Source organism: Aeromonas sp. MaB10011B (assembly GCF_017939325.1).
Taxonomy (GTDB): domain Bacteria; phylum Pseudomonadota; class Gammaproteobacteria; order Enterobacterales; family Aeromonadaceae; genus Aeromonas; species Aeromonas caviae.
Map to the genome: position 1 here is coordinate 57,069 of NZ_JAGKRK010000072.1, position 112,650 is coordinate 169,718.

The 112,650-nt window shown below is 62.6% G+C and carries 112 protein-coding genes and 1 riboswitch (2 of these 113 running past the window's edge); of the genes, 60 read left to right on the forward strand and 52 right to left on the reverse strand.

The features are described 5' to 3' along the window. Together menD and J9893_RS14600 are read right to left on the reverse strand one after the other, a co-directional pair. Positions 1-1,494, reverse strand: partial view of a 2-succinyl-5-enolpyruvyl-6-hydroxy-3-cyclohexene-1-carboxylic-acid synthase gene (gene menD, locus J9893_RS14595; protein WP_210599869.1) — the 5' portion only. 252 nt of this gene lie to the left of the window's left edge; 1,494 of the gene's 1,746 nt are visible here — the first part of the coding sequence; the start codon lies at positions 1,492-1,494; the stop codon falls past the left edge of the window. A gap of 33 nt (positions 1,495-1,527) precedes the next feature. Next, positions 1,528-2,859, reverse strand: coding sequence for an isochorismate synthase (locus tag J9893_RS14600; protein WP_043154006.1), 1,332 nt, complete (start codon positions 2,857-2,859; stop codon positions 1,528-1,530). 210 nt (positions 2,860-3,069) lie between these two features. Between J9893_RS14600 and J9893_RS14605 the strand changes: the two genes are divergently transcribed. After that, a complete protein-coding gene (locus J9893_RS14605) occupies positions 3,070-3,975 on the forward strand; it encodes a 1,4-dihydroxy-2-naphthoate polyprenyltransferase (RefSeq protein WP_048208975.1) in 906 nt (301 codons plus the stop codon). A 206-nt stretch (positions 3,976-4,181) separates the two neighbouring features. Here J9893_RS14605 and J9893_RS14610 read toward each other — a convergent pair whose 3' ends face one another. Next, complete coding sequence (locus tag J9893_RS14610; protein ID WP_210599870.1) at positions 4,182-5,576, reverse strand: PepSY domain-containing protein; 1,395 nt, start codon at positions 5,574-5,576, stop codon at positions 4,182-4,184. Positions 5,577-5,831: 255 nt separating this feature from the next. On the opposite strand from J9893_RS14610, the gene J9893_RS14615 reads away from it, so the two are divergent. After that, on the forward strand, positions 5,832-6,254 hold the full coding sequence (locus tag J9893_RS14615; protein ID WP_039039773.1) for a hypothetical protein: 423 nt from the start codon (positions 5,832-5,834) through the stop codon (positions 6,252-6,254). A 9-nt stretch (positions 6,255-6,263) separates the two neighbouring features. Here the strand turns inward: J9893_RS14615 and J9893_RS14620 are convergent, their stop codons facing one another. Next, positions 6,264-6,554, reverse strand: coding sequence for a YkgJ family cysteine cluster protein (locus tag J9893_RS14620; RefSeq protein WP_039039772.1), 291 nt, complete (start codon positions 6,552-6,554; stop codon positions 6,264-6,266). A gap of 86 nt (positions 6,555-6,640) precedes the next feature. Then, entirely contained in the window at positions 6,641-8,020 is a 1,380-nt protein-coding gene (dbpA, locus tag J9893_RS14625) for an ATP-dependent RNA helicase DbpA (protein WP_039039771.1), read from the reverse strand. A 529-nt stretch (positions 8,021-8,549) separates the two neighbouring features. Between dbpA and J9893_RS14630 the strand changes: the two genes are divergently transcribed. Then, positions 8,550-9,755, forward strand: a complete 1,206-nt coding sequence (locus J9893_RS14630; RefSeq protein WP_010672751.1) for a nucleoside transporter C-terminal domain-containing protein — start codon at positions 8,550-8,552, stop codon at positions 9,753-9,755. 106 nt (positions 9,756-9,861) lie between these two features. Here J9893_RS14630 and J9893_RS14635 read toward each other — a convergent pair whose 3' ends face one another. From J9893_RS14635 to J9893_RS14645, 3 genes are all read right to left on the reverse strand, one after another. After that, positions 9,862-10,419, reverse strand: coding sequence for a cytochrome b/b6 domain-containing protein (locus J9893_RS14635; RefSeq protein ID WP_103259422.1), 558 nt, complete (start codon positions 10,417-10,419; stop codon positions 9,862-9,864). Between the two features lie 48 nt (positions 10,420-10,467). Further along, entirely contained in the window at positions 10,468-10,737 is a 270-nt protein-coding gene (locus tag J9893_RS14640) for a PepSY domain-containing protein (RefSeq protein ID WP_010672753.1), read from the reverse strand. 121 nt (positions 10,738-10,858) lie between these two features. Further along, entirely contained in the window at positions 10,859-11,311 is a 453-nt protein-coding gene (locus J9893_RS14645) for a YaiI/YqxD family protein (RefSeq protein ID WP_210599871.1), read from the reverse strand. Between the two features lie 131 nt (positions 11,312-11,442). On the opposite strand from J9893_RS14645, the gene zntB reads away from it, so the two are divergent. Then, positions 11,443-12,408, forward strand: a complete 966-nt coding sequence (gene zntB, locus J9893_RS14650; RefSeq protein ID WP_210599907.1) for a zinc transporter ZntB — start codon at positions 11,443-11,445, stop codon at positions 12,406-12,408. A 9-nt stretch (positions 12,409-12,417) separates the two neighbouring features. Beyond that, a complete protein-coding gene (locus tag J9893_RS14655) occupies positions 12,418-12,936 on the forward strand; it encodes a mechanosensitive ion channel domain-containing protein (RefSeq protein ID WP_039039767.1) in 519 nt (172 codons plus the stop codon). Between the two features lie 36 nt (positions 12,937-12,972). Here the strand turns inward: J9893_RS14655 and J9893_RS14660 are convergent, their stop codons facing one another. From J9893_RS14660 to J9893_RS14695, 8 genes are all read right to left on the reverse strand, one after another. Continuing rightward, the gene (locus tag J9893_RS14660) at positions 12,973-13,221 is read right to left on the reverse strand and encodes a hypothetical protein (RefSeq protein ID WP_010672757.1); all 249 of its coding nucleotides are present in this window, start codon (positions 13,219-13,221) and stop codon (positions 12,973-12,975) included. A 69-nt stretch (positions 13,222-13,290) separates the two neighbouring features. Continuing rightward, positions 13,291-15,081 (reverse strand): sodium:proton antiporter, encoded by a 1,791-nt coding sequence (locus J9893_RS14665; RefSeq protein ID WP_210599872.1) that lies wholly within the window; start codon positions 15,079-15,081, stop codon positions 13,291-13,293. 94 nt (positions 15,082-15,175) lie between these two features. After that, entirely contained in the window at positions 15,176-15,697 is a 522-nt protein-coding gene (locus J9893_RS14670) for an MltR family transcriptional regulator (protein WP_010672759.1), read from the reverse strand. 97 nt (positions 15,698-15,794) lie between these two features. Beyond that, positions 15,795-16,940, reverse strand: coding sequence for a mannitol-1-phosphate 5-dehydrogenase (locus J9893_RS14675; RefSeq protein WP_210599873.1), 1,146 nt, complete (start codon positions 16,938-16,940; stop codon positions 15,795-15,797). A gap of 37 nt (positions 16,941-16,977) precedes the next feature. After that, entirely contained in the window at positions 16,978-18,906 is a 1,929-nt protein-coding gene (locus tag J9893_RS14680) for a PTS mannitol transporter subunit IICBA (RefSeq protein ID WP_210599874.1), read from the reverse strand. 645 nt (positions 18,907-19,551) lie between these two features. After that, positions 19,552-21,573 carry an exoribonuclease II gene (locus tag J9893_RS14685; protein ID WP_010672763.1) on the reverse strand — a complete coding sequence of 674 codons (2,022 nt, stop codon included), beginning with the start codon at positions 21,571-21,573 and terminating at the stop codon, positions 19,552-19,554. A gap of 86 nt (positions 21,574-21,659) precedes the next feature. Continuing rightward, a complete protein-coding gene (locus J9893_RS14690) occupies positions 21,660-22,559 on the reverse strand; it encodes a LysR family transcriptional regulator ArgP (RefSeq protein ID WP_010672764.1) in 900 nt (299 codons plus the stop codon). Positions 22,560-22,792: 233 nt separating this feature from the next. Beyond that, entirely contained in the window at positions 22,793-23,422 is a 630-nt protein-coding gene (locus J9893_RS14695) for an acyl-homoserine-lactone synthase (protein WP_029313613.1), read from the reverse strand. Positions 23,423-23,486: 64 nt separating this feature from the next. Here J9893_RS14695 and J9893_RS14700 point away from each other — a divergent pair, with 64 nt between their 5' ends. The 3 genes from J9893_RS14700 (at position 23,487) to J9893_RS14710 (ending at position 27,259) form a co-directional block, all read left to right on the forward strand. Further along, positions 23,487-24,269: a LuxR family transcriptional regulator gene (locus tag J9893_RS14700; RefSeq protein WP_010672766.1), complete on the forward strand. Its 783-nt coding sequence runs from the start codon at positions 23,487-23,489 to the stop codon at positions 24,267-24,269. Between the two features lie 262 nt (positions 24,270-24,531). Next, complete coding sequence (gene lysE, locus J9893_RS14705) at positions 24,532-25,152, forward strand: L-lysine exporter (RefSeq protein ID WP_210599875.1); 621 nt, start codon at positions 24,532-24,534, stop codon at positions 25,150-25,152. A gap of 127 nt (positions 25,153-25,279) precedes the next feature. Beyond that, on the forward strand, positions 25,280-27,259 hold the full coding sequence (locus J9893_RS14710; protein WP_049637232.1) for a bifunctional 2',3'-cyclic-nucleotide 2'-phosphodiesterase/3'-nucleotidase: 1,980 nt from the start codon (positions 25,280-25,282) through the stop codon (positions 27,257-27,259). Positions 27,260-27,373: 114 nt separating this feature from the next. Here the strand turns inward: J9893_RS14710 and lpxL are convergent, their stop codons facing one another. Then, on the reverse strand, positions 27,374-28,297 hold the full coding sequence (lpxL, locus tag J9893_RS14715) for an LpxL/LpxP family Kdo(2)-lipid IV(A) lauroyl/palmitoleoyl acyltransferase (protein ID WP_103243797.1): 924 nt from the start codon (positions 28,295-28,297) through the stop codon (positions 27,374-27,376). Positions 28,298-28,545: 248 nt separating this feature from the next. On the opposite strand from lpxL, the gene hldE reads away from it, so the two are divergent. Then, on the forward strand, positions 28,546-29,973 hold the full coding sequence (gene hldE / locus J9893_RS14720; protein WP_039039759.1) for a bifunctional D-glycero-beta-D-manno-heptose-7-phosphate kinase/D-glycero-beta-D-manno-heptose 1-phosphate adenylyltransferase HldE: 1,428 nt from the start codon (positions 28,546-28,548) through the stop codon (positions 29,971-29,973). 154 nt (positions 29,974-30,127) lie between these two features. Here the strand turns inward: hldE and tolC are convergent, their stop codons facing one another. Continuing rightward, positions 30,128-31,453 carry an outer membrane channel protein TolC gene (gene tolC, locus J9893_RS14725; RefSeq protein WP_029313618.1) on the reverse strand — a complete coding sequence of 442 codons (1,326 nt, stop codon included), beginning with the start codon at positions 31,451-31,453 and terminating at the stop codon, positions 30,128-30,130. Between the two features lie 306 nt (positions 31,454-31,759). Between tolC and nudF the strand changes: the two genes are divergently transcribed. From nudF to parC, 11 genes are all read left to right on the forward strand, one after another. Beyond that, positions 31,760-32,401 (forward strand): ADP-ribose diphosphatase, encoded by a 642-nt coding sequence (gene nudF / locus J9893_RS14730; RefSeq protein ID WP_210599876.1) that lies wholly within the window; start codon positions 31,760-31,762, stop codon positions 32,399-32,401. 99 nt (positions 32,402-32,500) lie between these two features. Beyond that, positions 32,501-32,947, forward strand: a complete 447-nt coding sequence (locus J9893_RS14735; protein WP_039039758.1) for a DUF1249 domain-containing protein — start codon at positions 32,501-32,503, stop codon at positions 32,945-32,947. Between the two features lie 27 nt (positions 32,948-32,974). Next, positions 32,975-33,793, forward strand: coding sequence for a 3',5'-cyclic-AMP phosphodiesterase (gene cpdA / locus J9893_RS14740; RefSeq protein ID WP_039039757.1), 819 nt, complete (start codon positions 32,975-32,977; stop codon positions 33,791-33,793). A gap of 9 nt (positions 33,794-33,802) precedes the next feature. After that, positions 33,803-34,390 carry a YqiA/YcfP family alpha/beta fold hydrolase gene (locus J9893_RS14745; RefSeq protein ID WP_210599877.1) on the forward strand — a complete coding sequence of 196 codons (588 nt, stop codon included), beginning with the start codon at positions 33,803-33,805 and terminating at the stop codon, positions 34,388-34,390. Between the two features lie 2 nt (positions 34,391-34,392). Then, positions 34,393-35,016: an NUDIX hydrolase gene (locus J9893_RS14750; protein WP_045523105.1), complete on the forward strand. Its 624-nt coding sequence runs from the start codon at positions 34,393-34,395 to the stop codon at positions 35,014-35,016. 36 nt (positions 35,017-35,052) lie between these two features. Further along, entirely contained in the window at positions 35,053-35,457 is a 405-nt protein-coding gene (locus J9893_RS14755) for a GFA family protein (protein WP_039039754.1), read from the forward strand. 171 nt (positions 35,458-35,628) lie between these two features. Continuing rightward, positions 35,629-35,871: a DUF1656 domain-containing protein gene (locus tag J9893_RS14760; RefSeq protein WP_042865381.1), complete on the forward strand. Its 243-nt coding sequence runs from the start codon at positions 35,629-35,631 to the stop codon at positions 35,869-35,871. Beyond that, positions 35,864-36,730 (forward strand): HlyD family secretion protein, encoded by an 867-nt coding sequence (locus J9893_RS14765; protein ID WP_039039753.1) that lies wholly within the window; start codon positions 35,864-35,866, stop codon positions 36,728-36,730. Before J9893_RS14760 ends, J9893_RS14765 begins: the two co-directional genes overlap by 8 nt. 1 nt (position 36,731) lies before the next feature. After that, positions 36,732-38,735: an FUSC family protein gene (locus J9893_RS14770; RefSeq protein ID WP_043153984.1), complete on the forward strand. Its 2,004-nt coding sequence runs from the start codon at positions 36,732-36,734 to the stop codon at positions 38,733-38,735. A gap of 113 nt (positions 38,736-38,848) precedes the next feature. After that, positions 38,849-40,759, forward strand: a complete 1,911-nt coding sequence (parE, locus tag J9893_RS14775; protein ID WP_010672780.1) for a DNA topoisomerase IV subunit B — start codon at positions 38,849-38,851, stop codon at positions 40,757-40,759. A gap of 83 nt (positions 40,760-40,842) precedes the next feature. Further along, a complete protein-coding gene (gene parC, locus J9893_RS14780) occupies positions 40,843-43,137 on the forward strand; it encodes a DNA topoisomerase IV subunit A (protein ID WP_101149788.1) in 2,295 nt (764 codons plus the stop codon). 102 nt (positions 43,138-43,239) lie between these two features. Here the strand turns inward: parC and J9893_RS14785 are convergent, their stop codons facing one another. The 7 genes from J9893_RS14785 to J9893_RS14815 form a co-directional block, all read right to left on the reverse strand. Continuing rightward, positions 43,240-44,229 carry a toll/interleukin-1 receptor domain-containing protein gene (locus tag J9893_RS14785; protein ID WP_080722524.1) on the reverse strand — a complete coding sequence of 330 codons (990 nt, stop codon included), beginning with the start codon at positions 44,227-44,229 and terminating at the stop codon, positions 43,240-43,242. 203 nt (positions 44,230-44,432) lie between these two features. Then, the gene (locus J9893_RS14790; protein ID WP_043127135.1) at positions 44,433-44,807 is read right to left on the reverse strand and encodes a hypothetical protein; all 375 of its coding nucleotides are present in this window, start codon (positions 44,805-44,807) and stop codon (positions 44,433-44,435) included. Positions 44,808-44,865: 58 nt separating this feature from the next. Further along, positions 44,866-45,117 carry a hypothetical protein gene (locus J9893_RS14795; protein ID WP_162517877.1) on the reverse strand — a complete coding sequence of 84 codons (252 nt, stop codon included), beginning with the start codon at positions 45,115-45,117 and terminating at the stop codon, positions 44,866-44,868. Positions 45,118-45,354: 237 nt separating this feature from the next. Next, on the reverse strand, positions 45,355-46,257 hold the full coding sequence (locus J9893_RS14800) for a hypothetical protein (RefSeq protein WP_101149786.1): 903 nt from the start codon (positions 46,255-46,257) through the stop codon (positions 45,355-45,357). An 11-nt stretch (positions 46,258-46,268) separates the two neighbouring features. Next, positions 46,269-47,036 (reverse strand): hypothetical protein, encoded by a 768-nt coding sequence (locus J9893_RS14805; protein ID WP_024943297.1) that lies wholly within the window; start codon positions 47,034-47,036, stop codon positions 46,269-46,271. A gap of 13 nt (positions 47,037-47,049) precedes the next feature. Next, positions 47,050-47,592, reverse strand: coding sequence for a hypothetical protein (locus J9893_RS14810; RefSeq protein WP_060390667.1), 543 nt, complete (start codon positions 47,590-47,592; stop codon positions 47,050-47,052). 23 nt (positions 47,593-47,615) lie between these two features. Next, positions 47,616-47,900 carry a DnaJ domain-containing protein gene (locus J9893_RS14815; protein ID WP_024943298.1) on the reverse strand — a complete coding sequence of 95 codons (285 nt, stop codon included), beginning with the start codon at positions 47,898-47,900 and terminating at the stop codon, positions 47,616-47,618. A 267-nt stretch (positions 47,901-48,167) separates the two neighbouring features. Between J9893_RS14815 and J9893_RS14820 the strand changes: the two genes are divergently transcribed. Continuing rightward, complete coding sequence (locus J9893_RS14820; protein WP_210599878.1) at positions 48,168-48,578, forward strand: EF-hand domain-containing protein; 411 nt, start codon at positions 48,168-48,170, stop codon at positions 48,576-48,578. A gap of 77 nt (positions 48,579-48,655) precedes the next feature. Here J9893_RS14820 and J9893_RS14825 read toward each other — a convergent pair whose 3' ends face one another. The 4 genes from J9893_RS14825 to J9893_RS14840 are packed head-to-tail and all read right to left on the reverse strand — an operon-like array spanning position 48,656 to position 52,408. Next, positions 48,656-49,180 (reverse strand): protein disulfide oxidoreductase, encoded by a 525-nt coding sequence (locus tag J9893_RS14825; protein WP_210599879.1) that lies wholly within the window; start codon positions 49,178-49,180, stop codon positions 48,656-48,658. A gap of 3 nt (positions 49,181-49,183) precedes the next feature. After that, complete coding sequence (locus J9893_RS14830) at positions 49,184-49,924, reverse strand: DsbA family protein (protein WP_210599880.1); 741 nt, start codon at positions 49,922-49,924, stop codon at positions 49,184-49,186. Between the two features lie 10 nt (positions 49,925-49,934). Further along, positions 49,935-51,974 carry a protein-disulfide reductase DsbD domain-containing protein gene (locus J9893_RS14835; protein ID WP_210599881.1) on the reverse strand — a complete coding sequence of 680 codons (2,040 nt, stop codon included), beginning with the start codon at positions 51,972-51,974 and terminating at the stop codon, positions 49,935-49,937. Between the two features lie 53 nt (positions 51,975-52,027). Continuing rightward, a complete protein-coding gene (locus tag J9893_RS14840) occupies positions 52,028-52,408 on the reverse strand; it encodes a hypothetical protein (protein ID WP_210599882.1) in 381 nt (126 codons plus the stop codon). Between the two features lie 164 nt (positions 52,409-52,572). Between J9893_RS14840 and J9893_RS14845 the strand changes: the two genes are divergently transcribed. The 4 genes from J9893_RS14845 (at position 52,573) to pspG (ending at position 54,645) form a co-directional block, all read left to right on the forward strand. Then, positions 52,573-53,301, forward strand: coding sequence for a 1-acylglycerol-3-phosphate O-acyltransferase (locus tag J9893_RS14845; protein ID WP_039039739.1), 729 nt, complete (start codon positions 52,573-52,575; stop codon positions 53,299-53,301). A gap of 206 nt (positions 53,302-53,507) precedes the next feature. Beyond that, a complete protein-coding gene (gene pspA, locus J9893_RS14850; protein WP_010672795.1) occupies positions 53,508-54,170 on the forward strand; it encodes a phage shock protein PspA in 663 nt (220 codons plus the stop codon). A 2-nt stretch (positions 54,171-54,172) separates the two neighbouring features. Next, positions 54,173-54,379, forward strand: coding sequence for a PspC domain-containing protein (locus J9893_RS14855; RefSeq protein WP_210599883.1), 207 nt, complete (start codon positions 54,173-54,175; stop codon positions 54,377-54,379). A 47-nt stretch (positions 54,380-54,426) separates the two neighbouring features. Beyond that, positions 54,427-54,645, forward strand: a complete 219-nt coding sequence (gene pspG, locus J9893_RS14860; protein WP_010672797.1) for an envelope stress response protein PspG — start codon at positions 54,427-54,429, stop codon at positions 54,643-54,645. A 50-nt stretch (positions 54,646-54,695) separates the two neighbouring features. Here the strand turns inward: pspG and J9893_RS14865 are convergent, their stop codons facing one another. Continuing rightward, entirely contained in the window at positions 54,696-55,031 is a 336-nt protein-coding gene (locus J9893_RS14865; RefSeq protein WP_048209007.1) for a GIY-YIG nuclease family protein, read from the reverse strand. Next, complete coding sequence (gene rarD / locus J9893_RS14870) at positions 55,028-55,921, reverse strand: EamA family transporter RarD (protein WP_045523128.1); 894 nt, start codon at positions 55,919-55,921, stop codon at positions 55,028-55,030. The genes J9893_RS14865 and rarD overlap by 4 nt, the downstream gene beginning before the upstream one ends. A 102-nt stretch (positions 55,922-56,023) precedes the next feature. Between rarD and J9893_RS14875 the strand changes: the two genes are divergently transcribed. Further along, positions 56,024-56,614, forward strand: coding sequence for a uracil-DNA glycosylase family protein (locus tag J9893_RS14875; RefSeq protein WP_010672800.1), 591 nt, complete (start codon positions 56,024-56,026; stop codon positions 56,612-56,614). On the opposite strand, the gene J9893_RS14880 is transcribed toward J9893_RS14875, so the two are convergent. Then, the gene (locus J9893_RS14880) at positions 56,611-57,468 is read right to left on the reverse strand and encodes a DMT family transporter (RefSeq protein ID WP_041214395.1); all 858 of its coding nucleotides are present in this window, start codon (positions 57,466-57,468) and stop codon (positions 56,611-56,613) included. The genes J9893_RS14875 and J9893_RS14880 overlap by 4 nt on opposite strands. A gap of 91 nt (positions 57,469-57,559) precedes the next feature. On the opposite strand from J9893_RS14880, the gene J9893_RS14885 reads away from it, so the two are divergent. After that, positions 57,560-58,477, forward strand: coding sequence for a LysR substrate-binding domain-containing protein (locus J9893_RS14885; protein WP_210599884.1), 918 nt, complete (start codon positions 57,560-57,562; stop codon positions 58,475-58,477). Positions 58,478-58,581: 104 nt separating this feature from the next. Here J9893_RS14885 and znuB read toward each other — a convergent pair whose 3' ends face one another. After that, positions 58,582-59,361 carry a zinc ABC transporter permease subunit ZnuB gene (gene znuB, locus J9893_RS14890; protein WP_010672803.1) on the reverse strand — a complete coding sequence of 260 codons (780 nt, stop codon included), beginning with the start codon at positions 59,359-59,361 and terminating at the stop codon, positions 58,582-58,584. 9 nt (positions 59,362-59,370) lie between these two features. Beyond that, a complete protein-coding gene (gene znuC / locus J9893_RS14895) occupies positions 59,371-60,135 on the reverse strand; it encodes a zinc ABC transporter ATP-binding protein ZnuC (protein ID WP_048209009.1) in 765 nt (254 codons plus the stop codon). 94 nt (positions 60,136-60,229) lie between these two features. Between znuC and znuA the strand changes: the two genes are divergently transcribed. Both znuA and J9893_RS14905 read left to right on the forward strand, forming a co-directional pair. Next, positions 60,230-61,168, forward strand: a complete 939-nt coding sequence (gene znuA / locus J9893_RS14900) for a zinc ABC transporter substrate-binding protein ZnuA (protein ID WP_210599885.1) — start codon at positions 60,230-60,232, stop codon at positions 61,166-61,168. A gap of 76 nt (positions 61,169-61,244) precedes the next feature. Beyond that, positions 61,245-61,919 carry a transglutaminase-like cysteine peptidase gene (locus tag J9893_RS14905; protein ID WP_041212317.1) on the forward strand — a complete coding sequence of 225 codons (675 nt, stop codon included), beginning with the start codon at positions 61,245-61,247 and terminating at the stop codon, positions 61,917-61,919. Here J9893_RS14905 and J9893_RS14910 read toward each other — a convergent pair. Next, complete coding sequence (locus tag J9893_RS14910; protein WP_210599886.1) at positions 61,914-62,855, reverse strand: TAXI family TRAP transporter solute-binding subunit; 942 nt, start codon at positions 62,853-62,855, stop codon at positions 61,914-61,916. The two genes, J9893_RS14905 and J9893_RS14910, sit on opposite strands and share 6 nt — an antisense overlap. Beyond that, positions 62,852-64,153 carry a LapD/MoxY N-terminal periplasmic domain-containing protein gene (locus tag J9893_RS14915; RefSeq protein ID WP_210599887.1) on the reverse strand — a complete coding sequence of 434 codons (1,302 nt, stop codon included), beginning with the start codon at positions 64,151-64,153 and terminating at the stop codon, positions 62,852-62,854. The genes J9893_RS14910 and J9893_RS14915 overlap by 4 nt, the downstream gene beginning before the upstream one ends. A 270-nt stretch (positions 64,154-64,423) precedes the next feature. Between J9893_RS14915 and mepM the strand changes: the two genes are divergently transcribed. Further along, positions 64,424-65,761, forward strand: coding sequence for a murein DD-endopeptidase MepM (gene mepM / locus J9893_RS14920; protein WP_210599888.1), 1,338 nt, complete (start codon positions 64,424-64,426; stop codon positions 65,759-65,761). A gap of 63 nt (positions 65,762-65,824) precedes the next feature. Here mepM and J9893_RS14925 read toward each other — a convergent pair whose 3' ends face one another. Further along, on the reverse strand, positions 65,825-66,769 hold the full coding sequence (locus tag J9893_RS14925) for a D-2-hydroxyacid dehydrogenase (protein ID WP_045523137.1): 945 nt from the start codon (positions 66,767-66,769) through the stop codon (positions 65,825-65,827). Positions 66,770-66,930: 161 nt separating this feature from the next. Between J9893_RS14925 and J9893_RS14930 the strand changes: the two genes are divergently transcribed. The 3 genes from J9893_RS14930 (at position 66,931) to J9893_RS14940 (ending at position 69,918) form a co-directional block, all read left to right on the forward strand. After that, positions 66,931-67,512, forward strand: a complete 582-nt coding sequence (locus tag J9893_RS14930; RefSeq protein ID WP_010672811.1) for a YjaG family protein — start codon at positions 66,931-66,933, stop codon at positions 67,510-67,512. Between the two features lie 225 nt (positions 67,513-67,737). Continuing rightward, positions 67,738-69,081, forward strand: a complete 1,344-nt coding sequence (locus J9893_RS14935; RefSeq protein WP_041211769.1) for a potassium channel family protein — start codon at positions 67,738-67,740, stop codon at positions 69,079-69,081. A gap of 237 nt (positions 69,082-69,318) precedes the next feature. Continuing rightward, on the forward strand, positions 69,319-69,918 hold the full coding sequence (locus J9893_RS14940; RefSeq protein WP_029314835.1) for a Yip1 family protein: 600 nt from the start codon (positions 69,319-69,321) through the stop codon (positions 69,916-69,918). A 114-nt stretch (positions 69,919-70,032) separates the two neighbouring features. Here J9893_RS14940 and J9893_RS14945 read toward each other — a convergent pair whose 3' ends face one another. Beyond that, entirely contained in the window at positions 70,033-70,365 is a 333-nt protein-coding gene (locus tag J9893_RS14945) for a hypothetical protein (RefSeq protein WP_041211768.1), read from the reverse strand. Between the two features lie 382 nt (positions 70,366-70,747). Between J9893_RS14945 and J9893_RS14950 the strand changes: the two genes are divergently transcribed. Continuing rightward, entirely contained in the window at positions 70,748-72,241 is a 1,494-nt protein-coding gene (locus tag J9893_RS14950) for a histidine-type phosphatase (protein ID WP_210599889.1), read from the forward strand. Between the two features lie 51 nt (positions 72,242-72,292). Here the strand turns inward: J9893_RS14950 and J9893_RS14955 are convergent, their stop codons facing one another. Next, the gene (locus J9893_RS14955; RefSeq protein ID WP_210599890.1) at positions 72,293-73,165 is read right to left on the reverse strand and encodes an EamA family transporter; all 873 of its coding nucleotides are present in this window, start codon (positions 73,163-73,165) and stop codon (positions 72,293-72,295) included. Between the two features lie 96 nt (positions 73,166-73,261). On the opposite strand from J9893_RS14955, the gene J9893_RS14960 reads away from it, so the two are divergent. Beyond that, on the forward strand, positions 73,262-73,720 hold the full coding sequence (locus tag J9893_RS14960) for an Lrp/AsnC family transcriptional regulator (protein WP_039039724.1): 459 nt from the start codon (positions 73,262-73,264) through the stop codon (positions 73,718-73,720). An 87-nt stretch (positions 73,721-73,807) separates the two neighbouring features. Here J9893_RS14960 and J9893_RS14965 read toward each other — a convergent pair whose 3' ends face one another. The 4 genes from J9893_RS14965 to treR all read right to left on the reverse strand — a co-directional run bounded on the left by J9893_RS14965 (position 73,808) and on the right by treR (position 78,745). Next, positions 73,808-74,428: a sugar O-acetyltransferase gene (locus tag J9893_RS14965; RefSeq protein ID WP_210599891.1), complete on the reverse strand. Its 621-nt coding sequence runs from the start codon at positions 74,426-74,428 to the stop codon at positions 73,808-73,810. Continuing rightward, positions 74,428-76,092, reverse strand: a complete 1,665-nt coding sequence (gene treC / locus J9893_RS14970; protein ID WP_210599892.1) for an alpha,alpha-phosphotrehalase — start codon at positions 76,090-76,092, stop codon at positions 74,428-74,430. Before treC ends, J9893_RS14965 begins: the two co-directional genes overlap by 1 nt. A gap of 88 nt (positions 76,093-76,180) precedes the next feature. Then, complete coding sequence (treB, locus tag J9893_RS14975) at positions 76,181-77,611, reverse strand: PTS trehalose transporter subunit IIBC (RefSeq protein ID WP_210599893.1); 1,431 nt, start codon at positions 77,609-77,611, stop codon at positions 76,181-76,183. Between the two features lie 186 nt (positions 77,612-77,797). Continuing rightward, positions 77,798-78,745, reverse strand: a complete 948-nt coding sequence (treR, locus tag J9893_RS14980) for a trehalose operon repressor TreR (RefSeq protein ID WP_041211765.1) — start codon at positions 78,743-78,745, stop codon at positions 77,798-77,800. A 134-nt stretch (positions 78,746-78,879) separates the two neighbouring features. On the opposite strand from treR, the gene J9893_RS14985 reads away from it, so the two are divergent. Continuing rightward, positions 78,880-79,830: an AEC family transporter gene (locus tag J9893_RS14985; protein ID WP_048208530.1), complete on the forward strand. Its 951-nt coding sequence runs from the start codon at positions 78,880-78,882 to the stop codon at positions 79,828-79,830. Positions 79,831-80,239: 409 nt separating this feature from the next. Beyond that, positions 80,240-81,439 (forward strand): mannose-6-phosphate isomerase, class I, encoded by a 1,200-nt coding sequence (gene manA, locus J9893_RS14990; RefSeq protein ID WP_210599894.1) that lies wholly within the window; start codon positions 80,240-80,242, stop codon positions 81,437-81,439. A 29-nt stretch (positions 81,440-81,468) separates the two neighbouring features. Here manA and J9893_RS14995 read toward each other — a convergent pair whose 3' ends face one another. Further along, positions 81,469-82,767, reverse strand: a complete 1,299-nt coding sequence (locus tag J9893_RS14995; protein WP_041211762.1) for a PTS transporter subunit EIIC — start codon at positions 82,765-82,767, stop codon at positions 81,469-81,471. A gap of 244 nt (positions 82,768-83,011) precedes the next feature. Between J9893_RS14995 and J9893_RS15000 the strand changes: the two genes are divergently transcribed. The 12 genes from J9893_RS15000 (at position 83,012) to ansB (ending at position 95,641) form a co-directional block, all read left to right on the forward strand. After that, on the forward strand, positions 83,012-83,317 hold the full coding sequence (locus J9893_RS15000) for a PTS sugar transporter subunit IIB (protein WP_041211761.1): 306 nt from the start codon (positions 83,012-83,014) through the stop codon (positions 83,315-83,317). 27 nt (positions 83,318-83,344) lie between these two features. Then, positions 83,345-84,691, forward strand: coding sequence for a PTS sugar transporter subunit IIC (locus J9893_RS15005; RefSeq protein ID WP_128312936.1), 1,347 nt, complete (start codon positions 83,345-83,347; stop codon positions 84,689-84,691). Between the two features lie 47 nt (positions 84,692-84,738). Beyond that, complete coding sequence (locus tag J9893_RS15010; protein ID WP_041211759.1) at positions 84,739-86,121, forward strand: glycoside hydrolase family 1 protein; 1,383 nt, start codon at positions 84,739-84,741, stop codon at positions 86,119-86,121. A gap of 32 nt (positions 86,122-86,153) precedes the next feature. Next, on the forward strand, positions 86,154-86,465 hold the full coding sequence (gene chbA / locus J9893_RS15015; RefSeq protein WP_041211758.1) for a PTS N,N'-diacetylchitobiose transporter subunit IIA: 312 nt from the start codon (positions 86,154-86,156) through the stop codon (positions 86,463-86,465). Positions 86,466-86,479: 14 nt separating this feature from the next. Further along, entirely contained in the window at positions 86,480-87,388 is a 909-nt protein-coding gene (locus J9893_RS15020) for an ROK family protein (protein WP_182976311.1), read from the forward strand. Positions 87,389-87,518: 130 nt separating this feature from the next. Continuing rightward, on the forward strand, positions 87,519-88,865 hold the full coding sequence (locus J9893_RS15025; protein WP_134996939.1) for a carbohydrate porin: 1,347 nt from the start codon (positions 87,519-87,521) through the stop codon (positions 88,863-88,865). 11 nt (positions 88,866-88,876) lie between these two features. After that, on the forward strand, positions 88,877-91,066 hold the full coding sequence (locus J9893_RS15030) for a CBM35 domain-containing protein (RefSeq protein ID WP_128341829.1): 2,190 nt from the start codon (positions 88,877-88,879) through the stop codon (positions 91,064-91,066). Between the two features lie 188 nt (positions 91,067-91,254). Then, positions 91,255-91,710 (forward strand): CBM35 domain-containing protein, encoded by a 456-nt coding sequence (locus tag J9893_RS15035; RefSeq protein WP_041211754.1) that lies wholly within the window; start codon positions 91,255-91,257, stop codon positions 91,708-91,710. Between the two features lie 220 nt (positions 91,711-91,930). Continuing rightward, positions 91,931-93,139 carry a carbohydrate-binding domain-containing protein gene (locus J9893_RS15040; protein ID WP_210599895.1) on the forward strand — a complete coding sequence of 403 codons (1,209 nt, stop codon included), beginning with the start codon at positions 91,931-91,933 and terminating at the stop codon, positions 93,137-93,139. Between the two features lie 95 nt (positions 93,140-93,234). Beyond that, positions 93,235-94,197, forward strand: coding sequence for a LacI family DNA-binding transcriptional regulator (locus J9893_RS15045; protein ID WP_041211752.1), 963 nt, complete (start codon positions 93,235-93,237; stop codon positions 94,195-94,197). Positions 94,198-94,259: 62 nt separating this feature from the next. After that, complete coding sequence (locus J9893_RS15050) at positions 94,260-94,454, forward strand: heavy metal-associated domain-containing protein (RefSeq protein ID WP_128312930.1); 195 nt, start codon at positions 94,260-94,262, stop codon at positions 94,452-94,454. A gap of 128 nt (positions 94,455-94,582) precedes the next feature. Next, positions 94,583-95,641, forward strand: coding sequence for an L-asparaginase 2 (gene ansB, locus J9893_RS15055; protein ID WP_210599896.1), 1,059 nt, complete (start codon positions 94,583-94,585; stop codon positions 95,639-95,641). Positions 95,642-95,735: 94 nt separating this feature from the next. Here the strand turns inward: ansB and J9893_RS15060 are convergent, their stop codons facing one another. Next, positions 95,736-96,722, reverse strand: a complete 987-nt coding sequence (locus tag J9893_RS15060; protein ID WP_237690372.1) for a sodium:calcium antiporter — start codon at positions 96,720-96,722, stop codon at positions 95,736-95,738. Positions 96,723-96,811: 89 nt separating this feature from the next. Then, a riboswitch (yybP-ykoY riboswitch) is annotated at positions 96,812-96,918 on the reverse strand. A 189-nt stretch (positions 96,919-97,107) separates the two neighbouring features. Between J9893_RS15060 and J9893_RS15065 the strand changes: the two genes are divergently transcribed. Beyond that, complete coding sequence (locus J9893_RS15065) at positions 97,108-97,695, forward strand: superinfection exclusion B family protein (RefSeq protein WP_041213974.1); 588 nt, start codon at positions 97,108-97,110, stop codon at positions 97,693-97,695. A 63-nt stretch (positions 97,696-97,758) separates the two neighbouring features. On the opposite strand, the gene J9893_RS15070 is transcribed toward J9893_RS15065, so the two are convergent. The 3 genes from J9893_RS15070 to J9893_RS15080 all read right to left on the reverse strand — a co-directional run bounded on the left by J9893_RS15070 (position 97,759) and on the right by J9893_RS15080 (position 99,286). Then, a complete protein-coding gene (locus J9893_RS15070; RefSeq protein ID WP_041211864.1) occupies positions 97,759-98,217 on the reverse strand; it encodes a methylglyoxal synthase in 459 nt (152 codons plus the stop codon). A 250-nt stretch (positions 98,218-98,467) separates the two neighbouring features. Continuing rightward, entirely contained in the window at positions 98,468-98,947 is a 480-nt protein-coding gene (gene bfr / locus J9893_RS15075; RefSeq protein ID WP_010675778.1) for a bacterioferritin, read from the reverse strand. A 132-nt stretch (positions 98,948-99,079) separates the two neighbouring features. After that, positions 99,080-99,286, reverse strand: a complete 207-nt coding sequence (locus J9893_RS15080) for a bacterioferritin-associated ferredoxin (RefSeq protein ID WP_039039715.1) — start codon at positions 99,284-99,286, stop codon at positions 99,080-99,082. A gap of 138 nt (positions 99,287-99,424) precedes the next feature. On the opposite strand from J9893_RS15080, the gene J9893_RS15085 reads away from it, so the two are divergent. The 6 genes from J9893_RS15085 to J9893_RS15110 all read left to right on the forward strand — a co-directional run bounded on the left by J9893_RS15085 (position 99,425) and on the right by J9893_RS15110 (position 106,361). Further along, on the forward strand, positions 99,425-99,739 hold the full coding sequence (locus J9893_RS15085; RefSeq protein ID WP_041211748.1) for an HlyU family transcriptional regulator: 315 nt from the start codon (positions 99,425-99,427) through the stop codon (positions 99,737-99,739). Continuing rightward, positions 99,736-101,808, forward strand: coding sequence for a GNAT family N-acetyltransferase (locus J9893_RS15090; protein ID WP_210599898.1), 2,073 nt, complete (start codon positions 99,736-99,738; stop codon positions 101,806-101,808). Before J9893_RS15085 ends, J9893_RS15090 begins: the two co-directional genes overlap by 4 nt. Before the next feature lie 366 nt (positions 101,809-102,174). Further along, positions 102,175-103,305 (forward strand): cytochrome c oxidase subunit II, encoded by a 1,131-nt coding sequence (gene coxB, locus J9893_RS15095; protein ID WP_246875605.1) that lies wholly within the window; start codon positions 102,175-102,177, stop codon positions 103,303-103,305. 9 nt (positions 103,306-103,314) lie between these two features. Beyond that, a complete protein-coding gene (gene ctaD, locus J9893_RS15100) occupies positions 103,315-104,913 on the forward strand; it encodes a cytochrome c oxidase subunit I (RefSeq protein ID WP_210599899.1) in 1,599 nt (532 codons plus the stop codon). A gap of 9 nt (positions 104,914-104,922) precedes the next feature. Then, positions 104,923-105,477 (forward strand): cytochrome c oxidase assembly protein, encoded by a 555-nt coding sequence (locus tag J9893_RS15105; protein WP_200164348.1) that lies wholly within the window; start codon positions 104,923-104,925, stop codon positions 105,475-105,477. 2 nt (positions 105,478-105,479) lie between these two features. Next, entirely contained in the window at positions 105,480-106,361 is an 882-nt protein-coding gene (locus J9893_RS15110) for a cytochrome c oxidase subunit 3 (RefSeq protein ID WP_128312924.1), read from the forward strand. A gap of 8 nt (positions 106,362-106,369) precedes the next feature. On the opposite strand, the gene J9893_RS15115 is transcribed toward J9893_RS15110, so the two are convergent. After that, positions 106,370-106,576: a DUF2909 family protein gene (locus tag J9893_RS15115; protein WP_201920918.1), complete on the reverse strand. Its 207-nt coding sequence runs from the start codon at positions 106,574-106,576 to the stop codon at positions 106,370-106,372. A gap of 81 nt (positions 106,577-106,657) precedes the next feature. Here J9893_RS15115 and J9893_RS15120 point away from each other — a divergent pair, with 81 nt between their 5' ends. From J9893_RS15120 to cyoE, 4 genes are read left to right on the forward strand one after another with little or no spacing between them, the layout of a single operon-like run. Further along, positions 106,658-107,320 carry an SURF1 family protein gene (locus tag J9893_RS15120; protein ID WP_128312946.1) on the forward strand — a complete coding sequence of 221 codons (663 nt, stop codon included), beginning with the start codon at positions 106,658-106,660 and terminating at the stop codon, positions 107,318-107,320. After that, entirely contained in the window at positions 107,317-107,799 is a 483-nt protein-coding gene (locus tag J9893_RS15125; protein WP_210599900.1) for a hypothetical protein, read from the forward strand. The genes J9893_RS15120 and J9893_RS15125 overlap by 4 nt, the downstream gene beginning before the upstream one ends. A gap of 59 nt (positions 107,800-107,858) precedes the next feature. Further along, entirely contained in the window at positions 107,859-108,869 is a 1,011-nt protein-coding gene (locus tag J9893_RS15130; RefSeq protein WP_210599901.1) for a COX15/CtaA family protein, read from the forward strand. Continuing rightward, on the forward strand, positions 108,866-109,771 hold the full coding sequence (gene cyoE, locus J9893_RS15135) for a heme o synthase (protein WP_210599902.1): 906 nt from the start codon (positions 108,866-108,868) through the stop codon (positions 109,769-109,771). The genes J9893_RS15130 and cyoE overlap by 4 nt, the downstream gene beginning before the upstream one ends. A 126-nt stretch (positions 109,772-109,897) precedes the next feature. On the opposite strand, the gene J9893_RS15140 is transcribed toward cyoE, so the two are convergent. The 3 genes in view from J9893_RS15140 to J9893_RS15150 are tightly spaced (at most 29 nt apart) and all read right to left on the reverse strand, a layout consistent with a single transcriptional unit that may run on beyond the window. Continuing rightward, positions 109,898-111,328 carry a gamma-aminobutyraldehyde dehydrogenase gene (locus tag J9893_RS15140; protein ID WP_113069019.1) on the reverse strand — a complete coding sequence of 477 codons (1,431 nt, stop codon included), beginning with the start codon at positions 111,326-111,328 and terminating at the stop codon, positions 109,898-109,900. A gap of 29 nt (positions 111,329-111,357) precedes the next feature. Further along, a complete protein-coding gene (locus tag J9893_RS15145; protein WP_210599909.1) occupies positions 111,358-112,173 on the reverse strand; it encodes an ABC transporter permease in 816 nt (271 codons plus the stop codon). Between the two features lie 7 nt (positions 112,174-112,180). After that, positions 112,181-112,650, reverse strand: partial view of an ABC transporter permease gene (locus J9893_RS15150; RefSeq protein ID WP_210599903.1) — the 3' portion only. The gene runs 499 nt beyond the window's last position; the window shows 470 of its 969 coding nt (coding positions 500-969); the start codon falls outside the window, past its right edge — the gene reads right to left on this strand; it ends in the stop codon at positions 112,181-112,183.

A 112,650-nucleotide genomic window follows, 5' to 3' on the forward strand; every position in this document is an offset into this window, starting at 1 on the left:
GATGCTGCCGCCGTCGTTGTTGAGCAGGATCACCACCAGGGGGCGGCTCCCCTTGCCGAGCAGCGCCAGGCTGTTGAGATCGTGCAGGGCGCTGAGATCCCCGAGCAGCAGGGTGGTGGGCTCGCGACTGTCAGGCGGGACCGACTGTGCGAAGCCGTATGCGGTGGCGATAAGGCCATCGATGCCGGAGGCGCCGCGGTTGGTCATCACCCGGCTGGGGCCCTTGCCCACCTCGCCCAGCATGTCCATCAGCCGGGCCGGCATGCTGTTGCCGACGAACAACTGACCCTGGATGAGCTGATTCAGGCGGTGGCACACCCCGAGCTCCGAGAAGCGATCACAGGCGGTGCGGATCTGCTGGCTGATGGCCTGCTGGCACGCGGCCAACTGGTGCCAGGGCTGCTGAGAATGGGGGATTGGATGGGCGGCCGCAAAGGCGGCGGGGTCGCACACCAGGCGACGGCGCAGCCGGTAGTCGGGGTCGAGGCGTGCCGGCTGCGGGTCCACCAGCCAGTAATCCTGCCAGGGGTGTTGTTTGATGAACTGGCCGAGGCGCTTGGAGATGAGGCGGGCGCCGAATTGCAGCAGTACCTCGGCGCGGGCCAGCTCGGCCACGAAGTCGCTGTGTTGCAGGGCGAGATCCGTGTGGACGAGGTTGCGATCATCGAAGCGGATCTGGCTTTGCAGATCCGCCAGCAGGGGCCAGCCGAGGCGGTCGGCCAGCTCGGCCACCGCCTTGCCTTGCACCGGATCCTGGATGCGCCCGGCGACGATGACACCGCGCTTGCCCTTCAGCTCCTCCCAGTCCGGCTGGGCGGGGCAGCCCGGCTCGCCCGCCAGCCAGGGGCTCCAGGGCTTGGCCGAGTGCAGCCAGTCGCCGAGGGGCGCCAGGTAGTCGGCAAAGTCCAGGTAGGCATCGCCGGGATAGAGGGGCTCGGGGTACATGCAGTTGAAGTGCACCGGCCCCGGGGTGTGCGCCTGTCGGGCCAGGGCCTGATCCACCGAGCTCAGCACGAAGGCCGCCGGAATGGTGGGTGTGGGGCTCGGCAGATTTTGCTGATAGACGGGGTAGCGACCGAAGATCCCCGGCTGATCGATGGCCTGGTTGGCCCCGTTGTCGATGAGCTCGGGTGGCCTGTCGGCAGAGAGAATGATGAGCGGTACCCCGGTGAGCTGGGCTTCCGCCACCGCGGGCCAGAGGTTGGCCACCGCAGTGCCCGAGGTCATGATGACCGCCACCGGGCGGCCGCTCCCCTTGGCCAGCCCCAGCGCCATGAAGCCCAGACCCCGCTCGTCGAAGTGCAGGTGGCGGCGAAAGCCCGGGTGGGCTGCGGCGGCCATGGTGAGCGGCGCCGAGCGGGATCCGGAGGCCAGGGCGATGTCGCGCACGCCGAGGCGAAAGAGCTCTTCCAGCAAGAGGGAGGACCAGACATGGTTGAAGGTGGCGTGATGGCTGGCAAAGGCGTGATGCGCGGACACGTGGCTGGCGGACATGAAGCTCTCGCAGTGAGGAGTCGGTGAGAAACGCTATCCCAGCAGGGAGAGCACGTTGGCGATCTTGTTGTCGAGTTCGGCCCACTCGGCGGCGGGCTCCGATCCCGCCACTATGCCGGCACCGGCGAACAGGCTGATGCGCGGGCCCCTGATCCGGGCGCTGCGAATGGCGACGGAGAACTCCGAGGTCTCCCGGCTCAGCATGCCACAGGCACCGGCATACCAGCCGCGATCATGGGGCTCGCATTCACGGATGAAGGCGAGCGCCGCCTCGCGGGGGGCGCCCCCCACGGCGGGGGTGGGGTGCAGGGCAGCCAGCAGTTGCCAGTCGCAGACGCCGGGTTTGAGCTCGGCCTCGATGTCGCACTTGAGGTGTTGCAGCAGCCGCAATTTCAGAATGCGCGGCTCGGTCAGGGTGGCATCGGTGGTGAGGGGGGCCAGGCGGCTGAGAATGTCGGCGTGAACCAGCCGGTTCTCCAGCCGGTTCTTGCTGTCGGCCAGCAGCTCGGCGGCCAGGGCTGCGTCGGTCGCCTCATCCCCGGAACGGCGAATGGTGCCTGCCAGCGCCTCGGTAAAGAGGTGGCCCTTCTCCCGGCGGTAGAGGCGCTCGGGGGAGCAGGAGATGAAGCTCTGCTCGGGGGAGAACTGGAAGCCGAAGTGGAAGCACTCCTGGGCGTGGCGGGCCCACTGTGTCAGCAGGGACCAGGGGCAGAGGGGCGCATCGTGCGCCTCGCTCTGGAGCAGACTCTCCCGGGACAGTACCACCTTGGGGGTGCGGGCCTGGAAGTCGGGGGCCGTGACCTGCTCCACCAGGGTCTGCCACTGGGCAGGGCCCGGCAGGTCCTGGCGCTGCCATGGCCGCTTTTGCAGGGCGGGCAGGGGGGCCTCGGGTTGCAGGGCATCGAGCGCCGCCTCGGCGGCGCAGAGTTCGGCTTCGAATGCGTGACCCTCTTCCCGGGCGGGCAGCCAGAGATTGAGGCAGAGGCTGGTGCACTCCCCCCGGCGTACCAGTTCGATGCGGGGCAGCACGAAGCGGCAGGGGCCAAAACCCTGCCAGCCGGGCAGATCCGGGTCGAACGCCAGGCCACCGTAGTAGCGAGGGCTGTCTTCACTGGCCGTGCCGGCAAGGTCGCAGACCCGCTGGATATCCTCCGGCCGCGTCAGCTCGTGGATGGCGCCAAGCGCCACGTACTCCGGGCTCTGTTGCCCTCTGGCGTGCCAATAGATGCGGGGGTAGAGCGTCTGGGCCGCCAACCAGCCGGGAAAGACGTCGACGTGAGCGGCCACGCGCAGTCGCACGAAACCGCTGACAGTGCTGTGACGCAGGGCGTCCAGTTGTTGCTTGAGGTGGGTCTGAGCCAACATGGATGTCTAGTCTGAGCCGGATAATCGCGATCGCTCCGGGGGAGGATGGCGCAGGTTGATGCCAAAGGGCGACGATTTCCTATATATTATCTGCCCATTCGTCCATGTAAATTGCCCGGGGGAGCCGACGCCCCCGCGCAGCCAAGTATACCTAAATCCGGTTCGATAACCCTTAACACGATCAATATCTGATTGTTTGGCCATCACAATATGACAAATACCTTCTCTGTTTGGTTGCTGGCGGCGCGTTTGCGAACACTGCCCCTGGCGTGCTCCTCCATCTTGCTGGGCTCGGGGCTGGCAGCCAGCCGGGGAGCGTTCGACGGCACCATCATGGGGCTCTCCCTGCTGACCGCCATCCTGCTGCAAATTCTCTCCAATCTTGCCAACGACTATGGGGATGCGGTCTCCGGAGCCGACAACGGGGAGCGGATCGGTCCCCAGCGCGCCGTGGTTTCCGGCCTCATCACCCGGCACCAGATGTGTGTGGCAATGGGGCTGACCGCCCTGGCGGCCGTGGTGAGCGGCCTCTCCCTGCTGGTCTGCGCCTTCGGGGAGGCGTGGCAGCAGATCCTGACGTTCATCCTGCTGGGGGGAGCGGCCATCGTCGCGGCCATCACCTACACGGTGGGCAAGAGCCCCTACGGCTATCGCGGCTTCGGGGACATCTCGGTATTCCTGTTCTTCGGCCTGCTGGGGGTGCTCGGCTCCTACTACCTCTTCACCCATAGCCTGGAGTGGGACCTGTTGCTGCCCGCCACCGCCTGCGGCCTGCTGGCGACTGCCGTGCTCAACATCAACAACGTGCGGGACATCGAGACCGATGCCGCCAGCGGCAAGATCACCCTGGCGGTGCGCCTTGGCCGCAACCGGGCCATCGCCTATCACTGGGTCTTGCTGGGGGCGGCGCTGCTGGCGACCATCGCCTTCCTGCTGACTCAGCCTGCGAGCCTCTGGCCCTGGATCTTCCTGCCCGCCATGAAGCCCCTCACCGATGCCGCCCGCACCCTGCGAGAGAGTTTCGATGGCGAGGTGCTGACCGGCGCCCTCAAGAAGACCGCCATCAGCGCATTTCTGTTCAGCCTGCTGCTCTCTACCGGGCTGGCGCTCACCTGAGGCCGACGTGTTTGGCAATGAAAAGGGCTCCCGAACGGGAGCCCTTTTTGCTGATGTGTCGATGCGTTGTTGTTTCATCAGACCGATGTGATGATCGCCAGGGGAGGAGCATGCCGCCAGGCGAAGGATGGTGCCAGGTGATGCAGACGACGAGGGCCCCCGACAGGGAGCCCTCGTGTGCATGAGGCGGGCTTGCCCCTGACGGGTCAGCTTGCCTGGGCCACGGCCGTGCGGCGAGAGAAGAAGAGACAGTCCAGCAGCCAGATGGCAACCATGGAGGCCCCCACCAGCGGGAAGCAGATCCCGAGCACGACCAGCACCGCGATGGCACTGCCCATGGGAGGCAGCTTGGCGGGCAGGGGCGGGGCGGCGAGGCGACCACTGGGACGGCGGCTCCACCAGATCCAGAGCCCGCTCACCGAGCTTGCCAGAATCATCAGGCAGATGAGCAGCATGACGAGCTGGTGCGGCCAGCCGTAGAGCTTGCCCATGTGCAGCATGACGCCGGTTTCCACCGTCTTGGCGACCGGGCCGTAATCCTGCCAGCGCACGTCGACCAGCACCTTGCCGCTGTATTGGTCGATGTGCAGGGTGGCGTCGTTGCGGGGATCATCGGCAAAGATGGCGATGGTATAGACGCCGGTTTCACCGACCGGGGGGGTGATGCTGTAACCCGGGCTGACCCCACGCTCGTTGGCGATGTCGACCACCTGTTGCAGCGGAATGCGATGGCTGGCCATGACCATGCCCTCGTGTCCGCCGCCATGGGTCATGGCGCTGTGATCATGGCTCTCTGCCGTGGGTTGGGAGCTCGGCATGGGCAGGGTCTCGGCCCCCCAGGAGACGGTCTGTTCGTGAGCCTGGTTGAGGCTGCGGGTGAGGGGGGCCGACTTGGGCACCTCGTTCCACATGGCCGCAGGGAAGCGGTTCCAGACGTCGGCGAACTGGCCGCCCCAGAAACCGGTCCAGGTCATGCCCGTCAGCAGCAGCAGCAGCAGGAAACCCGCGCCCCAGAAGCCGACCACGGCGTGCAGGTCACGCCACCAGAGACGGCCGCGCTGGTGCATTCTCGGCCAGAGGATGCCTCCCACACCCGGTCCCTTGCGGGGCCACCAGAGATAGAGTCCGCTGACGAGGAGCACGATTCCCCAGCCTGCGGCCAGCTCGATCAGGCGATCACCCGTGGTGCCAAGCATCAGCTCCGCATGGAGAGCGCGCGCCACCGCCTGCAGGTTCCACTTGTTGTCCATGGTACCGAGCAGGGCGCCGTTCGCGGGATCCATGAAGAGGGTCAGCTCCTGCCCTTCACGCATCACGACTATCTGGGCGCTCGCGTCCGCTGCCACCGGGGGCAGGTATTTGCGCAGGCTGGCGTCCGGCATGGCGATGGTTGCCTTGGCCAGCAGCTGGTCGGCACTCAGGGTCTGGGTGGCGGGCGTCACCTTCATCAGCTGGGGGTAGAGCAGGTTGTCCAGCTGCGGCTTGAACAGGTAGACGATGCCGGTGAGGGAGAGCAGGATCAGGAAGGGGGCGACGAAGAGACCGGCATAGAAATGCCAGCGCCAGATCCGTTGGTAATAACTTGCGTCTTGTTGCTTCATCGTTGTTCCCTGGGTGAACGCCAAAAGGTTTCAGTAGGTGGAATGTTTTGAGTGGCGCGGATAATAGCAGCAACGTTTTGTTAACTACAACAGAACATGTCGAAGAAATGTACATTCCGCCACCAGGGTAAAAACGGGGGGTGAATGGCGCTTTCCGTTCACAATGCGGGGAGCTTCATGGACTTTTCGGGGAGAAATTCTTACTTTGTGGCAACACAGGGCATATCAGCCGCAGCGAAGGACTCAAGGCAGGAGGTGAACGTGCAAGCACACGGCCATTTTGAGATGCAGCGACAAGGGCAACTGCTGATCTGTCGGCCGAGCGGCCCTTTCAACCTGGCAGGCGCCATGGCCTATGAGGGCAAGTTCAGCCAGCAGATAAGCCGTTTGCAGGGAGCCCCCTGGGGCATCGTCGAGGTCGCGACCGAGTTCGAGGCCGCCGGCCCCGAGGTGCTGGCCCGTTTTCGTCGCCAGTTCAACTGGTGCGCCACCCATGGCTGCGCCTTTCTGGCGGTGGTCATGATCGGGGATTTCAAACGTTATCTGGCGGATCACGTCTTCAGCGAGCTTCCCTTTCAGGAGGTGCGCTATTTCGAGGAGGAAGCGCAGGCCATCCACTGGCTGACACAGCGCCTCGAGGGGCTGCAAGGCAAGGAGATCCACGTCAGCACGGGTTGAACACCCCGGTTACTCCAGCCTGATGAACCACTTGTCCCGCTCGTCGAGGCAGTCGGGCTCCCCCATCTCGAATTCACGGCAGATAAGCGGCCGCACCTCGTAGATGCGACACATCATGGTGTTGCGGTCGAGGGCGGCGCACCAGCCATCTTCCAGTCTGTGCATCACGGGCACTTCTCCTTCTCGCTCCTCGATATAGCGGTCTGGCACGCCGGTGTCGGTGAAGAGCATCACCTCGAGGCGGCAGCAGCAGGCTTCGCAGTTCTGGCAGCTCACATCGCTCTGGATTGCTTGGGTCATGTCACCTGTCTTGCCGCATGGCGGCGAATGATATGAAACAGGCGCCTGTCAGGCGCCTGTGGTCTGGCTGGGGCGTGTGAAATACCTTAGCCCAGTTTGCGGGCACGGTAGCTGCGCCCCTTGATCTTGCCTTCCTGCAACCGCTTGAGGGCGGCGCTCGCCACCTGGCGCTTCACCGCCACGTAGGAGTACTGCTCGGAAATCTGGATCTTGCCCACATCGGCCCCGGCAATGCCGCCTTCGCCGGTCAGGGCGCCGAGGATGTCACCGGCACGCACCTTGCTCTTGCGGCCTGCATCGATGGAGAGGGTCACCATCTGCGGCGCGATCGGCTTGATGTCGCGGCCGATCCCGGCCAGGTCGCCCTGGGGAATGGGGGCCTGCTGGTACTCCTCAATGAAGTTGACGCGCTGGGCCTCGTTCGGCTGGTAGAGACTCAGGGCCAGGCCCTGCTGGCCGGCGCGGCCGGTACGGCCGATGCGGTGCACGTGCACCTCGGGGTCGTAGGTCAGCTCGTAGTTGATGACGGCGCCCAGCTCCTTGATGTCGAGGCCGCGGGCCGCCACGTCGGTGGCGACCAGTATGGTGGCGCTGCCGTTGGCGAAGCGCACCAGCACCTGATCCCGCTCACGCTGTTCCAGGTCACCGTTCAGCGCCAGCGCCGAGAAGCCCTTGGCGGCCAGGTGATCGGCCACGTCGTTGCAGGCGCGCTTGGTGTTGCAGAACACCACGCAGGAGCCCGGTTGGTAGTGGCTGAGCAGCCAGGTGAGGGCATCGAGGCGCTGGCCGGCCGGCACTTCATACAGCTTCTGTTCGATGGCGCTCTCTTCATGCAGGGACTCCACGCTCACCTCCACCGGATTGCGCTGCACGCCGCGGCTCATCTGGGCGATCCCTTCCGGATAGGTGGCGGAGAAGAGCAAGGTTTGCCGGTCCCGCGGGGCGTGGCTGATGACCCGGTTGATGTCTTCACCAAAGCCCATGTCCAGCATGCGATCCGCTTCGTCCAGCACCAGCGTCTTGAGGTCGTCGAGCTCAAGGGTGCCCTGCTCCAGGTGCTTGAGGATCCGGCCCGGGGTGCCGACGGCGATGTGGGCGCCAAAGCCCAGGGTGGCGGATTGCGGTGCGGTCGGGGTGCCGCCGCACAGGGTCACCAGCTTGACGTTGGGCAGGGTACGGGCAAGACGGCGGATCTCGGTGGCCACCTGATCCGCCAGCTCGCGGGTCGGACAGAGCACCAGCGCCTGCACGGCCAGCCGGTTGACGTCCAGCTTGGCCAGCAGACCCAGGCCGAAGGCCGCGGTCTTGCCGCTGCCGGTTTTCGCCTTGGCGATCAAATCTTTGCCGTCGAGCACCAGGGGCAGGCTCTGGGCCTGGATCGGGGTCATCTGCAGATAGCCCAGGCTGGCGAGGTTGTCCTGCAGGGCGGAGGAGAGGTTCAGGCTGCTAAATTCGCTGTTGTTCACAAAAGGACTCTATGTCGGAAAACCAGAAATGGGGGTGCGCGGTGCGCAAGGGGGCGCATCATACCAGAATGTGCCGCCGGATGCGGTGAATATTTGAACGGTTGGCGTCATAGGTTGCCGATGGAGGCTTCTGTCTGCGTTGGTGGGCTTGCGGTATGTAAAAAGAGCACAATGGAGCAGGGGGTGGTCATGGCCAGATCATGATGAATGGCGAGAAAACGTTTTTAATTAAACATGCCCTGGTGATGATGAGTCATCGGAGGATGCCATATGGGATATAGCCGTGATGAAATATATATACGAATGAGGAATAAAATTAATGAAAGAGTATAACTTATTGTTTTTGATTTATTTTTAAGCTTTTTCAATGACGATTAATAATCATATATCTTGGCAATTAATTTAAAAACGTTTGTATTATTCCGCATGCATATTTTTACCGCGGATTGTGATGATTCTCTGATTTTTAAATATGCAGTTCTTTATGATGGCGCCGGTCAAAAATAACAATTCAATGGGTGCTACTGGTATGGAATACGTTCATTTCGTGCTCGGACTCGTGATGGTCCTGGCATTGGCGTTGCTGGCAAACCGCCGCAACTGGAAACAGATCAAGCTGCGTTACATCGGCCAGCTGCTGGTGGTCGAGCTGGCGCTCGCCTGGTTCATGCTCAACTCCGAAGTGGGTCTGGCGGTGGTGGGTGGCTTTGCAGCCGGCTTCACCAAGCTGATGGAGTTTGCCAAGCAGGGGACCGACTTCGTGTTCGGCGGTCTGGTCAACGAAGGGGCTTTCTCCTTCTTCCTGATGGTGCTGATGCCCATCGTCTTCATCTCCGTGTTGATCGGCATTTTGCAGTACATCCGTCTGCTGCCCATCGTCATTCGTGGCATCGGCACCGTGCTGGCCAAGATCAACGGCATGGGCAAGCTGGAGTCCTTCAACGCCATCAGCTCCATGATCGTCGGTCAGTCCGAGAACTTCATCGCCCTCAAGAACATACTGCCGCACCTGAACGAGAAGCAGATGTACACCCTGGCGGCGACGGCCATGTCCACCGTCTCCATGTCCATCGTCGGTGCCTACATGCAGCTGATCGAGCCGCGCTACGTGGTGGCCGCGCTGGTGCTCAACATGTTCAGCACCTTCGTGGTGCTCTCCCTCATCAACCCCTACGAGCCCGACAATACCGTGACCGATGCCAAGGCGCTGGCCGAGGGTGACGAGCACCACACGCCGAAGAAGGAGAACTTCTTCGAGATGCTGGGGGAATACATCATGGCCGGTTTCACCGTGGCGGTGATCGTCGGTGCCATGCTGGTGGGCTTCATCGCCCTGATCGCCCTCATCAACTACCTGTTCGAGGCGGCGTTCGGCGTCAACTTCCAGCACGTCATGGGCTACATCTTCTATCCCGTTGCCTGGATCCTGGGCATCCCGGGCAGTGAAGCGCTGCAGGCCGGCTCCATCATGGCGACCAAGCTGGTGACCAACGAGTTCGTGGCCATGATGGATCTGGGCAAGATTGCCGCCGAGCTCTCCCCGCGCACCGTCGGCATCCTCTCCATCTTCATGGTGTCGTTCGCCAACTTCAGCTCCATCGGCATCATTGCCGGTGCGGTGAAGGCGCTCAACGAAGAGAAGGGCAACATGGTTTCCCGCTTCGGCCTGAAGCTGGTCTATGGCTCCACTCTGGTGAGCCTGCTCTCCGCCGTTATCGCCGGTGTGATGATCTAGGTCCTCCCCCCGCGCTGCTCATGACGACCCCCTGCCTTGGCAGGGGGTCTTTTTTTGGGCAGATGAGCGGGTGAACTGAGGAGGGGACTGGTCGGCAGCCCGGCCATCAAGCGCGGGGGTCTTCCACCTTGATGTTGGCGGGGACCCGCTTCTTGCCCAGCACCATGGCGCGGACCAAATCGCTGCGGGTGAGGCGATCGGTCAGGAGTACCACGGCCGCATGGACGCCAACGGCGGCCATCAGGGTGTTGGCGATGATGCCGTGCAGCTCCTCCAGCCACTCCTCGCCCCAGAAGGCATCCCAGGTGGTGAGCCAGCCGGTGACGACGGTCCCGACCAGGGACAGCAGCAGCAGCCAGATCATCAGGGAGCCGACCGGATTGTGGCCGAGGTAGTAGGGGTGGCGCCCCTGGGCGAGCTGGCGCAGGTAGTAGCGGACCCGGGCAGGGGTTGGCCACCACTGGCCGAAGCGGGCGTAATAGGGGCCGATCAGCCCCCACAGCAGGCGGATGATGAGCAGGATGCCCACCGCGTAGCCAGCATATCTGTGGGGTTTGCTGCCCTCTTCCAGCACGAAGAAGTTGAGCAGGCAGAGGGTGACGGTCGCCCAGTGAAACACCCGGATGAGGGGATCCCAGACTTTCACTTCAGAGGCAGGTGTCATGGCAAGGCTCCATGGTGGGGGCCGGGGGAAGACCGGCCCGGGGCGGCGTTACTCGTCGATCTCTTCTTTCACCTTTTTCAGGTCAGTCGGGTCGAAGTAGATCTCGACCTTGCGCTTCTCCTTGTCCCAGCCGTAGATCTCGTAGCAGCCGGTCTTGGTGGCCTTGAACTTCTTGATGTCGTAGCCCATCGCCTTGATCTGCTGCTGGGCGTCGGCTTCGCTCATCCACTTGCTCTTGTCGGCCTGTGTGCATTGTGGGTCGGCCAGGGCTGCGCCGCTCAACAGGGGGATCAGTAACAACAGGGGGGTCAGTTTCATTGCTTGCTCCTTGCGGGTGGTTGGGTCAACAGTCGCAAGGCTAATCAAGGCGCATTAAGGAAGAATTAAGGGAAAAGGGAAATGAATGGCTCTCCCCGGCGGTGGGCCGGGGAGAGGGTGATCAGCTCAGCTTGCCCCTGACCAGCCACTTGTCCAGCGCATTGGCGAAGCGCTGCTTGTCGGCGGCGTTGAAGGGTGCAGGGCCACCGGTCTGGACGCCGGCAGAGCGCAGCTCCTCCATGAAGTTGCGCATCCCGAGCCGTGCCTGGATGGTCTCCCGGGTGTAGATCTCGCCCCGGGGATTGAGCGCCTCGCCCCCGGCGTCGATGACCCAGGAGGCGAGGGGAATGTCGCCGGTGATCACCAGGTCGCCGGGCTTGACCTGCTGGGCGATGACATGATCTGCCACATCGAAGCCCTTCTCCACCTGCTGGGTCTTGATGAAGGGGGAAAGGGGGACTCTGAGCCCCTGGTTGGCCACTAGCGTGGTCACCACCTGGGCGCGGTGGGCGGCGCGGTAGAGGATCTCCTTGACCGGGATGGGGCAGGCATCGGCATCAACCCAGATGGGCATGGCATGGCTTCCTGTGTCTGGAACGGGTGGCGCATCTTAGCATGGCTGGTGCGGGGCGGCTGCCCCGGGGCTGAGTCGTCCCCGCCTTTGGTGTAAGCTGGGGCCTGCACATGAAACGAGAAGGAGACGAGATGGATCGGGTGCCCGGTGACGTGATTTATGGCCTGACCCTGGACGGCAAGGGGGGCATGACCCCGCTGGCCGAAGGTAGCGAGATCCCCGGTGCCCAGCCCGGCTGGCTGCATCTGGACTACGGCAACCCGGAGTCGGCGCGCTGGCTGCTGCAGACGCCGCTGCTGGGGGAGGCGGCCCGGGAGGCCCTGCTCGGCCAGAGCAATCGTCCCAAGCTGGTGCGGATGGGGGAGACGGTGCTGCTGATCCTGCGCGGCATCAACCACAACAAGGATCACAGGCCTGAAGAGATGGTGGCCCTGCGGATCTTCATCACGCCGGATCTCATCATCAGCAGCCGACGTCGTCCGCTGCTCTCCGAGAAAGATGTGTTCGAGCAGCTGTCGCTGGGGGGCGGTGCCGACACACCCGCCGACTGGCTGGTGGAGATATGCGACGCCCTGACCGACCGGGCCGGGGAGTTCGTCGAGGAGCTGCATGACCAGATCCTGGATCTGGAGGAGATGGTGCTGATGCGCGACCTGCCCGCCAACGGTCGGCTTGCGCGCATCCGCAAGCAGCTCATCATGATCCGTCGCTACCTCTCCCCCCAGCGGGATCTGGTGGCGCGCCTGGCCAACGAGAAGATCAGCTGGCTGGACGAAGATGACAGGCGACGCCTGCTCGACATCGCCGACCGCTTGCGGCGCTGGCTCGACGATCTGGATGCCGGGGTGGCGCGCACCGCCGTGCTGGCGGACGAGATCAACAACCTGATGGCGGAGGCGACCAACCGCCGCGCCTACCAGATGTCGGTGATGGCGCTGCTGTTCCTGCCCGCCAGCTTCCTGACCGGCCTGTTCGGCATCAACCTGGGGGGGATCCCTGGGGCCGAGAGTCCGACCGCCTTCTGGGTGTTCTGTGGCTTCCTGCTGGTGCTGGCGGCCGGACTGGCGGTCTGGCTCAAGCACAGGCGCTGGTGGTAAGGAGTGAACATGACGACATGGGAATCTTTTGGCGTGACCCTGCTGCTGTTGCTGGGGCACACCCTGGTGCGCGGCCTCATTCACAAGAGCCTGATGGCCCTTGGCCAGAGCCGGCAGGTGAGCGAGAACCGGGTACTCTACGTGGAGCACGTATTCCACTTCCTGCTGGGCTGCGCCACCCTGCTGATCCTGGCCGGGGTCTGGGGGCTCGACTTCTCCCGGCTGGTGGTGCTCGCCTCCTCCTTCTTCGCGGTACTGGGGGTCGCCATGGTGGCCCAGTGGTCGATCCTCTCCAACATCACCGCCAGTATCACCATCTTCTTCGCCTTCCCCTACAAGATTGGCGATCGCATCCGCATCCTCGACAAGGATGACTCCGTCACCGGCATCATCACCGAGATCGGCCTCTTCTACGTGCGGGTGCGGGATGACAACGGCGATCTGGTCACCTATCCGGCGAACCTTATTCTGCAAAAGCCGGTGAGGCGGCTGGAGGGAAAGGAGGCTGAGTCCACGCAGCCGGAATGAGAAAAGGCTCCCTCGGGAGCCTTTTTCGATGGCTGTTCAGCGTTCGAAGAAGCGGTAGAGGTGCTCGACCTGGACGGGGCAGTCGGCCACCAGGTGGATGTGGTCCCGTGCCTCCTCGGTGGACGAGAAGCTCATGGGGCACCCCAGGGTGTCCGTCATCACGTAGAGGTGGCCGTCCTGCCCCCTGAACTCCACGATCCAGCCGGGGGAGACGATGTCGTGCATGATCTCCGCCTCCTTGAACCTGTGCTGCTGGTGAAGCGCGCGCAATTCACTGACTGTCATGACACCCTCCTATGACTCATGGCGCCACCCTCAAGTCTAGTTCTCCTTCCCGGTGGCGCCGTCATTGGATCAGGGCGCCGTCGCCCCCTCCCGGGGTGGTTGCAGGGCGATCAGCAGCTCCCCGGACAGCGGCGTGACAGGGCCGGTGACCACCCTGGGTCTGGCCTTGGCATCCAGCACGAACAGAGGAATGGCGCCGGGATTGGCCTCCTGATACTGGTCCCAGTCGAAGGTGTCGCTCAGGCGGGTCGCCTTGATCTGCCCGCCCCGGCTCAGCAGGCCACTCAGCCTGGCGAAGTTGATGTCGGCACCGAACAGGTTCTGGCGGGCACGGAAGGTGGCGCTCTCCCGGTTGGCCTTGCCGTGATGTTCGCTGGAACGCAGGGAGTGGACCTTCTCCTCTCCGTAGAGGTGGGCGAAGTGCAGCACCCCGAGGGCGTTGTTGTGGCGGCTGGGAGAGAGCGCCAGCACGGTGCTGATGCTGGTGAGGGGCAGGTGCCGCTCGGCGTGCTCCGACTGGGGGTTGCCGAAGTAGCAGGGCAGGCCGCTCATGCGGGCCAGCTTGCAGTGCTCCCAGGCAGGATCGGAGAGCTGCACCGGGATCCCCTGATCCGCCAGCGCCTTGCCGATGGCCCGGGCCACCGAGTTGGCGCCGATGAGCAGCCAGACATTGGGGGCGCTCTGACGCATGTCGAGCAATCTGGCCAATGGCGTGGCCGTCAGGCTCTGCAGCACCACGGTGAAGATGATGACCGCAAACACCAGGGGCACCAGCTTGTCGGCATCCTGGATGCCGGCCTCGTGCATGCTGATGGCGAAGGAGGCGCTGACCGCCGCCGCCACTATGCCCCGGGGGGCTATCCAGGCGAGCAGGGCGCGGGCGCGCCAGGGCAGTTCCGACCCCCGGGTCGAGACCAGGATGCAGAGCGGGCGGGCCACGAACTGCACCACGCACAGCAGGGCCAGCACCATGGGGCCGAGCTGCCAGAGTTGGACCAGATCGAGGCGGGCCGCCAGCAGGATGAAGAGGGAGGAGATGAGAATGACGGCGAGATCCTCCTTGAAGGCCAGCACCTCCTCCAGATCCAGCCCCTCCTGGTTGGCGAGCCAGATGCCGAACACGGTCACCGCCAGCAGGCCGGATTCGTGACTGAGCCAGTCAGACAGGGTGAAGGTCACCAGCACCAGCGCCAGTACCCCGAACTTGTGCAGGCTGACCGGCAGCCAGTCCTTGCGGATGAGCAGGGTGGTGAGCCAGCCGGCACCGACCCCGATGAGCGACCCCACTCCCACCGTCTTGGCCAGGGCCAGCAGGGTATGACCGACCAGATCCCCCTGGCTGCCGAGGCGCACCGCCTCGAACACCAGTACCGCGAACAGGGCGCCGATGGGGTCGATGACGATCCCCTCCCAACGCAGGATCTTGTCCACCTCCCGGACCGGGCGGATCACGTTGAGCATGGGGGCGATCACCGTGGGGCCGGTCACCACCAGCACGGCGCCGAGCACCATGGCGACCCGCCAGTCCAGCCCAAGCAGGAAGTAGCTGGCGGCGCCGATGACGGCAAAGCTGGTCACCATGCCGGTGGAGCAGAGGTTGCGTACCACCTTGCCGATCCCCTTGAGTTCGGTCAGGTGCAGGGTCAGCGCCCCTTCAAACAGAATGATGGCGACCGAGAGGGAGACCAGGGGAAACAGCAGATCCCCCAGCAACTGATCGGGATCGAGCAGACCGGTCACCGGGCCGAGCAAGAGGCCGCTCAGCAGCAGGAACAAAATGGCGGGAACGCGCACGGACCAGGCAAGCCATTGGGCGAGCAGGGAGATGAGGGCTATTCCGGCGAGGGAGAGAGCAATCATGCCAACCTCGTACAGGTGATGGGGTTGGACCTAGTGTAGCGGGGAAGGGGGGCAAGATGACACCCGCCAGGCGTGCAGGGGAGAGCCGCTCAGATCAGATGGGGCTCTCTTTGTGGAGTTCGGTGACGCAATCGGTCACCGCCAGCACCAGGGCGGAGCGTACCATCTGATCGAGCCGGTTGAGCTGCATCTGGTAGAGGGGCCAGTCCTCCTCGTTGGCCGGGGGATCCTGCGGCATCATGCTGCCCTGCTGGATGGCATTCAGGCGCTCGAGCAGATCGCGGACCGGCTTGTCGCTGAAGCGGTAATCCTTGGGGTCGCGTACCAGAAAGTCGCGGATCTTCAGGTATGCCTCGAGATCCTGATAGCGCTCGAGGGAGATGAGGCCGAGGGCGAAGATGAGCTTGAGGCGCACCTCCAGCTGGCCGAGGGGTCCGCTCTGGTTGAGCAGGGGTTCGATGGCGTATTTGACGGCATACTCCTCCTGACGAAAGGCTCGCCGCATCAGGGAGTCGACCGCCTCTTCCAGGATGGTCACGACCTCGAGAAAGAAGCCGCGGGGGCCATCCTGCTCGTTCAGTCGCTCCAGTACTTCATCTTCCTGGTGTGTGGTCATAAGTGCTTCGGGTCCGGCTGACAGGGGGAGAGCAGGCCCTCCCCCGGTTTGTATCGTATGGGGTCCGTCACGGGCGGTGTGACGCCACCCCATCAGGTCACTTCAAGTTGTTGTAACGGGCGACGATGGTGCGTACCACATCGCTGTGCTCATCCAGGCCGGTGACGCGGGCCAGGGTCCGTGCCGGACCAAGTTCCGCCAGCATGGCCTGCAGCTCCACCGCCTGGGGATCGTCCTCATTGCGGTAATGCAGTGCGGCGGCGATGCCCTCCTGCAGGTGATCGCTCGGCAGGCCGTACTCCAGGGTGCCGAGCAGCGGCTTCACCAGCCTGTCCCCCGCCGCCAGCTTGCGCAGCGGCTGGCGACCGACCCGGTCAATCTCGTCCACCAGATAGAGGTTGGCGAAGCGGGAGAGGATCTTCTCGATGTAGGCGGCGTGCAGGCGCGGGTCGAAGCCGTAGCGTTTCACCAGCACGGCCCCGCTCTCCTCCATGGCGCGGCGCACCTTGCTGCGGATCAGCGGATCCTCGATCGCCTCGCGCACGGTGCGATAGCCCCTGAGCTTGCCGAGGTAGGCGGTGACGATGTGGCCGGTGTTGAGGGTGAACAGCTTGCGCTCGACGAAGGCCATCAGGTTGTCGGTGGGCTCCATGCCCGCCACCTGGGGCATCTCCCCCTTGAACTGGGTCCGATCGACGATCCACTCGCTGAAGCTCTCCACCGTCACCTCCAGGGGATCGTCGTTCGCCGCGGCGGGCGGAACGATGCGATCCACCGCCGAGTCGACGAAGCCGACGCACTGCTCGAGGGTGGCATGATACGCGACCGGCAGGTACTTGAGTACCTCCTCCTTGAGGTGGCTGGTGCCGCGCACCATGTTCTCGCAGGCGATGACGTTGAGGGGAGTCAGGTTGCCGGCATCGAAGCGGGCCTGCAGCCCCTTGGCCAGGGTGCTGGCAATCTTGTCCAGGATGTTGGGGCCGACCGCCGTGGTGACCAGATCGGCGGTGATGATACGGGCGATCACCTCGTGTCCGGCCGAGCTGACGGCGGCAACGTTGCGCACCACATCCAGCTTCTGATCCGTGCCCACCACGTGCACCTTGTACTCCTGGCGGTGGTTGAGCTGGTCGATCAGGGTCTCGTTGATGTCGGCGAAGGTGACCTGATGGCTGGCGTCAGCCAGCAGTTTGCCGATGAAGCCCCGACCGATGTTACCGGCACCAAAATGCAATGTTTTCATGATATTAACCTCTACAACCAAAGACGATGACGGATGATTACGCGGCCTGCTCGGCCCCCAGCAGATCCAGGAACTCCTGGGGATCCTGGGTGGTGGCCAGACGGTCGACGAGACCGGGCTCATCCAGTGCATTGGTCAGGCGGGTTATGACCTGTATGTGTTCATCGTTGCGGGCGGCAATGCCGATGACCAGGCGCGCCACTTCATCGGCGCCCTCGCCGAAGGCGACTCCGGCCGGGTATTGGCAGATGACGATGCCGGTACGCTTCACGTGCTCCTTGGCGGCGATGGTGCCGTGGGGCACGGCGATGGATTCGCCGAGGTAGGTGGAGACCAGCTGTTCGCGCTCCAGCATGGCGTCGACGTAGTCCGGTGCCACATAGCCTCGCTGGGCCAGCAGCTTGCCGGCGGTCACGATGGCCGCTTCCTTGCTCTCGGCCTTGAGGCCCAGGTGCACGTCCTGCAGGCTCAGGGTGAAGACTTCCGGCTCCTGCGGCTCGTAGCTGTCGTCGTTGGCCGCCACCAGCAGTTGCGGGTTGGCGATGTCATCGTTGGCCGCGTTGGCCAGGCTGAGGTTCTGCACCAGCTCCTGATAGAGGGCGTTGTCGAGGAAGTTGGTCAGCGAAATGTGCTGTGCATGCGGCGCATGGCGACGGGCACGGTCGGTGAGATCCTTGTGGGTGATGACCAGATCCACCTGATCGTCCAGGTTGTTGATGGCACTGTTGGTCACGCTGATGTCGAGACCGGCGGCCTGCACCCGCTTGCGCAGCATGCCGGCGCCCATGGCGCTGGAGCCCATGCCCGCATCGCAGGCGACGACGATGTTGCGCACTGCGGTCAGCTCGGTTTCCGGCTTCTTGGCGGCGGTGGTCTCGGGCTTGGCACCCTTCATGGCTTTCATCTTGCGGGTGGCTTCACCCAGGGCATCGGCCTCGTCGGCTTCCGGCTGCTGGGCACGGACGAACACGGCGGCGACCAGGAAGGAGACGGTGGCGGAGGCGACGATGGAGAGCAGCACCCCGATGAGGGAGGCTTTCGGCGTCATCAGCAGCACGGCGAAGATGGAGCCCGGGGAGGCGGGGGAGACCAGACCGGCGTTGAACAGGGTCAGGGTGAAGACCCCGGTCATGCCGCCTGCGATCACCGCCAGGATGAGGCGCGGGTTCATCAGCACGTACGGGAAGTAGATTTCGTGGATGCCGCCGAAGAAGTGGATGATGGACGCACCGGCTGCGGACTGCTTGGCGGCGCCACGGCCGAACACCATGTAGGCCAGCAACACGCCCATGCCCGGACCCGGGTTCGCTTCGATCAGGAAGAAGATGGAGCGGCCCTGTTCGGTGGCTTGCTGGATCCCGAGCGGCGAGAAGATGCCGTGGTTGATGGCGTTGTTCAGGAACAGGATCTTGGCCGGCTCGACGAAGATGGAGGTCAGCGGCAGCAGGCTGTGGGCGACCAGGAAGTCGACACCACCGGCCAGGGCGCCGGAGAGCACCTTGACGAAGGGACCGATGACGAAGAAGGCGAGAATGGCGAGCAACATGCCGATGATGCCGGCGGAGAAGTTGTTCACCAGCATCTCGAAGCCGCTCTTGACGCGACCTTCCATCGCCTTGTCGAAGCGCTTGATGGCCCAGCCACCCAGCGGGCCGACCATCATGGCGCCCATGAACATGGGGATGTCGGTCCCCACGATGACGCCCATGGTGGTGATGGCACCGACCACGGCCCCCCGGTCACCCCCGATCAGCTTGCCGCCGGTATAGCCGATGAGCAGCGGCAGCAGGTAGGTGATCATGGGACCGACCAGCTTTGCCAAGGTTTCATTGGGCAGCCAGCCAGTGGGGATGAAGAGGGCGGTGATGAAGCCCCAGGCGATGAAGGCGCCTATGTTGGGCATGACCATATTGGACAGGAAGCGTCCAAAATTCTGTATCTTGACTTTGGTATCCGGTGATAACATGTCGGGACCCCGTTTTAAGCCTGTGTGATTAAAAGTGGTAGTCGGGATGACGAGTTTTGCCGAACTCCCATCCCAGTCGTCTAAGCAACTTCAATCTACCAGCTTGTGATCAAATTAGGCTGAAAACGGGGTGTCTTGTGACCTGGATCTCAAATACCCCGACCTCCCCCCTCCCGGCATAGTGATGACGATCACAGTCATTCGCTGTATTTCGGCTACATTTCGATCTTCTCGCCTCTGGGTGTCAGTTTTTTGTGATTGATGTCTCGTTTTGCTGTTTGCGCAAATACGGTGTCAACGTGACTGTCGTCACAAAATCAAATTTTGCACTCAAATGAGTCATGGTTTTTCGCCTCGTATTCGCAAGTAATGACGATGGATATGCCGTAGTTCATCGTTAATCACCAATGAATCATTTATTTTGTAACCCACTTTCAGTTTTTCCCCCGAGAGGATCGGTTCCGACAAGGCCTCTTGTGACGCCCGGGTGGCGGATCCTGATCCGATCCCGTCTCGATCCTCCCTGCCGGTAGCGACGCAGGCTGGGGCCTGCGAGCGGGTCTCCCATCCCGTCTGCTTGCGGAGCGCAGCGATAAAAAAAAGCCCGCAGGATGCGGGCTTTTGCAGAGCAGACAAGCAGGGGGATCACTGCGCCTTGGGGGCTTCGTCGGCAGGCGCTGCATCGGCCTCGCTGGCAGGAGCGACCGGCGCCGGACCCGGCACCAGATCCACCGCCGGCTTGGCGATGAGGGATCGGGTCTCTTCCACCGCCTCGGTCAGCTTCACCTCGATGATCTGGCCGAGCTCGTAGACCACCTCGGTCTTGTCCAGATAGACGCGGCCGTTGTCCCAGTTGCACTCCAGCCGATCCTTGTTGTCCAGGATATGGCGGGCGGGCATGAAGACCACGGCGCCGTTCTCCTGCAGGCGCAGCTTGAGGCCGGCGCGCATCACGTCGATGATCTCGGCGTTGAACACCTTGTCGGTGCCCGCATCGGCCTTGAGGTAGCGCACATAGAGCCAGTCGCCGATGTCGCGCTCCACCATGCGGTGCAGGCGGCGGCAGGCGGTCAGGTGCTCGGTCAGCTCCAGGCTGGGGCGCTCACCCGGGGTCTTGCCGGCGATGACCGCCTTGAGCAGGCGATGGTTGACCATGTCGCCGTATTTGCGGATGGGGGAGGTCCAGGTGGCGTAGGCATCCAGACCCAGGCCGTAGTGGGCACCCGGTTCGGCGGACATCAGGGCATAGCTCTGGAAGCGGCGGATCTTGCCGTCCAGCCAGCGGGTGTCCAGGTTGTCTATCCAGCGGCGCAGGGCGCAGAAGCCGGAGAGGCTGGCGATCTCTTCCTTCTCGAACGGGGCCTCGGCGGTCTTGAGCAGCTCGATGGCGCCGTCCAGGGACTCCTCGTCAAAGCCGGTGTGGACGTTGAAGATACCGTAGCCGACCTCTTTGCCCAGCACGCGGCCGGCGCAGATGTTGGCGGCGATCATCGACTCTTCCACCATGCGGTTGGCGATGCGGCGCGGCTCCACGTGGATAGCCAGCACTTCGCCGTCTTCACCCAGCTCGAAGTCGTAGTCGGGTCTGTCCGGGAACACCAGGGCGTGCTCGGTGCGCCACTTGATGCGAGCCTCCGTCATCGCCTTCATCAGGGGCAGCTGGGCCAGGACGCCGGCGTCGATATCCAGCGCTTTGCCGTGCTCGGCCCAGTCGGAGACGTCGTCATAGCTGAGACGGGCATGGGAATTGATGCGGGCGGCGAAGAACTCGGTCTCCTCCAGCAGCAGGCCGTCCTCGGCGATGAGCAGACGGGCGCACAGGGTGTTGCGCTCCTCGCCCTCTTTCAGGGAGCAGAGCTCGTCGGAGAGGGTGCGCGGGATCATGGGTACGTTGCGCCCCGGCATGTAGACGGTGAAGGCGCGCTGGGCGGCCTCCTTGTCCAGCTCGCTCCCCTCGGCCACATAGGCGGTCGGGTCGGCGATGGCTACCAGCAGCTCCCAGCCGTTCTCCAGCTTGGTGATGGCCAGGGCATCGTCCATGTCCTTGGTCTTGGCACCGTCGATGGTGAAGAAGGGAACCTGGGTCAGATCCCGGCGGGGCAGCTCTTCCTCTTCGATCACCTTCCACTCCGGCAGGTCCGCCGGTTCAATCTGGGCCAGGTTGTGGCGCGCCAGCACCACCCACCAGGGCACGTTGTGATCTTCCTGGGTGGCGATGAGCTGGGTGATCTCGGCGGAGAAGTTGCCGTCCACCAGGGCATGGCGCTTGAGGGTGGCGACCACCCAGTCCCCTTCCTTGAAGGATTTCTCGTCCAGACCCTTCTTGGCGCGGGCCTTGATGGCGTCCTTGATGAGGGGGTGGTCGGGCACCACGTTGAGGCGGTCGCGGAACATCTTGACGCGGCCGACGAAGCGGGTGACGGCCTGCTCCAGCAGGGCATCCGGCTCGGCCACCTCTTTCTCTTTTTCAGTGCGGATCAGGGCGCTCACCCGGTCACCGTGCATCACCTTCTTCATGTAGGGAGGCGGCACGAAATAGCTGGTCTTCTCATCGACCTCCAGGAAGCCGAAGCCCCGATCGGAGGCGCGGATCACACCCTCTTTCTTGGGGATGTTTTCGCGGATTTGTTGCTTGAGCTGGGCCAGCAGCGGATTGTCTTGGAACATAAATGGGGAACCTGAGTGGAGACCTGATGGTTAATCGCCCAGCACTATACGTTTTTACCCCCCCAAAGCCAAGGTGAATGGCCCCCTCAACGGGGTTGCAGTGCCCGTCGCCCCTGCTGGATCAGGCGCTGGGATATCTGCTTGTGCAGCCCCCGCTCCAGCACCCAGCGGTGCCAGTAGAGCTGCTCGACCAGGTGGTGATCCGGGTTGAGATCGAGCAGGCGCCCTTCTTCCAGTTGCTGGCGGATCTGCAATTCCGGGATGAGGCAGCAGGCCAGCCCCTGCTCCGCCATGGCGACGAAGGCCTCGGAGGATCGCACCGTGTGGCAGGGGTAGCCACCGGGGGGGAGGGCGAAATGACGGGCCATGTAGCTGATGTGCATGTCGTCGCGCTGATCGAAGGCCACCGCCGGCGCCTTGGCCAGGGCTGCCGCCGTGAGGCCGTTCGGGAAGTGGCGGGCGACGAAGGCGGGGCTGGCGGTGAGCAGATAGCGCATCTCGCCGAGTTCGTCGACGCAGCAGCCCGCCAGCGGCTGGGGTTGCAGGCTGACGGCGCCGAACGCCTGCCCCTCGCGCACCCGGTCCAGGGTGCGGCTCTCGTCATCCACCAGCAGGTTCAGCTCGATGGGGTATTGCTCCAGCAGCGGCGCCAGGGCGGGCAGGAACCAGGTAGCCAGGCTGTCGGCATTGACGGCGATGCTGACCCGGATGGGGGCCCTGGGCTCGTCGGGGGAGAGCTCACCGGCCAGCTCCAGCTCCAGCTGGCGCACCTGGCGATAGTGGGCCAGCAGCTTCTGGCCGAGCCCCGTGGCCTGCAGCGGCTGGCTGCGGATGATGAGCGGCTCCGCAAACTGCTGCTCCAGCTGCTTGATGCGCTGGGAGATGGCGGACTGGGTGATGTGCAGGCGCTGGGCGGCACGCTCGAAGTTTTGCTCCCGGATCACCGCGTCCAGGGCCAGCAGCAGCTTGTAGTCCAGCGTCTTCATCAGCATTCCTTATGAAAAAAGGGAGTTCAGCAAGAATGCTACTCAAGGGAGCGCCAGAGGACAACCCGACCGCTCCCATGGAGGGGACCCGTCTCCGGGGCCGCCCCTGTGAGATGTGACAGTAGTCCTGACATGAGATTCATAAGATACTCACTCGGTCCGTTTTTGCATGGGGTGGAAACGGACCATAGCGAGCGTCTTGAATCCCGGGCCGGTCCCGGGACTTTTTTTGCTCAGATGACGGCGAGCAGAGCATCCCCCGCCGGCCGGTAATGGCCCTGCAGGGGGCGATGGACGGCGCGGTCGAAACGCTCGTCCAGGTGGAAGCGGATACCGACCCCGCGCACGGCCCCCAGATCCACCGCCTGGCGATGGCCGAGGCGCTCGATGGGCAGGCCGAGGCGACGGAAGATGCGCTCCACCGGCAGGCTGACCACGGCCACCAGCTCGCGGATCCCCTGCTCCCTGGCGAAGGCCAGCACCTCGCGGAAGATGACGCAGGTGAGTTCGCTGATGCCGTTCTCCAGGCGAGGGGCCCGGTCGGCGTCGATGGCGAGGCGGGTCAGCTCCCACACGTCGTTGCCGCGCGGCGGGGCTTCGCCAGCGAGGGCGGTGGGGAAGATGCTGGGCAGCATGTAATCCTGGGCGCAACTGAGCAGGCGGATGCAGCCGCACAGCCCCTGCTTGTCTTCAATCAGCACCCAGTGGGTGTCGGGCTTGTCGAAGTTGTCCCGCTCCAGGCCACGGCGGGATTCCACGTCCCAACCGAGTCGATCGGAGAAGACGCGGTTGCGAAATCGGTAGAGCTCGTTTTCGACCTCCCATCTGGGGTGTTCTTTCAATTTTCCTTTGAAAACAAGCATTCATGTCTCTCCATTTCATGGTTAGGCGCTATAATCCAAGGCCTTGGCCAGGGGAGGCTTGCCTATGACACGCGACCAACTGCTTGAGTACCTGGAACATTTCACGCTGGTGACCGATGGCAACCGGCTGTCCGAGCTCATCGGCCGCTTCACCCTGGGAATGGGCTACGACTACTACCGCTTCGCCCTCATCCTGCCCATGTCGATGCAAAGGCCCAAGGTGGTGCTGTTCAACCAGTGCCCCGACTCCTGGGTACAGGCCTACACCCTGAACAACATGCTGGCCTGCGATCCCATCATCCAGCTCGCCCGCAGGCAGACCCTGCCCATCTACTGGAACCGGCTGGACGAGAAGGCGCGCTTCCTGCAAGAGGGGAGCATGGATGTGATGGGGCTGGCGGCGGAATTCGGGTTGCGCAACGGCATCTCGTTCCCGCTGCACGGGGCGGCGGGGGAGAACGGCATACTCTCTTTCATCACCCGGGAGCGGGCATCGAGCGATCTGATGCTGGAGTCCTCGCCCATCCTCTCCTGGATGTCCAACTACATCTTCGAGGCGGCGATCCGGATCGTGCGTCAGAGCATGAGGGAGGACGATCCCCAGGAGCCCCTGACGGAGCGGGAGACCGAGTGCCTGTTCTGGGCCAGCGAAGGGAAGACATCGGGGGAGATCGCCTGCATCCTCGGCATCACGGAGCGCACCGTGAACTACCACCTCAATCAGGTCACCCGCAAGACGGGGTCGATGAACCGCTACCAGGCCATTGCCAAGGGGGTGAGCAGCGGCATCCTACTGCCGAACCTGGAGCAGGTGGTGGTCACCAACTTCCCCTCCCTTCTGCAGTGAATACAGGCCCGGCGGCACCGGCTCGTCGCCTGGCATCCCCTCTGTCGCCATCACCGCTGTCCTGCGCCGTCCCATCCTGCCGCCGATTCTCGGGGCGGGGCTGTGACCCCACAATTGTCAGATCCTGCAATTGACAACCTTCTTTGTGTGGTTTCGGCCCGGTTTTCATCAGTTTTATGAATGCATCAGAAAATGAATGAATTTCTCTGATTACCCGCGCCCCCTTATAGTGCGTTTCTCTCTTTCACAGGAACGCATCTCCATGTTCGCTACCACCCTGCAAGGCTTTACCCTCGGCCTTGCCATGATCATCCCCATCGGGGCCCAGAATGCCTTCGTGCTGAGCCGGGGCATTCACCGCAATCACCACCTGCTGACGGCGACCCTCTGCTGCCTGTGCGACCTCGTGCTGATCGGCATCGGGGTATTCGGCGGGGCCAACCTGCTGGCGGCCAGCCCGATCGGACTGGCCCTGCTGACCTGGGGCGGCGTGCTCTTCCTCGGTTGGTTCGGTATCCGTTCCCTGCGCAGTGCCTGGCGCGGCCAGGAGGCGGCCCTGGCGGACTCGCCCCGGTTGATGGGGGTGAAGAGCGTGCTGGCCATGACCCTCGGAGTGACTCTGCTCAATCCCCACGTCTACCTGGATACCCTGATGCTGCTTGGCTCGTTCGGCAGCCAGTTTGCCGAGGATCTGAGGCCAGCCTTCGCGGCGGGGGCCATGCTGGCTTCTCTGGTCTGGTTCTACGGACTGGCGTTCGGGGCGGCGGCACTCTCTCCCTGGCTTGCCCGGGGCCGGGTGCAGCAAGCCATTGATCTTGTTGTAGGTCTCATCATGCTGGTGCTGGCGGCCAAGCTGGCATTGGGTGCCATACCGGCCTCATGAGGCTATTTTTGTGCCGGGCTTCATAAAAATGAGTCCCGGTGCCATCTGCTGACATATTCGTCTGTTAAATTCCCGGCGCTGGTAAAGCGTTACTCATAATAAAAGGGAAAAAACAGTGAATAACACCATGAAGCTGGGGGCTATTGCCGCCATCGTGCTGCTGTCTGCCTGCAGCAACGAGAATGACAGCAAGGCGCAGCCGGGGACCGTCTCCCTGCGCCTGATCCAGACCTCCGACATCCACTCCAACGTGCTGGGGTACGACTACTACCAGAACAAGGAGGATCGCAAGTTCGGCCTCTCCCGCACCGCCCTGCTGATCCGCGCCGCCCGCGCCGAGAACCCCAACAACCTGCTGCTCGACAATGGCGACCTCATTCAGGGCACGCCGCTGGCGGACTACATCTTCGAGCAGTCCGGTGCCGGCTACCTCGAGAAGCAGGCGCACCCGGTGTTCAAGGCGATGAACGAGCTGGGCTACGACGCGGGCAACCTGGGCAACCACGAGTTCAACTACGGCCTGGACTACCTTGGCAAGGTACTGGCGGGAGCCGACTTCCCCTATGTGAACGCCAACGTGTTCGAGGCGGGGGCCTTCAAGCGCGATGCCAAGGGACAGATTGACTGGAGCGGCAACAAGTTCACCCCCTATCTGCTGCTGGAGCGCGAGGTGACCGATGACAAGGGCCAGCGCCAGCGCGTCAAGGTGGGCATCCTGGGTCTGACCCCGCCCCAGGTGCTGCAGTGGGACAAGCGTCATCTGGAGGGCAAGGTGGTGGTGGCCGACATGGTCGAGACCGCCAATCACTATGTGCCCGAGCTGCGCGCCAAGGGCGCCGACATCGTGGTGGTGGTGGCCCACACCGGCATCAATGCCAGCAGCTACGAGGCCATGATGGAGAACTCCGCCTGGCATCTGGCCAAGGTGAAGGGGGTGGACGCCCTGATGCTGGGCCACGCCCACAAGAACTTCCCCGGGGACTTCCCGGATCTGCCGGAGGTGGACAACCAGGCCGGTACCCTGAGCGGCATCCCCACCGTGATGCCCGGCTACTGGGGCAACCACCTCGGCATCATCGACCTCAAGCTGGAGCAGGTGGACGGCAAGTGGCAGGTGAAGCAGAGCCAGGCCAGCCTGCGCAAGATAGACGCCAGCGAGGGCAGTGCGGTGGATCAGCGGGTGGTGGACCTGGTGCAGGCGGATCACGACGCCACCAACCAGTGGCTGGACGAGCCGCTCGGCAAGATCACCTCCCCCATCCACAGCTTCTTCGCCCTGGTACAGGACGACCCCTCGGTGCAGCTGGTGAGCGATGCCCAGCGCCGCCACGCGGAGCAATTGCAACAAGACGGCCTGCTCAAGGAGTCCTACCCGATCCTTTCGGTGGCGGCCCCCTTCCGTGGCGGTCGCAACGGCATCAACGACTTCACCTACGTGGCCCAGGGTGACATCTCCCTGCGCAACGTCTCCGACCTTTATATCTATCCGAACACCCTGCAGGTGGTCGAGGTGAACGGGGCCACCGTCAAGGAGTGGCTGGAGATGAGCGCCGGCCAGTTCAACCAGATCGACACCGGCAAGACCGGGGTGCAGTGGCTGGTGAACGAGAGCTTCCCCACCTACAACTTCGATGTGATTGACGGGGTCAACTACGAGGTGGACATCACCCAGCCGGCCCGCTATAGCAAGGACGGGGTCAAGGTGAGCGACGGCCAGCGCATCAGCGGCCTCACCTTCAACGGCCAGCCCGTGGACCCGGCCCAGAAGTTCTACGTGGTGACCAACAACTACCGTGCCAGCGGCGGCGGCCACTTCCCGGGCATCGACGGCAGCAACATCGTCCATGAAGATCCCTTCGAGACGCGGGAGATCATCGCCCAGTACCTGAAGGCCCAGTCTGCGGACAACCCGGCTGGCTTCAGCCCGGCGGCCAACAACAACTGGCACATGAAGGCCCTGCCCGCCAACGTGGACGTGCGCCTCTACTCCTCGCCGACCGACGAGGCCAAGGCCCTGGCGGGGGTGGATCTGTCGTACCAGTCCACCCTGCCGATGGATGACGCCAAGCACCCCGGCTACGCCATCTACCGCCTGATCCGCCAGTAAGGCAGACGCTGGCAGCCAACAAAAAAGCCCTCGCAGTGCGAGGGCTTTTTCATGGGGCGCGGTGCCATCCTGTCCTGTCGTCTGGACTTGCCCGGTCGACGGGGCGGGAGGGCATCAGTAGTAGCCGGGATCGTCCGGATTGGGGCGGGTCTTGAAGCGGCGGTGCAGCCACATGTACTGCTCCGGCGCCTTGCGCACGGCGGCTTCAATTTCGCGGTTGGCGCGGCTGGCATCCGCCAGGTCGTCACCGCTCGGGTAGTCCGCGAGCGGGGCCCCGATATGCAGGGTGTAGCCCTCCCGGGTGCGGATGTTGTAGCAGGGCAGGGTGACGGTGTTCTTCACCCGGGCCAGGGTGGCGGTCCCCGTGATGGTGGCGGCCTGCTCCACCGCGAAGTAGGGCACGAAGACGCTGGCATGGCTGCCGTAGTCGTGATCCGGTGCATACCAGAGGGCGTCGCCGTTGCGCAGCGCCTTGATCATCCCCTTCACGTCCATCCGGTCCACCAGGTATTTGTTGGAGGCGCAGCGACCGTGGTACTGGGCGTACTCCAGCACCGGATTGGTGTTGGGGCGATAGACGCCGACCCCGGGGCGCACCAGGCCGAAGCAGCGGGCATTGAGCTCAAGGGTGAGGAAGTGGCAGGAGAGCAGCAGCATCCCCTGGCCCTTCTCCATGGCGTTGATGACGTGCTCTTCCCCTTCCACCTTCATCAGGCGGCGCATCCGCCAGTCTGGCCAGAACCAGGCCATGCCCACCTCGAAAATGGCGCAACCCACGCTCTCGAAGTTCTGCACCAGGAGGGCTTCGCGCTCATCCCGGCTGAGCTCGGGCATCGCCAGCTCCAGGTTGCGGCGGGCAATCTTGACGCGGGATTTCAGCAGCTTGCGGGCCAGGGTGCCGAGCTGGCGGCCCAGCCACATCTGGCTGCGCCAGGGCAGCAACACCAGCAGCCAGAGCAGGGAGAGGCCCAGCCAGCTCCCCCAGTAACGGGGATGGAACAGACGGGGTTCGAGGCGGGGAGCGTGTTCTTGGGCCATGAAGAGTCTCTTGTTCGCAAAGGCAAAGGGGGGAGTCCGACCGAACCGGGGGGCCTGTGTGGGGTGGCCCGGCGCGGATGCGGTCACTCGCATGTCGAGGATTCTATCCGAAAAGCGGGGGCGGGCGCGAATCGCCGTCATCTGGTCAGAGGGGGCGTCAGGGGGCAGGGCCGTGCTTTTTTCACGCCCCGGAAAAGAGTGTGATAAAATCGGCCGCTGAATTTTTCAGGTTTTGAGAGCCGATACAGATGAAAATCACCCTGCCCGAGTTTGAAAAAGCCCGCATCCTGGTCGTTGGCGATGTCATGTTGGATCGCTACTGGCATGGCCCTACCGGCCGGATCTCCCCCGAGGCACCGGTCCCCGTGGTCAAGGTCGAGCACATCGAGGAGCGCCCGGGTGGCGCCGCCAACGTGGCGCTCAACTCCGCCGCCCTCGGCGCCCAGGCCGTGCTGCTGGGCCTGACCGGTCAGGATGAAGCCGCCGATGCCCTCGCCAGCCAGATGGCCGGGGTCAAGGTGGCCTGTGATTTCGTGCGCCTGACCGACTATCCGACCATCACCAAGCTGCGGGTGCTGTCCCGCAACCAGCAACTGCTGCGTCTCGACTTCGAAGAGGCCTTCCACGACGTGGATGCCAGCCTGCTGATGGGCAAGGTGGAGCAGGCGCTGCCCCAGGCGGACGTGATGATCCTCTCCGACTACGGCAAGGGCGCCCTCAACGATGTGCCCGGCATGATCCGGCGTGCCCGCGCCGCCGGTATCCCCGTGCTGGTCGACCCCAAGGGGACCGATTTCGAGAAGTACCGCGGTGCCACCCTGCTGACCCCCAACATGTCCGAGTTCGAGGCCGTGGTGGGCAAGGTGAAGGGGGAAGAAGACCTGGTCGCCAGGGGGCTGGAGCTGGTCAAGCGCTTCGAGCTGGACGCCCTGCTGGTCACCCGTTCCGAGAACGGCATGACCCTGATCCGCGAAGGGCAGCCCGAGCTGCACCTGCCGGCCCAGGCCCACGAGGTCTATGACGTCACCGGTGCCGGTGACACCGTCATCTCCACCCTGGCGACTTCCCTTGCCGCGGGCAAGAGTCTGGATGAGGCCTGCGCCCTGGCCAACACTGCCGCCGGCATCGTGGTCGGCAAGCTGGGGACCTCCACCGTGAGCCCGGTGGAGCTGGCCAACGCCCTCTATACCGAGCAGGAGACCGGCTTTGGCGTCATGTCCGAGGCCCAGCTCAAGGTGGCCGTCCAGGCCGCCCGTCTGCGCGGCGAGAAGGTGGTGATGACCAACGGCTGCTTCGACATTCTGCACGCGGGTCATGTCTCCTATCTGGCCAATGCGGGCAAGCTGGGGGACCGCCTGATCGTGGCGGTGAACACCGACGAGTCCGTGCGTCGCCTCAAGGGGCCGGGTCGCCCGGTCAACCCGACCGAGCGCCGTATGACTGTGCTGGCGGCCCTGGGTGCCGTGGACTGGGTGGTCCCCTTCAGCGAAGACACTCCCCAGCGTCTGATCGCCGAGATCCTGCCAGACCTCCTGGTCAAGGGGGGCGACTACAAGCCCGAAGAGATCGCCGGTTACGCCGAGGTGACCGCCAATGGCGGCGAGGTGCGGGTGCTGAACTTCGAGGACGGCTGCTCCACCACCGACATCATCAAGACCATCCGCGAGCGCGGATAAGCGTAAAACCCGGCCAAGGCCGGGTTTTTTGATGGGGCTGCCGGGTCGGTGACATGGACGCTGCCTGGCAGGCCCCGACCAACGCACTTCCAGCGGCGAACAGAGATGAAAAAGGCGACCCCGGGGTCGCCTTTTCTCATGGTGTGCGCCTGGCTCAGGACTTCTTGGTGACCTGGGCGGCGGGCATCAGACCCTGGTTCACCTCTTCCAGATCCTTCTGCTCCAGGATGCCGGCGGCCTGCTTGAGGGAGAGGATGCTGAGGATGTAGTTGTAGCGGGCCTCGGAGAGCTTCTGCTTGGCCTGATACAGCTTGCGGGTGGAGTCCAGCACGTCGACGATTGTGCGGGTGCCCACCTCGTAACCGGCCTCGGTCGCCTTCAGGGCGCTGTCGGCGGAGATGACGGACTGGCTGTAGGCGCGGACCGAGCCGATGCTGGCGTTCACGTTGTTGTAGGAGGAGCGGACCGTGCTCTGCACCGAGCGGAAGCTGCGCTCGAGCTGTTCGCTGGCGGCCACGTAGTTGAACTGTGCCTGCTTGACCTGGGAGGTGGTGGCCCCGCCGGTGTAGATGGGCAGCTTGAAGTTCAGGCCGATGTTGCCCTGATTGCTGTTGCTCTCGGGGTTGCGGATCTCGTCCTTGTAATCGTTGTAACCGGCGTTCAGGCCGGCGCCCAGATCCAGGGTCGGTTCATGACCGGTCTTGGCCAGATCGATCTGCTCCTTGGCGATGTCCTTGCCGATGCGGGCGCTGTGCAGCTCAAGGTTCTTGTCCAGGGCCAGTTCCAGCCACTTGTCGGAGTTGAACGCGGTCTTCTGCGGGCTGAAGCGATCGGTGTTGAGCACGTCCAGTTGACGGTGGTCGATACCGGTCAGCTCGCGCAGGCTCTCGTAGCTGTTGTCCAGGGTGTTCTCGGCGTTGATCTCGTCCGCCAGCGCCTGATCGCGCTCGGCCTCGGCTTCGTGCACGTCGGTGATGGCGGTCAGGCCCACTTCGAAGCGCTGCTGGGTCTGTTCAAGCTGACGCTCGACCGCGGTCTTGTTGGCACGCACGAATTCCAGGGTATCCATGGCCTTGAGCACGTCGAAGTAGGCCTGGGCGGTACGCAGCATCAGGTTCTGGTACTCGAGGTTGTAGGCCACGTCGGACTGGGTGGCGCTCTTCTCGGTCAGATCCAGGTTGACCCAGTTGCTGCGACGGTAGATGGATTGATCCAGGGTCACGGAGCCGGTAGCGCCCGTGTTGGTCATGGTGTCGTTCTTGTTTTGCAGGTAGTTCAGGCCGGCGCCCAGGTTGATCTGGGGCAGCAGGGCTGCACGGGATTCGTTGATCTTCTCGAAGGCCTGGTCCCGCTTGGCCTTGGATTCCAGCAGCTGGGTATCCTTGATCTGGGCCTGTTGGTAAATATCGAGCAGGTTTTCGGCATGAGCGGCGCCGCTCACACCCAGCATCACCATGACTGACAAGAGTGTTCTTTTCATATGATAGTTTTAACCTTTTGTATCAACCCAAAGCTGTCCGCTGGATGAAGGGGGGATTGTCACCGACCAAGCTTGATTTCAGCTTAACCACTCTACTATAAGCAGATTTCATTGCGAACTGTCTCTTTTCCAGCTGCGGAAACGTCAAGGTCCGGGGCGAGTTTTCTCGGCAACGCGCCTAGCCAAATGCCCTGTGGCTGCTAAAATCCTTCCCTCATCGTCGGCGAGAGCGAGTGAATGAATGTTCATTCATGCCCCCGAATATTATGGTCAAACCAAGCCAAGTCAAGCTGGCAGGAGTCTCGAATGTCACAGCAAGCCTTGCCTCAAACCTGCCACTACTCCAGCGATGATGTGAAAATCATTGAAAAATCAGCTGGATATAATGGCTTCTTCAAGGTGAATGTCTACCGCCTGCAACACAGGCTGTTTGCCGGTGGCTGGAACGCCCCCATCGTCCGGGAACTGTTCGAACGTGGCCATGCCGCCGCCCTGCTGCCTTATGATCCGGTGCGGGACGAGATCGTGCTGGTGGAGCAGTTTCGCATCGGCGCCATGGAGACCTGCGCCACCCCCTGGCTGCTGGAGCTGGTGGCCGGCATCATCGATGAAGGGGAGACCGCCGAGGCAGTGGTGCGGCGCGAAGCGGTGGAAGAGGCAGGGATCGAGGTGGGACGCTGCGAACACGCCATCAGCTATCTGGTGAGCCCGGGTGGCAGCACCGAGCGCATCGAGGTGTTCGTGGGCGAGGTGGATGCCAGTCAGGCCAAGGGGATCCACGGTCTGGCGGAAGAGGGGGAAGACATCCGGGTCCACGTGGTGAGCCGCGAGCAGGCCTATGCCTGGCTCAAAGAGGGGCGCATCGACAATGCCGCCTCCGTCATCGCCCTGCAGTGGCTGGCCCTGAATCACGGCGAGCTGCGGGCACGCTGGCTGGCGGGGCGCTGAGGTGACGCTCGTTCAGACCCGGGTCAGGTGCCCTGTGTCCGACTGGAACACGGTGCAGTGGGTCCACCCTTCATGGACCCTGATTGAGGGAGCCGCGACATGTCATTAGTCCAGAGCCCGATGAAGCGCTATGTGCCTGATTTGATGTCCTTGCAGCGTACCTGCGAGGTCAATTACATGGCGCTGATGAAACTGTTGCCGCCCGGTGGCAGCGTGGGTGCCGAGCGCCGCTATCAGGTCGGCAACGGCCTGCAGTTCCAGCTCACGGTGACCGAGGAGAGCCGCTTCACCAGCCAGGTGATCCTGGCCCAGCACAACCCCGAATTGCCGAGCTACTTGCAAGCCCGGATAGAGATTCGTTTGTATCATGATGTGCGAATGGCGGAAGTGTGTGCGGCGCAACAGATTTCAATGTTGCAACCACGTTATGATTATCCCAATCAAAAAATGCATCACAGGGATGAAAAGGAGCAGGTAAATCTATTCTTGGCCGATTGGTTGAGATTTTGTCTCAAACACGGCACCAGCCTGATTAACATCCTCTAGTCGAACCCATAAAAAAGAAGCGTGATTTTGGAAACAGAGCTACCTCAGGCGCCGGACGGCAGTGTGCGCCTGTTACAGATTACCGATACCCATCTCTTCGCCAGTGCCGAGGGGCGGCTGCTGGCCGTGCCCACGGCGCAGAGTCTGGCCGCCGTGTTGGAGCGGGTGCAGGCCAACGAGCACCCGTTCGATCTCATCCTCGCCACCGGGGATCTTTCCCAGGATCACAGCCCGGAGTCCTACCAGCGCTTCGCCTCCATGATGGCGCCCCTGGCTCGCCCCATCTACTGGTTGCCCGGCAACCACGACGACGGCCCCCTGATGACCGAATACCTCCATGCGGCCGGCATCAGCGAGGCCAAGCAACTGGTGGGGGATCACTGGCAGGTGATCCTGCTGGATACCCAGGTGCGCGGCAAACCCCACGGGGTGCTGGGGGATCACCAGCTGGCGGCCCTGGATCAGGCCCTGCGCCAGCATCCCGAGCGCCATGCCCTCATCGCCCTGCACCATCAGGCGGTGCCGGTGGGCTGCGCCTGGCTGGATCAGCACAACCTCAAGAATGCCGACGACCTGTTCGCCGTGCTGGCCCGCCACCCGCAGCAAAAGACCATCCTGTTCGGCCACGTCCATCAGGAGTTTGACGAGGTGCACCACGGAGTGCGGCTCATCGCCAGCCCTTCTACCTGCATCCAGTTCAAGCCGCTCTCCGACGGTTTCGCACTGGACGAATCCGGCCCGGGTTGGCGCTATCTCACCTTGCACCCGGATGGCCGGGTGGCGAGCCAGGTGTGGCGCCTGCCGCTGGGGCAGTTCGTACCCGACCCCAATGCCACCGGTTACTGAGGCGTTGCCATGAAGTCCGTACTCCTCTACCTGCACGGTTTCAACTCCTCTCCCGGCTCGGCCAAGGCGCAGCAGATGGCGGCCTGGGTGGCCGAGAACAGGCCCGATATCGAGGTGGTGATCCCGGCCCAGCCCAACACCCCGGCGGCCGCCTGGGCTGCCATCGAGCAGGCCATCGCCGACCTGAAGGCCCGCCACGGCAGCGCCCTGCGACTGGGCGCCGTGGGCAGCTCCCTCGGTGGCTTCATGGCCACGAGAGTGAGCGAGATGTACGGTTGCCGCGCTGCCCTCATCAACCCGGCGGTGCGCCCCCACGAGCTGCTCTGCGACTACCTCGGCCCCCAGACCAACCCCTACAGCGGCGAACGCTATGAACTGCTGCCTGTGCACATGGACGAGCTGAGAGCGCTGGCGGTGCCGGTGACGGCTCCCGAGCGGCTCTGGGTGCTGCAACAGCAGGAGGACGAGGTGCTCGACTATCGCAAGGCGCTGGACGAATACCGCTTTGCCCGTCTCTCCCTGGAGTGCGGCGGCGATCACGCCTTCACAGGCTTCGAGCGCTACCCCGCCCAGATCGTCCGTTTCCTCGGGCTCTAGCCGTGCAGCCGCCGTTGGCCGCCTTCCTCGAACAGGTGCTGGCCACGGCCCAGGCGGGGCTCACCTACTCCCGCGATCCCTTCGACATCGCCCGCTTCGAGGCGCTGCGAGCGGCCACGGTGACGCTCATCGCCAGCCAGAGCGAGCTGGCCCCCGACGCCATCGACGACTGGATTGCCCTCGACAGCGGCTATCCCACCCCCAAGCTCGATGTGCGGGCCTTCATTCAGAACGATGCGGGCCATGTCCTGCTGGTGCAGGAGCGCAGTGACGGTTGCTGGACTCTGCCGGGGGGCTGGTGCGACATCGGCGATTCGCCTGCGGACGCCGTGGTGCGGGAAGTGAGCGAGGAGACCGGCCTCGCCTGTCGGGCGGTGCAACTGCTGGCCCTGTTCGACAAGCTCAAGCATCCCCATCCCCCGCAGTTGCCCCACGCCCACAAGGCGTTCTTCCTGTGCGAGGTGACGGGGGGCGCTCTGCTTACCGACACCGATGAAACCAAAGGGGCGGGGTACTTCCCCATCGACGCCTTGCCCGAACTCTCCCGCCACCGGGTGGTGGCGTCCCAGCTACGCACCCTGCATGACCATCTTTTACAAGGGCGGCGGGATACCCTGTTCGATTAACCGGTTCGCAGCCTGACACTGCGGCAAGGAGGCAGCATGATCACACGCATCGGCAATACCCCCATCCAGAAGAAACACAAGGCGAGCTGCCACTGCGGCGCCGTGGTGCTGGAGCTGACCCTGCCGGATGGCGTGGTGGATCCGCGCCGCTGCGACTGCTCCTTCTGTCGGCGGCGAGGGGCCATCGTCGCCTCGGTGCCGCTCTCCGGCATCCGCATCCTGCAAGGGGAGGCGGCGCTTCGCTGCTACCAGTTCAACACCCGCACCGCGAAACACTACTTCTGCAGCGTCTGCGGCATCTACACCCATCACCAGCGCCGATCCAATCCGGCGGAATATGGCTACAACCTCGCCTGTCTGGAGGGGGTCAACCCGTTCGATCTGGGAGAGGTGCCGACCCGCGACGGGGTGCATCACCCGGCAGATACCGTGGCCGATTGAACGCGAGGTGACTGCCCCGACGGGTGGCGGGGAGGACGGGCGAGGTGTTGCCGTGCCACTCCCGTGACGACACCTCAGGGGGTCATCTGCTTGTGTAGCCCCCGCCATGGCTGTGTTAACCTTGCCCTGTCCGTCTCCCGGCGGACCCCGGCCTCTCTCTTCATTCCATCTCTGCCAACAGGGGGCACACCCGTGACGACTGCTTCAGCGCTGCCGGATCTGATCCTCGGGGCCTCGCTCTACTTTCCGCCCCTGTTCAAGGCCGTGCTGCTCGGCCTACTGGGCTGGCTGCCGCTGCACCATCTGCTGCGGGACTGGCTCTACGGTGGGGATGTCTGGCATCCCCTGCTGATGGATCTCTCCCTCTTCATCCTCGCCGTCAGCGGCGCCCTATGGATATTGCTACATGGCTAAATCACCCCTTGCGACCCTCAAATACTTCTCCACCCTGCTGGTCTTTGCCCTGGCGCTGGTGTCGCTCTGGTGGCTGTGGAACGACTACATGCAGGGCCCCTGGACCCGGGATGGCAAGGTGAGGGCCGAGCTGGTCAGCATCACGCCCCAGGTGTCGGGCAAGATCGTCAGGATAGGGGTCAAGGACAACCAGCTGGTGAAGGCGGGGGACCTGCTCTTTACTCTGGATCCCGAGCCCTATCGCATCGCGCTGGACAACGCCAGCGCGGCCCTGGCCAAGGCCAGGTCGGATCTCGACAAGGCGGAGCACGAGGCGAATCGTCGCCAGAGCCTCTCCCGCACCGTTATCTCCGCCGAGGCGGTGGATGAATCCAGGCTCAATGCCCAGGCGATGAAGGCGGCCTATGAGGTGGCCCAAGCCAATCTGGAGCAGGCCAGATGGTCCCTTGCCCGGACCGAGGTCCATGCTGCGAGCGACGGCTACATCACCAACCTGCAGGCCAGGGTCGGCAACTACGCCACCGCCGGGGTGCCCCTGGTGGCCCTGATAGACACCCACTCCTTCTATGTGCAGGGCTATTTCGAAGAGACCAAGCTCAGGCACATCGCCCCCGGCAAACCGGCCGAGGTGGTGCTCTACAGCGGGGATCGGGTACTCAGGGGGGAGGTGGAAAGCATAGGGCGCGCCATTCACGATCAGAGCCTGGAAGGCAGCGAGGGGCTGCTGCTCGACGTCAAGCCGAACGTGCCCTGGGTGCGCCTGGCCCAGCGGGTGCCGGTGCGGATCAGGCTGCTGGCGATTCCCCCGGATCTGGTCTTGATCGCGGGCACGACCTGTACCATCACCATAGGGGACTAGGGTGATCCCCTCGCTCTGGCGCCAGACCCCCTGGGGCAAGGCCAACGGCGGACAGTGGCGCTACGCCCTGCGCAATGCCCTGGCCATGTGCCTGTCGCTCTGGCTGGCGTTCGTGCTGCAACTCGACTCTCCCTACTGGGCCATGACCTCCGCCGCCGTGGTGAGCTTTCCCACCGTGGGGGGCGTCATCAGCAAGAGCCTGGGGCGGGTGGTGGGCAGCCTCATCGGCGCCATGGCGGCGGTGATGATCACCGGCCTTGGCATCGGTGATCCCTGGCTCTTCAGCCTGCTTATCGCCCTCTGGCTGGGGGGTTGCACCTACATCTCCAACCACCATCAGAACAACGTCTCCTACGGTTTCGCCCTGGCGGGCTATACCGCCGCCATCATCGCCTTCTCCTGCGTCAACCTGACCGACCCGCAACATATCTTCGACATCGCCCAGGCCCGGGTGAGCGAGGTGATCGTCGGCATCCTCTGCGGCGGCCTGATGATGATGATCCTGCCGAGCTTCTCCGATGGCGAGACTCTGCTGGACTCCCTTGGCAAGAGCCAGACCCGGCTGCTGGAACATGCCCAGCTGCTCTGGCTCGGGGAGACGGGCGCCGATGTGCGCACCGCCCACGAGGGGGTGATCGGTCAGATCCTCACCCTGAACGTGCTGCGCATCCAGGCAGTCTGGAGCCACCACCGCCTGCGCCGCCACAACCAGTTGCTGAACTATCTGCTCCATCGCCAGCTGAGGATGGTCAGCCTCATCTCGGGGCTGCGCCGCATGCTGCAACACTGGCCAGAGGACGCCGTCGACCCGGCCCCCATGCTGGCCGCCGTGCTGCGGGAGCTGGGACAGGGGGGCTGCGACAAGCTGCGCATTGCCCGCCTGATGGCGCCCTTCGTGGCCCGTTCGGGGGATGATTATCGCTGTCAGGCCTTCTGGCTGCGGCTGCGCCACTTCTGCTGGAGCTACCTGGAGTGTCAGCGCTGGCTGGAAAGGCTGGCCCGCCACGATGGCCAGGAGTGGCCGGCGCCGCCGCGCCACAGCTCTCTGACCAGCCACACCGACGGCCTGGAGGCGGCCTACAACGGGGGGCGTACCTTCCTCTGCGTGATGCTGGGCTGCACCTTCTGGATCCACAGCCAGTGGGATGCGGGCGCCGCGGCCCTGACCCTGCTCGCCATCTGCTGCGTGCTCTATTCCGCCACCCCGGCCCCGGCCAAGGGGGCCCAGACCATGCTCAAGGCCATCGTGCTGCTCAGCTTTATCTGCTTCGGGGTCAAGTTCGGGCTGATGATCCGCATCGACGACTTCTGGATCTTCTGTGCCCTGCTGTTCCCCGCCCTCATCACCCTGCAACTGCTGAAATTGCAGCGCCCCCAGGGGGCGGCGCTCTGGGGCCAGCTCATCGTGCTGCTCGGCTCCTTCCTCGCCATCACCAATCCGCCGAGCTACGACTACCTCGCCTTCGTCAACAGCAGCCTCGCGCAGGCACTGGGGGTGATGAGCGCCGGACTGGCGTTCCAGCTGCTGCGACCTAGCTCGGATCGGCGCAAGAGCCGCCGCCTGATGCATCGTCTGCGGCGGGATTTCGTGGACCAGCTGGCCCCGGCCCCGCATCAGAGCGAGGGGGAGTTTGAATCCCGGGTCTATCACGCGGTGAGCCAGCTCAGCCAGAGTCAGGATCAGGGGGCCCGGCTCTGGGTGCTGCGCTGGGGCGTGGTGCTGCTCAATTGCAGCCATATCGTCTGGCAGCTCAGGCTCTGGCGCAGCCGGGATCCGGCCCTCTATCTGGTGCGGGACGGCTGTCTGCGCTGCCTGAAAGGCATTCTGACCGAAGGGGGCGTGCAGCACGAGACCCTGGGGCGCACCCTGGCGGAGCTGGACCGCATCAGCCAGGGGCTGGGGGAACATGCAGACCCGGCGGCCCGGGCTCTGGCGGGGCTGGTGTGGCGACTCCACTGCTCCCTCTCCCAGCTTGTGCAGGCCCTGCCCGGGGAACCCGCCTGATCCCGGGCGGGGAGGCCGGAGCCCCTCTGGATCACCCTTTGCGAGCGCCCCATTTGTCCCGGGCCCTCCCAGCGAGTAAGATTCCCCCCAAACGTCAATTCGCAAGGCCCTCCATGTCCACTCAATACAATGCGGATGCCATTGAGGTCCTCAATGGCCTTGAACCGGTGCGTCGCCGCCCCGGCATGTACACCGACACCACCCGGCCCAATCACCTCGGCCAGGAGGTCATCGACAACAGCGTCGACGAGGCGCTGGCGGGTCACGCCCGCAATCTGGAGGTGATCCTGCACGAGGATCAGTCCCTCGAGGTGATCGACGACGGTCGCGGCATGCCGGTGGACATCCACCCGGAGGAAGGGGTCTCCGGCGTGGAGCTGATCCTCTGCAAGCTGCACGCGGGGGGCAAGTTCTCCAACAAGAACTATCAGTTCTCCGGCGGCTTGCACGGGGTAGGGATCTCCGTGGTGAACGCCCTCTCCGATCGGGTCGAGGTGACGGTGCGCCGGGACGGCCAGGTCTATGACATCGCCTTCGAGCGGGGCGAGAAAGTGTCTGATCTGACCATCACCGGCACCTGCGGCCGTCGCAACACCGGCACCCGGGTGCGCTTCTGGCCAGAGGCGCGCTACTTCGATTCGCCGCGCTTCTCGGTCTCCAAGCTCGAGCACCTGCTCAAAGCCAAGGCCGTGCTCTGCCCGGGCCTCACCATCAAGTTCCTCGACAAGAACACCGGCATCAAGCTTGAGTGGTGCTACGAAGACGGCCTCAAGGATTACCTCATCGATGCGGTCAAGCAGTTCACCTGCCTGCCGGAGCAGCCCTTCGTCGGCTCTTTCAGCTCCGAGCAGTCGGCGGTGGACTGGGCCCTGTGCTGGTTGCCGGAAGGGGGCGAATGCCTCGCCGAATCCTATGTGAACCTCATTCCCACGGCGCTCGGTGGCACCCATGTCAACGGCCTGCGCCAGGGGCTGCTCGACGCCATGCGCGAGTTCTGCGAGTTCCGCAACCTCTTGCCCCGCGGGGTCAAGCTGACCCCGGAAGACATCTGGGATCGCTGCGCCTACATCCTCTCCATCAAGATGCAGGACCCGCAGTTTGCAGGGCAGACCAAGGAGCGACTTTCATCCCGCCAGAGCTCGGCCTTCGTGTCGGGCGTGGTGAAGGATGCCTTCAGCCTCTATCTGAATAGCAACACCGAGCTGGCCGAACAGCTGGCGGAGCTCTGCATCTCCAGCGCCCAGCGCCGGATGCGCGCCGCCAAGACGGTGGTGCGCAAGAAGATAACCCAGGGCCCGGCCCTGCCCGGCAAGCTCACCGACTGCGGCTGCGCGGATCCCATGCAGGGGGAGCTCTTCCTGGTGGAGGGTGACTCCGCGGGCGGCAGTGCCAAGCAGGCGCGCGACCGCGAATTCCAGGCCATCATGCCCCTGCGCGGCAAGATCCTGAACACCTGGGAGGTGGAGGCCGGTCAGGTGCTCGCCTCCCAAGAAGTACACGACATCTCGGTGGCGATCGGGCTTGACCCCGACTCCGACGATCTCAGTGGCCTGCGCTACGGCAAGGTGTGCATCCTCGCGGATGCGGACTCGGACGGTCTGCACATCGCCACCCTGCTCTGCGCCCTCTTTGTGAAGCACTTCCGCACGCTGGTGGAAAAGGGCCATGTCTATGTGGCCATGCCGCCCCTCTATCGTATCGACATCGGCAAGGAGGTCTTCTACGCCCTCGACGAGGACGAGAAGAACGGCGTGCTGCAACGGGTCGAAGCCGAGAAGAAGAAGGGCAAGGTGATGGTGACCCGATTCAAGGGGCTGGGTGAGATGAACCCCAAGCAGTTGCGGGAAACCACCATGGATCCCAACACCCGCCGCCTGGTGCAGCTCACCATGGGCGCGGAAGGGGGGGCAGAAGGGGAAGATGGGGACGAGACCCTGCAACTGATGGACATGCTGCTGGCCAAGAAGCGCGCCGGTGATCGCCGCGAATGGCTGGAAGAGAAGGGCAACCTCGCCATCATCTAAGCCGTCGGCTGGCCCGGACAGGGCCAGCAAGCATTTAGCCGGAGTCGCCCTGTGGCGGCTCCCGAACCGAAAGAGATAATCACATGAGTGATGCTATCGAGCTCAGTCTGGACGGGGTAGAGCGCCAGCCAATGCGCACCTTTACCGAACAGGCTTACTTGAACTACTCCATGTACGTCATCATGGATCGGGCCTTGCCGCATATCGGCGATGGCCTCAAACCGGTGCAGCGGCGCATCATCTACGCCATGAGCGAGTTGGGGCTGTCGGCGCTCTCCAAGCACAAGAAGTCAGCCCGTACCGTGGGTGACGTGCTGGGTAAGTACCACCCCCACGGCGACATCGCCTGTTATGAAGCCATGGTGCTGATGGCCCAGCCCTTCTCCTACCGCTACCCGCTGGTGGATGGTCAGGGCAACTGGGGTGCGCCGGACGATCCCAAATCCTTCGCCGCCATGCGTTATACCGAGGCGCGGCTGTCGCGCTTCTCCGAGCTGCTGCTCTCCGAGCTCGGCCAGGGCACGGTGGAGTGGACGCCGAACTTCGACGGCACCATGAAAGAGCCGGTGGTGCTGCCTGCCCGCCTGCCGCACATCCTGCTCAACGGGGTGACCGGCATCGCGGTGGGGATGGCGACCGATATCCCACCCCACAACGCCCGGGAAGTGGCCCACGCCTGCGTGGAACTGCTGGATAATCCCAATGCTGGCCTGGATGCCCTGATGGCCCATGTGCAGGGGCCGGACTACCCGACCAATGCCGAGATCATCACGCCGCGCGACGATATCCGCAAAATCTACGAGACCGGCAAGGGTTCTATCAAGCAACGGGCGGTGTGGAGCGAGGAGGATGGCGACATCGTCATCACGGCGCTGCCCCATCAGGCCTCAGGCGCCAAGATCATGGAGCAGATTGCCGCCCAGATGGTGGCCAAAAAGCTGCCCATGGTCACCGATCTGCGCGATGAGTCGGACCACGAGAACCCGACCCGTCTGGTGATTGTGCCGCGCTCCAACCGGGTGGACGTGGAGGGGCTGATGGCCCACCTGTTCGCCACCACGGATCTGGAGAAGAACTACCGGGTCAACCTCAACATCCTGGGTCTGGACAACCGGCCCCAGGTGAAAGACCTCAAGACCATCCTCACCGAGTGGTTGAGCTTCCGCCGTGAAACGGTGCGTCGCCGCCTGCAGTATCGCCTCGACAAGGTGCTGGCCCGCCTGCACATCCTCGAAGGCTTGCTCATTGCCTACCTCAACATCGACGAGGTGATCGAGATCATCCGTACCGAGGAGGAGCCGGGCCGGGTGATGATGGAGCGCTTCAACATCAGCGAGACCCAGGCCGAGGCGATCCTCGAGCTGAAACTGCGTCACCTGGCCAAGCTCGAAGAGTTCAAGCTGCGCGCCGAACAGAACGAACTGGCGGAAGAGCGCGACAAGCTGGAACTGATCCTGGGTTCCGAGCGCCGTCTCAGCACATTGCTGAAGAAAGAGATCCTGGCGGACGCCGAGAAGTACGGTGACGATCGCCGCACCCCGCTGGTGGAGCGCGCCACCGCCGTGGCGCTGACCGAGAAGGAGCTCACCCCGAGCGAGCCGGTCACCGTGATCCTGTCCGACAAGGGCTGGGTGCGCGCCGCCAAGGGCCACGACGTCGATGTGGAGGGCCTCTCCTACAAGGCGGGGGACAACTACCTCGCCCACGCCCATGGCCGCAGCAACCAGCAGGCGGTGTTCCTCTCCACCCTGGGGAGAACCTACTCGCTGGAGGCCCACACACTGCCCTCCGCCCGCAGTCAGGGCGAGCCGCTCACCGGTCGCTTCGCGCTGGGTGCTGGCGAAGAAGTACGCCATCTGGTGATGGGTAACGAGGGCGAGCCGTATCTGATCTGTTCCGACGCCGGTTACGGCTTCGTCTGCAAGTACGATGACCTCATTGGCAAGAACAAGAACGGCAAGGCGCTGCTCACCGTGCCGGAAGGGGGCCTGGTGATGGCGCCCCAGAAGATAGGCGCGCCGGACACCGATCTCTGCATGGCCATCTCCAACGAGGGGCGCATGCTGCTGTTCCCGCTCAATACCCTGCCGGTGCTCGGCAAGGGCAAGGGCAACAAGCTCATCAGCATCCCGTCCGCGCGGGTGAAGGCGCGGGAGGAGTTTGTGGTGATGGCCGCCGTCATCCCGCAGGGCCAGTCGGTCACCCTGTTTGCCGGCAAGCGCAAGCTCACTCTTAAGCCATCTGACCTTGACTACTACCGCGGCGAGCGCGGCCGCCGTGGCGCCAAGCTGCCCCGCGGTCTGCAGCGGGTCGATCGTATCGAGATTGAATCCGCCGCCGGCGCCGAGCCGGTAGCCGGGGAAAATCAGGAAGGGTAATAAAATAATAGGGAGCGAATAGTCGCTCCCTATTATTTTGAGGTGATAAATGAAAGCTTAATTTATTACCATCGCTGGGATTAAATGTTAGTTTTCGTAAACTCAGCCTAACCTACGACTTTGCTTAATTTGGTTGAAAAACATATCCCAGAGGTGTTCCGCCATTCCTTCGTTCGTGAGCAATGTTTCTCTTGAAGAACTCATATTGTAACCCCCCATCAATGGACGAAAACCAAGAACTTGACCATTTTCGGTAATGGTCAAACATTCATTGTAACTATTTCTGGCCATGCCATCCTGGCCATAACATATATCACCCACCCCATGACTACGGCCATTGTTACGCCAAATAGCACACTGACCAACCCGGCTGCCGCTGATGTAAATCGCGCAACTGAATGCATTGGCATCCAGCTGATGGAACTCAGAGTCTACTCCTGAATTACGCTTTTTAAGCTCAGACAAGGAGTTTTCAAAATATCGGGTAACGTACTCGAACCCTTCACGGCAGGCACGATCTTTATCGAGATCGGTGAAGCTCTTTGGCAAGGAAAGGTTGCTGGATCTTGGTGTGAAAATTGATCCAGTTTCTTGAGTCGAAGAAAATGTATTAATCTGTGAACGAAGGCCCACATCCTGCTGCGTATTTTTCGCCTCCATATTGTCAATGGCGCGTACTACGGCATCGACCACTTGCACATAACCTTCATCGTGACTAGCGAATTTCGTAATTGGTTTACCATCCACTGTGGCAGCAAGTATTTTGCCAAACGGTAATTGATGCCAGGCACATTCCCTTAAAATTACCGGAATAACTATTGCCTCGCCCCTTCTATGGCGCTCCATAGCATTTGCCATTTCAACCTGATAACAATAATCAGAAGCGATAAAGTCACTACTGATCAGCAAAAGCACAATATCTGCTTCAGAAAAATATTGATCAATCTTATGCTCGAATACTTCCCCTGGAATAATGCACCGGTCGTGCCATGTGGATATTCTCCCCATGCGTTTCAAGGGTGATAGATGTTTTTCAAGTTCATTACGTAATGCTTCATCAGCATGAGAATAGGAAAAAACGAGGCTAGCCATAATTCTAAGATGCTCCTGAACCATTACTGTTAGATACAACTATTCTGACGATTAAGCACGGAAGGTGCAATGAGCAATATGGCTTGTTCTGTGCTTATTACACCTGATGAGAATTGCATACCCCCCTCTCCCATTGGGAGAGGATCGGTGTGAGGGAAAGTAACCGCTGGGTGCCATCAACAGGGGAATGGCACCGCCGCAAATCAGTTGTCGAAATTCCACTGTATGGGCAGCTCAAGATCGAATATCAGCTGATCTCCGTCGAGGCGAAAGGCCACGCTGGTCTGGTGCTGGTCATATTCATCGATAAGTCGGCAGCTCTCGGCAAAGTTGGATTCGTAGCTGAGGCGCGCACTGCCGCCGGTGTGAGCCTCGTCGAGTTCCACCCCCTGTACCCGCAGTGGCTCTTTCTGACTGAGCTTGACCCGACTGTCACCCACATCCACCAGCCGCTCCAGCAGGGGGAAGAAATCCTGCTTGTGTGCCTCTATCGCCCGGGCGATGGCCTGTTCCAGCTCGGCGTGGCTGGCAAGGGGGCCATTCAGGGTGTAGCGGGTCTGTATCCTTTCCTGGGCCATAAACTGTTCCTCTTTGGGGTTGCCGGCGGGAGCTTCTCCCTTGGCTGTGACGCTGCGCTCAGGCGGGGATGCGGCCATTGCGCACCAGGGCCCGGCGGATGTTCATGCACATCTTGCCGAAGCGCTGGATCTCGTCGAAGGAGGGCGGAATGCCGCGATCGATCTGATATTGCCAGTAGCAGAGATCCGTATCCACCAGCTCCATCAGCTTTTTGGGGCAGCCGATGCAGGTGTTGTCCGGCCCGCATTTGAAGGTATCCGGTTGATAGAGCGGAAATTCCGCCTTCACGGCGTCGATGATCTGCTGCATCGCGGTAATGCGGTCCGGCTTTCTGTTCACGGCTCGTTTCCCGGCTCTGGTATGGGGAGTCATTATATCCCTGCCAAAAATGGGGCCAATGACGCTTACGGGGTAGTTTTCTGCCAAGGGCGGCGGCGATGACAAGGGTTTCTGCTGCCAGCGGGATGGCGGATAGCACAACGCCCGGCAAGCCGGGCGTTGTGGGGAGGAGCGGCGGGGGCCGTCCTGCAAGGGGGCATGGCTCCCTTAGAAGTCGTGATAGAGCGGCCAGCCGAGCAGCGGGTGCTTGAGCCCGGCGCGCATCTCGATGTTGTCGAGCTTCTCCGGCGAGGCGTTCTCTTTTTGCAGCAGCTGGTACTGGCGCACAAAGCCGAGGGTGTGCAGCAGGTTCGGCACAAAGCCCGGGCTCAGCTCCTGGCGCAGGGCGGCGGCCATGTCGGCGGGTAGCGCGCTCAGCATCAGAGCGAGCTGGGCGGCGAGGTAGTCGGTGTCATACCAGCCCTCGTCGAGCTCAACCTCTCGCGCAAGTCGGCGCTTGAGATCCTGCTTCACCTTGAGCGGGGCGGCGCCACTGCCCTTGCCGCAGAGGATGCGGTAGAGCAGGGCCTCGGCCAGCTTGTCCTCCATGGTGGGGTGGTCGCTCTCGCAGGCGAAGAAGTGCTGGTCGATGAGTTCCATCAGGCGGCTCTTGTTGTGCTCGGTCAGCGCCTTCTCGTACTCCTGCCACCCTTGCCACTCCTCCACATCGGGCGGGCTCGAGATCTTGTCCAAGAGCCGGGCATCCACGTCACCGTAGAGGCTGTTGCCAGCCTGCTTGGGGCTGACGGTGATGAGCATCGACCAGCCCTTCTGGAACGGCTTGATGGGGCCTTCCGGCGCCTGCAGCAGCGCCAGCGCCTTGGCCGGATCCCGCGCCGAGAGCTCCTGCAGGCCGAGGCTCACCACGCCGATGACGTCGTGGGCGGCTTGCTCCAGCAGGTGCATCTTGTACTTGTTGTAGTACTTGTCGGCGAATTTGAGGCTCATCAGCACCGCCTTACCCTTGATGGCGGCCAGCTGTTGTTCGCTCAAACGTTCATTGTCGCGGCCAAAGCGCAGCACCTGGGTCAGAAAGGGGCCCTGGTTGGCATCGCGAATGACTAACTGCATGAATGGGCTCCTTAATCCAGAAAGCTGAACATGTCGTCGACGTCGCCGTACTCGTCTTCCTCGACCTTGTTCTTCTCTTTGGCCTGCATCACCAGCTCGGCGGCAAACTTGTTGATGATGCCGTCCCAAGTGGAGTGTTCGCTCCGCAGCAGCGCCTTGATGGCTTTCTCCACCTCGGGGGCCAGCTCGCGAATGAGCATCAAGAGGCTGCGCGGGTCATCCAGCGCATAGTCGTGGACATCCTCGCTCTGCTGGCGCTCGCTGTAGCGCAGGGACTCTTCGAGATCTTCCTCTTCGGCGTGCAGCACGTCGCGATAGCCTTCGTCCTCTTCATAACGATCGCCACGATAGAACTCGATAAAGGGGATGGCGAGGTAGAAGAGACCGGCCGGATCTTCGGCCACGCACTCGAGGATCTCCCGCTGCTTGGCCTCGCTATCCTGGGTGCGGATCAGGTAGTTGAGGAAGTCGAAGGTGTGCTGTTGCAGCTCGTCGGCGTTGTTCTTGATCGCCTCTTCCCAATAGAGAGGCTGCTGGCAGACGATGTCACGGATCCGCTCCGGGGTCATCAGCTCGGAGATGATGGAGGGGAAGGAGATGTCGTGCTGGCCGTTGATCTGGGTCAGGGTAACGATATCAATGTTTTCAATCACTTCTGCCAGCTGGTCGTCAGACATGGTCTTGGCGATCAGCTCGAACTTCTCGCTGGCCTGCTTCGGCTCGATAACGGCCAGTTCTTTGATCTCGATGGCGGTAATTTCTATCAGACTGTTGCTCATGCCTTGCCCCAATTTAGAAACGGACTTCGTCGTACATATCCTGATCGCGGTCGTCATCACCATAGCGGTCACTGCCGCCATGGTAGTCGGCGTCGGCATCTTCCCCGTCTTCCTCTTCTTCGTCGCGCAGCTCATAGTCGTCATCGCCGCGGTGGCTGCCGCGCGGCAGCGGGTTGTCGAGCAGGAACAGCACGGCGCAGGCTTCCATCAGCTGATCTTCGCTCTGGGCCCGCACCGCCTTGACCAGCGGCAGGACGGCGTTGTTGAAGCCGATGCTCACCTTGAACTCGTCCCAGCTCGGCTGCTCGCCGCTGGCGAGCCACTTGTTCCACTGCCCCTTGGCCTTGGCCGGGAACTGCACCCGGCCATAGAGGGCGAGCGGCAGGTATTCAGGCATGAACTCCAGCATGCTCATGTCGGCCAGCAGCAGGGCCTTCATCTGGTCGGTGAACTGCTCAAGCCCCTTGGGGTCGTCCTGATCCCGGTAGGATTCGATGTTTTCACTGGCATCGCTTTGCAGGGCCTTGAGCCGTGCCTGGTCCCATTTATTTTGCATAGTCGCTCTTCTTGCCTGGTGGCTCAGGGGTAGAACTGGTCCCACATCTCCTGCATGGCAGCAGCGGGATCGGTCACGATGACGTTGTTGAAATCCTTGATAAAGGCGGCCCGCTGTTTCGGATCGGACAGCACTTCATAAGCCTGCTTTACCTGGTGCAGCCGGGCGGCTGCCTGCTCTTTCTCTTCTTCGCTCGCCCCGTGCAGCTTGTCGGGGTGGTACTGGTTCGACAGCCGTCGATAGGCTTTCTTGATGTCGTTTTCACTGGCATTGGACTTGACGCCCAACACCCGGAAGTAGTTGTTCATGACGGATCCTGCCTCACTGGCATGGTGGAATTCATCCTGTGTCGACCTGGTGGCGCAACGTCGGCAAACCAGGCTCGGCAAAAACCGGAGATTTTAACGGAAAGCCGGCGCCTCTGCCATGAAAGTGCGGTCTTTCTGTACGAAAAGAGCGGGCGGTGCGAGATGGCGGCGGGGCTACACTGGCAGAGGGGGGCGGCAGGCCCCGGCGTTGCCCGGCCCCCTCTTGTCCGAACCATCCGGATTCTGCCGTCACAAGGAGTCATCGCCATGGTCAAGTCCGCGTTTTTCGTGCTCGCGCTGGCAGGCAGTGCCGCCTCTGCCAGCGACAAATTGCCCGCCTCGCCGCTGATGGGGGATGTCACCAGGGCCCAGTTCATGGAGCGCGCCGCCCAGCGCTTCGCCTTGCAGGACAAGAACGGTGACGGCGTGCTGTCGGTTGCCGAGAAAGAGGCCAACCTGGCAAAGCTGGCTGGCGTGATGCAACAGGCTGGCAAGCCGGTCCCGGAGCGGATGAGCCAGCTCAAGCCGTCGCGGGAGACCACCAGGGCCCAGTTCATGGCGCGGCAGGAGGCGCTCTTCTCTCGCCTGGACAAGAACGGTGACGGGGTGATCGGGGAGTCTGAGCGTCTCGACATCAAGGCCAATCTGGAGAAGCGGGCGATGGAGGCCGCCCAATAGGGCGGGTTGTCAGCCCTCTGATGAAAAAGAGCCCGGTAGCGATACCGGGCTCTTTGCATCTCTGGCATGAAGGGGGGCTACCAGCTTGCCCAGAGCAGCCGCAACCTGAGCCCCCAGGCGCTGCTCCAGCCGGTGGTGCTGCTCACCAGAGCCCCATCCTTGATGACGAGGAAGGTCGGCGTCACCCCCACCTGCCAGCGGGCGGCCAGATCTCCGGACTCGTCGTTGTGGGTGGGGAAGGTCAGCCCCTTCTTCGCCATCCCGGCGCGCAACGGTTCATCGCTGCCGGAGCGCAGGGCCACCGTCAGCACATTTTCGCCCTCCTGCCAGAGCTGTTCCACCGTGGGAGTGGTGAAGCGGCACACCCCGCACCAGCTGGCCCAGTAGTAGACCAGCAGGGGCTTGCCGCGGCTCTGCTCGGCCAGAGTGGTGGTGGTGCCGTCCTGCAGGGTGAAGGGGGCCTCCATGGCCCCCGCCGGCAGCGTGGGGCTGCGCCACAGATCCACCAGGGTGGTGATGACAAGCGCCATCAGCAGCAGCCAGAGCGCCTCCTTGCCCCAGCGGCGCCAGCGCGGTGCCTTTACAGCGACATCCTCAACCATGGTTTAGTTCCGCCTGGCCAGCTCGGCTTTGACCAGCTGCTCCAGCTCGTCATAGGGGAGGGCGCCAGGCACCAGCTGGTTGCCGATAAGCGTCGCCGGGGTGCCCTGTACGCCCAGCAGGGGGCCGATGCGAAGGCTGTTGCGCAGCTCCTCGGTGGCCTTGCCTTCCGGCTTGAGGGTCAGGTTGTCGGTGGCCGCCAGCGCCTTGTTGATGTCCGCCTCGGTCAGCAGCCCCTGCTTGCTCATCAGCTTGTCGTGCAGGGGGAGGAAGCGGGCCGGATCCTGCTTCCACAGGGTGAGGCTGTACTGGGCCGCCTTGGCGGAGGTCTGCCCCTTGAACGGCAGCAGCTTGATCACCAGCCCCAGATCGTCGGGATAGGCCTCGAGCAGCCGGGTCAGCTGGGGATCGAACTGCTTGCAGTAGGGGCAGTTGTAATCGGTGAACAGCACCAGGGTCAGCTTGGGGTGCTTGGCCCCGAGGCGCGGGCTGGTGGCGCTGTTGAACAGCACCTCCTGGTTGCCCTTGATGAAGTCGCCGAGCTGGGCCTGCTGGGTCGCGGCGTTCTGCTTCTCCCAGGACTCAGCGGCCTCGTCCAGGATCTTCGGGTTCTGCACCAGAGTCTCACGAATGAGCTCCTTGATGCGGGCCTCCTGCTCCGGGGTGAAGGGGGCGGCGTGCAGCGTGGGGGTGCCTAGGGTGGCGGCGACCAGGGCGGTGCAGAGGGTCAGGGTACGCAGGTTCATGGCATTCTCCTTAGAAATGGGGGCCGGGCTGGACGAGGCCGGCCTTGTTCAAGACGTCGAGCAGCGCTGCCTTGTCCAGCAGGGGGGAGAGGGTCTCCCCCCCGGGCAGGCCGGGCCCGTAGATCTGGTTGAAGGGGACGGCGGCGGCGCCGCGCTGGCGCAGGAAGGCGGCGATGGCATCACTCGGCCTGCTCCAGTCGCCGCGCAGGGCCACCACGTCCGGGGCGGACAGGGCCTCCTGCACCTCGCCCTGCAGCAGCACGTTGTATTTATTGGCCTTGCAGGTGACGCACCAGTCGGCGGTGACATCCACGAAGACCCGCTGGTGCCGAGCCAGGGCGTCGGCGATGGCCTGTTCGGAGAGGGGCTGCCAGGCGACTCTGTCTATGCTGCCCGACCCCTGCGCCGTGAGGGCGCCCCCCAGCAGCAGGGCGCCGCCGATGAGTGCCGAGAGGGAGAGGGCCAGCGTGAAACCACACAGACCATAACGCCAGAGGATGCCCATCAGCAGCACCAGCACCATGGCGGCCATCAGCCAGCCGGTGGCCGTGCTGCCCAGATGGTTGCCAAGCAGGCTCGCCAGCCAGAGGCTGGAGCCCAGCATCATCAGGCCGAGCAGGATGCGCAGTCGCCCCATCCAGCGCCCCGGTTTGGGCAGCCAGAGGGCAAGGCGCGGCAGGGCCGCCACCAGCAGCCAGGGCAGGCTCATGCCAAGGCCGAGGGCCGTGAAGATGAGCCAGAGCTGGCCGAGGGGCGCCGCCAGTGCAAAGGCCACCGCGGTGCCGAGGAAGGGGGCCGAGCAGGGGGTCGCGAGCAGGGTGGCGAAGCTCCCCTGCAGGAAGTGACCGCCGAGCCCCTTGCCGCCGCGGGTGGCGAGGCGAGTGTTGAGATTGCTGGGCAACCTTATCTCGAACAAGCCCAGCAGGTTGGCGCAAAACAGCAGGGTCACCGCCACCATGAAGCCGATGAAACCGGCGCTCTGGAACTGGATCCCCCAGCCGACGGCTCCCTGAGTCGCGCGCAGCAGGCTGCTCATGGCTGCCAGCACCCAGAAGGAGGTGATTATCCCGGCGCTGGCGGCGAGGAACTGCTTGCGCACGCCTCCTTGTTCGCGCTCCTGCTGCTGCAGCACGGTGCCGAGTTTCAGGGCCAGCACCGGCAGCACGCAGGGCATCAGGTTGAGGATGAGACCGCCGAGCAGTGCCGCCCCCAGCAGCCAGAGGAGGGGCTGCCCCGGGGCCGGCAGGGCGAGGGGATCGGCGATGGTGGCGCGGGTCTGCCAGGCCTGCTCGCCGCTGGTGAGCAGCAGACCGAGGGATTGACCACGCAAGTCAGGGGCATCCCCCTGCCAGCCATCGCTGACCGGCACCCGGGCAATCAGGGTGGTGCCGCTTACCTCGAGCGCGGGCTTGCCGAACTCGGCCCCCTCCAGCGCATCGATGAAGAGCGCAGGCGCCTGCCACCCCTCTGCCCGCTCGGCCCGCAGCTGCAGCTGGTTGTGCTGGTAGCCGAGCTCGACCCGGGTGTCGGCGGGCAGCGTCTGCGGCAGCGTGCTCATGGCCTGGGCCCAGCCGAAGTCAAAACCGGCCGGCGCCTGCCCATCCGCCGCCAGGGTGAAGGGGTAGTCGGTCAGGATGCAGACATTGCTGCAGGTGGAGAGGCGCAAGGTGCCCTTGAGCGGCTGCCCGGCCGGGTAGTCGAGGCTCAGGGGGAAGCGCACCTGCTCCTGATAGCCCTGGGTGCTGAGTCCGGCCACTTCGAAGGGGCGCGGCGTGGGCCAGTGCCACTGGACGTTGCCGACCGGCTGATCCCACAGGATCTGGGGCGCTATGCCCCCTTCACCCGGGCTGCGCCAGTAGGTTTTCCAGCCGGATTCGAGGGCCACCTCGAGCAGGATGCGGGTGTGGTCAGGGGCGCTGCGGTCGGCTTGCAGCCGGACCCTGGCGTGATCGTTCCGGGGGCTGGTGAGCCAGCCCGTATCGCTGGCCAATCCGCTGGATTGCCACAGCAGGCAGCCCAGTAGCAGGACCGCCTTGAAGAGATTTGACATGTTTTTGGTCTCGCAAAAAATGAGTGACAGCTAACGAAACAACGCGGCTGAACTCATTCCCGCCAGACACAGAGGGTGAGGTGGAGTCGTCGTTCCGGGGGCGAGACGGCCCGTGGCGGCGGCAGTGGCGGCGTGTAGCGCCAGAGCGGCGCCAGCAGGGCGATGAGCAGCGCCACCGCGAAGAACAGCTGCTCGACGCAGAGCAGGCTGGCGGCGCTCAGCCACTTGCCGTTGAGCTGGCAACCGTTGGGCTGGGGGCTGGAGGTGCTGGCCTTGTCGGCCTGGTCGTCGGGAGTCACGGAGGAGGGCAGGGCCTGGCAGCTGATGGCGTGATCGAGCAGGGCGAGTCGGGCCAGCGGCTGGGCCGCGCAATTGAGCACCAGCAGGCAGACCAGCAGCAGGAGTCGTGTCGCCCAGCGTTGTTGGTGAATCATGCTCGCCCCGTTCATCAAGATGGGCACATCCTAACGACCAACGGCGGGTGGGGCAAGCCGGAAGGCGAGGGGGACGTGCGAGGCTGGTCGGTTCTGTCTGGCGAACGCTTGTTCGCTAAAAGGGGGACCAGTATACTGCGCCGAGTCAAATTCCGAGGTGTTCGATGCTCAAACTTGCCCGTGTGCTGCTGCTGGCCCTGCTGCTCGTCTTCTGGTTCCTGTTCGGCCTGTTGCTTTGTCTGGTGCGCCCGCGCCACCCGAACAACGTCTATGTCTTCGCCCGCATGTATCATGCGGTCTGCCCGCTGATCGGCCTCAAGGTCCGGGTGACGGTGGCCGACGAGGTCAAATCGGTGGGGCCGGCGGTCTATGTCTGCAATCACCAGAGCAACTACGACATCTTCACCGTGACCGGCGCCGTGCAGCCCGGCGTGGTGGCGGTGGGCAAGAAGAGCCTGCTGTGGCTCCCCTTCTTCGGCCTCATCTTCTGGCTCTCCGGCAACGTGCTGATCGACCGCTCCAACCGCTCCCGCGCCATCGGCACCATCGGCCAGGTGGTGGATCGCATCAAGCATCGTGGCACCTCCATCTGGATGTTCCCGGAGGGGACCCGCTCCCAGGGGCGTGGTCTGCTGCCGTTCAAAGCGGGGGCCTTCCACACTGCCGTCCAGGCCGAGGTGCCCGTGGTGCCCATCGTCTGCTCCAGCTACTTCGGTCAGGTCGATCTCAACCGCTGGGACAACGGCGAGGTGCTGCTGGAAGTGATGGCCCCGGTGTGCAGCAAGGAGCACGGCGCCGCCGGCATTCGCGAGCTCTCCGACACCTGCCGGGAGAAGATGGAAGCCAAGCTGGCGGAGCTGGATGGCAAGCTTGGCCATCGGCCGGCGGCCTGAGCCCGGTTGCAGAGAAGAGAGGGAGCCGCTGGCTCCCTTTTTTATTGGTGAAAATCACCATCTTGTTGGTTTTTTTCACCACACCGTATCCAATAAACATCCATCGTTAACTTTCATCTAATTGTAAATAAAGGAAAAAACATTCTGGCACGGCTCTTGTAATGTCATGGGAAGAGAGTGACACCCTATCAACAAGGAGCCAGACCATGAGCGTATTCAGCCGCCTGACCGACGTGATCAATGCCAACCTGCACAGCCTGCTCGACAAGAGCGAAGAGCCGGAGAAGATGCTGCGGCTGATGATCGAGGAGATGGAGCAGGTCCAGGTCGAGATGAGAACCCAGGCCGCCCGCGTCATCGCCGAACAGAAACAGCTGGAGCGCCATCAGCAGGCGCTGCGCAACCAGATCCAGGAGTGGGCAGCCAAGGCCGAACTCGCCATCCAGAAGGGCCGCGAAGATCTGGCCCGTGCCGCCCTCACCGAGAAGCTGGCGGAGATGAAGCAGTGCGAGCGGCTGGAAGAGGACAAGGCGCGGGTGGCCGAAGTGCTGGCCCAGCTCACCGCCGACAGCGAGCGACTGGCGGCCAAGCTGACCGAGGCGCGAGAGAAGCAGAAGATGCTGACCCTGCGCGAGCAGACCGCCCACAGCCGCATCCGCGCCCGTGCCCAGGTGGACAACCAGCGCATGCACGAGCTGGTGGCCCGCTTCGACGGCTTCCAGAACCGGGTCGATCAGCTGGAGGCCCAGCTGGAGGCGGCGACCCTGGGGCAGAACCCGTCCCTCGAGGCCCAGTTCCGCGAGCTGGAGCTGAACGACGAGATTGAGCGGGAGCTGGCCCGGCTCAAGGGTCAGAAGGTGGAGGCATAACCATGACACCCTGGCCCAAGGATCTCGCCCATCGCAAGCTGACCGGGGTCTGCGCCGGTCTTGCCAGAGGGCTGGGGGTGTCCAGAGTGACGGTGCGAGTGGTGGCCCTGCTCGCCCTGATCCTGATGCCGCCGCTGGCCCTGGCGCTCTATCTGGTGGGGGTGCTCGTCATGCCTCCCCGCCGTGAACTTCAACGCTGGCTGGAGTGATCTCCGGATCGTCCCGTCGGCAAGTGCAAGCCCGTGAGGAGCACAACATGCTGGAATTTATCGTCTTGATCCTGGTGCTGATCGGCATGGCGCTGACCGGATTCACCGTGCTGGCCATGCTGCTGGTGAGCGGGGTCTTTGTGCTGTTTGGCGCCCTGGCCGGCATGTTTGCCCTCATCATCAAGCTGGCGCCCTGGTTGCTGGTGGTGCTGGTGGTGTGCTGGCTCCTCAGCAACAGGCGCAAGCAGTCGAACACCTACCGTTAAGCCTCCCTGATTTCGTATCCTTCCTTGGCCACTGCTTGCAGTGGCCCTTTTTATGGGGGCGACACAGGGTCGGTGTGCGGGGTGGCAAGCCAGGAAAGGCTCCAGCCGTGCCACAACGCCGGCTCGTGCACCAGGCGCTCCTTGAACGCCTTGCTCTGCTGCTTGAGGCGGTACTCGAGGCGCAGCGCCTCGCGTTTGCCGGGGACCTCCTGCTGCCATACCAGGGAGAGGGGCCCCTTGCCGCGCAGGGCTCTGGCCCCCTTGCCGCTCTGGTGCTGACGCAGTCGCCGCTCGGGATCCGTGCTGATCCCCGCATAGAGTGCTCCGGTGCCGGTGCGCACCAGATAGACAAACCAGCGGGAGGGAGTGGGGGTGGCGAGGGTCACGAGGTACGCCACCTGGCCCGCTGGCGCCCAAGCCGGTGCAGGGGCAGCAGGCTCACCAGCAGGCCGGCCCAGACGAAGGCAAAGCCCACGGATTTCACCGGATCCGGGATCTCGCCAAACCAGAAGAGGGCGAGCAGGAAGGCGAGGCTCGGCTCTATGTATTGCAGCAGCCCCACCGTGCTCATGGGCGTGCGCGCCACTGCATAGCAGAACAGCCCCACCGGCAGCAGGGTGGCGGGGGCGCTGCCCATCAGCAGCAGTCGCTCGGTCCAGTCACCGGCCATAAACTGGCTGGTGCCCTGCAAGGTCAGCCAGCCGATGATGAGAAGGGCGATGGGCAACTGCACCAGAGACTCCAGATAGAGGCTGGTTCCGGCGTCCAGTCTCACCTTCTTCTTGATGAGGCCGTAGAGGGCGAAGTTGGCCCCCATCACGAGGGAGAACCAGGGCAGCTCGCCGTAGGAGAAGAGCATGTAGGCGAGCCCCGCCAGGGCGAGCGCCACCGCCAGGTGTTTTTGCGGGGTGAGCTTCTCTTTGAGGAAGAGCACCGCAAAGGCGATGTTGAACAGCGGGGTCATGAAGAAGGCGAGGCTGGTGGCCAGCACCTGGCCCGTGGTCAGGCACCAGGTGAACATGCACCAGCTGATGGACATCACGGGGCCTGCCAGCAGCACGAGGCCGAGCTGCCGGGGATCGCCGCGCAGGGCCCCCCAGGGTACCCGCTGGCCGAGGAGCAGAAGCAGGCCTCCCAGCAGCACCACGGACCAGAGCACCCGGTGGGAGAGCAGTTCCCACATGTTGATCTCGGGCATGAACTGGTAATAGAGGGGCAGCATGCCCCACAGCACGAATGAGAGGGCCGCGCTGCCGGTGCCCATCCAGTTCTTCATCTCTCTCCGTTTATTAAACTAAACAATGGCGGCTGCATGATAAGTATCCGCCGCCCCTTTCACAAGCGGGAGCGGGGAGAAAACTCTGGTACTATCGGGCCCATGAACCGACTCGATCCCCTGTTTGAACAGATCCGGGCCTGCCGCCTGTGCGAGGCCCACCTGCCGCTCGGCCCAAGGCCGGTGATCCGCGGCAACGAGCGCGCCCGTCTGCTCATCATCGGCCAGGCCCCCGGCACCCGGGTACACGCCAGCGGCATCCCCTGGGACGATCCCTCCGGCGATCGGCTGCGCTTGTGGCTCGGGGTGGACAAGGCCACCTTTTACGATGAATCCCGCATCGCCATCATGCCCATGGGGCTCTGTTACCCCGGCAGGGGCAAGTCGGGGGATCTGCCGCCGCGCCCGGAATGTGCCCCCACCTGGCACGACAAGGTACTGATGCTGCTGCCCAACATCGAGCTGACCCTGCTCATCGGCCAGTATGCGCAGGCTTACTACCTGAGGGCGGCGGCGAAAGGATCGCTCACCGAGACGGTGCGACACTGGGCGGACTATGGCCCGGCCTGGTTGCCGCTGCCGCACCCGTCCCCGCGCAACACCCTCTGGCTCAGGAAGAACCCCTGGTTCGAGCAGGCAGTGATCCCCCATCTGCAGCAGCGGGTCGCCCCCCTGCTTGACCCGGCAGGCTAGAGCGCCGGCTCGGCCTGGGGCTTGGGCTTGCTGCGGGCCATGGCGACCAGCGGCAGTATGATGCACAGGCACCCCAACAGCAGCGGCAGCCCCGGCTGTTCGTCAAACAGCCAGACCCCGATGGCGACCGCCATCAGCAGCCCGGTGTACTCCGCTGAGGCGATCTTGCTCGCCTCCGCCTTGCGATAGGCCATCACGCACAGCCCCGCGTAGACCATGATGAGCGCCGAGGAGCCGAAGGCGGGCCACCACATCTGCCATTGCCACTCGCCCCCTTCCCACCAGGCCAGCGCCAGGATGAAGGGCATGCTCAGCACATTGGTGAAAAACAGGGTCTGGGCGATGGGCTGCTGGAGCGGGATGCGCTTGATCAGCAGGTTGTTGACCGCCAGAGAGAGCGCCACCCCGAGCGCCGCCAGGGCGGCCCAGTTTACCTCGGTCGGGCGCAGCACGATGAGCACCCCGACGAAGCCGAGCAGCGCCGTCAGCACCTTCTGGCGCGAGAGTGCCTCCCCCGCCAGCCAGACCGCGAGCGGCACCATCAGCAGCGGGGCGGCATAGAAGAGGGCGTTGGCGGTGGCGAGCGGCAGTCGGGTGAGGGCGACCACCATCAGGCAGACGCCGACGGCCCAGATGTGGGCCCGCAGCAGGTGCCACTTGAGGGCTACCGGCGGGTTGCGCCGCCAGGACCAGAGCAGCCAGGGGGTGAGCAACAGGGCCGCGGAGAGCTGGCGGAAAAAGACAAACTGGAAGATGGGCTGGTCCGGCTCCAGCACCTTGACCAGGGCATCGGAGAAGACCGCCACCATGTTGCCGAGCACCAGATAGAGGATGCCTATCCCGACTGCATTCATACCACCTCCAGATTCAGATGAGGGGAGGGTAGCCCGCGGCCTGTTATCCAGTAAAATGATAAAAAATCATCACGCATGAGAAATTTGGATAATGAAGCTGCCCCCCCTGCGCGCCGTTCAATATTTCGAGGTGGTTGCCCGCCTGCTGAGTTTTTCCCGCGCCGCCCTGGAGCTCAATGTCAGCCAGAGTGCGGTCAGTCACCAGATCCGTCTGCTGGAGGATTTTCTGGGGGAGCGGCTGCTGCTGCGCCAGGGGCGGCTGCTCTCCCTGACGCCCCAGGGGGAGATCTATTTCGAGGGGATCGCCGCCGGGCTGGTCCAGATTGCCCAGAGCAGCGAGCAGTTGCGCGGCGGCGGCGAGATGCGGGTGCGGCTCGCGGTCTACAGCTCCTTTGCTGTGAAGTGGCTGATACCGCGCCTGGCCGGGCTGCGCCAGCTCTATCCCGAGCTGGATCTCAGCCTGGAGATGGTGGCGGAAGATCCCGAGCTCTCCGACAGGGTGGCGGACGGTTTCATCACCGTCTCCCCCGAAGGGCCGGGTTACATGCACGATCTGCTCTATCGGGAGCGGCTGATGCCGGTGTGCAGTCGCCGGATGTGGCAGCAGGTGGAAGGGGAGTGGCCCGCCACCCTGTGGCAGTTGCCGCTGCTCTCCATCCAGGCTATCTACCGCGAGAAGGGGGAAGATTGGCGGCGCTGGGCCGAAATGGGGGGACTGACCATTCCCCCCGAGGCGAGGGTGCACCATTTCAGCCATATTCTGCTCGCGCTGGAGGCGGCGAACTGGGACCAGGGAATGGCGCTCATCAACGACTACATGTTGCAGCCGGAGGATCCGCGTCTGGTGCGGCTGCCCCTGCACGCCCTCGAGACCTGCGACAACTTCTATTTCGTCTTCAAGCGCTCGCGCGCCCATGAACCCGCCATCAGCCGGTTGCGTCAGTGGCTGTGGCAGGAGTCGCAGGCGAGCCTGAGACCCGGGGAAAACGAGCCTCTCAGGCGTGTCTGAACGGGCTGGGTGCCCTATGCAGAATGGACGGCACAGCCCACGACGAAGGTGTCTGATTCGGGAGGCCTGATGGCACTGGCGAGACCAGGGCCATCAGGAGCGGGTCAGGTGCGCTTGAACTGGCTCAGTACAAAGAGGGTGGTGGCGCAGACTACGACCGAGGGACCGGCCGGGGTGTCCTGATACCAGGAGAGGGCAAGGCCCCCCAGCACGGCGAGACAGCCTGTCAGGGCGGCAAAGCCGGCCATCTGCTCCGGGGTCTGGCTGAAGCGGCGGGCGGTGGCGGCGGGAATGATCAGCAAGGAGGTGATGATGAGCGCCCCGACGAACTTCATGGCCACGGCGATGACCAGGCCTATCAGCAACATCAGCACGCAGCGCAGTACATCCACCCGCACCCCTTCCACCCGGGCCAGCTCTTCCGAGATGGTCATGGAGAGCAGGGGATCCCAGAGCCGCCACAGGGTGAGCAGCACCAGGGCGCCGCCGCCGTAGATCCAGAGCAGGTCCATGGGCTGCACCGAGAGCAGGTCGCCAAACAGGTAGGCCATCAGGTCCACCCGCACGTTGTCCATGAAGCTCAGGGTGACCAGACCCAGCGACAGGGCGCTGTGGGCCAGAATGCCGAGCAGGGTGTCGGTGGCCACCTGCTGGTTGCGGCTCATGATGACCAGCAGCATCGCCATGGCGAGGCAGCAGACCACGACCGCCAGGGTGAGGTCCACCTGCAGCAGGATGCCGAGGGCGATGCCGAAGAGGCAGGCATGGGAGAGGGTGTCGCCAAAATAGGCCATCTTGCGCCACACCACGAAGCTGCCCAGCGGCCCGGCCAGCAGGGCGATGCCGAGTCCGGCCGCGAGGGCGTATAACAGAAAGCTGTCCACGTGAAGATCCTAGTTGTTGCGAGAGGGCAGGCGGATGACGGGAGCCTGCGGTTCATGATGATGGTGTTCGCCATCGCAGTGGTGATGGTGGGTATAGACCGCCAGCACCTCCCGCTCCGGTCGCCCGAACAGGCGGGCAAATTCCGGGTGACGGGCCACGCTCTCCGGCTCGCCGTGGCAGCAGACGTGGCGATTGAGGCAGATCACCTCGTGAGTGCTGGCCATCACCAGGTGCAGATCGTGGGAGACCATCAGCACGGCGCAGTGGAACTCGGCGGCCAGCTGGCTGATGAGGGCATAGAGCTCGATCTGGCCCGTGATATCTACCCCTTGCACCGGTTCGTCCAGCACCAGTAGCTCGGGCTTGACCAGCAGGGCGCGGGCCAGCAGTACCCGCTGCATCTCGCCACCGGAGAGCTTCTGCATCCGGTTGTCCAGCAGATCCTGGGCGCCGACCCGATTGAGCGCCTCCTCGATGGAGAGGCGGCTGTTCTTGCCAAGCTGCAGGAAGCGGCGCACCGTCAGGGGGAGGGTGGGGTCCAGATAGAGGCGCTGGGGTACATAGCCGACCCGCAGATCGCGGCGGCGGACGATGTCCCCCGAATCTGGGCGGAGCAAGCCCAGCACCAGCTTGCTCAGGGTGCTCTTGCCCGCCCCGTTGGGGCCGACGAGGGTGGTGATTTTGCCTTTGTTCAGGGTAAAGGAGACCTTGTCGAGCACGAGTCGTCCGTCAAATGAGAGACAGACCTCTTTCAGCTCCACCAGTTGGGTCATGACAGCTCCGGGGTTTACAGCCTGTGAGAGTTATAATATAACAGCGATGTTGGTTTGTTATATTATCACACACATGCTCCCTGACGAGACCTCTATGCGAATTCTTGCTCTGATCACTGCCCTGATGGCGGTGAGTCTGCCTGTCCGTGCCCTTGAGGTGCTGACCACCATCAAACCCCTGGGCTTCATCGCGGCGGCGATCACCGATGGCGTGAGCGAGCCCGGGGTGCTGCTGCCCACCGGCGCGTCGCCCCACGATTTTTCCCTGCGCCCTTCCGATATTCGCAGCATCAACGAGGCCGATCTGGTGGTGTGGGTCGGTCCGGAGCTGGAAGGCTTCATGGCCAAACCCCTTGCCCGGCATCCTCATGTATTGACCCTGACCCAGGTTCCCGGCATGTCGCTGTACAACTATGCGACCCAGGGGGAGCATGACGATCATCACCATGATGACAAGGATCATGACCATGCCGCCCATGACCACGGCTCGCACGACGAGGGCCATGAAGGGCACCACCACGAAGGGGTGGATCCCCACATCTGGCTGGGTCCAACCCAGGCCAAGGTGATTGCCAAGGCGATTGCAACCGAACTGGGCAAGCTGGACCCTGCCAACCAGGCACGCTATGCCGCCAATCTCGCGGCCTTCGAGGGCAAGGTGAACGCCCTGGACAAGGTGATCGCCGTGCAGATGGAGGCGGTGGATCAGAAGGGCTACTTCGTGTTCCACGAAGCCTATGGATACTGGGAGCGTCACTACGGCATGAGCTCCAAGGGACACTTCACCGTGAGCCCGGAGCGTCGCCCGGGAGCCAAGACGCTGATTGATATCCGCAAGGCGCTGGAAGAGAAAAAGGCGAGCTGCATCTACGCCGAGCCGCAGTTCTCCCCGGCGGTGATCGAGTCGGTTGCCCGCAATACCGGGGCCAAGGTGCTGCTGCTGGACGAAGTCGGCGAGCAGGTGCCGCTCGGTCCGGACGGTTATCCGCAATTCATGCAGCAGTTGGCGGACGCCTTCGCCCTGTGCCGCTAGGCCTTGCCCGACATTGACGATAGAGGCGGCGCGGCCAACTATACTGACCTCCAGCATCTGATATGGAGTGTCAGTCATGAAATGGTTGCTCGTCTCTGCCTGCACGCTGACCCTGCTGGGATCCGGCATACAGGCATCCGGTCTTTCCGAACACATCGCCAGCCCGGAACTCAGGGCAAAAATGCAGGCGGTCTATGGCGCCAGAGCGATCCAGCGGTCCGAGGCCTTCTCTCGTCTGCTGACGCCAAGGGCCGGAACGACGGACCAGCAGAAGCTGGAGCTGGTGAACAACTACTTCAACAACCTGACCTACAGCGAGGATCCCAGACTGTGGGGGGATGATGATTATTGGGCCAATCCGCTGGAGTTCATCGGGGCGAGAGGAGGGGATTGCGAGGACTACAGCATCGCCAAGTACTACACCCTGATGGAGCTGGGGGTCGACGAGAAGAAGCTGCGGCTGGCCTATGTGAAGGCAATCCGTTACAACCAGTTCCACATGGTGACGTTGTACTTCCCGACCATCAAGTCAGATCCCCTGGTACTGGACAACATCAATGGCCGCATCCTGCCGGGGAGCAAGCGCAATGATCTGCAGCCGGTTTACAGTTTCGATGCCAAAAGCATCTGGATCATGAAATCCCGCCGCGAAGGAACCCTGGCGGGGAGCGCCGATCGCCTGGCCCAGTGGACCTCGATGCAGAGCCGCTTCTCCAGCGAGCATCTGCGCTCCCCCCGTCGCCAGCTATAACTTGCCCGCCGCCTTCAACTCCTCGAAATATTTTGCCGCGCCCGGATGCTGTTCGACACTCAGCACCGGGCCTATCTTGTTGCGCGCCTTGTGAAACAGGTTCGCATAGCCATAGGTCTGTTCGTTGAAACTGGTTTGCTGGCTCAGCATGGCCCGGGTAAGCCGATAGACCTCGTCATCCGGAGTGGCGGCATTGGTCACCAGGGTGGCGGCGATGGCGAAGGTCGGGGTTGCCTTGAGGTTGCCCGGGTAGATGCGTGCCGGCACCTGGCTGCGCTGATAATACCTGACCCCCTTGAGCAGCTGGTCCCTGACGGGCCCCTCGATCGCCAGGAAGCGCACGTCGCAGCGCTTGGCGGTGTCGAGCACGATACGGTTGGGATGACCCATGACGAGGCCATAGGCATCGATCTGTTTACTGCACAGTGCTTCGGAGAGATTGGCGACGCTCTTCAAATCGAGATCCTGCTCCTTTGCACCCAAGACATTGAACAGGGCCAATGCCGTTTGACGAGTCCCTAAACTCTTCAGGCCCATGTCGATGGGGGCCAGCTTGAGCTGCTCCAGGGTGGTGATATCCCCATCGGCTCGCACCACTATGGTGAAGGGCTCTGCGTGGGTGGCAAAGAGAGCCCTCAGCTCGGGTTGTGGTTGGGCAACGAAAGGCCCCGTGCCCTGGCTGGCCTGATAGAGCCAGTCTGACTGGACGAGGGCATAGGGGACCTCTCCCGCTTTCAGCTGGCGGAGATTTTCGATGGACCCGGAGCTGGCCTGCAGTTTGCAGGGCATCGTGGGGTCACTTTTTTTGGCCAGTCTGCAGAACTCCTTGATGACCTGGTAATAGATGCCTTGCTCCCCCCCTGTGCCTATGGTCATGGTGGTCGCGTGCAGGGTCGGTTGCCACAGCAGGGCGAGCAGCAGCAGCGGGATCCTCATGATGCATTCTCCTGAGTGGCATAACCATCGATGCCCCAACTGCGCAGCATGTCTACATCGCTCACGTCGCCGGCTTCCGCCAGCAAGGTGTAGCCGGAAGCATGGAGGCATTGGGAGAGCAGGTTCCAATAAAGGGGGGATTGGGTGAGCTGGCAACTGATGAAGACGGGTCTGATGGGGTCGAGCCTGGCCAGATTGTCATTGTTCATCGGGATATTGCTGAACGCCAGCTCAATCCCCTGGGACTGGAGTGCAGTCAGTCGCTCCTCGGCCAGGGGAGGGAAGATAGCCAGATCCCAGCGCCAGTCCAGTGTCTTGCCACGAGCGCTGGCCAGCACGGGGGCAAACTGCGCCCAGTCTGGATGGCCGAGCAGGCTGAGAGGCAGCTGGAGCCCTTCCGCCTTCTGGGTCAGCCAGTCGTTGAGCAGCGCCCGAATTTCATCCGGCGAGCTGTCCGTGGTGGGGGGGTGCTTGGGTAACAGGCGGCTGTAGAGCCTGATACTCCCCTGAGTGGAGAAGAAATGCTGCTGATAGGTGTTGCCATCGGTGTCGACCAGACCAACGAGCTTCTGGTGGGTCGGGAGGGCGTCGTGCTTGCCAAGCTGGGTGATCTTGAGCCGCTGTTGCAGCAGGTCCCGCTTGCGTTCGGAGACCAACTGGTTGATGGAGACGACGACTTCCTGCAATTCGCGAAGCCACGGGGTTGGCAGGTTGCCGCTGAACTGGCGTTTGCGGATCCGGGTTAGCTGCAGACTGACTTGTTCGAGGGGGAGCATCAGGCGGCGGCACACCCAGGTGATCACCAGGCTGAACACCAGCAGGCCGACGAGCAACGCGAGCCCGGTACGACTGATGGCGTTCCACAGATGCTGGTAGGCGTAACCCTTGTGTCCCTCGAGCGTGAGGGTACCGAGAATGCGCCAGCCGTCAGTCAACTCCTGCTCAATCTTGACCGGCGGCATGTCGATAACAGAGGGGAGCCAGCCTGGAATATTTTGCTGTGCGGTGTGGAACACCTTCTGGAACAGCACCTGGCCATCCGGATCCAGCAGGACGACGGAGTTGACGAAACCTCCGTCGAACATGGCGTTCACTATGGTCTCGGCAAGGACCTTGTCATCGTTGAGCAAGGTACCCTGCAGCACCAGCCCCAGCGCGGTGATGGCGGTTTCAAGGTTGGCCGACATCTGGTCGAGAATAGACTGTCGTACCGTGGTGATCTCCAGCACGAGCAGCAGCGCGGCGCCGATGGTGAAGAGGATCAGAATGATTACATTTAACAATTTTGCCAATGACATACCCACTCCATGGAGATGTTTTTGCAACATTTTCTGGGCCGGAGAGCGCCACAACCGGACTTGGTTCTTAAAAATAGAAAAAAATGGCTGAAAATGACGATCATTTCTGCCCATGCTGGAAGGTTATGCATAAAATGTGAGTTTCGTGCATGGAGCTATGAACTTTTTGTAAGTATTTAGGTCTAAAAGCCAGATATTCGGTTTTCATAATAAAAACTCATAAAAACAGACCCACAACCACCACCCTTAGATCTAATAACAGGATAGCGGATGAAACGTCTCCGTCCCTTGGTAGCCCAGGCTGCCAATTGGGAACCCCCGGTTCCCCGCAAGCATTTCTATGCCATGCTATTGCTCACGGCCATGACGCTGTCAGCGGTAGCCGTATTGCCAGCTCCCGGTGACATCCTGGAGCGGCCACTGCGTCTGGAGTTGCCGATCGCCACCACGGGCACCGCAACCAACGAAGACAACACCGACTTCAACGACATTCCGGATCACGAGCTGGTCGAGTCAGCTGCTCCCGAAGACGACATCCCGGCGGAAGCCACGCCTCAATGGCAGGATTACCGGGTGCGCAACGGCGAGAACCTGACCACCATCTTCAACAACCTGGGGCTGTCCACCACCACCCTCTACAAGGTGCTGGATGCGGATGCCAAGAACAACCTGGCGCGTCTCAAACCCGGTCAGACCATCGAGTTGCTGATCGATCAGGACAACATTCTGCAGCAGCTGAAGATCCGCCTGAACATCAAGCAGACCCTGGTGCTGGAGCGTACCGACGACACCTATAGCGCCAACATGCTCAATGAAGAGGTGGAGTGGCAACAGAAGAGCTATGACGGTGTCATCAACGGCAGCTTCTACGTCAGCGCCCGCAATGCCGGGATCCCGGCCAACCACATCCAGAAGATTGCCAACCTGTTCCAGTGGCGCCTCAACTTCGCCAAGGATTTGAAAAAAGGTGACAAGTTCAAGGTGCTGGTCCGTCAGGAGACGGTCGAGGGCAAGAGTACGGGCAATACCCAGTTGCTGGGGGTCGAGGTGTTCAGCCAGGGCAAGGCCGTGTCAGCCTGGTTGTCGGAAGATGGCAACTATTATGACGGTCAGGCAAACAGCCTGGAGCGCGGCTTCCGCCGTTATCCGACTCACAGCCGTTACCGGGTCAGCTCCAGTTTCAACCCGAATCGCCGTCATCCCATTACCGGGCAGGTCCGGCCCCATGAGGGGACCGACTTTGCCCTGCCAGTAGGCACGCCCATCATGGCGACCGGTGACGGTGTGGTCCTCAAGGCAACCAGCCACCCGCTGGCAGGCACCTATGTCGTGATCAAGCACGGCCGTACCCTGATGACCCGTTATCTGCACCTGAGCAAGCTGCTGGTCAAGCCGGGCCAGAAGGTGAAGATGGGTGACAAGATTGCCCTCTCCGGCAACACGGGCCGCTCCACCGGTGCTCACCTGCACTACGAGGTGCGCATCAACAACCGCCCGGTGGATCCCATGAAGATCAAGCTGCCGATGGCGGAGCCGCTCTCCGGCAAGGACAAGCGTCAGTTCCTCGCCAAGGTGAAGAGCTACCGCAAAGAGATGGAGGCGGGCTGAACGGCTCCCTCCTGACGAAAAAGGCCCCGCCAACTGGCGGGGCCTTTTCATTGCAGAACGGCTTCAATAACCCTTGTCAAAGTCGATCCGGCCGTCCAGCTGCTGACCATCGATGAAGCGGATGTAGTTGCGGATGAAGATCTGGGCCACATCTTCCGGGAAGCTGTAGGCGCTGTTGTGGGGCGTCACGATGAGATTGGGCTGGTGCCAGAGCGGGCTGTCAGCGGGCAGGGGTTCCTGCTCGAACACATCGAGCACCGCCATGGCGGGCTTGCCGGCTTGCAGTGCCGCCAGCAGCTCCCCCTCATGGACGGCATTGCCCCTGCCGACGTTGAAGAAGATGGCGCCCGGTTTGCAGTGGCCGAAGCGTTCGGCGGTGAAGAGATGGCGTGTCTCGCGGGTGGCGGGCAGCACGCTGACGATGACATCGGCCTGGGCCAGCATTTTGTTGAGTGCCGGCAACTGGTACACCTGATCGAACCCGGCACGTTCACGGCCACTGTGGCTGATGCCGAGCACCCTCATGCCAAAATGTTTGCCGGTGTGGGCTATATGCTGCCCTATGCTGCCGGTGCCGAGCAGCAGCAGCGTCTTTCCCTTCAAGCCCTGATAGGGATGGCTCTGCCAGACGCCCTGTTGCTGCTGCTCGCGATAGAGTGGCAACTGGCGGGTCAGGCTGAGCAGATGGCCGAACACATACTCGCTCATCAAGGGGCCGAAGATGCCGCGGACATTGGTGAGCAGGTAGTCGCGGCGGCAACTGGCGTCCAGCAGCACATCGACCCCGGCATAAGTCGACTGGAGCCAGCTGAGCTTGCCGGCCTTGGCCAGCAGCGGCTTGGCCCGGGCAGGCTCGGCCATCAGGATATGAGCGTCACCGATAAGCTGTTCGGCCTCGGCCTGATTGTCGGCCCGAAGAATGTGCAGATGGGGAAGATGGGCCGCCTTGAGCAGGCGTTCATAGTGGCTGTTGTCCTGACTCAACAGCAGCAGGGTACGTTGGCTCATACTCTTGTTCCTTATCGTGTTTATGGCAAGGCGAGAGGGATGCTGTCTCCATCTTACCCCAGTTGATCGGGCAAGATAGTCGAGCAGGGCGCTTTTTCATTTTTAGACGGGGCCCTCGTGGGCTACAATCTGCCCCACATTTTGCAAAGGATCCGACTCCAGTGTTTGGTGACAAGTTTTATAAGCGACTGGCCGAGCTGCAGCCCTGGCAGCAAACCGTCTATACCCTGGCGCTGGCAGAGCGCATGTACCCCAACTATGTGCTCTTTACCCAGGCCTCCGGTTTCGGGGATGCGAGGGCATTCCGTCACGCGCTGGATCAGATGTGGAACTACCTGACGGTCAAGGGATCCCGCGTCAATCTTGGTGCCATTCTGGAAGCGTTTGAAGTCTACATTCCCGATCCCCGCAAGTTTGAATCCTACGGCGCCTATCCGGCACTGGACGCCTGCGTGGCGCTGGGTTGTGCCTACAACTCGGTGATCTGCCGGGTGGGGGAAGAGGCCAACGACGCCAGCCATGCGTCTGTCGGCACGGTCGCCGGCTTCATCGAGATGCTGGAAGAGCGGGACCTCAGCGATGATGAGCTCTATGAGCACGAGTACATGGAGGCGGAGCTGGAGTTCCAGGTCGAACTGCTCAAACGGGTGGCCCATGAACGGGACAGCGACCGCATCCTTGCCATCCGCGCCTTCGCGGCCCAAGACGGCGTCTCCAACATCGGCATCAGCCTGGAGGCGTAACGCCATCGCGTACTGCCCATAAAAAAAGCTCCCGGTCGGGAGTTTTTTTTATCTCTGAGCGTTCATTTTTTGGTGTGTGAGAAAGCATTTATGCATTTTTTTCAAATGGTTAACTTTTTTTCTCCTGATTCTTAGGGGCCATTCGTTGCTGTTGTAAGCTCGCTTCTATTGGTTGCACTTGACAGAGAATCACCGACGAGAACATCTCCATTACTGAGGTCATCTATGAATGCAACAGAGCTTTGGCAGCTTTCCCCCGAGCAATTCAACGAGTGGCGGCGTGAGAACGATTATCCCCGTATCTGGGCGCTGCTGGTGGCGTCGCTGCCCGATTTCGACGACTGGATGGCGGAGCAGAAGATAGAAAAAAGCGTGATCTTCCAGATCGGCATCGCCCGCTTCATCAGCTCCCGCTGCGTGCTGAGCCTTTGTGTCTACATGAGCGACGACAAGGTCCGCCTGTATGAGAGCGCCTCGAGTGCACTGGAATCCCTGCGCAAGAGCGGCCTCATCCGCTCGGAGACCCGTTTCGAGCCTTACAGCATGTGGCTGGCGGGAAAACATGGCAATGACGAGGTGAAACGGGTGCAAAGCCTGCTCTCGGTCTCGGAGAACAACAAGGGGGAGGCCCAGGTGCTGGGCAAGCATCGTCTGCTCAACATCGGCGGTGTTGCCCTCAAAAGCCCCATCATCTCCGGCCGGTTGCTCGATTTTACCTGTCTCGACGAGCTCTCTCTCGATGGGGCCGTCAACAACTCCAAGGTTTATCTGTGGCACTGCTCGGCCAAGGGGGTCAGGGTCAATGGCGGGGTGATCGGGCTCGATCTGTTCGACTCCCTGCTGTGGGACCACAGGGCCTGGGCCAAGAAGCGGGAGCTGGCGCTGGAGGACGGGGTCTTTCAGGACTTCACCATAGAGTGCGAGGAGATCCGCTTCCACTCCTCCCGGGCGGTGCTGAAAAACTTCAGCGTCAGCGCCAAGAACTTCGATGCCACCATGGAGCACACCAACCTGGACAAGGTGGAGGTGGTCTACAACGACAATGGGCGGATCGACCACAACGAGGCGAGCAAACTCTATCGCAATGCCAAGCGTCTCTTCTCCAGCGTGGGTGACACAGTCGATGCCGGCGAGTGTTACTACAAGGAGAAGCTGCACGAGATGAAGTCCCTGGCGAGCCCGCGGGAGCTGTTCCGGGAGCGCTGGTTGCGCAGCGGTCCGATGACGAAGTGCTGGCTCTCCCTGCTGTGCTATCTCAAGTGCGCTGGCAAGTTCATCAGCTTCATCACCTGGGGGTTTGGGGAGCGTCCCATCAGAAGCCTGCTGATGTCGATGGGGGTGATCCTGCTGGCGACCCTGACCTATTTCCTGGCGCCGGAGTCTGCAACCCACGGCCATCTGGGGCGCTCCCTCTATTTCAGCATCGTCACCTTCGTGACCCTGGGTTATGGGGACATCTCCCAGACTTCCTCGCCGCTGCAACTGCTGTCGGCCATCGAGGCCTTCTGCGGCATGTTCCTGACCGGTCTCTTCCTCGCGGGTTTTGCCTCGAAAACCAAGCAGTATTGACGGGAGTGCCAGCGGCGGGTGCCATCAGTGCCCGCCTCCGGTGCCCTCCTGCTGTCTTCCCATCCCTCCCGGCTGGCCCGGCGACCTCGCTTGACGCAGCGGCGGTGGAGCGACTTTATTTAAAGTCATCGCATGCCATGGCAAGCGATGGCACCGCCAGCGCCCGGACATGACGCAATCAGAGGAGAAAGCCCGGTATCGATCCGCCAACCACCGATGTAGAGAAGGAATAACGCTATGATATTGAATCACTTATGGGGATTGTATGCCCATCCCCACACCGAATGGCATACCATAGACGAGCGGCACGACAGCTTCAGAAACAGTCTGACCCACATCCTGCTCGTGGCCCTTATCCCTCCCATCTGCGCCTATTATTCCGCCGTTCACATCGGCTGGAGCATCGGGGTCGGCGATCCCATCACCCTGACCGCCAACAGCGCATTCAAGCTGTCGGTCGCCATGTACGTGACCCTTATCATCGGCGTGCTGGCACTCTCCTATCTGGTGCACTGGATGGGGCATACCTTCGGCTCGGATCCCAGCTACACGACCTCGCTGGAGCTGGCGGCCTACACCTCCACGCCACTCTTCATGGTGGGCTTCTCCGCTTTCTTCCCGCATCTCTGGTTCGTGATGCTCATCGGTCTGGTCGGGCTGACCTATTCCGTCTACCTGCTCTATATCGGCGTGCCCATCCTGATGCACATCACCAAGGAGCAGGGATTCATCTACGCCAGTTCAGTGGTGACGGTCGGCCTGGTGTTGCTGGTCTGCGTGCTGGCTGCCACGGCCATCCTGTGGGGATCCGGCTTCGGTCCCGTCTTCACCCAGTAGCCGTGTATGCCGACGGCAACGACGACAAGGGCGCCTTGATGGCGCCCTTGTCGTTGATCTCTCGCCTGGTCGGCGTGTCTTTGCCAGACCCGGGAGGGACGTCGTCTGCGTTGATCAGCGGGGATTGCCGCTGCCGATGCCGAACGGGATGCGGTAATCGCTGCTCTGATCGCCGAGGCTGACGGTCAGGTTGCCCTGGGCGCGGTTCGGGATCTGTACCTGCTGGGTGCCCATCAGGTTGGCGTGGACCGATGCCACCAGATCACCGGATTCATCGCGCACCTCCAGCATGGGGTTGGCTTTGCCGGCCATGGCGGCGCTGGCATGCCAGTTCACGAACAGCACACCCGGGGTGGCGTTGAAGTCGGCGGGGACGGAAGCCTGGGCAACACCGGCACTCATCAGGCCTGCAACGGCCAGCATCTTGATCACGTTTTTCATGTTCATTCACTCTCTTGGTTTTTATGTCATTGGCAAGGCCTGACAGGCCTGCATCAATGCATCCATGCAAGAGGTCATTCAAATGGTGTGTTGTTTTGTCACGGAGGTTTGTCGCCCATATGTATGGGGGACTGCCATGAACGACCAGTTGTTTTGCGGCTTGGCGCTCCTGCCTAAGCGATGTGTGAATATTAAGCGCCTCACCCGGTCATTGTTAGCGAGATAAACTGGCCTACACGTTCAAAAAATATGAATGATGTTTTGTGGGGGGACATAGACGGGTTGGAGGGGAGTCACCCTTCCGGAGAGAGGTGCATGTCCCAGACCTGACACCAGATTGTCACATCCGGTGCGTACTGTGCGGCTTCATTTTCACACTGGTTCAAGGATGACTATGTTTCGCGTTTCTTCCCTTGCCGCCTGCGTGGCGGCCACCCTGCTGAGCGGCTGCCATTCGGGCAATGACTCTTCCTCGCCTGCCGTCGGCGACTATCAATACAGCACCAAGGCGGTCTATGCCGCCCGTCAGGCAATGAACAGCTATGAGGTTGCCCCTGAAGGCTTTAGTCCCGTCTTCACCGAACTGGTGGCACGCCACGGCTCCCGCTCGCTGTCCAGCCCCAAATACGACGTGCTGACCAAGCTGGTGTGGGAGGAGGCCGCGAGGCAGGGGGCCTTGACCGAGCTGGGCCAACGGCTCGGCGCCAAGGTGGACGCCGTCACGGCCGCCAACCAGACCCTCGGCTATGGCCTGCTGAGTGCGCTCGGCAAGGAGGAGCACGCCAACCTGGCGACCCGGCTCGCCGAACGGCTGCCCACCCTGCTGACCACTGAATCGACTCCCCTCTGCCTCAAGGTCGAGACATCGGGCAAGGATCGCGCCAACGAAAGCGCCTACTTCTTCATGCAGAGCCTGGCCAAACGGGTCTCTCTGGTGACGGACAGCCCCGACTGTTACGTCAGCCAGGAGAACCCTTCCGAGATCGACAAGGGGCTGCGCAACAAGTTCGAGCTCTACTTCCACAAGACCGAGCCACAGGGGGAGTACACCCGGTATCTGCCCACCTTCCAGGCCTATCAGGCCTTTGTCGGGGACGAAGACAACGGGGTGGCTCCTGCTCCCGAGCTGACCGAGGTCCTCGATGCGCTCAAGGCCCTGCCCAGGACCCGGGTGATGGCCCGCGAGATGCTCGAGCGTCTCTACAGTAAAGCCTTCGTCGACGAGCTGGCCGCCGGGGTGGATTATGTGGCGGTGAATCCGGAAGACGGCGGCAAGACCCATGTGCGCGACGAGGTGGACGCCGCCCTCATGCTCTACAACCTCTTCATCATCGGCCCGGGGATGATCCGGGAGGCGCAGGCACAAGGCGGGTCCTGGGATCTCGAGCAGTTCATCACGCCAGAGGAGTCTGCCTGGTTCTCCTACCTTTCCGATGCCGAGGACTTCTACGAGAAGGGGCCGAGTCTTGCCAGCCAGAGCGTCACCTACGCCGTGGCCCAGCCCCTGCTTGACGGCCTCTTCAACGAGGTTCAGACCCAGGTGGTGGAAGAGGCGGGTGAGCATGTCGCCAAGCTGCGCTTCGCCCATGCGGAGACCCTGATCCCGCTGGCGGCCCTGATGAAGCTGGCAGGGAGTCGCCAGAGCGCCCAGCCCGGCGTGCTGATGAGCCAGGAAAACAACGAATGGCGTGGCGGCTGGGTCTCTCCCTATGCGGCCAATATCCAGTGGGATGTCTACCGCAACGAGGCCGGCCGGGTGCTGGTGAAGATGCTTTACAACGAGAAGGAGATCGCCTTCAAGGCAGGCTGCGCCCCCATTGCGGTGGGCAGCTTCTTCTATGACTTCGGCGAGCTCAAACGCTGTTACGACTACTCGTCCTGATGCGCTCGTGCCATCCCCGGGGCCGGTCATCGCCGGCCCCGTTTTTTTGGTTCAGGCGGAGCCGGCTTGTCGACGACCCGCCTGCCAGGTGGTGCCCATGGAGGCGGCGATGATGGCGGCTATCCCGAGCCATTGGGACGGGGGCAACTGTTCGCCCAGCCATACCAGTCCCATCAAGGCTCCCATGGCCGGTTCACCGCTGGTGAGAATGCCGTAGCTCTTGAGGGGAAGGCGGCGCAGGGCAAACATCTCGAGAGAGTAGGGGATGGCGCTCGAGAGCAGCCCCACCCCGATGATGGTGAGGATCACGGGGACGGTGAATGACGCCTCGATCGCACCCTCCAGCCCGAAGGGCAATACCAGCAGGGTGCCCACCCACATGCCCAGCGCTGGAGCTTGTGCGCCCAGCAAGGCTCCTGCCCGCTTTCCGGTGAGCATATAGAGCCCCCAGAAGAGGCCAGCCCCGAGAGCCAGTGCGGCACCCAGGGGATCGATGGCCTGCTGTGTTGCCCGCAGGGGCAAGAGCAGCAGCCCGGCGATGGCCAGTATCAGCCAGATGAAGTCCGCCCGGTGGCGTGAGGAGATCAGAGCCACCGTCAGGGGGCCGATGAACTCGATGGCCAGGGCTACGCCGAGGGGAATGCGTGCGATGGCCAGATAGAAGAGCAGGTTCATGGCCCCAAGCGACAGGCCGTAGGGGATGGCGCCCAGCAGGGTGCGTCGGTCGAGGGGGGCACGCCAGATGCGAAACACCAGGGAGAGGAGAAGGGCGGCGCACCCCAGCCGGAACAGGATCGTACCTGCGGCACCCAGCAAGGGAAACAGGGATTTGGCCAGGGAGGCGCCGAGGGTGATCGACAACATGGCGAGCAGGACGGCCAGAAGAGAGGAGAGGGCATTGGGATTGGGTTGCATGGTGTTCATACCGGGCAGGACGATGAGCAATAAGATATATCTGGATACTTGGGTAAAACCGGTCTAATACTGGCCTTGTGCGATAATTTTTATCTAATGAACCCCATGACCGACAAATTTGATCTGCTCATCCTCGCCGAGCTGCAACAGGATGCCCGTCTGCCCACGCCGGAGCTGGCCCACAGGGTCGGTCTTTCCGCCCCAGCCTGCTACCGCCGCGTCCGCGCCTTGCGGGAGTCCGGTCTCATCGAGCGGGAAGTGGCGCTGGTGGCACCGTCCACCATGGGCTGGCCCATCACCATGCTGGTGCTGGTGACCCTGGAGCGGGATCATGGCCGCATCGTCGATGAGATGATCGCCAGCCTGCAGCGGGAACCCGAGGTGATGGATCTCTGGTATGTGACGGGGGAGCAGGACTTCGTGCTGCAAGTGGCCGCCAGGGACATGCAAAGTTACGAGCAGTTCACCCGTCGGGTGCTCCATGCCAGGGATCAGGTACGCAGTTTCAAGACTCTGGTGGTCATGGGCCAGCACAAGCGTTGCGGCGCCTTGCTGCCCGGGTAAAGAGGGGGTTGCGCCGAAGCCTTGCCGGCATTGCGGGAGCGCCGTCAGGGAAACGAACAGGGGCAGGTACGGCCTGCCCCTTCTGTGTCAGCCAGGCTCTCCGGGCGCCAGCTCCTCTGCCGTCATGGGGCGCAAGACCCGGCAGGGATTGCCGACCGCCACCACGCCTGCCGGAATGTCTTTGGTGACAACTGACCCCGCCCCGATGACGCTGTTGTCCCCTATGGTGACGCCCGGGCAGATGACGACGCTGCCCCCAATCCAGACGTTGTTGCCGATGCGCACCGGCTTGCCGAACTCCACCCCCTTGATGCGAGGCGCTACCGCCACCGGGTGGGTAGCGGTGTAGATCTGCACTCCGGGGGCCAGCAGCACGTTGTCGCCTATGTGTACCTCGCACACATCCAGGATGGTGCAGTTGAAATTGGCGTAGAAATTCTCGCCGACAAAGATGTTGGCGCCATAGTCGCAGAAGAAGGGGGGCGTGATGAAACAGCGTTCTGCGCGGCCACCCAGCAGGCGGGTGAGGCGCTCATCCCAGCCAGGGGCATCGGTTCGCTCTTGGTTCAGTTCTCCCAGCAGGGCGCGGCACTGCTCCCGCGCAGCCCGCAGTTCGGGGTCCCCTGCATCATAGGGCGCTCCCGCCACCATCTTCTGCCACTCGGGGCCACGCACGGCGGGCCGCTGCACTGTCGTTGCGTCAGTCATCATTGCTCCATCAGCCAGATCAGGGATTCGTAAGGGCGCAGCTTGCAGGATTGCGGGCGGGCCGGGCTATCCGGGTAGTTGCCAAGCAGCAGTCGCCCCTCCCCGCTTTGCAGCTCGGCAGGCAGGGCAAACTCCACCGGCTCGCCGTAGAAGTTGCTCACCACCAGCAGGGTCTGACCGTGGGCGCGGCGGGCATAGGCCCAGATCTGCGGGTGCCCGGTCAGCAGCTCCTGATAATCCCCCTGAGTGAAGATGGGGTGCGCCTTGCGAAGGGCGATGAGATCCCGATAGTGCCAGAACACCGAGTGCTGGTCGGCGAGCGCCGCCTCGGCGTTGATCTCGGGGTAGTTGGCGGCTGGCTTGAGCCAGGGCGTCCCGCTGGTGAAACCGGCGTTGGAGGCGGCGCTCCACTGCATCGGGGTGCGCGAGTTGTCCCGGGACTTGGCGCCGAGAATGGCGAGGATCTCGGCCTCGCTCATCCCTTCCGCCTGCTTGATGGCGAAGATGTTGCGGCTCTCCACATCCTGATAGTCGTTGATGCGCTGATAGCCGGGGTTGGTCATGCCGATCTCCTCCCCCTGATAGATGTAGGGCGTCCCCTGCAGGCCGTGCAGCGTGCTGGCCAGCATTTTGGCGGCGACCACCCTATACTCGCCCTCATCACCGAAACGGGAGACGATGCGCGGCTGATCGTGGTTGCACCAGAAGAGCGCCGACCACCCCTTGCCATGCATACCGCTCTGCCAGTGGTTGAAGATGCGCTTGAGTTCGAGGAAATCGAACGGGGCCTTGGTCCACTTGTCGCCGCCCGGGTAATCCACCTTGAGGTGATGGAAGTTGAACACCATGGAGAGCTCGGAGCCATCGAGGGCGCCATAGCGCTGGCAGTGTTCCAGGCTGGTGGAAGACATCTCGCCCACCGTCATGGCCCCCACGGGGGCGAAGACGTCGCGGCTCACATCCTGCAAAAATTCGTGGATGCGCGGCCCGTCGGTGTAGAAGCGGCGGCCATCCCCCGCCTCGTCGTCAGGGAATGCCTGATCCTTGGAGATGAGATTGATGACGTCGAGGCGGAAACCGTCGACCCCTTTCTTCGCCCAGAAATGGATGATCTTCTTCACCTCGGCGCGCACGGCCGGGTTCTCCCAGTTGAGATCCGCCTGCTCGCGGGCAAAGAGGTGCAGGTAGTACTGGCCGGTGGCCGGATCCAGCTCCCAGGCGCTGCCGCCAAACTTGGATTGCCAGTTGTTGGGCACGCCGCCGTCCACCGAATCTTTCCAGATGTAGTAGTCGCGATAGGGGCTGTGCTTGTCCCCCAGTGCCGACTTGAACCAGGCGTGCTCGGTGGAGGTGTGATTCACCACGATATCCATCACGATGCGGATGCCGCGCGCATGGGCGGCGGCCAGGAGCGCTTCGAAATCGCTCATGGTGCCGTAGGCCGGATCAATATTCAGGTAGTCGGCGATGTCGTAGCCGTTGTCCACCTGGGGGGAGACATAGACCGGGGTCAGCCAGAGGGCATCGACGCCGAGGGTCTTGAGGTAGTCGAGGCGGGCCATGATCCCCTTGAGATCACCGGTGCCACGGGCGCCGGAATCCTGAAAGCTTTTGGGGTAGATCTGGTAAATCACGGCGCTTTGCCACCAGGGTGTCTGTGTCATGGTTGGTTCGCTCATTGGTTGAAACCGGATTAGTTGGAACAGGGCAACGATAAAGGGCGGAGCCAGGGCTCCGCCGAGGTTGTGTGGATCAGGCCGTGGCCAGATCCAGCTTGCCGGCAGCCTGCTGGCGCTTGTAGACCAGCAGGGTCAGCAGGGCGGGGACCACGATGGCCACCAGCATGGCGATGGCGTAGATGCCCCAGTATTGCGGCTGGATGGAGAGGATGCCCGGCAGGCCGCCCACCCCGATGCCGTTGGCCATCACCCCGGCGAAGCCGCAGATGAGAGCCGCACAGCTTGAGCCCACCATGGCGCACAGCATGGGGAACTTGTACTTGAGGTTGATGCCGTACATGGCCGGCTCGGTCACCCCGAGATAGGCGGAGATGGCGGCCGGGACCGAGATCTCCCGCTCGTTCTCCTTGCGGCTGATCAGGATGATGCCGACGACCGCAGACGCCTGGGCGATGTTGGAGAGGGCGATCAGCGGCCAGATGGGGGTGCCTCCCATGCTCTGCATCAGTTGCAGGTCCACCGCGTTGGTGGTGTGGTGGATGCCGGTGATGACCAGGGGCGCATAGAGGAAGCCGAACAGGGCGGCGCCGATGGGGGCAAACGAACCCGTCATGGCCGCCTTGGCGGCAAAGCCGACGCCGTCACCAATCCAGCGGCCGAACGGACCGATCAGGGCGTGTGCCACGATCACCGCCAGCAGCAGGGAGATGAAGGGCACAATCACCAGGTAGAGATAGGCCGGGATGATGCGCTTGAGGCTGGTCTCCACCCATGCGAGGAAGACACCCGCCAGCAGGGCCGGAATGACCTGGGCCTGATACCCCACCTTCTGGATGACGAAGAGGCCGAAGTCCCACACTTCCGGGGTCTGCTGGCCGATGCCATAGGCGTTCATCAGTTGCGGCGACACCAGCGTGATACCCAGCACGATGCCGAGGATCTCGGAGCCGCCCATCTTCTTCACCGCAGACCAGCAGACACCCACCGGCAGGAAGTGGAAGATGGCTTCACCCAGCAGCCAGAGGAAGGCGTGCACCTGGGCCCAGAACTGGCTGATCTCGGTGAGGGTGTGGGTGCCGTCGTCGAACATCTTGATGTCGCCGATGACGTTGCGAAAGCCCAGGATCAGACCACCGGTGATGATGGCGGGCAGCAGGGGGACGAAGATCTCGGCCAGGTGGGAGATGCCGCGCTCCAACGGGTTCATGTTGTGGCGAGCGGCCTGCTTGGCGGCCTCCTTGCTGCCGCCGCTCACGCCGATCTCCTGGGTGAGCGCCTTGTACCACTGATCCACCTCGTTGCCGATCACCACCTGGAACTGGCCGCCCTGGGTGAAGCTCCCCTTCACCGAAGGGATGGTCTCGATGGCCTTGGGATCGGCCTTGGCCGGATCGGCCAGCACGAACCTGAGCCGGGTCAGGCAGTGGCTGACAGTGATGATGTTCTCTTTGCCGCCGATCCGCTCGATCAGCTGCGCCAGATGCTGTGTGTTGACTTTTGACATGAGCCTTCCCTCTGTGACTCCATGAATAATGGTCGTGTCTTTACCGGCTGGCCAAGGACCGCCCGTTTATTGGTATCGTTCCCAATCAGCATGAAGCCAGTGGTTGGCATCGGCAATGGGAACGTTCCCAATTCGTGGCGCTGGTCACAAAAAGCGCAAAACGCCGGGAATGGAGGAAAAGATAGACTACAGGGGCTGACAGGGGGCGATGGTTGCTCTGGGGGGCTGCCCCTCTTCAATCTGGTCGAGCAGCTGTCTGGCGGCCAGGATGCCGGCGTCCTTGTAGCCGAAATCCAGGCTGAGGGTGTTGGCAAAGAGGAAAGTCAGCATGGGATTGCTGCCAAGGCCGCTCACCAGGATGTCGGTGCGACCCTGCTCCTGCAGGTATTTGGCGGCGCCGATGGCCAGGGTGTCGCTGGCGCAGACCATGGCCTGGGTGGTGGGGGTGAGCAGCTCGGCCGCGAGCCGATAGCCGCTTTGCAGACCGAGATCCCCGAGGGCGCTGCGGGGCGTGCGCCCCTGTTCCCGACAGTAGTCGAGGTAAGCCTGATGCCGACGCAGCCCAGTGGTGAGATCGCTGCGCTCCACCCCGAGATAGGCGACCTCGGTCAGGCCACGCTCCCCGAGGTGGGCGAGCACGGCGCGCACCGCCCCGTCATCGTCGAAGCAGACCGACGAGAAGCCGGGGCGCTCGCGGGCCATCAGCACCAGTTTCTCCCTGAGCGGCGCCATGGCGGCATAGTCCAGATCGTTGAAGGCAAACAGGATGATGCCGTCCACCCCGCGCCGCTCCAGCACCGCCAGGTGCTCGCTCACCTTGGCGGGGGAGAACTTGCTCTCCATCAGCACAGCGTCGTAGCCACGCTGGTAGAGGGTCTCCAGCATGCCGCGCACCGCCTGGTTCTCGGAGCTGGAGTCGAGGCGCGACACCACGATGCCGACCACCTGCTGGCTCTGGCTGCGCATGGCCCGCGCCGATTTGCTCGGGACGAAACCGTGCTGGGCGATCACCGATTCGACCCTGGCCCTGGTCTGGGCATTGACCTTGGGATCCTGATTGAGCACCCGGGAGACGGTCGACTTGCCGACCCCGCTGAGGCGAGCGATATCGAGGATGGTCAGTTTCTTTTCCATGGGGGATCCGTGACAGGGGAGGGCGACAATCGGGATGCAGACATTGTTGTGATTAACTCCTGTGAATACAAGCCCATGGCGTTAGAATGCCCTTTCCCAGGCGACTTTCTTCGCCGTTGCACAGGACGCGCATCATGTATCTGTTGGCAAGTCTGCACTTCTCTCTCTCCATCACGGGCCCCATCTGTCTGGTGCTGGTACTCGGCATCTGGCTCAAGCGGCTGGGTCTCTTGCCCGACAGCTTCGTCGAGTCCGCCTCCCGTCTGGTGTTCCAGGTCACCCTGCCAGCTCTCTTGTTCCTGAGCATGGTGCGTACCGATTTTTCCACCATGCCGAGCCCCTGGCTCATCCTCTATGGCCTGCTCGGTACCCTCGCCGGTTTCCTGGTGCTGGAGGTGCTGGCGGCCCGTTTCATCAGCGAGCAGAAATTGCGGGGCATCTTCGTGCAGGGCAGCTTTCGCGGCAACATGGGGATCATGGGGCTGGCCTATGTGCAAAACGCCTACGGCCCGGAGGGGATAGGGGCCGCCGCCCTGCTGGTGGGCTCCATCACAGTGCTCTACAACGTGCTCGCTGTGATCACCCTGACCCGCAGCCTGGGGGGCGGAAAGGGGCTCGCCCCCATACTCAAGGGGATCGTCAAAAACCCCCTCATCATCGCCATTCTGGCGGCCCTGCCCTTCGGTCTGCTCGGCATCGAACTGCCCCAGCTGGTCATCACCACGGGCAACTATTTCGCCAACATGACCCTGCCGCTGGCCCTGCTGTGCACCGGCGCCAGCCTCAACCTCAAGGCCCTGCGCGGCGGCGCCATGCTGACCGGCTGGGCCACGGTCAACCGGTTGTGCTGCATCCCCGTGCTGCTGGTGCTGGGGGCCTGGGCGCTCGGCTTCAGCCCGCAGGCCCTCGGCATCCTGTTTCTCATCAGCTCAACCCCCACCGCCGCCGCCAGCTATGTGATGACCCGCGCCATGGGCGGTGACAGCGCCCTCGCGGCCAACATCATCGCCACCACCACCCTGGGCTCGCTCGTCACCACCAGCCTGGGGGCCACCCTGATGAACTACCTGGGGCTGATGGGCTAGCCCGGCACTCAGGGCAGACCCAACTCTCTGGTCTGCCCTGACCCGTCTCCGACGAACGCCCCCCTCAGTCACACCCTCCTGTTTTGGAAAGCGCCTGCCGTAAAATGGGCCGGCAGGCTCCGAGTATTGCCCTCTTTCGCTCATTATTCCCCCAGCTGGCTGCTGGCTGACGTCCTTATCCTCCTGGGCCGTATCATGACACCACGCCAGGTCGTGGCTGCCTGAACAACGCCTACCCTTGATACGCAGGCGCGCTGGACAGAGGTTTTCTTCCCTTATGTCGACCTGTCGCCACCCCCCTCTCATGGTGTCATTATCTGATGTGGATCACTCCAATAGTGGAAACCGGTTTCCGTAATTGGGTTGGGCTGATACATTCCGGACATCTCCCTTCCACCATCACCATGAGATGTCCATCATGTATTTATCGACAGCATTTCTGATGCGAAACCCGATCCAGGAATATGACTGGGGTAGCCGTGACGCCTTGACCCGGCTGTTCGGGATCACGAATCCGGAGCGCAAGCCTCAGGCCGAGCTCTGGATGGGGGCTCATCCCAACGGCTGTTCACAGGTCGAGGTAGCTGGCCTGCCGACGCCTCTGTCCGAGCTGATCGCCGGGCGCGGCGTGGCGATACTGGGCGAATCCACCTACGCCCGCTTCGGGGGGCTGCCCTTCCTGTTCAAGGTGCTCTGTGCCGAGAAGGCGCTCTCCATCCAGGTTCACCCCAGCAAGGCTCAGGCCGAGGCCGGGTTTGCTCGCGAGGTGGCGGAGGGTATCGCCATCGATGCTCCCTACCGCAACTATCGCGATGACAACCACAAGCCCGAGCTGGTGTTCGCCCTGACCCCCTATCAGGCGATGAACGGTTTTCGTGACTTTGCCGCCATCCTGGTGCTGTTTGAGCGGGTGGCGGCGGCCAGTCTGGCGCCGCTGGTGGAGGCGTTCGCCGCCGATCAGAGCGAGGGCGGACTGGCACGTTTCTTCCGGGCTCTGCTGACTCTGGAGGGGGAGAGCAAAGAGACGGCACTCGCCGCCCTCAGGGTCTGTGCCGAGCGCGATCGTCAGGACGAGACTTTTGCCCTGGTGCTGGACCTGTTCACCCAGTATCCGGGGGACGTGGGTCTGTTTGCTCCCCTGTTGCTCAATGTGGTGACGCTGCACCCGGGCCAGGCCATGTATCTGGATGCCGGTACCCCCCATGCCTATGTCCATGGGACCGGGCTCGAAATCATGGCCAACTCCGACAACGTGCTGCGGGCCGGGCTGACCGCCAAGCATCTGGACGTGGACGAACTGCTCGCCTGCACCAAATGCCGGCCCAAGCCGGTCGAGACGCTCCTGATCTCTCCCCGTGCGGAGGAAGGGGCGCAACACTTCGATGTGCCTGTCCCCGACTTCACCTTCAGTGTCTACGGCGAGGGGGAACACAGGCTGGTCACGACGAGCGCGGAGATCCTGTTTGCCATCAATGGCTCCCTCTCCCTGCACCGTGACGGCCAGCCCCCCCTGGTATTGGATAGGGGGCAGTCAGCCTTCCTGCCAGTCTGCCTCGGCCCTTATGAGGTGCAGGCCCAGGGCAGTTTTGCCCGCGCAGGCAACCGTTGAGTCAGGCCGCCTCGGGGCGGCCTGCTTGATCAGTGAGCCCTGCGCTCCGTCTCCTGGGCCAGCAGCATCCGCTCGTGAGCGATGAAGAAGGGGCGGTAGAGCACGTAGCTGTTGAGGATGCAGACCAGCACCATGAGGGCGTTGGCCAGGCTGCCATTGGCGGCCCAGGCTGCCCCCAGGGGAGAGGGCATGGACCAGGGCAACATGGCGACGAAGCGATCCAGGTAGCCCCACTCGGTCAGCAGCCAGGCCAGGGTGGCATTGACCATGGGGACCCCTATGAAGGGCAGGAAGAAGAGCGGGTTCATGATGATGGGAAAACCGAACAGCAGGGGCTCGTTGATGTTGAACAGCGAGGGGATGAGGCCGAGCCGGCCGACCGAGTGCAGGGTTCGGCTGCGGCTGCGCATGGCCATGAAGACCAGGGGCAGGGTGGTGCCTATGCCTCCGATCAGCAGGTAGTAGTCCCAGAACCCCTGCAGGAAGATGTGGGGCAGGGGCTCCCCTGCCATCAGTGCGCCCTGGTTGGCGCTTAGACCCGCCATCCAGAACGGGGAGAGCAGGCCGTTGACGATGAGGGCCCCGTGCACCCCCATGAACCAGAGCAGGTGTGCCACCAGCAGGGCGATGAGCAGTGCCGGCAAGGTATCGGCGCCGGTGACCAGGGGCTGGAACAGGTACTCCATCAGCTCGGGCAGCGATATCCCGAAATGCTGTTGCAGCCAGAGCCGCAGCAAGCTGAGGGAGAGGGTGATAAACAGCAGGGGAATGATCAGCTGGAATCCCTGGCGGGTCATCAGGGGGACCTCCTCGGGAAACTGGATGATCCAGCCGGCCCGCTGGAACAGGCGGATGACCTCCACCGTATAGAAGGCCGCCAGCAGGGCGGTGAAAATCCCGAGTCCTCCCAGGTAGCCGAAGACCCCTCCCTGTGCCGAGCGAAAGTCGATGAGCAGCAGGAAGGCGACGCAGCCGCACAGGCCGGAGAGGCGCTCCGGCATCTCATACGCCTTGGCCAGGCTGGCGGCGGCTCCGAAGGCGATGATGAGGGAGACCAGGCCGGCGGTATGGCTGTAGACAGGATACAGCCAGGGCATCAGCTGCTGGGAGAGGTCCCGCAGGGCGATGGCCAGCGGGTGGGCGTTGTCGCTGGCGACAGGGGGATAGAGGATGGGCACCAGCAGACTGCCGACGATGATGAAGGGCATGGCGAGCTGAAACCCGTCTCTGAGTGCCATCACGTGCCGACTGCGTGTCAGCCAGTTGGCAACCGGTATCATTCTTTGTTCAACAATGCTGGCCAGCATCCCCATCACTTGCATGTTCATTGCGGCATCTTTCCTCTTCTCGCCAGGCGCTATGGCGTGCCTCCATTCTGCTCTCTTTCGGACTCAGCGTCCGTATTCACCAACCGAGTTTCCCTGTTTTTCTAGCTGGCTCACAAAAAAGGCACGCTTCTCCAGGGAATGGTCGACCTGGATCACAAATGAAATGAATCAAAATGGAAACCGGTTTCCATTCATTTCCGAGATCGGCACAATCCCTCCCATACCACCCCAAGGAGATTATCTGATGAAGAAGATCATGTTGTGCTGCTCCTCCGGCATGTCCACCAGCCTGCTGGTCAAGAAGATGAAGGAAGAGGCGGCGAAACGCGGTCTGGAGGCCGAGATCAACGCCTTCGGTGCCAGCGAGTTCGACAACCAGATGCCCCACTACCAGGTCGTGCTGCTAGGCCCCCAGGTCAAGTACATGCAGGCGGAGCTGGCCGGGCGTGCGGCACCGCACGGCGTGCCGGTGGCCACCATCGACATGATCGATTACGGCATGCAGCGGGGCGACAAGGTGCTGGACCATGCGCTGTCGCTGATCGGCTAACCCGGCTCATTTCACAAGGAACAGTCCATGAACACGCTTTACGACCGCTTCGTCTCGGTGATCGAGCAGAAGATAAGCCCACTGGCCGGCCGTCTCGGTCAGCAGAAGTACATCCAGGCCATCCGCGATGGTTTCATCGCCGCGCTGCCTTTCATGATCGTCGGCAGCTTCATGCTGGTGTTCATCTTCCCCCCCTTCTCGCAAGAGACCCAGTGGGGCTTTGCCCGGGCCTGGCTTGACTTCGCCGGCACCTATCAGGCCCAGCTGCTGCTGCCGTTCCAGCTCAGCATGGGGCTGATGACCCTTTTCATCTCGGTGGGCATCGGTGCCAGCCTGGCCAGGCAAAACGGGCTGGATCCGGTCACCACGGGCCTGCTCTGCCTGATGGCCTTCATGCTGGTGGCCGCGCCCGTCAAGGATGGCCAGATCTCGATGCAGTACTTCTCGGGCCAGGGGATCTTCACGGCCCTGATCACCGCCATCTATGCCGCCGAAGTCTATGCCTTCCTCAAGAAGCACAACATCACCATCAAGCTGCCTCCTCAGGTGCCGACCGGGGTGGCGCGCTCGTTCGAGGTGCTGATCCCGGTGTTGCTCATCATCCTGACCCTGCATCCGCTCAATCTGATCCTTGAGAGCAGCACGGGGATGATCCTGCCCGAGGCCATCATGGCCCTGATCAAGCCCCTGGTCGCCGCCTCCGACACCCTGCCCGCCATGCTGCTGGCCGTGCTGCTGTGCCAGATCCTTTGGTTTGCCGGGATCCACGGTGCCCTGATCGTTACCGGCATCATGAACCCCTTCTGGATGGCCAATCTGGCCAACAACCAGGCGGCCATGGCGGCGGGCGAGGTACTGCCCCACATCTTCCTGCAGGGCTTCTGGGATCACTACCTGCTCATCGGCGGTGTTGGCTCCACCCTGCCGCTGGCCTTCCTGCTGTTGCGCAGCAAGGCGGCCCACCTGAGATCCATCGGCAAGATGGGCGTGGTGCCGGGTCTGTTCAACATCAATGAACCCATCCTGTTTGGCGCCCCTATCGTGATGAACCCGGTGTTCTTCCTGCCCTTCATCCTGGTGCCCATGATCAACGCCACCCTGGCCTGGTTCGCGCTGGATCTGGGGCTGGTGGCACGGGTGGCGTCCCTGACCCCCTGGACCACACCAGCCCCCATCGGTGCCTCCTGGGCCGCGAACTGGGCCATCAGCCCGGCGCTGATGTGCATCCTGTGCATGTGCTCGGCCGCCGTCATGTATTACCCCTTCCTGAAAGCCTACGAGCGCAGCCTGCTCAAGCAGGAAGAGGAGAGAGAAGAAGCTGAAAAAGCCTTCACCGGCGACGTCGCCATGGCGACCCGTCAGAACATCCGCTAATCGAACCATCGGCCGCCATTCCATGGCGGCCTGACAGGAGACACACCATGCAGTTCCGTTTCCCCGACACCTTCTGGTGGGGCAGTGCCTCATCCGCCCCTCAGGCCGAGGGCGCCAGCCTCCAGGGCGGCAAGGCCCCGACCATCTGGGATCACTGGTTTGCCATCGAGCCGAACCGCTTCCACCAGCAGGTGGGACCGGCCGATACCTCCACCTTCTACCAGCATTTTCGGGATGACATCGCCCTGATGCAGGAGATAGGTCACAACAGTTTCCGCACCTCCATCTCCTGGGCGCGCCTCCTGCCCCAGGGGCGTGGCGAACCCAACCCGGAGGCGGTGCGCTTCTACCACGCCATGCTCGACGAGCTGCTGGCCCGTGGCATCACCCCCTTCATCAACCTGTTCCACTTCGACATGCCGATGTCCATGCAGGAGCAAGGGGGCTGGGAGAGTCGCAAGGTGGTCGACGCCTTCGCCGAGTTTGCCGCCACCTGCTTCCGGCTGTTCGGGGGCAAGGTCAAACACTGGTTCACCTTCAACGAGCCGATCGTGCCGGTCGAGGGGGGCTATCTCTATGACTTCCACTACCCGAACGTGGTGGACTTCCGCCGTGCCGCGACCGTGGCCTACCACACCATGCTGGCCCACGCCAAGGCGGTGCAGGCCTATCGCGCCCAGGGCCAGGACGGCCAGATCGGCATCATCCTGAACCTGACCCCTTCCTATCCGCGTTCCCAGCATCCGGCGGATCTGAAGGCGGCCAACATTGCCGACCTCTTCTTCAACCGCAGCTTCCTCGACCCGGCGGTCAAGGGTGAATACCCGACCGAGCTGGTGGCGCTGCTGCGGGAATATGACCAGTTGCCGGCCAGCGAGCCGGAAGATCGCGCGCTGCTGGCCGCCGGCAAGGTGGACCTGCTCGGTGTCAACTACTACCAGCCGCGCCGGGTCAAGGCCCGCAGCAACGCGGTCAATCCTGCCAGCCCCTTCATGCCGGAGTGGTTCTTCGACTACTACGAGATGCCGGGTCGCAAGATGAACCCGCACCGGGGCTGGGAGATCTACGAGAAAGGCATCTACGACATCCTGGTCAACCTGCGGGACCACTACGGCAACATCCCCTGCTTCATCTCTGAAAACGGCATGGGGGTCGAGGGGGAGGAGAAGTTCCTCGGCGAGCAGGGCCAGATCCAGGACGACTACCGCATCGCCTTCATCCGCGATCACCTGAGCTGGGTGCACAAGGGAATAGGTGAGGGGTGCCAGTGCCTTGGCTATCACCTCTGGACCTTTGTCGACAACTGGTCGTGGAGCAACGCCTACAAGAACCGTTACGGCTTCGTCCGCCTCGATCTGGCGACCGGCGAGCGCCGCATCAAGAAGAGTGGCGAGTGGTTCGCCGACGTATCCCGCAACGGCGGCTTCTGAGCCGGCATCACAGCAACACCAAGGAGTACAAGATGTTTGATCTCGAAGAAACCGTCATGGGCATCATCATTAACGCCGGCCAGTCACGCAGCCTGTGCTACGAGGCGCTGCGCAGCGCCAAGCTGGGGCAGTTTGCCGAGGCGGACGACCTGCTGCGGCAGGCCACCGAGGCGGCCAACGCCGCCCACGCGGTGCAGACCAGGCTGATCGAGGCGGATCAGGGGGAGGGCAAGATCCCGGTCACCCTGGTATTGGTGCACGCCCAGGATCACCTGATGACCTCCATGCTGGCCAAGGAGCTGGTGTGCGAGCTCATCGAACTCTACCGCCGTCAGGCCGCCTGAGAGAGGAGCGCGAGATGTTGCGACTGGGACTGGATATCGGCGGCACCAAGATGGAGGGGCTGCTGCTCGACGGCGAGGGCAACGAGCTGTGCCGGCGCCGCATCGCGACGCCGCAGCAGGGTTACCAGACCTTCATCGAGGTGGTGACCGGTTTTATCCGCGGCTTCGCCGAAGAGGCCGGTGCGCCGGTCAGCATCGGCATCGGCTTGCCGGGGGCGGTGCGTGCCGACAACGGCTGCATCAAGAACGCCAACTGCCTGTTCCTCAACGGCCATCCGCTCAAGGCGGATCTGGAGGCCGCCCTCGGCCAGCCGGTCTGGCTGGCCAACGATGCGGACTGCTTCACCCTGTCCGAGGCCGTTGACGGGGCGGGCAGCGGTGCCAACCTGGTGTTCGGGGTCATCCTGGGCACCGGCTGCGGCGGGGGCATAGTGGCGCATCAGCGCCTGCTGGTAGGTCCCAACGCCATCACTGGCGAGTGGGGACACAATCCGTTGCCCGGCTATGACCCGGTGCGCGATGGCCCGGCCCAACCCTGCTACTGCGGTCGTCGCAACTGCATCGAGCGCTTCGTGTCGGGGACGGGGTTCGCGGGGCGCTTCGTCGAGCGCCATGGCCGCAGTCTGTCGCCGAAAGGGATCCTGACGGCGGCGGCCGAGGGGGACGAGGAGGCCCAGGCTCACTACGAGCACTTCCTCCATGCCCTGGGGCGCAGTCTGGCGAGCGTCATCAACCTGCTGGACCCGGATGTCATCGTCTTCGGTGGTGGCCTCTCCAACATAACGCGCCTCTATGAGGACTTGCCGGCGGCCATCACCCCCTGGCTGTTCACCGACCGTTGTCTGACCCGGCTGCTGCCGGCACGGCACGGGGACAGCAGCGGCGTACGCGGTGCGGCCTGGCTGCCCACCCCCCTGATCTGACTCTCTCACCTCAGTACCCATACACGGTGCCGGCTGCACCGTGGGGCCGCCCCTTGCCTGCGGCGCCCCTCAATGTCGTGGCCGGGGCCTTTTTTACCACGATAGGACGTTACAAAAAGGAAGAGCAAAGATGGAAAAAATGCACAAGGTCATGCCCCTTTCCCTGCTGACCCTGGCCATGTTCAGCGGCCCCGTGTTGGCCGACAAGTATGACTTCGCCATGCACGGCTATGTCCGCTCAGGCATCCTGGCCAATCAGGATGGCAACCGGGTGGACTCCGTCGGCCTGATGCCGGATGGCAAATGGCGACTGGGCAACGAGGACAACACCAAGCTCGAGCTGATCCCCCAGGTGACCCTGACCTCAGATGCCGGCCCGGTCGCCAAGATCCAGGCCAACCTGACCCATGAGACCGACTGCACGTCCGACTGGAACTGTGTGGATGACGACGGCCACGACATTCAGGTACGCGAGGCCTTTGCCCAGCTGACCAGGCTCGACTTCGCACCGGATGTGGTGTTCTGGGCCGGCAAGCGTTACAGCAGCTCGAACACCTCCAGCCACCAGTACGACTGGGAGTACATCCAGTACAACGGCACCGGGGGCGGGGCGGACAACATCGACATCGGTTTCGCCAAGTTTGACGTCGGCGTCTACGCCTTCACCCCGAGCGACGAGGCCAAGGCCTATCCCCACGACGCGAACGAGCAGGGTTATCCGGACGACTACTCCCTCAACCTCTGGTTCAAGAAGATTGGGGGCGGCCCCATCGATCTGCAACTGGTCGCCCACCACATGAACCAGAACGAGAACAACGCCTGGAAGGAGAGTGCCGAGAAGGGCTATGGCGTCACTGGCATCTACAACTTTGACGGCTTCTACGGTCTGACCGGCGGTTACTCCCGCTTCGTGGCCCAGCTCGGCAAGGGCTTGGCGGCGGGCGACTCCCTCGGCAAGAACGGCTGGGGCTGGTCCAACCTGGATGACACCCAGTCCTGGCGCCTGGTGCTCGACGGCCTGGCTTCTCTCGACAACGGTTGGGATGTCTCCACCTTCGCCTTCTACCAGAAGGACAAGAGCTACCGCTGGTGGACCGGGGATCAGGATGGTTGGGGCCGTTCCATGTGGGTTGCCGGGGTGCGTCCCATGCAGCAGATCACCCGGAACTTCGCCATGCAGTATGAGGTCGGCTACGAGTACCTCGACGATGACAACTACAAGGGCGTGGCGGGCAGCAAGGGCAAGGGGGGCATGACAAAGGCGACCATAGCGCCGACCCTGACCTTCGACTCCGGCTTCTGGAGCCGTCCGCAGCTGCGTCTGTTCGCCACCTACGCCAAGTGGGATGAGGGCGTCTCCGATGCCATCGACGGCAACTACGACTGGGGGAGCGGCACCCTCTCAGCCGGGGCTTACTCCCGCAGTGGCAAGACGGATACCTGGAACTTCGGTGTCCAGGGCGAAGTGTGGTTCTAAGGAGCACGAGCATGAGATCTCTCTTACGCAATACCCTGAGTTTCTGTGTGCTGTCGGCCCTGGCCGGCAGCACACTGGCGGCGCCTTCCCACTTTGAGCACTTCATCACCCGCCAGGGGGCGGCGCTGATGGATGGCAAGCAGGGGTTCCGCTTTGCCGGCATCCACGCCCCCGAGCTGCACCGCATCGAAGACGATGCGCGCGGCGTGTGCAAGGCCGACCCGCGGGGCTGGGGCCAGTACTTCAAGTGGCCGACCGCCGAGGAGCAGGCCAACTGGATCCGCGCCATGGTGCAGACTGGCGCCAAGGCCCAGCGGGTCTATGTCCTCTCGGTGCAGCAGGAGAACGACCAGGCTTGTGAGCGCGAGACCCACATTCTGGCCCCTGCCACGGCAGACGGCATGCCCGTGCTCAATGAAAAGGCCATGGTGGTCTATGACAACATGATTGCCGAGGCCGACAAGCAGGGGCTGCGGCTCATCCTGCCCTTCATCGATCACTGGTGGTGGTGGGGCGGGCGCGAGCAGCTGGCAGCCTTCTACAAGGAGACGGCAGACGACTTCTACGACACCTCGAGCAAGACCTACAAGGCCTATCAGGACATCATCCGCCAGGTGATCACCCGCAAGAACACGATCACCGGCCGTCACTACTATGACGAGAAGGCGATCATGGCCTGGGAGACCGGCAACGAGCTGGAGAACTCCAATGAGGCCTTCCTGACCCGGACCGCGGCCTGGATCAAGCAGTTCGCTCCGCACCAGCTGGTCATCGACGGCACCTACAAGAAGATCAACGACTTCTCTCTCAAGGATCCGAACGTCGACATCATCAGCAACCACTACTACACCAACGCCGGCAACAACCACCCGGATCAGGTGAAGAAGGATCTGACCGCCATCGCCGGCAAGAAGGCCTATCTGGTGGGCGAGTTCGGCCTGCTCGATCACCGGGATCTGGACAACATCATGCAGTCCATCGTCCATACCGAGGTGGATGGCGCCAAGGCGGTGGGGGGCTTCATCTGGGGTTTCCGTGGCCACCGTCACGACGGGGGCTTCTACTGGCACAAGGAGTACACGGGGCACTACAGCTATCACCTGCCCGGATTCCCGATAGAGGGCAAGGCCAACCAGGAGATGGACGTCGTCGACCTGGTGCGCAAGGCGTCGGCCCAGATGGCGGGTCTGGCGCAGGCGCCTGCCCTGCCGGCACCGGACGCTCCGTTGCTGCGCCAGACCGATTCGCCGTTTGCCATCAACTGGATGGGGGCGCCGGTGGGACGTGCCTATGACATCGAGCGCGCCACTTCCGCCAAGGGTCCCTGGACCCGTGTCGGCAAGGATGTCTCGGATGGCGTCAACGAGTGGGACCCGAGCAGGATGAGCCTGTTCAGCGACGACTACGGCTCGCTCAAGCTGGGTCAGACCTACTACTACAGGGTCATCGCCAAGAATGAGTCGGGTGCCTCCCAACCCTCCAACGTCATCTCGGTCAAACACACCCAGCAGAATCTGCCGCCTGTGGTCGAAGTGGGTGGCGATCTGACCACCTCGGTGGATCAGGGTGTCCTGCTCAGCGCCGTCTGGCGCGACGACCAGCTGCCGACCCCGCAGGTCAAGGTGGGGTGGCGCAGCACCGGGCCCCTCGAGGCCAGGTTCTGCCACGGCGATAAGGCTTCGACCCGTGCCTGGTTCCCTCAGGCGGGCGAGTATGAGCTGACCTTCAGTGCCGATGACGGCCTCGCCCGGAGTGCGAGATCCATCAAGGTGAAGGTGGATCGGGCCAGGGGCGAGCTGCCGGTCAGCTACTGCGAGTTCAGCTCTGCCGAGCTGGTGGCCAAAGAGGGTGAGCTGAACGTGGTCAAGAGTGCCGAGAACCAGCTGGAGGTGGCGGCCGACGGTTTCGCCGGTCCGTTTGCCAGCGAGGGCGACAAGATCACCTGGCACGTCGAGGCCCCCTGGTCCGGCGCCTTCAACCTGCACCTGCACTTCAACGGCAAGTGGGGCGGCAAGAAGAACAGCGTCGTCATCAATGGCACCGATATTCACCCGATCGAATTCCCGCAGACCGACGAGGCCGGTCAGGTGCAAGTCGTCCCGGTGCAGCTCAAGCAGGGCAAGAACCTGGTGAGCTTCGGTAAATTCGCCGGTGACTGGGGGTATATGTTCGTGAAGTCCGTCAAGGTCGTGGCGGAATAACAGTACGGGCCGCATCTAATGGTGCGGCCCGTATTCATTCGTGTTTCATTCACATCGGAGAGCGAGTCGTCGGAGGCCTTTTTTGGCGAGTGTGAAATATAGCCTTGTGCGGTTTATCCCGATACAGGGTGTCTCTTTCACATATTCAAAAATAAAGCGGCACGACCGTCTCCATGAAGGAGATAAAGATGAAGAAACATATTTTTCTCGGTGCTCTCTGGCTGGTTCTACCCGCGTTGTCCCTGTCTGCGATGGCGGCCGACTATCTGGTCGAGCAGTCGGCCGGAGATGGTCAACTGAATGTGGTCACCAGCGCCAAGGACCAGCTGACCCTGGGGGATGACGGTTTTCTCGGTCCCTTTGCCAGCGAGGGGGACAAGGTGACCTGGACGGTTGCGGTGCCCAGTGCCGGTGAGTACCAGCTTCGACTCTTCTTCAATGCCAAGTGGGGCGGCAAGAAGAACACCCTGGTGGTCAACGGCGGCGAGCCGGTGCAGATCGACTTCCCCCAGACCGGTGAAGCCGGTGAAGAGAAGGTGCTCCCGGTGACCCTGCAGGAGGGCAGCAACAGCATCAGCTTCGGCAAGGCGCCCAATGACTGGGGTTATATGTTCGTGAAATGGATCAAGATCGCGGCCAAATAATCGAACACCAGGCTGCCTGTGCGAGCCGGCAGCCACCTTATTCGCCCATCAGAAATAAATAACAAGAAGGGTCCTGATGCTCTGTGGCTGATTTTATTGTCCGCCACAGAGAATGCCTCGGTGGTGTATTTCCATCACGACGTGACAATGAATGATGCGGTATCGCTGTCCTGATTATGGAATAACCGCTTATCCCCTGGATAAATAAAAGGATAGAAAAGTGAAGAGAAAGACGATCATCGCTACCCTGCTGCTCGGCTGCAGCACCGTGCCCGCTCTGCTGCTGAGCCCTTCGGCCCTGGCCGCGACCACCTACCCGGCCTGTGCCTCGGCGGCCAGCGACCCGGACGGTGACGGTTGGGGCTGGGAGAATGGCCAGAGCTGCCAGGTGGTGGCAGGGTCGGGCGGCGGCGCGACCACTTACCCGACCTGTGCCTCGGCGACCAGCGATCCGGACGGTGACGGCTGGGGCTGGGAGAATGGCCAGAGCTGCCAGGTGGCCAGCTCCACACCGACACCGGGCTCGGGGGACATGTATGTGAAGGATGGCCAGCTTTACTCCGCCAGTGGTCAGCGCTTCATCGCCCGCGGCATCAACCTGCAGTATGGCGACAACCCGGGGGCGGCCTTCGCGGCCATCACGCCGATCGCCAATACCGGCGCCAACATAGTGCGACTGCAACTGCGCAAGCACACCACGGCCCAGGAGCTGCGCGGTGTCCTCGATGCCATCGTCGCCCGCAACATGGTCGCCATGCCCATGTACTGGGAGAGCGACGTGACCTGCCAGAGCAACCCGCAGCCGCTGCAGACCGCCGTCGACTCGCTCTGGCTCGGCAGCTGGAAGGCCGTGATGCAGGATCCCAAGTACAAGGGCAAGATCCTGCTTAACATCGCCAATGAATGGGGTGAGGATACCAACAATTACGCCGACTTTATCACCACCTACAAGGGGCTCATCAAGGGACTGCGCGATGGCGGCTATACCATGCCGCTGGTGATCGATGCGGCCCACTGCGGCCAGTACGTGCAGAGCTTCCTCTCGGGTCGTGGCAGCGAGTTGCTCAATGCCGATGCCAGCAAGAACCTGCTGTTCTCCCTGCACGCCTACCACTGGCTCTGGGACACGCCTGCCGAGATCGATGCCGCCATTGCCCAGATGAAGGCGCAGAACCTGGCATTCCTGTTTGGCGAGTTCGGAGACAAGCGCTTCCAGGCCCCCAACAACGTCGATCACTATCATCTGCTTGGCAAGGCGCAGAGCGAGTCGGTAGGGTGGATCGCCTGGTCCTGGAAGGGGAATGGTGCCGGGGAAGAGGAGGTGCTAGACATGTCCTACGACTACGGCAGCATGGATCTCTCCCCAAGGGGAAATGACATCGTGTTCGGTGAGGCCGGCATTCGCCAGACGGCGTCCGCACTGCAATAGCATCTGGCTCACAGGGCGGGAGTCTGGAGGTTCCCGCCCCGTTGGGGGCATGGTAGGATGAAACCAGTTGTAAACCGGTTACCGGAATTGAACCCATGGCCAATATTACCGATGTGTCGCGTCTTGCGAATGTGTCCAAAGCCACCGTTTCCCGTGTTCTGAGCGGCTCGCGCGGCGTGCGGGAAGAGAGTCGCCTGGCCGTGCTGCAGGCTGCCGAGCAGCTGAATTTTCGACCCAATGCCACGGCCCGCTCTCTGGCGACCCAGGCGACGGATTGCGTGGGGATCATCCTCTCTTCCCAGCTTGGCAACCGGCTGGCCAGCATGCTGCCACTGCTGGAAGGGGCGCTGACCAAGGCGGGCAAGAGCATGCTGGTGCGCTTCGCCGACGAGGCGGAGCAACAGCAGCGGGCGGTCGATGAGCTGTTGGGGGGGCGTTGTGACGGCGTGCTGGTGCTGGGAGCCAAGCAATCCCTGGCGCCGGACGAGCGCCTCATCCAGCTCGATGGGGTGAGCGATTCGGACAACCTCAATCTCTGCTACGACCTGACGTTTGCCACCGAGAGCGCCTGCCGCTTCCTGCTTGGCAAGGGGCATCGCCAGTTGGTGCTGATGCTGGACGACAAGCTGTCGCCGGCGGGCAAGAGTGCCATCACGGGCTATCAGCAGGCACTGCAGCAGCAATCCCTGCCCTACAACGGCCAATTGGTGATCGACGGTGCCGACAACCAGCAGGCGCTGCTCGGCCTGCTCAACCGCTATCTGCCCTTCACCGCCCTGGTGGTGCAGCAGGATGCCCAGGCGGCCGATGCCATGCGACTGCTGCGTGAGTTCAACCTCCACGTTCCCCAGGATGTGTCCGTCATCAGCCTGGAGGGGGCCACCCTGGCAAGCCAGCTGACTCCGCCATTGACCTGCATCGAATACCCGAGTGAACGGCTGGCCCAGGAGAGCGTGCGCGTGCTGCTGGCACAGCTGGCACAAGGCCTGCGTCCGGCCGACGAACCGCAGAAGTTCCAGGGGCGTCTGGTGGTGCGTGAGTCGGTACTGGCCCGCTAGGGCTTGACCTTGCTGCGGCCGTCAGCTTTAGGCTGGGGGGACATTCAGAGAGGAGATTACCCATGACCATCGAACTCACCGTTTCCGGCATGTCCTGTGGTGGCTGTGCCGCCAGCCTGCAAAAAGCGTTGTTGGCCCAGCCTGCCGTCAGCACCGCCAGCGTCGACTTTGCCAGCCGCAAGGCCGTTATCGAGAGCGAGCTGGGCAAGGCGGAGCTGATCGCCCTAGTCGAGGCCAGTGGCTTCACCGCGGAATGACTTATCACCTAAGTGGTAAAAAACAGACCAATATTCTGTTTAATTCTTTTTATTGGTGAGAACGATCACTTAAATTCCGTTTAAAAAGAATAAAAATGCTGCAATCAACCCATAAGAAGGATTGCAGCATGACCCTTCCCATTCGCAAGACCCTGATCGCCGCCGTGCTCGGCCTGACCCTCTCCCCGATGGCTATGGCGCTGCCCAGCGTGCACATTCTGGCCACCGGCGGCACCATTGCCGGGGCGGGCCAGTCTGCCACCCAGTCCAACTACGAGGCCGGCAAGGTGGCCATCGAGACGCTGATCGCCGCCGTGCCCGAGATGAAAAACGTGGCCGACGTGCAGGGTGAGCAGGTGGTCAAGATCGGCTCCCAGGACATGAACGACGAGGTGTGGCTCACGCTCGCCAAGCGCGTCAACGCGCTGCTGGCCAGGGATGACGTGGACGGCATCGTCATCACCCACGGCACCGACACCATGGAGGAGACCGCCTACTTCCTCAATCTGACCGTCAAGAGCGACAAGCCGGTGGTGCTGGTGGGCGCCATGCGCCCCTCCACCGCCATGAGCGCCGACGGCCCCATGAACCTCTACAACGCCGTGGTGACTGCCTCCGACCCCGCCTCAAAGGGATGTGGCGTCATGGTAGCGATGAACGACACCGTGCTGGATGCCCGCGACGTCACCAAGACAAACACCACAGGAGTGCAGACCTTCGCCTCCCCCAACTTCGGCCCGCTCGGCTACATCCACAACGGCAAGATCGACTACCAGCGCAGCCCGGCCCGCCAGCACACCAGCAAGACCCCGTTCGACGTGAGCAAGCTCGACAAGTTGCCCCAGGTCGGCATCGTCTACAGCTACGCCAACGCCTCGGACCTGCCGGCCAAGGCCCTGGTGGATGCCAAGTTTGACGGCATCGTCAGTGCCGGGGTGGGCAACGGCAACCTCTACCACACCCTGTTCGACACCCTGGCCAAGGCGAGCAAGGACGGCATTCGCGTGGTGCGTTCCGCCCGCGTGCCGACCGGTTCCACCACCTTGGATGCGGAGATCGATGACGCCAAGTACGGCTTCGTCGCCGCCGAGACCCTCAACCCGCAGAAGGCGCGGGTGCTGCTGATGCTCGCCCTGACCCAGAGCAAGGATCCGGCCCAGATCCAGCGCTGGTTCCAGCAGTTCTAAGACCTCGGCTCGGCCTGATTGACACTACCCCGTGAGATGAAGGGCAGGATGGGATCCTGCCCTTTCTTGTTGCGCCAGAGGCAGATGCCGGCCCTCAGCTCATCATCAGCCAGCCGCAGAAACCCAGGTAAACCAGCCCCACCAGGGCGAGCCTGCCCGCTGTCATCCGCTCCCGACTGAACCCCCACCACATCAGCGCGACCGCCAGCAGCGTCACCAGGGAGGAGGCCATCATGGTGTTATCCAGCAGCCAGGGGGTGAACAGCAGGCAGAACGCCTTGGGAATGGTGCCCTGGATCATCATGGCCCCCGAGATATTGGCCAGTGCCAGCCGGTGTTTGCCCTGCCGCACCCAGATAAGCACGTTCATCAGCTCGGGCATTTCGGTGGCCACCGGGCTCAGCAGCAGGGCCGCCAGCACCGGCGAGAGGCCGAACAGCTCGCCCATGCTCTCCAGCTGGTGAACGAACAGCTGGGCCGCCAGCGCCACCACACCGAGCGCCACCAGGGTTTGCAGCAGCACCTTGCCGAGCGCCGGGATCCTGGCGTGCGGATCCAGCTTGAGGGGGGAGGGCAATTCGGCCTCGTGGCTGTCGGTCTGTTTCAGCTCACGTCGCACATAGAGGAGGTACATCAGCACGAACAGGGGGGCCAGCCAGGTTTTACCGGTGAAGGCCACCATGCCAAGCAGCACGGCCAGCAGGAAGATAGCGGCAAACCAGGCCTGATCGCGGCCAATTTCGCGCTGCACCTCACCATGAATGACCCTGTGCCCATGGTCCAGGCACAACAGCAGGGTCACACCAACGGCGGCATAGCCAAGGGTGGAGAGCACCAGGGGACCGCCGAGGGCCGCACCTATGCCTATCTGCTGCTGGGCGGGGGCATCCCCCATCAGCAGGGCGGTCAGGGTGACGATACATTCGGGCAGGGCCGTGCCGAGGGCCGCCAGCAGAGAACCGGTGGCACTTTGGGACAGTTTGAAATGATGGCCGGTCCATTCGATGCCGTTGACGAAGTATTCGCAGGCCAGATAGATGGTGACGGCAGAGATCAGAAATAACAGCAGGGTGATCAGCATGATGAGTAACCGCCAGGCGAGCAGAACAACCGATGGACTCGATACGGCTCGCCCGGCTGGCTTGCGTATCGAGGCCAAAGGTCTTGCAGGACGATAGGTGCTATCGCCGCCCATGCCATGGATCGGCAGATCCAAGAATGTTGACATGAGCCCTGCCCGGATCACGGGCGGGTTGCTACTCCCCAATGACAGTGCGGGATTTTTACCAAGTGGCTCGGTGAGGCGCAAGGCCAACAGGGGATGATCCGTGCGACAAGTTGTAAAAGGATGTGACAACCCTCGACTCTCCCGTCCGGGATCCTGATCTTTTTACGGGGATCCTTGTGCTGGCACAGCGATTGCTATGAGTTGGCTACTGTCCACATTGACTTGGGAAGGGTGAACGATGAAACGGTGGATCCAACATTTTTACCAGCTTAATCGCCTCAACTGGCTGATGGTCTGGCTGCTGCTTTGCTGCAGCATCATCCTGCTGTTTCCGGCCGGATTGATGAAAGGCGCCGTGAGCCAGTGGGCCACGGCTCATGCGGCCTGGCTTGGGGTCGGCATGTTGATCGCCATCTCCTATTTCTGCAGTCAGGGCTTCCTGATCGCCTGGGAGTGGGCCTGTGACGAGTGGCAGTCCCGCCGCCAGCAGGATCAACTGGCCCAGATGATTGGCTTCCTCGACTTCAACGAGAAGGCGGTGCTGCGGGAGTTCGTACTGCAACGGAAAAGCGTCATAAACCTGCCGATCACCGAACCCGCCGTCAAAAACCTGATGGATGCCGGCGTGCTCACCTACGCCTACGGCAAGCCGGCGCGAGAGAAGGAGGACGAGAACCAGATCCGCGCCCTGATGATCGCCCTGCCAGCGCGCCCTCTGCTGACCTACAAGGTTCTGGGGCTGTCGCGGGGCAAGATGAGCGACGAGCAGGTGGAGCAGATCATGAATGCCAGGCCCAAATTCGCGCAGAAAAGCCTCCAGCGCTGACCTTTCCCCCCATGAAAGAAAAGAGCCGGACATCTGTTCCGGCTCTTTGCTGTCTGGCGTTGCTTATTCGGTTCTGGCCTTGAGGTAGCCGGCGTAGTCGGGCACCTGGACGCTGAATGCCTGCTGCATGTGCGGGCTGTCCATGATGAAGTCCGCCGTCGCCTCGTTGGTGGCGACCGGGATGTTCCAGACGGCCGCGAGGCGCAGCAGGGCCTTGACGTCAGGATCGTGGGCGGCGGGATTGAGGGGATCCCAGAAGAAGATCATCACGTCTATCTTCCCTTCGGCGATGAGGGCGCCGAGCTGCTGATCCCCGCCCATGGGGCCGGAGAAGAGGCAGGTAATGGGCAGCTGCGCCTTCTTGCCGAGCAGAGTGCCCGTGGTGCCGGTCGCATAGAGATGGTGGAGCTTGAGCTCCTCCTTGCGGCGCAGCACCCAGTTCAGCAGAGGGGCTTTCATGTTGTCGTGAGCCACCAGGGCAACCCGTTTGTGGGGCGCCATCTCGCGTGCAATCAGTTCCATGGAGGTCATCCGTAGCAAAATGATGGGAATGGGGTCGTATCCTAATCGAAAGCGGCGCCTGCCGCTGCCCCATGCATCGTAACTGTGATCCCGGAGGCGGTTCAATCCGGCGCCTGCCACCCTGACAGCCTCTGGCCTGCCTTGTCAGCAGCCAGGTTGGCTACCGTATCGTAGGGCAAGATCTCTGCCGCTGGCGCCATGAAAAAACCCGCCTGGGCGGGTTGGGATTCTCTCTTGATGTCATCTAGATTCAGGATGACTCGGCATGGAGCTGGGATTGCTGGTAGTTTTCCAGACCGATACGGGCGATGAGATCGAGCTGGGTTTCCAGCCAGTCCACATGCTCCTCTTCATCTTCCAGGATCTCCTGGAACAGGTCGCGGCTGACGTAGTCCTGCACAGACTCGGCATAGGTGATGGCGACTTTCAGGTCGGGGATGGCGTCCATCTCCAGAGACAAGTCACAGCGCAGCATCTCTTCCACCGTCTCACCGATGCGCAGCTTGCCCAGATCCTGCAAGTTGGGCAGCCCTTCCAGAAACAGCACCCGCTTGACCAGCTCGTCGGCATGTTTCATCTCATCGATGGATTCGTGATACTCCTTGTGCCCCAGCCCCTTGAGGCCCCAGTCATCATAGATGCGGGCATGCAGGAAGTATTGGTTGATGGCAACCAGCTCATTGGCCAGCACCTTGTTGAGGTGGGCAATGATTTTGGGATCTCCTTTCATCGACATTACTCCTCGTTTTCGAGCCTAGGCAACGATCACTAGAGCTTAGTCCAGAAACATGACCATAACGTGATGGGGGAAAGTCGTCCCCTGGAGGGCAGAAGGAGAGATGAAGACGAGAAGTCGGCGGTTTTACGCCACTTCGTAATAGAGCGGTGCCTGCTCTGACTCCATCTTGTCGATTTCGGTAGCGATGATCTCCATCGCCATGCGCACACATTTACCACATTGGGTACCGACTTCCAGCGACTGTTTCAACTGTCGGAATTCAGTCTTGCCTGCCTGTACCGCCTTGCGGATCTGGTTATCTGTGATGCCGCGGCACAAACACACGTACATAATCTGGACCTCATGCTGGAATGAGATGAAATCTAAATGAGAATGGTTCGTAGTGCAAAGAACGAATGGTAATAAGATCCCGTGCTTGCCAGTGATTCCACCCTTGGGGAGAATGCCTTTATCAGAGAGGATGCGAACATGTTCAAAAAACTATTCAATGCCCTGTTCAAGGGAGAGATCGCCCAGAGCCCCGAGGTTGAGCCCATCGAATACATGGGCTATCTCATCTATCCCGAGCCCATGGCGGAAGGGGGGCAATACAGGTTGGCAGGTCGCATCACCAGGGAGATCGACGGGCAATTACAGACCCATCGCTTCATCCGCTCCGATCTCTTTGCCAATCCGGCGGATGCCGAGCGCTTCATGGTGCAAAAGGCCCATACCTTCATCGACCAGATGGGGGAGCGCATGTTTGAACCCCGCGTGAAGCCAGACGCCAGCCCAGCTCCATGATGTCAGCTGAGCTGCTCGCCTTGCGCCACGCACTCGCTCATGCCGGCGAGCGGCGTCTGATCTGGCTGGAAGGGGAGGAGGATGACTGCATCGTTCGTGCCGAATCCTTGCTGTGGGGGGCCGTGTTCTGGCTGGGGCAGGGTCCTGAGCGTCATGCTCCGCAGCCTGCCGCCAAGGCGCTTCAACGGCTCGGTCAGGAGTGTGACACCCTGGTATTCAATGCCTTCAGCGGTTTTCACCCCGATGCATTCGGTGCCTTGGCGGGGACATTGAGGGCTGGGGGGCTCTTGCTTCTGCTGACCCCGCCGCGGGAGGTATGGCCGACCTACCCAGACCCTGATCGTCAGAGGCTGGTCGCCCAGCCAGAGGAGGCCGATCGTGCCGGGCAGGGGTTCATCTCCCGTCTGGTACGGTTGCTGGCAGAAGATCCGGCGCGAGATCTGACGCCTGCCTCTTGTGATTTTACCTGGCAGCCTCTTGACGGGGACCGGCCGCTGAGCGCGGATCAGGCCCGTGCGCTGCCCGCCATCCAGAACGTGTTGCACGGCCATCGCCGTCGCCCCCTCGTGCTGAGCGCCGATCGCGGTCGTGGCAAGAGCGCCGTGCTGGGGCTGGCGAGCGCCGACTTGCTGAGTCGGGATCCGGCCTTGACTATAGCGGTGACTGCCCCTTCCCACGCTACAGTGGCGACACTTTTTGCCCATGCAGAGCGCGCGCTGGCAGAGATGCCTGAGCGGCTGGCCGGTCTGAGCTATGTGTCCCCTGATCGGGTGGCTCAAGGAGACGTACTGGCGGATCTGCTGCTGGTAGATGAGGCCGCCGCCATCCCGACCCCACAGCTGGAGGCCATGCTGGCCCGTCACAGTCGCATTGTCTTCGCTACAACGGAGCACGGCTATGAGGGGACGGGGCGCGGCTTTCATCTGCGCTTCAAGAGGGTACTCGATCAGCAAACCCCGGATTGGCAGGAGCTGCGCCTGGTGGAGCCCATTCGCTGGAGCCTGAGCGATCCGCTGGAGCCTCTGATCTTCCGGCTCCTTGGTCTGAATGCCGACATATCGGCACCTCATCCCCCGACATCACCGACCTGGCGCCTGGTCGGACAAGATGAGCTGGCCCGTGATGACGCGCTGCTCAATCGGGTGTTCGGCCTGCTCGTGCTGGCTCACTACCAGACCAGCCCCAGTGATCTGCGGTATTTGCTGGAGGGGCCGGATCTCGACATTCATCTGATGGAGCAGGGACAGGAGTTGATCGGGGTGGCGCTGGTCGCGCGGGAGGGCAATATACCCCCTGATCTGGCGCATGCGATCTGGGCCGGACGACGGCGCCCTCGTGGACATCTGCTGCCCCAGTCGCTGCTGGCCCACGCCGGTTTCGTGACGGCGGGGGAGCGCTCTTATGCCAGGGTGATGCGCATCGCCATCCATCCTGCCCTTCATCGTCTCGGGCTGGGGTCCAGGTTGCTGGACAAGCTGGTATCACATTATCGGGTATTAGGGGTCGATTATCTGGGATCTGCCTTCTCCGCCAGTCCAGATCTGCTGCCATTCTGGCTCAAGGCGGGATTGAAGGTGCTGCGTCTTGGTCTGCAGCGCGATGCGGCCAGCGGCAGTCATGCAGCTTTGCTGCTGATGCCGTTGCAATCGGAATATCACGCCGAGCTGGCGCAATGGCGACAGCGTTTCATGAGCCAGTTGCCGGCCCTGCTGGCGGGTGAACTCAAGAGGCTGGATACCGAACTGGTCTGGCTATCCCTCAGGGGCGGACCTGTCACTCATGTGCCGGATCTGGATGAATTCGAGCATCGGGAACTCGATTGCTTTGCCCACCATCACAAGCCATTCGAATTGTGCCAGGGGACACTGCAACGCTGGCTGCTCCGGCAAGTGATGATGCTGGATGCGTTGAGTCAGGATGAACGACGGTTGCTGATCGCCACCATCTGGCAATATGCGCCCTGGTCAGAGCTGTCTGCCCGACAGGGTGTCGCGGGCAAACCCGCCCTGATAAAAGCATTGCGCTCCCTGCTGGCCAGACTGCTGGCTCATCAAGCCCCAGCGGGCTGACCCCGCCTCTGGCACGGCAGAAAACCACGGAGCCCGGGAGGACCCCATGGCCCCTCCCGGGTTCTGCACATCGATTCGACTCACCATGGCTGAAGCTCTCCCCGTTCAAGGCGCGGCCACCAGGGACCCGTTTCTCCCTCTTCCCTGCTCGCGTTTTGCCCATTGCCACTGCTCTGATGAGCCTGACCAAGGCTATCTGCATTTTGGTTTTTTCTGAATATGGACTAATACTTGAATGTGAAATGAATTTTAATAAATGCATTATTTTCAGATGGTTAGCATTGGGTGTATCGAATGCAGGCCATCTTCTCCAACGTGCACAGGGAGTGCAATGTGAGAAACGATGCAGCTCAGGCAGGTGCCGGAATGATGATGTGGTTCATCAGCAGCAGCGCCTTTGCCAATGAGATCCGGTTCAACATGACGCGCGGGGCGACCGCCATCAGCCAGCAGGTCTATGACCTGCACATGACGATTTTCTATATCTGTTGCGTCATCGGTCTGCTCGTCTTCGGCATCATGTTCTGGTCCATCGTGCACCATCGAAAATCGCGCGGTGCCAAAGCCGCCCAGTTTCACGAAAGCACCCGCATCGAGTTGCTGTGGACTGCCATCCCCGTGTTGATACTGATCGCGATGGCGGCACCGGCAACCTCGACTTTGTTGAAGATGGAGGATACCTCCAAGGCCGATCTCACCGTCCTCGTCACGGGCTCGCAATGGAAATGGCATTACAAATACCTCGAGTATCCGGTGGCGTTTTATTCCCTGCTGGCGACCAGCAAACAGCAGATCTCCGGTGATGCCCCCAAGGGTGGCAATTATCTGCTGGAGGTAGATAACCCTCTGGTGTTGCCGGTCGGCAAGAAGATCCGTTTCCTGATGACCTCGGACGATGTCATTCACTCCTGGTGGGTTCCCGCCTTCGCCGTGAAAAAAGACGCCAATCCTGGCTACATCAACGAGTCCTGGACCCGGATCGACAAGCCGGGCACCTATCGTGGGCAGTGCGCCGAGCTGTGCGGGAAGGATCACGGTTTCATGCCCGTGGTTGTGGTGGCCAAATCCGCAGAGGAGTTCGAGAAGTGGATTGCCAGAAAGGGAGACGAGCAGGCAACCGCCAAGGCACAGCAACAGGCGCTGGCAGCGGAGACCATGACGTTGCCACAAGCCATGGCGCTGGGGGAGAAAGTCTATCTGGGGCACTGTGCGGCCTGTCATCAGCCCGCGGGTACCGGATTGCCCGGCATCTTCCCGGCGCTCAATGGCAGCAAGGTGACCACACAGGCGGAGCATCGTGCCCAGCATCTGGATACGGTGTTGCACGGCCGGAGTGGTACGGCGATGCAACCTTTTGGCAAACAGTTGACGGCACAGGAACTCGCCGCCGTCATTACCTATGAACGCAATGCCTGGGATAACAAGACCGGCGACCTTGTGCAGCCAGCCGAGGTGCAGTCCCTTCTCAACCCGGCCAATTCGGACAAGGACAAGTGAGGCGTCGGCATGAGTGATGGAATCACGGATACCTTGCACAGCGAGCATGCCCACCAGCCGGCGGCCGGTCTGAGGCGCTGGCTCTACACAACCAATCACAAGGACATCGGTACCCTCTATCTGTGCTTTGCCCTCACCATGTTCTTTACCGGTGGTGCCATGGCCATGGTGATCCGGGCAGAACTGTTCCAGCCCGGACTGCAACTAGTGGAACCCCTGTTTTTCAACCAGATGACCACGGTACACGGCCTCATCATGGTCTTTGGTGCCGTCATGCCCGCCTTCACCGGCCTCGCCAACTGGCTGATCCCCATCATGATTGGAGCCCCTGACATGGCGCTGCCCCGCATGAACAACTGGAGCTTCTGGATCCTGCCGTTTGCTTTCCTCATCCTCCTGTCGAGCCTGTTTATGGAGGGAGGCGGCCCCAGTTCTGGCTGGACCTTCTATGCCCCCCTGTCCACCCAGTACAGCGGCAACAGCACGGCCCTGTTTGTCTTTGCCATTCACATCATGGGGATCTCCTCCATCATGGGGGCCATCAACGTCATCGTGACCATCTTCAACCTGCGGGCGCCGGGCATGGGCTGGATGCAGATGCCGCTGTTTGTCTGGACCTGGCTCATCACGGCGTTTCTGCTCATCGCTGTCATGCCGGTGCTGGCGGCTGCGGTGACCATGGTGCTGACGGACAAGTATTTCGGGACCAGTTTCTTCGATGCGGCCGGTGGGGGGGATCCTGTCCTGTTTCAGCACATTTTCTGGTTCTTCGGGCACCCGGAAGTCTACATCATGATATTGCCGGCTTTCGGCATCGTCTCCAGCATCATTCCGACCTTCTCCCGCAAGAAGCTGTTCGGTTATCGCTCCATGGTCTATGCCACCAGCAGCATCGCCTTGCTCTCCTTCATGGTCTGGGCGCACCACATGTTCACCACCGGATTGCCCGTGGTGGCGGAGCTGTTCTTCATGTACACCACCATGCTGATCGCGGTGCCGACAGGGGTAAAGGTATTCAACTGGCTTGCCACCATGTGGCGTGGTTCTCTGACATTCGAGACCCCCATGCTGTTTGCCATCGCCTTCATCACCCTGTTCACCATTGGCGGTTTCTCCGGGCTGATGCTGGCCATGACGCCGGCTGATTTTCAGTATCACGACACCTATTTCGTAGTGGCCCATTTCCACTATGTGCTGGTGACCGGTGCCGTCTTCTCGATCCTGGCTGCGGCCTACTACTGGTTGCCGAAATGGACGGGGCACATGTATGACGAGCGGCTCGGCCAATGGCACTTCTGGTGTTCGCTCGTCTCGGTCAATGTGCTGTTTTTCCCCATGCATTTTGTCGGGCTGGCGGGCATGCCTCGCCGCATTCCCGATTACGCCCTGCAATTTGCGGACTTCAACATGCTGATCAGCCTGGGGGGCTTTGCCTTCGGCCTGTCCCAGCTGCTGTTTGTCTGGGGTGTGATCAAATGCATCAGAGGCGGAGCCAAGGCGAGCGATCGGGTATGGGAGGGGGCCGAGGGGCTGGAATGGACGCTCTCTTCTCCCCCTCCCTATCACAGTTTCCAGACTCCACCGGATATCCGGTCGGAAGAGCGTTAGGGAGGTCATATGACCCAGGTCAGTCATGCCCCCTTGCTCAGAAAACTGGCTCTGGTCGTGCTCGTCATGTTTGGTTTTGCCTTTGCGCTGGTGCCGCTTTATGACGTCTTCTGCCGGATCACCGGCCTCAATGGCAAGACGTCTGATCAAGCGGCCAGTACGGAGCGGGCGGTGATCGACAGCAAGCGGAGCATCCAGATCGAGTTTCTTGCTCATGCGGATACCCGGATGCCGTGGGAGTTCAGCGGTGAGACGGCTCGGCTGTCGGTGCGGCCGGGGGAGGTGAAGATGGTCAACTTTCGGGTGTTCAATCCCACGGAGCGGGCCATGGTGGGTCAGGCGGTCCCGTCGGTCTCTCCCGGTCCCGCCGCAGCCTATCTGAAGAAAGTGGAGTGTTTCTGCTTCAATCGCCAGGAGCTGAGGGCAGGGCAGAGCAAGCTGATGCCGCTCAAGTTCTATATCGATCCGGCACTACCGGGCAGCATCAATACCATCACGCTTTCCTACTCGCTCTATGACATCACGGAGTCCGTACCTGCACCGGCACTCGCACAGAGGAAATGACCATGGCCAAGGTGAACCAGACCTATTATGTCCCGGACCAGAGTCGCTGGCCCATCATTGGTGCCATTGCACTGTTTTTCCTGGCGTTGGGGGCGGGACATCTGGTCAATGAAGTGGCGAGTGGGCAGACCGGTTTCGGCCGGTATCTGATGATGGCCGGTGTCGCCCTGCTGGCATTCATGTTGTTTGGCTGGTTCCGTCACATCATCCGGGAGTCCATGACCGGGCTCTACAGCGCCCAGATGGACAGATCCTTCAGGCAGGGCATGGTCTGGTTCATCTTCTCCGAAGTGATGTTCTTTCTGGCTTTTTTCGGAGTGCTGTTCTATGCACGCCAGCTTGCGGTGCCCTGGCTGGATGGTGCGGGCCACAGGGTGATGACGGGCCAGCTGCTGTGGCCGGATTTCACCGCTCACTGGCCCCTGCTCAAGACGCCCGGCGGGGCCACGACCCAGGCCATGCCCTGGCTGGGGATCCCCCTCATCAATACCTTGATCCTGCTCGGCTCCTCCGTGACCCTGCTGTTTGCACACATGAGTCTGGAAAACGGCAGACGCATGCGGCTCAAGGGGATGTTGCTGGCCACCGTGGTGCTCGGGCTGACATTCCTGTGGTTTCAAGGCTATGAGTATCTGCATGCCTATCGGGATCTCGGGTTGCGGCTGGATTCCGGCATCTATGGCAATACCTTCTTCATTCTGACCGGGTTCCATGGACTGCACGTGCTGCTGGGCACCCTTTTCCTGACCATCATCTGGCTGCGAATCATGTTGAGGGATCATTTCACCCCACAGCGTCATTTCGCTTTCCAGGCTGCGGCCTGGTACTGGCACTTCGTCGATGTGGTCTGGCTCTGTCTGTTCGTCTTTGTCTACCTGCTTTGATGCCGTGCTCAGTAGGGGCGAGGGTTGGGCTCCAGCCAGCCCATCGCGAGAGAGAGCAGCAGTATGATGACCACCAGCAGGGAGAAGAAGACGCGCCGGCCCAGAGGTACCGACATCTTTTGCGTATTGCCTGCACTGAGCATCAGCCAGAGGGCGTGAAACAGCTGGCCGATGATGAGCAGCAGCATGAGTATCAGAACGACCTTAAGCAACATCTTGGGATCCTCCTCGATATGCGCGATTCGGCTGCACGAGACAAGCGACGACCATGGCATCACAGACGCTGGTTCGTCTTGTTGTTCACTCTGGTGGTGACGGCCGGTTTGTGCAAGCTGGCGTTCTGGCAGTGGCAGCGCGCAATGGAAAAAACGGCCTGGCTGGCGCAGATGGCAAAGATGCAGCAGGCCGGGCCAAGGACATTGGCCCAGATCGACTGGCAACACCCGGAGTCACTGGATGGCCAGCCTCTGCAAGGGAAAGCCGAGTGGGTCAGCCCTTATGTCTGGTTGCTGGACAACCAGATCGTCAACGGGGAGGTTGGCTATGACGTGCTCATCCCGGTACGCGCAGAAGGAGGATCCTCACTGTTGCTGGTCAACCTGGGATGGGTGCCCGCGCCATCCGACAGGTCGCAATTACCCAATCCCGCCATCCCCGCCGCAATGACCCTTGAAGGTGTGCTGCGCATGGCTCCCGGCGGCTTCCTGCTGGGACAGAACATAGAACCAGGCCCCTACCCGAACCGGCTGCAATCCATCAGGGTCGAGACCCTGCGACAGGCAATCGGAGCCCCGCTTGCAGACGCAGTGTTGTATCAAAGACGAACCCTATTCCTCTATCACTACCAGCACAATGTCATGCCTCCTGAAAAACACCGGGCTTATGGGGTGCAATGGCTCGGCTTGGCGCTGGTGGTTCTGTCAGGGGGGGTCATACTGACAAGGAGGTGCTCCCCATGAGCGGATGGCGACGCTGGCGGGTGCCAGCGCTCTTTGCTGCGGTGATCCTGCTGCCTGTGGTGCTGGCGGCTCTGACTCTTCACCAGGGCTGGTATGAACCCGGCACGCGCAGCAAGGGGCACTGGCTGCACCAGGAGATCTACCTGTTGCAACCGCTTCCTGCCCATCAGCACCAATGGCGACTGGTCTATCTGGTGGCCCCTCGCTGCGAGGGGCAATGCCGGCAGGTCCCTGTGCTGATGGCGCGCATCCAGGCTGCACTTGGCCGCAACCTGGACAAGCTGGAACTGGTCCAGTTGACGCCACCTCACGAGACAAACAGTGAAATGAGAGAGGGGGATATACTGCTGGTGGACGCCCGCGGGCTGGCCATCTTGCGTTACGAGGTGCCCGGCAGCACGACGACCTGGCCGTTGCTTGGCAAGGCGGTACTGTCGGATCTGCAGCAACTGCTCAAATATCAGCGTGGGGTGCAGTGACGATGCAGCCGACATGGGACTCGCATCTTCTGGCTACTGCACGGTCAACGAGGCGGCATATGAAGATGCACAAGAGGCTGGCCTCCGTGGCCATTGCGCTGGCAGTTCTTGTCATCGCGCTCGGTGCTTATACCCGGTTGACGGATGCCGGGCTGGCATGCCCCGATTGGCCAGGTTGCTATGGTTCCCTTGCCATTCCCCGCGCCGAGCATGCGGAACTGGCGGCACAGCGCTATCCGGCCAGCCCGCTTGTTCCTCACAAGGCGCGCAGCGAGATGGTGCATCGCTACTTCGCCGGGGTGCTGGGAGGCGTGATTGTGCTCCTGTCCGGCTTGGGCTGGCGTACAGGCGGCCGACTGCGCCACCTCTCGCTCATCTTGCTGGTGCTGGTTGCGGGTCAGGCGGCACTGGGTATGTGGACGGTGACCCTGGCCCTGCATCCCTTGGTGGTGACCACTCATCTGCTGGGCGGCTTCGCCATCCTGACCTTGCTTTGGCTCTATCGGGCCGAATTGGCAGGTTTCCCTTCACCCCCGCCCGTACACCAGGGCGTTTCCTGGCTTGGCAGCATGGCCTGTGGCGTGTTGCTGCTGCAGATCGCGCTGGGGGGCTGGACGTCGGCGAACTATGCGGCCATGGCGTGTGTGGAGTTTCCCTTGTGCCAGGGCAACTGGCAGGCAGAGCTGAATTGGGCGCAAGCCTTTCATCTCCCTCTGGGGCACGCCAGCTATGAGTTCGGCGTGCTGGGCAAGGAGGCGCGCCAGACCATTCACATCGCCCATCGCCTGGGAGCGCTGACCACGGCCTTGCTGGTGGGTGCTTTCGCCCTCGCGCTGCTCTGCCAGCGGCCCCCCTTGAGAGGGTTTGGCTGGTTGTTGCTGGGTCTGCTGACCGTGCAGATTGCCTTGGGATTGGCGAACGTCCATCTAGCCCTGCCGCTGGCCAACGCCCTTGCACACAATCTGGTGGCCGCCCACCTGCTGGCCTGTTGTGTGCTGGCGCGCGGGAGCCTCTCTTTGCCTCATCACGACCCCTTGCCATCCCCTGGGATGGTCAGGAGCCGGACATGAATGGGAGAGGGCGGGTACAGCGCTTCGCCCTCCGCCGGGTGCACGATTATTGTCAGTTGACCAAACCAAAGGTGGTCACCCTGCTGCTCCTGACCGCCTGGGTGGGCATGCTGCTGGCCGAGCCGACACGCGCCTCTCTGGACGAGATGATACTGGGCCTGGCGGGGATTGGACTGCTCGCTGCCGGGGCGGCGGCCATGAACCATTCTCTGGAGTACGGCATTGATGCCCGGATGCGCAGAACGCGCTGGCGCCCGGTCGCCACGGGACGGATCACGCCGGGGCAGGCGATGAATTTTGCGATCTGTCTGGCACTGTCGGGGTTTGTTTTGCTCCATTGGGGCGTGAATCCCCTGACTGCCTGGCTAACCCTGGCCAGCCTGTTCGGCTATGCGGTCGTCTATACCCTGCTGCTGAAGCGGGCCACATCGCAGAATATCGTCATCGGTGGATTGGCGGGAGCCATGCCACCGCTCTTGGGCTGGACCAGCATCACGGGGCAGCTTTCGGCCGAGCCCTGGCTGCTGGTGATGATCATCTTTACCTGGACGCCGCCCCATTTCTGGTGTTTGGCCATCCACCGGCGCGATGACTATGCCGGTGCCGACATTCCCATGCTGCCGGTCACCCACGGCACCGATTTCACCAAGACAGCCATCCTGCTCTATCTGCTGATCCTGACGCTCGTCTGTCTGCTGCCCTATCTGATCGGCATGTCGGGGCTTGTCTACCTGGTCGGCAGCCTTGGGTTGAACCTCGGATTCTGCTGGCATGGTTGGCTGTTGAAGTACGGGGATCGGCCCGGCCAGGCGATGCGCACCTTCCGTTTCTCCATCTATCACCTGATGCTGCTGTTTGGTCTGCTGATTCTGGATCACCACTGGTTGTGGCGGTTGTCATGACGTTGATGCGGGTCGCGGTCGGGTGAATGGTGACGCTGCGTTGGTGCACTGCAGGGATGCACAGACCTGATGCAAAACAAGATGGCCCCAAGGGGCCATCTTGTTTTCAGGGGGACGGAGTGGAGCCTAGAGCTTGACCATGATGTGGCGCGGCACCGTGTAGTCCTCCAGCGCGTAGAGGGAGAGATCCTTGCCGTAGCCGGACATCTTCATGCCGCCGTGGGGCATCTCGGAGGTGAGCATGAAGTGGGTGTTGATCCAAGTGCAGCCGTACTGCAGGTGGCTGGCTACCTTGCTGGCAAGGCCGAGATCCCGGGTCCAGACCGAGCTGGCGAGGCCGTAGTCCGAGTCGTTGGCCCACTGCACCACCTGCTCGGCGTCGCCAAAGCGGGTCACCGACACCACCGGGCCGAATACCTCCCGGCGCACGATTTCATCCTCCTGGCGGGCATGGGCGATCAGGGTCGGCTCGAAGAAGAAGCCGTTGCCTGGGCGGATCTTGCCCCCCGCCGTCACCTCCACGTGACCGCTGCTCTGGGCCCGTTCCACGAAGCTGGCCACCCGGTTGCGCTGCCGGTCCGAGATGAGCGGCCCCATCTCCACCCCCTCCTCGCGCGGACCGCCCACCTTGATGGAGGCGACCGCCTCAGTCATGGCGGCGACGAACTTGTCGTAGATCTTGCCCTGGGCATAGATGCGGCAAGCGGCTGTGCAATCCTGGCCGGCGTTGTAGAAGCCGAAGGTGCGAATGCCGGCCACCACGGCCTCCAGGTCCGCATCGTCAAAGATGATGACCGGCGCCTTGCCGCCAAGCTCCAGATGGGTGCGCTTCATGGTGCGGGCGGCGCTCTGCAGGATCTTCTGGCCAGTGGCGATGTCACCGGTGAGCGACACCATGCGCACCAGCGGGTGCTCCACCAGCGGTGCCCCCACGCTCTCGCCCCGGCCGCAGACGATGTTGATGACGCCGCGCGGGAACAGCTCGCTGGCGAGCTCCGCCAGGCGCAGGGCGGTGAGCGGGGTCTGCTCGGAGGGCTTGAGCACCACCGTATTGCCGGCGGCGAGCACTGGGGCCATCTTCCAAGCCGCCATCATCAGCGGATAGTTCCAGGGGGCGATACTGCCCACCACCCCGATGGGGTCGCGGCGGATCATGCTGGTGTGCCCCTCGATGTACTCCCCCGCCAGTGGCCCCTGCAGGCAGCGGGCGGCGCCGGCGAAGAAACGGAAGCAGTCCACCACCGCGGGCAGCTCGTCATTGAGCACCGCCAGATAGGGCTTGCCGCAGTTGAGGGATTCGAGCGCTGCAAACTCCTCGGCGTGGCGTTCGATGGCATCGGCCAGGCGCAGCAGCAGGGTGCTGCGTTGGGCCGGGGTGGTGCGGCTCCACTGGGCGAAGGCGCGTTGGGCGCCGTTCACCGCCCGGTTCACCTGTTCGAACGAGGCTTCGGGCACCGAGGCGAGCAGCTCGCCGGTGGCCGGGTTGAGGATGGGCTCGGCCTGGCCGTCACCGGTGACGAACTGACCGTCGATCAAGAGTTGGGTAGAGAGTTTCATGGTTGCATCCTTGCGCACGCGTTGAGTCGTTATTTGCCACTGCCGGCGACGTCCTGGCCGTCGCGGGTGAGGTAGTAGGCAAGCAGAATGGGAATGGCGGTGAAGGCCACTATGATGAGCGCCACCACGTTAGTGACCGGCCTGTCCCGTGGCCGGATCAGCTCCTGATACATCCAGATCGGCAGCGTGGTCTGCTGGCCAGCGGTGAAGGTGGTGACGATCACCTCGTCAAAGCTGAGGGCAAACGCCAGCATGCCCCCCGCCAGCAGCGCCGTGGCGAGGTTGGGCAGGATCACGTAGCGCAGGGTCTGGAAGCCGTCGGCACCGAGATCCATCGACGCCTCAATGAGGCTCTGGTTGGTGCGGCGAAAGCGCGCCAGGGCATTGTTGTAGACCACCACCACGCAGAAGGTGGCGTGACCGATGACGATGGTCCAGAAGCTGAAGGGGATCTCCATCACCCCGTAGGCGGAGCGCAGCGCGATACCGGTGACGATGCCGGGCAGGGCGATGGGCAGCACCAGCAACAGCGACACCACCTCCTGACCGAAGAAGCGGCTGCGGGCGATGGCCCCCGCCGCCAGGGTGCCGAGCACCATGGCGGCCAGCGTCGCCAGCCCCGCTACCTCCAGCGACAGCTGGATGGCGCGCCACACGTCGGGGCGGTTGAGGGTCACCTCGAACCACTTGAGGGTGAGCCCGGGCGGCGGGAACTGGTAGCTCTTGCTCTCGCTGGTGAAGGCATAGAGGAAGATGAACAGGATCGGAAAGTGCAGGAACAGGAGACCGCCGATGGCCGCGTACTTGAGCAGGCCGGAGGGCTGGCTGCTATGGTCCCGCTTCATGGAAGTATTAGAGCGCATCGAAGGCCCCCAAGCGTTTCGCGATGGTCAGGTAGATGGCGATGATGAGGATCGGCACCAGCGAGAAGGCGGCAGCGAAGGGCAGGTTGCCCGCCGTGCCCTGTTGCATGTAGACCACCTGACCTATGTACATGGTTGAGTTGCCTATGATGCCGGGGATGATGTAGTCCCCCAGCGTCAGGGAGAAGGTGAAGATGGAGCCCGCCACCACGCCGGGCAGGGCCAGCGGCAGGATCAGGGTACGAAAGGTCTGGGCCGGGGTGGCGCCGAGATCGCCGCTCGCTTCCAGCAGGGAGCGCGGGATCCGCTCCACCGCCGCCTGGATGGGCAGGATCATGAAAGGCAGCCAGACGTAGACGAACACGATGAAGGTGCCGATGCGCGAGAACGACAGCGACGGCCCGCCGATCACCGGCAGCGAGAGGATGGCGTCCAGCAGCCAGTCCAGTCCCAGAGCAT

Coding starts and splice junctions, on each gene's coding strand:
- J9893_RS14635 (WP_103259422.1), bottom strand. CDS start 10,419: ATGACACCTGCCTCTGAAGTGAAAGTCTGGGATCCCCTCATCCGGGTG.
- J9893_RS14965 (WP_210599891.1), bottom strand. CDS start 74,428: ATGACTGACGCAACGACAGTGCAGCGGCCCGCCGTGCGTGGCCCCGAG.
- J9893_RS15045 (WP_041211752.1), top strand. CDS start 93,235: ATGGCCAATATTACCGATGTGTCGCGTCTTGCGAATGTGTCCAAAGCC.
- J9893_RS14815 (WP_024943298.1), bottom strand. CDS start 47,900: ATGAACAACTACTTCCGGGTGTTGGGCGTCAAGTCCAATGCCAGTGAA.
- rarD (WP_045523128.1), bottom strand. CDS start 55,921: ATGAAGAACTGGATGGGCACCGGCAGCGCGGCCCTCTCATTCGTGCTG.
- J9893_RS14805 (WP_024943297.1), bottom strand. CDS start 47,036: ATGAGCAACAGTCTGATAGAAATTACCGCCATCGAGATCAAAGAACTG.
- J9893_RS14620 (WP_039039772.1), bottom strand. CDS start 6,554: ATGACCCAAGCAATCCAGAGCGATGTGAGCTGCCAGAACTGCGAAGCC.
- J9893_RS15105 (WP_200164348.1), top strand. CDS start 104,923: ATGACCCAGGTCAGTCATGCCCCCTTGCTCAGAAAACTGGCTCTGGTC.
- J9893_RS14885 (WP_210599884.1), top strand. CDS start 57,560: ATGAAGCTGCCCCCCCTGCGCGCCGTTCAATATTTCGAGGTGGTTGCC.
- cyoE (WP_210599902.1), top strand. CDS start 108,866: ATGAATGGGAGAGGGCGGGTACAGCGCTTCGCCCTCCGCCGGGTGCAC.
- J9893_RS14675 (WP_210599873.1), bottom strand. CDS start 16,940: ATGAAAACATTGCATTTTGGTGCCGGTAACATCGGTCGGGGCTTCATC.
- J9893_RS14610 (WP_210599870.1), bottom strand. CDS start 5,576: ATGAAGCAACAAGACGCAAGTTATTACCAACGGATCTGGCGCTGGCAT.
- J9893_RS15110 (WP_128312924.1), top strand. CDS start 105,480: ATGGCCAAGGTGAACCAGACCTATTATGTCCCGGACCAGAGTCGCTGG.
- J9893_RS15035 (WP_041211754.1), top strand. CDS start 91,255: ATGAAGAAACATATTTTTCTCGGTGCTCTCTGGCTGGTTCTACCCGCG.
- J9893_RS14670 (WP_010672759.1), bottom strand. CDS start 15,697: ATGACCACACACCAGGAAGATGAAGTACTGGAGCGACTGAACGAGCAG.
- J9893_RS14700 (WP_010672766.1), top strand. CDS start 23,487: ATGACACGCGACCAACTGCTTGAGTACCTGGAACATTTCACGCTGGTG.
- J9893_RS15020 (WP_182976311.1), top strand. CDS start 86,480: ATGTTGCGACTGGGACTGGATATCGGCGGCACCAAGATGGAGGGGCTG.
- J9893_RS14985 (WP_048208530.1), top strand. CDS start 78,880: ATGTATCTGTTGGCAAGTCTGCACTTCTCTCTCTCCATCACGGGCCCC.
- J9893_RS14810 (WP_060390667.1), bottom strand. CDS start 47,592: ATGCAAAATAAATGGGACCAGGCACGGCTCAAGGCCCTGCAAAGCGAT.
- mepM (WP_210599888.1), top strand. CDS start 64,424: ATGAAACGTCTCCGTCCCTTGGTAGCCCAGGCTGCCAATTGGGAACCC.
- J9893_RS15090 (WP_210599898.1), top strand. CDS start 99,736: ATGATGTCAGCTGAGCTGCTCGCCTTGCGCCACGCACTCGCTCATGCC.
- J9893_RS14945 (WP_041211768.1), bottom strand. CDS start 70,365: ATGAACATGAAAAACGTGATCAAGATGCTGGCCGTTGCAGGCCTGATG.
- J9893_RS14795 (WP_162517877.1), bottom strand. CDS start 45,117: ATGCAGCAGATCATCGACGCCGTGAAGGCGGAATTTCCGCTCTATCAA.
- J9893_RS15050 (WP_128312930.1), top strand. CDS start 94,260: ATGACCATCGAACTCACCGTTTCCGGCATGTCCTGTGGTGGCTGTGCC.
- zntB (WP_210599907.1), top strand. CDS start 11,443: ATGGATCGGGTGCCCGGTGACGTGATTTATGGCCTGACCCTGGACGGC.
- treC (WP_210599892.1), bottom strand. CDS start 76,092: ATGACACAGACACCCTGGTGGCAAAGCGCCGTGATTTACCAGATCTAC.
- J9893_RS15125 (WP_210599900.1), top strand. CDS start 107,317: ATGAGCGGATGGCGACGCTGGCGGGTGCCAGCGCTCTTTGCTGCGGTG.
- pspA (WP_010672795.1), top strand. CDS start 53,508: ATGAGCGTATTCAGCCGCCTGACCGACGTGATCAATGCCAACCTGCAC.
- J9893_RS15080 (WP_039039715.1), bottom strand. CDS start 99,286: ATGTACGTGTGTTTGTGCCGCGGCATCACAGATAACCAGATCCGCAAG.
- J9893_RS14790 (WP_043127135.1), bottom strand. CDS start 44,807: ATGGCCCAGGAAAGGATACAGACCCGCTACACCCTGAATGGCCCCCTT.
- coxB (WP_246875605.1), top strand. CDS start 102,175: ATGATGATGTGGTTCATCAGCAGCAGCGCCTTTGCCAATGAGATCCGG.
- J9893_RS15065 (WP_041213974.1), top strand. CDS start 97,108: ATGAAACGGTGGATCCAACATTTTTACCAGCTTAATCGCCTCAACTGG.
- treR (WP_041211765.1), bottom strand. CDS start 78,745: ATGGAAAAGAAACTGACCATCCTCGATATCGCTCGCCTCAGCGGGGTC.
- bfr (WP_010675778.1), bottom strand. CDS start 98,947: ATGAAAGGAGATCCCAAAATCATTGCCCACCTCAACAAGGTGCTGGCC.
- J9893_RS14845 (WP_039039739.1), top strand. CDS start 52,573: ATGCTCAAACTTGCCCGTGTGCTGCTGCTGGCCCTGCTGCTCGTCTTC.
- J9893_RS14915 (WP_210599887.1), bottom strand. CDS start 64,153: ATGTCATTGGCAAAATTGTTAAATGTAATCATTCTGATCCTCTTCACC.
- nudF (WP_210599876.1), top strand. CDS start 31,760: ATGTCACAGCAAGCCTTGCCTCAAACCTGCCACTACTCCAGCGATGAT.
- J9893_RS14745 (WP_210599877.1), top strand. CDS start 33,803: ATGAAGTCCGTACTCCTCTACCTGCACGGTTTCAACTCCTCTCCCGGC.
- J9893_RS14665 (WP_210599872.1), bottom strand. CDS start 15,081: ATGATTGCTCTCTCCCTCGCCGGAATAGCCCTCATCTCCCTGCTCGCC.
- J9893_RS15030 (WP_128341829.1), top strand. CDS start 88,877: ATGAGATCTCTCTTACGCAATACCCTGAGTTTCTGTGTGCTGTCGGCC.
- J9893_RS14960 (WP_039039724.1), top strand. CDS start 73,262: ATGACCGACAAATTTGATCTGCTCATCCTCGCCGAGCTGCAACAGGAT.
- J9893_RS14935 (WP_041211769.1), top strand. CDS start 67,738: ATGAATGCAACAGAGCTTTGGCAGCTTTCCCCCGAGCAATTCAACGAG.
- J9893_RS14800 (WP_101149786.1), bottom strand. CDS start 46,257: ATGCAGTTAGTCATTCGCGATGCCAACCAGGGCCCCTTTCTGACCCAG.
- J9893_RS15005 (WP_128312936.1), top strand. CDS start 83,345: ATGAACACGCTTTACGACCGCTTCGTCTCGGTGATCGAGCAGAAGATA.
- J9893_RS14765 (WP_039039753.1), top strand. CDS start 35,864: ATGGCTAAATCACCCCTTGCGACCCTCAAATACTTCTCCACCCTGCTG.
- J9893_RS14940 (WP_029314835.1), top strand. CDS start 69,319: ATGATATTGAATCACTTATGGGGATTGTATGCCCATCCCCACACCGAA.
- J9893_RS14645 (WP_210599871.1), bottom strand. CDS start 11,311: ATGCCCATCTGGGTTGATGCCGATGCCTGCCCCATCCCGGTCAAGGAG.
- J9893_RS15010 (WP_041211759.1), top strand. CDS start 84,739: ATGCAGTTCCGTTTCCCCGACACCTTCTGGTGGGGCAGTGCCTCATCC.
- J9893_RS14820 (WP_210599878.1), top strand. CDS start 48,168: ATGGTCAAGTCCGCGTTTTTCGTGCTCGCGCTGGCAGGCAGTGCCGCC.
- J9893_RS14925 (WP_045523137.1), bottom strand. CDS start 66,769: ATGAGCCAACGTACCCTGCTGCTGTTGAGTCAGGACAACAGCCACTAT.
- J9893_RS14710 (WP_049637232.1), top strand. CDS start 25,280: ATGAAGCTGGGGGCTATTGCCGCCATCGTGCTGCTGTCTGCCTGCAGC.
- chbA (WP_041211758.1), top strand. CDS start 86,154: ATGTTTGATCTCGAAGAAACCGTCATGGGCATCATCATTAACGCCGGC.
- ctaD (WP_210599899.1), top strand. CDS start 103,315: ATGAGTGATGGAATCACGGATACCTTGCACAGCGAGCATGCCCACCAG.
- J9893_RS14995 (WP_041211762.1), bottom strand. CDS start 82,767: ATGAACATGCAAGTGATGGGGATGCTGGCCAGCATTGTTGAACAAAGA.
- J9893_RS14825 (WP_210599879.1), bottom strand. CDS start 49,180: ATGGTTGAGGATGTCGCTGTAAAGGCACCGCGCTGGCGCCGCTGGGGC.
- J9893_RS15025 (WP_134996939.1), top strand. CDS start 87,519: ATGGAAAAAATGCACAAGGTCATGCCCCTTTCCCTGCTGACCCTGGCC.
- J9893_RS14735 (WP_039039758.1), top strand. CDS start 32,501: ATGTCATTAGTCCAGAGCCCGATGAAGCGCTATGTGCCTGATTTGATG.
- J9893_RS14640 (WP_010672753.1), bottom strand. CDS start 10,737: ATGAAACTGACCCCCCTGTTGTTACTGATCCCCCTGTTGAGCGGCGCA.
- J9893_RS14905 (WP_041212317.1), top strand. CDS start 61,245: ATGAAATGGTTGCTCGTCTCTGCCTGCACGCTGACCCTGCTGGGATCC.
- ansB (WP_210599896.1), top strand. CDS start 94,583: ATGACCCTTCCCATTCGCAAGACCCTGATCGCCGCCGTGCTCGGCCTG.
- znuC (WP_048209009.1), bottom strand. CDS start 60,135: ATGACCCAACTGGTGGAGCTGAAAGAGGTCTGTCTCTCATTTGACGGA.
- J9893_RS14655 (WP_039039767.1), top strand. CDS start 12,418: ATGACGACATGGGAATCTTTTGGCGTGACCCTGCTGCTGTTGCTGGGG.
- J9893_RS14950 (WP_210599889.1), top strand. CDS start 70,748: ATGACTATGTTTCGCGTTTCTTCCCTTGCCGCCTGCGTGGCGGCCACC.
- J9893_RS14685 (WP_010672763.1), bottom strand. CDS start 21,573: ATGTTCCAAGACAATCCGCTGCTGGCCCAGCTCAAGCAACAAATCCGC.
- J9893_RS14755 (WP_039039754.1), top strand. CDS start 35,053: ATGATCACACGCATCGGCAATACCCCCATCCAGAAGAAACACAAGGCG.
- J9893_RS14605 (WP_048208975.1), top strand. CDS start 3,070: ATGACAAATACCTTCTCTGTTTGGTTGCTGGCGGCGCGTTTGCGAACA.
- J9893_RS14875 (WP_010672800.1), top strand. CDS start 56,024: ATGAACCGACTCGATCCCCTGTTTGAACAGATCCGGGCCTGCCGCCTG.
- J9893_RS14630 (WP_010672751.1), top strand. CDS start 8,550: ATGGAATACGTTCATTTCGTGCTCGGACTCGTGATGGTCCTGGCATTG.
- parC (WP_101149788.1), top strand. CDS start 40,843: ATGAGTGATGCTATCGAGCTCAGTCTGGACGGGGTAGAGCGCCAGCCA.
- J9893_RS14955 (WP_210599890.1), bottom strand. CDS start 73,165: ATGAACACCATGCAACCCAATCCCAATGCCCTCTCCTCTCTTCTGGCC.
- J9893_RS14785 (WP_080722524.1), bottom strand. CDS start 44,229: ATGGCTAGCCTCGTTTTTTCCTATTCTCATGCTGATGAAGCATTACGT.
- J9893_RS15060 (WP_237690372.1), bottom strand. CDS start 96,722: ATGCTGATCACCCTGCTGTTATTTCTGATCTCTGCCGTCACCATCTAT.
- J9893_RS14680 (WP_210599874.1), bottom strand. CDS start 18,906: ATGTTATCACCGGATACCAAAGTCAAGATACAGAATTTTGGACGCTTC.
- J9893_RS15115 (WP_201920918.1), bottom strand. CDS start 106,576: ATGTTGCTTAAGGTCGTTCTGATACTCATGCTGCTGCTCATCATCGGC.
- J9893_RS15145 (WP_210599909.1), bottom strand. CDS start 112,173: ATGAAGCGGGACCATAGCAGCCAGCCCTCCGGCCTGCTCAAGTACGCG.
- J9893_RS15000 (WP_041211761.1), top strand. CDS start 83,012: ATGAAGAAGATCATGTTGTGCTGCTCCTCCGGCATGTCCACCAGCCTG.
- J9893_RS15130 (WP_210599901.1), top strand. CDS start 107,859: ATGAAGATGCACAAGAGGCTGGCCTCCGTGGCCATTGCGCTGGCAGTT.
- pspG (WP_010672797.1), top strand. CDS start 54,427: ATGCTGGAATTTATCGTCTTGATCCTGGTGCTGATCGGCATGGCGCTG.
- J9893_RS14855 (WP_210599883.1), top strand. CDS start 54,173: ATGACACCCTGGCCCAAGGATCTCGCCCATCGCAAGCTGACCGGGGTC.
- hldE (WP_039039759.1), top strand. CDS start 28,546: ATGAAAATCACCCTGCCCGAGTTTGAAAAAGCCCGCATCCTGGTCGTT.
- J9893_RS14660 (WP_010672757.1), bottom strand. CDS start 13,221: ATGACAGTCAGTGAATTGCGCGCGCTTCACCAGCAGCACAGGTTCAAG.
- parE (WP_010672780.1), top strand. CDS start 38,849: ATGTCCACTCAATACAATGCGGATGCCATTGAGGTCCTCAATGGCCTT.
- znuA (WP_210599885.1), top strand. CDS start 60,230: ATGCGAATTCTTGCTCTGATCACTGCCCTGATGGCGGTGAGTCTGCCT.
- lysE (WP_210599875.1), top strand. CDS start 24,532: ATGTTCGCTACCACCCTGCAAGGCTTTACCCTCGGCCTTGCCATGATC.
- J9893_RS14695 (WP_029313613.1), bottom strand. CDS start 23,422: ATGCTTGTTTTCAAAGGAAAATTGAAAGAACACCCCAGATGGGAGGTC.
- tolC (WP_029313618.1), bottom strand. CDS start 31,453: ATGAAAAGAACACTCTTGTCAGTCATGGTGATGCTGGGTGTGAGCGGC.
- J9893_RS14690 (WP_010672764.1), bottom strand. CDS start 22,559: ATGAAGACGCTGGACTACAAGCTGCTGCTGGCCCTGGACGCGGTGATC.
- J9893_RS14840 (WP_210599882.1), bottom strand. CDS start 52,408: ATGATTCACCAACAACGCTGGGCGACACGACTCCTGCTGCTGGTCTGC.
- J9893_RS15140 (WP_113069019.1), bottom strand. CDS start 111,328: ATGAAACTCTCTACCCAACTCTTGATCGACGGTCAGTTCGTCACCGGT.
- J9893_RS14830 (WP_210599880.1), bottom strand. CDS start 49,924: ATGAACCTGCGTACCCTGACCCTCTGCACCGCCCTGGTCGCCGCCACC.
- J9893_RS14910 (WP_210599886.1), bottom strand. CDS start 62,855: ATGAGGATCCCGCTGCTGCTGCTCGCCCTGCTGTGGCAACCGACCCTG.
- J9893_RS14600 (WP_043154006.1), bottom strand. CDS start 2,859: ATGTTGGCTCAGACCCACCTCAAGCAACAACTGGACGCCCTGCGTCAC.
- J9893_RS15085 (WP_041211748.1), top strand. CDS start 99,425: ATGTTCAAAAAACTATTCAATGCCCTGTTCAAGGGAGAGATCGCCCAG.
- treB (WP_210599893.1), bottom strand. CDS start 77,611: ATGTCAAAAGTCAACACACAGCATCTGGCGCAGCTGATCGAGCGGATC.
- manA (WP_210599894.1), top strand. CDS start 80,240: ATGTCCATCATGTATTTATCGACAGCATTTCTGATGCGAAACCCGATC.
- lpxL (WP_103243797.1), bottom strand. CDS start 28,297: ATGGCCCAAGAACACGCTCCCCGCCTCGAACCCCGTCTGTTCCATCCC.
- J9893_RS14835 (WP_210599881.1), bottom strand. CDS start 51,974: ATGTCAAATCTCTTCAAGGCGGTCCTGCTACTGGGCTGCCTGCTGTGG.
- J9893_RS15070 (WP_041211864.1), bottom strand. CDS start 98,217: ATGGAACTGATTGCACGCGAGATGGCGCCCCACAAACGGGTTGCCCTG.
- J9893_RS14880 (WP_041214395.1), bottom strand. CDS start 57,468: ATGAATGCAGTCGGGATAGGCATCCTCTATCTGGTGCTCGGCAACATG.